We start from the raw sequence: 115,343 nt of genomic DNA, 5'->3' as shown, positions 1-115,343 counted from the left end.
GCAACCTCGTCCAGTGCCACTCCGTTACGACCAACCAGGAGAACCTGGCAGTTCATCGCGGCGAGCAGCAGCGCCGACTCCCTGCCGATTCCACTGCTGGCACCGGTGACGATCGCGGTCTTCGGCGGCCACCCCCGGCTGCCGGCGAAGCGGGACTGCTCGGCGACAACGTGCAAACGGCTGTCCGGAACAGTGGGACGGGCCGGTGTGTGCACAACAAAACCCTCCGGTCGCGCGGTGGTCGCCTCCTCCCGGGATGGGAGACGGTCGCGGTCAGGCCTTCGGAACCTGGGTGTCGACAGCGCTGGCGACAAACGGTAGGCCACGTACGGCCTCTCCCTATTTCATCGCCCCACAGCGTGAACGTCCATCGTCAGATAGGCGACACCGCGCCGAAAACCTTGTTGGCCCCGTCACGTCAACGACGGGCCCACACTACAAGCACTACATGGCATCCCGTCGACATTCGCCCAAAATAGGATTGTCGATTTGTAGCTCTTCTCACATCGGAACATGGATTTTCCCCCGCCGACACACCCGGACCCTGATGTGACTAGTCGAAGTCGATCACATCACCCGGGCGTGTCCCGGCATCGGTGAAGGTACCCGCGGGGGCCTCGACCGCCTCCGTGTAGGCCGTACCCGCGCGGTAGATCTCACAACGGTCCGGATCATTTTCGACACAAGGCGTCATTTCCCGGACCGCGACAACATGTCCGTACCGTATGAAAACGAGGGAGAGCGGAAGCAGCGTCCGGTACATGTAAAAACCATCGGTCGACTCACCGTGGAAGACGAACAGCATGCCGGTTCCGGCCGGAAGGTACGTGCGACCCATGAGTCCACGAGCCCAGGCCGCCGGAGTGTCGGCCACCTCCACGGTGAGCGTCACCGTGGCGACCCGCACCTTCTCTACCCGCACCGCGCCGATCGCCGGAGCTGTGACACCGACAGCGACATCCGGCTCGGTTCCGGCGGTGGTGCCGGCCCTGTTACCGCCTGCCGCTTCCCCAGGCCGCGTCAGCTCGGTCGTCACGGATCGAGACGACCGGTCGAGGCCGGCCGGATGAACCGGATGGCGGAGTGCCGCCAGCCCAACCACACCCCCGGCAAGAACCAATACACATGCAACCACAAAAGGCACATAACGTACACGCAACATTACCCGAACGTTACCCTACGGGTTCGCGGCCGGTTACCCGACGCGGCCGAACGCCACGAGTCGGCAGCCCGTACCGGGGTGGACCGTGCAACCGCCGGCCGCGCCGCATGCGGGCGGGGCGGAAATCCGCCGGGCACGGAACCGTCCCCGGTCAGGAGGGAACCGGCACCAGCGGACATCGTCCCCGTTTGCAAAGGCGACGGGTGAATGGCATTTCAGCCATCGGCCGCTTTCCCTCAGGCCGGTTCCCTACCTGGAATCAATACCATCGGACCGGCCGTCGGATAGAATTTCGAATAATCAGCTTCCGGTGGCCTTGCGCACCGATGAGCCCGGTCGTCGGATCATTCAAGGATCAATGCCACGGGCCGGTCAGGAGACGCCGGACCTGTTCCCCAGGGCATCGAGGGCAGCTTCGACAACCTCGCGGCGGACGTCGTCCGGGACGAGCGGGTGGTCAAGGACGAGACCATCCGTGCCACGCCCGGACCTGGCCGCCGAATCGCTGCTGGCATGGGCAAGCGTTCGCCGTGCCACGGCCGTACCGAGGATACCCGCCTGCACGCAGCCGACCGCGCATCGTGCACGCAGGAGGCGCAACGGTGTGGGGTCAGGTCCCGCGAGGGCGGTCACGATGGCGTCCTGATGCGACGCGATGTCACCCTTGCCGATCTGTCGGTGGATCACAGATGGATCGTTGACGAAGGCGAACAGCACCGCGCCCGGCCCGGCCATCGCATCCACCAGACCCTCGATGATAGATCGGGCCGAAGCTGGTGGATCAACGCGCGAGAGATCCCTCACATGACCGAACGCCTCTACGAACGGCTGTACTACTGCGTCCAGAATCATGTCCTTGGACGCGAAGTGGTAATAGAGGGCGGCCTTCGTCATACCGAGCCGCTCCGCAATGTCACGAATCGATGTCCCAGCGTAGCCTTGTTCGTTGAACAGCTGCACGGCGACGGCGAGAATCCGGTCGCGCGTATCCCCCGCGTGAGCACGCGGCGCGCGGCCAGACATGGTCGCCCCGCTCTCCTCTCACCTGGAGGTCCGTAGCGAAGAACCTATACCCCTCCCGCCCAGATCCGCATCTACTGACCGTTCGGTAAACTACCCCGACCGACCGATCGTTTAGCAGACCCTGACCCGTCCATCGGCCCAGACCGGGGGGAAACCCGTGGCATCGCTCGCGCGTTGGTGCTTCCGCCACCGCTGGATCGTCCTACTGCTGTGGCTCGTCGCCCTGCTCGGCTTCGGTGCCGCCGCGACCGCCACCGGTACCGACTACAAGAACAACTTCTCGCTTCCGGGGACCGAGTCCCAGCAGGCGATCGACCTGCTCAAGCGGGAGTTTCCCGCGGCATCCGGAGAGACCGCCAGCATCGTGCTGCATGCCCGCGCCGGCACGCTGTACAACCCACTGCTCGAAGCGGACGCCGTTGCCATGCTCGACCGGGTTGCGGCTCTCCCCCACGTCGTCGATGTGACGAGCCCGTTCGACCCGCGGGGCGCGCGCCAGTTCACCGCGGACGGACGGACGGCCTTCGCCACCGTCGCCCTGGACAACCAGGCCGTCGACATCCCCCGCAGCAACCTCAAGACCATCATCGACACCGCCCGTACGGCCGATGCCGGACTCCTGCAGGTAGAAATGTCCGGCAGCGCGGTTTCCATCGTGGAACAGCCTCAGCAGAACACCAGCGAGCTTCTTGGAGTCGTGGCCGCCGCGATCATCCTGTTCATCGCGTTCGGGACGCTGCTGGCGATGACCCTGCCCCTGATCGCCGCGGTCCTTGCCCTCGGTGTCGGCATGGCCGGCATAGGCCTGGTGTCACACGTGATGTCCATCGCCCAGTTCGCGCCGACGCTGGCGACACTCATCGGCCTGGGCGTGGGTATCGACTACGCGCTGTTCATCGTCAACCGGCACCGCATCGGCCTGCGCGCAGGCAAGACGCCTGAAGAGGCATGTGTCACCGCGATCAACACATCCGGCCGGGCCGTCCTGTTCGCGGGCCTCACCGTCTGCATCGCACTGCTCGGGATGTACGCCCTCGGGGTGACCTTCCTCTACGGTGTTGCGATCTCCGCGGCCCTGATCGTGTCACTGACCATGGCCACCGCTGTCACCCTGCTGCCAGCACTGCTCAGTCTCTACGGGATGAAGGTGCTCGGTCGGGCCGAGCGCGTGAAGCTCACTCACAAGGGTCCAGAACCCGAACACCCGTCGGGTTTCTGGTGGCGTTCGGCCCGCCGGATCGAACGGCGTCCGGCGAAATACACGATGGTCTCCGCGGCGATCATCGTGATCACCGCGCTGCCCTTCTTCTCGCTGCGCCTCGGATCGGCCGACGAGGGCAACGGTTCGCTCACGAGGACCTCCCGCCGCGCTTACGATCTTCTTGCCAACGGGTTCGGACCCGGGTTCAACGGTCCCTTCACGCTCGTCGCCGAGACCCGCTCCTCCGATGACGTGACAGCTCTTGCCAACGTCGTCGCGGAACTACGCACCGAGCCGGGTGTAGCCGCGGTCACACCACCGATCTCGAGCCCGACCGGGCACGCCGCGACCGTGGCCGTCTTTCCGGTCACAAGCCCGCAGGACGCCCGGACCTCCGCGCTGCTGCGGCGGTTGCGCGGCAGCGTCATCCCACGGCTGACCGAAGGGACATCCCTGGACGTCAAGGTGGGGGGTGCCACCGCGACCTACCAGGACTTCTCCAACGTCCTGACAAACAAGCTCCCCCTGTTCATCGGCGTCGTCGTAGCGCTCGCCTTCCTCCTGCTCGTGGCGGTGTTCCGCAGCCTGCTCGTCCCACTCACCGCATCCGTGATGAACCTGCTCGCTGTGGGTTCGGCCTTCGGGGTCATCGTCGCGATCTTCCAGTGGGGGTGGCTGGCGGGCCTCATCGGGGTCAAGGGCGGTCCCATCGAGCCGTTCCTGCCGGTGATGCTCTTCGCCATCCTGTTCGGTCTGTCCATGGACTACGAGGTGTTCCTGGTAAGCCGGATGCACGAGGAGTGGATCGCTCGCCGTGACAACCGGATAGCGGTCTCCCTGGGCCAGGCCGAGACCGGGCGTGTGATCACAGCCGCAGGGGCAATCATGACCCTGGTCTTCGCCTCCTTCACCCTTAGTGATGATCGTGTGATCAAACTGTTCGGCCTGGGAATGGCAGTGGCCGTACTGATCGACGCGTTCGTGATCCGCGCGCTGCTGGTACCGGCTCTCATGCACCTGACCGGCATGGCGAACTGGTGGTTGCCGTCCTGGCTGGACAGGGTGCTGCCGAGCGTCTCAGTGGAATCCCAGGAAGAGATCGACGAGATCCGTAACACGCCGGTGCCCGCCGAGGTCATCACCCCCGCAGACAAGGAGGACAACGCGACGGACCAGACGACGGCGCCCACCCGCGTCCCGCCGACCCGACGAGCTGACCATCATGCATAGCCCGTGCCCGCACCTACCGGCCGCACGGACGCCCGGCCAGTAGGTGCGGGGGCACCCCGCGACTACGCGGGGTGCCCCCGTACGGGCGATCCGAGGAGACGGTGGATCATCTCGGCGGACCAGCCGGTCACACCCGGTCGAACGCCGAACGGCGGCGGTTCGGTTCGAACCCGGCACCGCCGACCATGAACGGCGCGAGCACCCCCAGCGCGACACCGGCCGGCATGAGCGGTACCGGCCCAAGGTTCACCTGGTTGCAGACCGTGGTGGACAACGTCATCGACCCTCCCGGTCGACCGATCGGCCCCGCCGGCCGATCGGTCGACCACACCCTACAGATACTTAGCATCGCTATAACAGCACTCTAAGTAATCGGAGTGTCGTGGTCGACACGCGGGTGACCGGTTGGCGGTTGGCGGTTGGCCGCGCAAGGTCGACCACAGGGCGACGGCCGGTCGGATCGGGGTCAGGCCAGCAGAGCGGGGTCAGGCCAGCAGAGCGAGATCGTCCGCGGTGACGAGACCGGCGGCGATCACCCATTCACCGAGCCGGACGATGTAGTCGGGCAGGCGACGCGCCGCCGGGCCCGGCTCGTCGCGCAACAACCCGGGGATCCCCTGCCCAGCCAGATTGCTACGAACAGTAGCAAGACGTGACCGTACGTAGTTATCGTCGCGGTTAACCCGGCGGGCGATCTCACGATACGTGGCAAACGGCGCATGAGTGTCACCGGTACGCAGACGTGGTTCACACAAGGCAACCAAGAGGAGACGTTCGGTCTGCGTCAGCCGAAACGTCAACTGCATCGTGTCCTGCTCACGGCGGACCTGGAGCCGGCGATGATGAACAACATCGATCTGGTGACGCTCACCGTCCGTCCCAACGGCGATGATGTGGAACTGCACGAGGCCGGCCGAGACCGCGATGCCGGGCGACAGGATGCGGTGAGTATCACCATCCGCGGTCAGTAGGAGCAGCGGATGCCGGCCGGTGTTACTGATGACGATCGCGCCTTCGCTTTCGGCCAGCGTCCCGGCCCGCCGGGACACCCGCAGATCCTGCGGCTCCGCGCCGAAGGGGATGTCACACCCGGCACGGCCGAAGGTCAGCCGACAGCCCGATCCGAGGGCCCATCTCCGCCCATTGGCGACGACCCGGGCGACGACCGGTGGTGCCGCCTCCGGTACCCCGCTTACGACCATGCGTTCCCGTCGCCCCTTTCATGCCAACCACTGGATGAGCCTAACTGTGAAAAGGTCCGCTGGCTGTCATGTCCGGGTCACCCTCCAGCGGGCATACGCGCAGGTCACAAGGGTTGTGGGCATCTCTGCCGGTAAGGGAGCACCCCTGCTCCGGTGCGGGGGGGCTCTGTTCGGATGTTTACGGACCCGGCAGCATCCGTACTGCGCCCGACAGGGGGGACACCGCAGGATGTCGAGGCGCACCTCGGCTGGGGGGCCGAGGTGGGGGGTGGAACCGGGGGGAGAAGAGATAGCCCGGAAACCGGCGGGCTGGCGGCGGAGGGGGTCGCCAGCCCGCCGGTCCACCACGTTCCCCGCAGGACGATATGCAGCCAGCCCCACAGCCATATCCTTGTGATCTATGTCATAGCGCTCGAGTGATATTCACCCAAGCTGTGACCAGCATCATTACAACACCCTTATCCGTCGTGATCCAGATCGTGATCCCGATGCCGCCCACGCGAGCCGCGCCCCGGCCAGGGCAGTTCATCAGACCTATCCATGTACGCGCCTTTCGCGGTGCGATGTCGGGTACTTCTTACGCCCTGTCGGGACGCATCCGCCGTTGCCACGATAGTCACCCGTGGATCGCCCGCACGGCTTGACCGGGTCGTACCCGTGAAAGCGTCAGCGCACAGCATGTGCCCGCGGATGCTGGGTACCAACAGGACCCGTAGGGCTTCGGGCGGCACCGGACGCATCAAGGTCACGCCGTCCCCGGCCGGAAGAGTGCAGAGAGGGGATCCGCATGACCACCGCACACGAGATCATGCACCGAGACGCCGAATGCATCGGTGAGACCGAGACTCTTGTGGATGCCGCCCGCAGGATGCGGGACCTCGGCGTAGGGGCGTTGCCGATCTGCGGCGAGGACAACAGACTCCAGGGGATCATTACCGACCGCGACATCGTGATCAGATGTCTTGCCGAGAGCAAGGACCCCACGACGACGCGGGCCAGAGACCTTGCGCAGGGCAAGCCGTTCTACATCGATGCGGGCGCCGACCTCGACGAGGTGATGCGCCAAATGATGGAGCACAAGATCAAGCGACTGCCCGTGATCAAAGATAGTCGACTGGTTGGAATGATCAGTGAGGCCGACCTGGCGAGGAATCTGCCCGAGGACAAGCTGGGTCAGCTTGTAGAGGCCATCAAGTCCGGGCCGGCCGACCGCACCACCTGACGGGTATCGCCTGAGGCCGTGACGCGGGAACGATGTGAACCGCCGCCGCTCGGACGACTGCCCGGACAGCCGTTGGTTCACATCGTCCGCCGACCGGTCAGGATGCGGGGAACGAGCCGGGGTCAACCCTGCTGGTGGACGCGTTCCCGGCGGCACTCTTGTACAGGGTGAGAGTGAAGGTCGTGTACTGGGTCTCGGTGCGGTAGTAGTTCGTCCGATACGGAAGCGACTGATCGAACTTGCTGAAGGTGCAGTCGCGGGTGAACCGACCGCCGGCCGCGTCCCAGTCGGTACCGGTGGTGAAGAAGGCGTCAAGGGTTCCGTCGGGAATCGCGTCGACGGTCACCGTGGCACCGGCACGCACGTAGACGTTCCGGATCAGGCTGCCGTCCCGGGTCAGTTTGACCACAGCGTCGGTAGATGATCCGTTGATGGTCAGCTCGCCCATTCCGCCGCGCTTTCCCGGCCCGAGGCTGCCGTTGGCCGGCTGGCGGTTCAGGTCCGGTGAGCCGGCCGGCAGGAACGTCCCCACCTTGTACGACTGCGCCGGGTCAGCGGTCCCGATCTCCGTCGCGGCCTGACGCAGCGCCTGCGCGCCGCTGCCGCTCGCCGCCCGCGGGATTCCCGCGCCACCTGTGCACAATGCATTACGACGCGCGTCACCAGCCAGCCCCTGGAGATCGCTGGCCAGCTTCCACAGTGCGGCAAGAAGATCGATATGGGCGGAAGCGACGTTCACCGGGGGCCGGATCTGGGTAAGCGCCGAACGCCGGGTGCTGATCGTCGTCGCGGCTTCGGTGAACGCCTTGGCCAGATCGGCCGGCGTCCCGCTGAGGAATATCGACGAAAACTGCGGGGTGAGGGCCGCGTCCACCGCCGAAAGCGCCGCCTGGTATTCGACCGGCGCGATCGGCGTGGGCGTCGGGCTCGGGACAGGCGTCATCGAGGATGGCCGGCCGGCCTGGGCTGTCGGCCGCGCGTGCCCCTGCCCCGACCCACCTTTGCCGCAGGCGGCGACAGTCACGCTGACCAGCACCAGGAGCAGCGTCCCGGATAACACGATGGGTCGACCGCGCAGGATCATGCCCGACACTCCATTGAGTCGAAACGACCGATGACCCTCAGTGTAGGGTTGGAGACTCACCATACAGGCCGATTTCGCCTGTTGGATGCAGATCGGCCCCCTGTAGGTAGAAACCGTCACCAGGACGACGGAGACCACCTACACCAACATTTTTTTAATGGTTTGCAGGTTGCTCTCGTGAAACAGTTCGTAAGCCGCGAGCTCGTCGGTCTGCATCTCAAGGTCCAGGTCCCCCCGACCGGCCTGCTCAAGCTGCGTCACGTCCACAACGGTTCGATAGACAAAGGTCGCGTTACCTTCGAGCCGCGGAACCAGGGAACCGTCCGGGCCGGGCACCAGAAGGCAGATCGAACTCCCACCCGGATTGCGGACCAGGACCGCCTCACCGTCCGGGGCATGACCGAGCCTCGAGTACACCGTACGTGCCGCGACCACTCCGGATCCACAGGACGGGGTCAGCCCTGCCCCACGCTCGAAGGTGCGGACGAAGACTTCCCGTGGCGAGGACAGCTGTTTGACGAACGACACGTTCGCGCCGACCGGGAGGACGTCGGGCAGCCGGGCTGCCGCCTGCCCGACAGCGACCAGCTCGTCCTCGGCATAGTCATCGACGATCGCGACAAGATGAGAGTTCGGAACGGCCACACCGGTGAAGCGGAAGCGTTGGTCCAGGCCCGGGATAACCGCGTCCACGTGCTCGGCGGCCGGGCTCACAATGGGGACGTCGGCCGCACGGAATGTTACCGGAGGCAACTCGACGGCCACTGTCCAGACACCGGGAGCCACATCCTCGATCCGTTCGACCCGAAACAGACCGCCGCCTGTCGAAACATTCAGTGAATCGACTCCCCGACGCTCGAGAACGAGTCGTCCGACGCACCGCAGACCATTTCCGCACAATTTGGCAGATGATCCGTCAGGGTTGAAGAAGAACGCTTCGGGCACTGCTTTCGAGTCGTCCACGAAATAAAGACCGTCCCCGCCCAGGGAACCTTTCCGGTCGCAGAGGAGACGAACAAAACCGGCGACTTCGGTTACGTCCGTAAAATACCGGTCGGGCCGGCCGTCAACAATGAATATGTCATTGCGTGAGCCGTGAGCCAGTAGCAGCTCGAACTTCATGTACGCCCTCCCGGTTTCAACAATCCAGCTTATTGTAGTCCGGCAGCTCGAGGCGTCGGCTGTTGCGGCGGGTGGATGTCCCCGACGAGACGGACGGGGAACGTGACCGACCGCGCACGGTCCGCCCGGGTTCTATCGTCGGTGGGTGACGCGAATGCGGGCCAACGAGGACACCCTGGTCAGGGAGCTGGATGCGGCGCTACCCGACGGCGCGGTGATGACGGACCCGGATCTTCTCGTTTCCTATCGCCATGACCAGGCGACCGGGGCGAATGCCGGGCAGCCGGCCGTCGCAGTCTTCCCCCGCACCACAGAGCAGGTCCAGGCGGTCATGCGGGCCGCCCACTCACGACACGTACCGGTGGTTCCGCGTGGCGCGGGCTCCGGGCTTTCCGGCGGAGCCAACGCATCCGACGGATGCATCGTCTTGTGCCTGGAACGGATGGACGCCGTCCACGAGATCCGCCCCGCCGACGGATACGCCGTCGCCGAACCGGGCGTGATCAACCAGCGGTTGCGTGACGACGCCCGCGCCCACGGGCTGCTGTATGCACCGGACCCCGCGTCCCGGGACTGGTGCACGGTAGGCGGCAACATCGCCACGAACGCCGGCGGCCTGTGCTGCGTGAAGTACGGCAGCACCCGCGACGCCGTTCTCGGCCTCGAGATCGTCCTGGCCGACGGGCGCGTCACCCGGGTCGGGCGGCGCACCATCAAGGGAGTCGCAGGCTATGACCTGATCGGATTGTTCGTCGGTAGCGAGGGCACCCTCGGCGTCGTCACCGAGGCCCGGCTGCGGCTGCGTCCGCTACCGCCGCCGCCGACCACCGCCGTCGCGCTGTTCGGTGACCTGGTGAGCGCCGGTCGGGCCGTCGAGAAGATCATGGTCGTGGCCACACCGTCCCTGCTGGAACTCATGGACGCAACAACCCTGGCCGCGGTCGAACACTTCCAGCCGATGGGTCTGGACACCTCCGCCGCCGCACTGCTCATCGCGCAGAGCGACCTGCCAGGACGGGCCGGTGAGGTCGAAGCCGACAGCATCCTCGCCGCATGCGACGCGGCGGGTGCCACGGAAAGTTACCGCTCTGAGGATGCTGAACAGGCCGACATGCTCCTCGGCGCCCGCCGGCTCGCCTTCCCTGCGCTGGAGCGCCTCGGCGCGTGGCTGCTCGACGACATCGCGGTGCCGCGCTCACGCATCGCCGAGACGATCCTCGGCATCGAACGCATCGCCGCCGAACGGGACGTCATCATCGGCACTTTCGGCCACGCCGGCGACGGGAACCTGCACCCGACGATCGTCTATCCCCATGACGACCCGGACGCGGCGCGGCGTGCGCTTGCCGCATTCGACGACCTGCTCCACCTGGCGCTGAAAGCCGGCGGAACCGTCACCGGCGAACACGGCGTCGGTGTGCTCAAGCGACGCATCCTCGCCGAGGAACTGGACCCGGTCGCGCAATCGCTGCACGACGCCGTCAAACACGCCCTCGACCCGGCCGAGATCCTCAACCCGGGCAAGGCCCTACCACTGCGGAAACCTCCGGCGACGCACAAAAACCCATGATCGCGCCGCCTTCGGCCCTACCACTGCGGTTGCGGCGGCAGGGCCGAAGAGTCTCGGCCGGAACGGAACCGCTCAGGCCGCGGCGCGGGCCAGTGCAGCCTTCTCGGCCGTTTCCCGGGACTGCTCGGCCAGCGGAACAAGGTCGGCCATGGCCGGGTTGACCGCTGCCATCGTCAGCTCGACGTGGATGAAGCTGATGTCGGTGGCGCCGAGCGCCCCGAACACGTGCCGGAGGTAGGGCTCCTGGTGATCGTTGCCCTCCTGCGGAGTGCCGGGGCCGTATGCCCCGCCACGGGCGGTGATGACCGTGACCGGCTTGCCGGTGAGCGCGCCGGGGCCGCCCGTCAGATCGACCGTCCGACCGACGACGATGACGGCGTCGATCCACGCCTTGAGGGTTGACGTGATCGACCAGTTGTACATGGGGACGGACACGACGAGGCTGTCGGCCGCCTCGAGCTCGGCGATGAGCTCCTCCCGTGCGGACCAGGCCGCGGCCTGGTCCGCTGACTGCGCCTCCGCCGGGGTTTGCGAGGCAGCCACGGCGTCCCAGTTGATATGCGCGGGCGGGTTGGCTGCCAGGTCCCGGTGCAAGACGGTGCCGCCGGGGTGGCTCTCCGTCCAGGCCGCGGCGAACTGGCCGGCAACGCCCCGGGAGGACGAGGCGGGGCTGACGCTTGAGTCGAGGTGCAGGAGGGTGGACATTCGATCTCCTTGTGCGGTCAACGGACCTGTGGTCAGCGGAAAGACTGCTAACGGATGCGCCGCGAGACTGTACCTAGCCACGATCATCTGTAGGTACACGCATCGTACGAGAAGACTATCTCAGATAGCAGGTAGTAGGATTACGAGGTGGAACCTTCAGATGCGGAGACCGTTGCGCTGCCGGAGGAGCTCCACGAGGACCTGGGCTGGCTGCTGAGTCAGGTCCTGCATGGCTTCCTACAGGCGACACAGGCCGCGGTCGGGGATCTTCCCGGTGGCCTGCGCGGGCTACAGGTGCTGTCGGCCGCCGCCAGCGGATGCTCCCGTAACCAGCTTGAGGTCGCCCGCCGCCTCGGCATCGACCGATCGGTCATGGTGCGCCTCGTCGACGACCTCGAACGCAGCCAGCTGGTCAAACGGTGTCCCGACCCGGCCGACCGACGCGCCCGCATCATCCGGCCGACCGACACGGGCCTGGGTTGGCTCCGGGAGATGACCGCCCGCCTACGCCTGGCCGAGCAGCACGTCCTGGCACCGCTGACCGCCGACGAACAGACCGTTTTCACGGACGCGCTGCGGCGGGTGGTCGTCGGCGTCCTTGCCTCCGGCCTGCCTCCCGCATCTGGACCATGCGACGGTACCCCTGGGATGGCGGAGACGGCCGGAGCCTGACCGGACAGTCGGGGCTGGCGGGGGCCCGTATCACAGGTACGAGTCTAGTGTGAGATGGGGCACAGCATCCACCATCTGCCGCGGGAGACTCGATGATCCTGAATCCGGACGAAACCGCTCTTGTCCTCATTGAATTCCAGAACGACTTCACCACGGACGGCGGCGCGTTGCACGGCGCGGTCTCGGACGTGATGGAGCGGTCCGGCATGCTCGCCAACGCGATCACGGCCGTCGACCAGGCCCGGCAGGCGGGTGCCACGATCATCCATGCTCCGATCTCGTTCACCAAGGGTTACGGGGAGCTCGGCGCGAACCCGTACGGCATCCTTGCCGGCGTCGTGGCGAGCAACGCCTTCGTCAAGGGATCGTGGGGCGCGGAGATCGTCGCGGATCTCGCACCGGCCGCGGGCGACATAGTCGTGGAAGGCAAGCGCGGGCTGGATGCCTTCATGAGCACGAACCTGGACTTCATCCTCCGCGCCAAGGGAATCCGGAATGTAGCGCTCAGCGGTTTTCTCACCAATTGTTGCGTGGAGTCCACGATGCGAACCGCCTACGAGAAGGGCTTCAACGTTTTCACCCTCACCGACTGCGTCGCGGCAACATCCCAGGAGGAGCACGACAACGCCATCGCGAAGGACTACCCGATGTTCTCGCACCCCGTCGTGTCCAAGGAGTTCGTCGCGACGATTGGTGGCGAAGCCAAGCTGACCGACTCGAGCCGTGGCTACACAACCTGACCTACATCACTTGGCCGACGCCCGCCGGGCCGGTCAATCTGCGGGTTTCCGGCGTGATTGGGTGGGTACTCCAAGAGTCCGTATGGTCCCAGAGGGTTATTAGCGACAGAGAGTTTTTGGTGACAGAGAGTCATTAGCGACAGAGAAGATCCTCGTAACAGGGATGGTCCTCACAACAGAGCAATGGACACCAGCCGGTAGGGCCGTGGGTGAGACGTCAGGAGTTCGTGGTGCCGTCAGATCGGAGGTCAACCGACGGACCCGTTGCCGACCGCGACGATAACAACCCGGCAACGGGACAGCCACGCACCATCTTCGATGATCAGGATCTCAACGCCGCCCAGACCGGCAGCCGGGGAGGACGGTACGGATTCGCGCATCCGGTCGCCGCCATCCCGACCGAGCTGGCGCAGGTGTTCGACGCCGGAGGTGCCGTCGGGGTCCTGATGCGGGGGCTGGACTGGTCGGCGACGCCCATCGGTTCCCCACGGGACTGGCCGCAAAGCCTGCGGACGGCAGTCGGCATCTGTCTGACCTCCCAATTCCCCATCGTGATCTTCTGGGGACCGCAGCTCGTGAAAATCTACAACGACGCCTACGCGCTGATGCTCGGCAACAAGCACCCGGAGGCGATGGGCCGACCGGCCGAAGAAGTCTGGGCGGAGATCTGGGACGCCGTCGGACCGATGCTGTCATCGGTCCTGGCCGGGGAAGGAGGCAGCTACCACGAGGACGAGATGCTCCCCATGAACCGGCGCGGCTATCCCGAGGAGTGTTATTTCACCTTTTCCAATGGCCCGATCAGCGAGGAGTCCGGACGGGTTGGCGGAGTGTTCAGCGCGTGCACGGAGACGACCGCACAGGTGGTGGGCGCACGCCGGCTGCGAACACTACGCTCGCTCGCTTCCGGCATGGGCGAGGCGCGGACCGGGCGTGAGGTGTTGGAACGGGCGGCATCGGCTTTCGGTGAAGCCCGTGCCGATGTTCCATTCGCGCTGCTCTACCTGGCAGATGAGCTGAAAGGTGATTTACCGGACGATGCCGTCGACCTGGATGAGCCCGGTCACGACGTCGGACTACGACTCGTGGCGGGCCTAGGCCCGGACGATATCGACGCCACGCGGGCCGGCTTCGCCGTCCAGGCCTGGGCAGCGCTCCACCGGCGGGGACCAGTCCTGGTCGAAGGGCTGACGGTGCCGGCCGGACGTGTCCTGGTCAGGCGCGCGTTGGTTCATCCGCTCAGGGCGGTGGGCGCGCGCGGAGTGCTGGTGGCAGGGGTGAGTCCCAGGCTGCCGCTGGATGACGACTACCAGAGCTTTTTCTCCCTCGCCGCCGACCAGATCACCAGCTCGATGTCGGGCGCGGTTGCGTATGCGACCGAACGCGACCGGGCAACGGCACTGGCCGAGCTCATCACGGCGAAGACGACCTTCTTCGCCAACATCAGCCACGAGTTCCGTACACCGCTGACCCTGATGCTGAATCCCACGCTGGACGCACTCACCGATGACAGGTTCCCGCTCGCGCAGGTCCAGCGCGAACGCGTCGAACTGGTCCGCCGGAGCGCGCTGCGCCTGCTTCGGCTGGTGAACAACCTGCTGGACTTCGCCCGGCTGGAGGCCGGCCGGATGGAGGCCAGGTACGAGCCCGTCGACCTCGCCGGCTGCACCGTGGAGCTTGCGAGCATGTTCCGGGCGGCGGCCGAGAAAGCCGGGCTGACCCTGTTGGTGGACTGCCCGCCACTACCCGAGCCGGTATGGGTCGACCATGACCAGTGGGAAAAGATCGTCCTGAACCTGTTGTCCAACGCTGTCAAGTTCACCCTGCGCGGAAGCATCACCATCCGGGTGAAGGCGACGGACGAACAACCAACCGGTAGGGCTGAGCTGTCGGTCACCGACACCGGTGTCGGCATCGACGCCGCGGAGCAGGACCGCCTGTTCGAACGGTTCCATCGTGTCCGGAACGCAGGTGGCCGATCGCACGAGGGCGCGGGTATCGGTCTCGCGCTCGTCGCCGAGCTGACCGCGCTGCACGGCGGCACCGTGACAGTCGCGAGCACCCCGGAAACGGGCAGCACATTCACGGTGCGGCTACCGTTCGGTACCGCGCACCTTCCCGCCGACCAGGTTGTCCAGGCTCGCGCATCCACCACCACATACGCGCCCGTTGGATCTGCCGAGGAATTCCTTGCCGAGTCGATGCGCTGGTCCGGCCAGCCCGTTCGCCCTGCCGAGGGGCGCCCGCGCCCGGATGGCGATGATGACCGGGCACGGGTGCTGATCGTGGAGGACAATACCGACATGCGCGACTATCTGGTCGCACTACTGACGGACGACCATGACGTGACAGTGGCCACCGACGGGGCTGCGGCGCTCCGAATGATCCGGGATGCTCCGCCGGACCTGGTGCTCACCGACATGATGATGCCGGGGCTGGACGGCTTCGCCCTGCTCGCCGCGGTCCGCGCGGATCCCGCGACCACTCACATCCCGATGATCTCACTGTCGGCGCGCGCCGGGCAGGATGCCGCGGTCGCCGGATTGGAAGCCGGCGCCGACGACTACCTGACCAAACCGTTCTCCGTCGCCGAGTTACGCGCGCGGGTACGGGCAAACCTGGAGCTGGAACGGGCCCGCCGGCATGGCGCGCACTACCTGCACATCCTCGACGACTTCCCACTGCTGATCTGGCGGTCCGGCACCGACGGCGGGTGCGACTACTTCAACAACACGTGGCTCGCGTTCACCGGGCGCACGCTCCAGCAGGAGTTCGGGTACGGCTGGACGGAAGGCGTGCACCCGGAGGATTTCGACAGTTGCGTTGCCGTCTACCGCGACGCCTTCGACGCCCGCAAGCCGTTCGAGATGGAATACCGGCTGCGTCACGCCGACGGCAGGTACCGGCGGATACTCGACATCGGCCGACCCATCTTCAACCTGGGGGGCCACTTCACCGGATACATCGGTTCGTGCCTCGACCTCACCGAACGGCTACAGGCCGAGCAGGCCCTGCGGGCCGCTGCCGTCGTCGAGCAGGCAGCCGCCCGCGAACACCGGATCGCAGCCGAACTTCAGAGAAGTCTGCTTCCCACCACGACCTTCGCCCCTGACACCCTGCGGACCGCGGTGTACTACCGCGCCGGGGGGCATGAGATCGATGTCGGCGGGGACTGGTATGACGTGATCGAGCTTGGCGCCGGCCGCGCCGCCCTCGTCATCGGTGACGTGATGGGCCGGGGGGTGCGCGCCGCAGCCGTCATGGGGCAGCTCCGGGCCGCGGTGCGCGCCTACGCCCGCCTTGACCTGCCTCCGGCGGACGTCCTCGAACTGCTCGACGGGGTTGTCCGTGATCTCACCGAGGACGCGATCGTGACCTGCGTGTACGCGGTATATGATCCCCTCGACCGGTCCCTGACGTTCTCGAGCGCAGGCCATCTGCCCCCGCTGCTCACCGACCCGGCAGGCGGCGTCCACCAGCTCACCGAAGGCAGCGGACCGCCGCTGGGAACCGACCTTCCGGAGTTCGCGACGCAGCGCGTCACGATGCCGCCCGGTGCTCTGCTCACCCTCTACACCGACGGGCTCGTGGAGCAGCGCGGCCGCGACATCGACGCCGGCATTGACCAACTCGGCCAGCACCTGGCCGAAAGTCGAGATACCCCGTTGGCCGCACTACCCGATCTGCTCGTCGACCGGATGGTGCCCGCCGACCAGGACGACGACATCGCGTTGCTGCTGGTCCAGGTCTCACCGTCGGCGCCGTCGGATGCCGTGCAGCCCATACTGCGAATGGAGATCCCAGACAGCCACCAGGCCGTGCACGATGCCCGCACCGCCGTCACCTCCGCACTGCGTGCCTGGCGGATCCCGACCGACCGTGCCTCCGACATCGTTCTTGTTGTCAGCGAACTCGTCACCAACGCCGTCCTGTACGGGGGTCCGTCCATGGACCTGAGGCTGCGACGCACCGGTGACCAGCTCGTACTGGACGTCCGGGACGGCGCGATCGTCCTGCCACGGCGGCTGCGCGCGGCCATGGATGACGAGCACGGTCGCGGCGTGTATCTCGTCTCGCTGATCGCCGACCGGTGGGGAGCCCGCACCACCGAGCGCGGCAAGTCCGTCTGGTGCACCTTCACCGTCGACCGGTCCGAAAACATGTGAAGCCGACCCTCAGGCCAGCCAACCCTCAAGTCAGCGAGCACCATGGACCGAGACCAAAGATCGGGGTCCGGGGGAGCGAATTGTCCCTATACACTACTGAATGTGAACGGCCTCCGTCGACATCCGGGCGCGGCACGTGTCGAGGTCCGCACGGTCGCGCTCGGCCTCAGCGCCTCGGGCGCCATCTCGGAGCTCGAGGCGCGACCTCCGCTCGGTTTGCACGGTCCGGATCAGGCCCAGACCGCGGCGGGTAGATCGGTGACGGTTTCTTCGGCGGTGCTCACCGCGTGACGGGTCACGATCACGAGTCGGATGTCGGAGGCGACGGGGCGTTGGTTTAGGTGCTCTCGCCTATAGCGAGAAGAACACGACGGAGGTCGGCTACGAATCCGGACAGCTGCTCCCTGGCGGTCGTGTGCAATATTTCCACGTCCACTGACCAGTAACCGTGGACGATCCGGTTGCGCAATCACACGGGCTGCTTCCATGTGACGTCAGGAAAGCGAGTCGTGACTGCGTCGGAAAGCTGACTTGCGGCTTCGCCGAGCACCGTGAAATTCCAGAGCAACGCGTCACGGCGCTGACGGTCTGTCTCCAGATCGCTGGGGGTGACACCGTCTGTCAATTCCTGCGCCTGCTCGGCCGCCTCGATCATCTCGGTGAGCAGGAGAATGTCACGCCGCATACACAGGCCGTGCTTCAGCCAGCACCGACGACCGCAGCAGTGGGTGCAACGCCCGTACCGACACCAGATCAACGTGCCATCCGAACAGGTCGGTGAGATCATCTGCGAGCTGTTCGATCTCCCAGCCCAGTCGTCGCCCGGGGCGGAGGGTGTAAAGGACGTCAATATCGCTGTCGGATCGCGCGGTGCCGCGCGCTCGTGACCCGAACAGCTTGAGCTCCGCGATCCCGTACCTGTCGCAGACCGCGGCGAGGCGAGCCTCATCGATCTCCACACCCAGAAAAGCGGTCACCACTCAAGGCTATCCGGAGCCGACCTTCGGGGCAGGTACCCGCGCGCGGTGTAGGCCTGCCGAGCGTCCTCGTGTAGCTGTACCGGACCAGGGCTGCGACCGACCGTTGTCGAACGAAAGCTTTTGATAATCACATGGGTAGCGAGGGTCGGAAGCCGACCGCCAGGTCGGCGAGCACCATCGGCCAGCTCGGGGGGTCCGGGGGGGTCGTCCCCCCGGGAAACATAGCGGCCGACGGCGAAGCCGACCGCCAGGTCGGCGAGCACCATCGGCCAGCTCGGGGGGTCCGGGGGGGTCGTCCCCCCGGGAAACATAGCGGCCGACGGCGAAGCCGACCGCCAGGTCGGCGAGCACCATCGGCCAGCTCGTGGAGGTGGCGGGAATCGAACCCGCGTCCTCCGGCCCCGCAACAGGGCTTCTCCGGGCGCATCCTGCTACTTGTTTCTCAGCCCCACCTGTCACACAGGCATGCTGGTGTGGGCTCAGTCACTGTGAGATGTCCCATCTGACCCCGTGACCGGGTCAGAGAGTGATCCTCCTAGCGACGCCAGGCCCTGGGCCGGAGGAACTCCCAGGCTGACGGCTACTCAGTACCGCTCAGGCCGCGAGGGCGAAAGCGGGGGTAGCAGACTGCGACTTGTTGGCAGTTATTTCTTTGAGCGGATCGTTTACGAGATAACCGCTCATCCTCGGCCCGCTTCCCCTATCCCGACGTCCGGAGTCGAAACCGGTCACCCCCGTGCTCTGTCAGTTCACGTTGTGTCGTCGTGCATCCTGCCGGTCTTCATCCTATACGGCCTTGCCGTAGACCGGCATCCCGGGCGGCGTCGGCGTCCCTCGGGACAGCACGCTGTCAGGGCAACGACACGCCCGTGGGGTCGGTGCACACCAGCGCCCACGGACGCTCGGCGTGGCGGGTCATGACAACCGTCACCGCCGGCCCTCCCGGGACCAGATCGCGACCGCGTGGCAGTAGCCGCCGGCGGATCACCTCGACGTCACCGGCGAGACCCCGACGTCGGACGTCCACCGCTCCGACGCCGGCTGTCCGCAGCAGCCTGGCCAACGACCGGACGTCGAACGGGAGGCTGTGCTCGACCCGGAGCACCCGGGCAAACGGCGTGGGACGCGACCCGTCACAGGTCAGGAAGGCTATCCGCGGGTCGATCTGCCGGGCGTCGAGACCGCGTCCCAGCTCGCCGACGAGCCCGGCACGGGTGACGGCCGGCGACGGGTCGTAGAGATAACCGGCCGGCTCGCCGACAGGCAGCGGACCCAGGTCGGGATCACCCGTCAGCGTGGCCACCGTGCCCGGCAGCCCGCCGAGCAGCACGCTCGCTCGCCGACGCACCGTCGCGAGAGCCGGGGAGAACAGCACCGCCTCCTTCAGGTCGCGGCGGTCCGCGACGAACTCGACCTCCCAGCCGGGCGGGACGAGATGGAGCGGCAACCCGGGGGCCGCCTTGACCACGACCGCGGCGACCGTGTCGGTCAGTCCGAAGCACCAGGCCAGCGGCGGGGTGCACGCTCCCGCGGCAAGCCGGCCCGCGCCGGTCCGCCGGGCGGGGTCGACGAACACCCCGTGCACCCCGCCGAGATCGACGTTCTGGACATCGTCGCACCGGCCATCCACATCGCCGGCGTTGCGATCCGCCGCCCCGTGAACGCCCGCGTTGTGAACGCCCGCGTTGTGGCAGGCCATCCGCAGATGGGTCGGGTCCCGGTCCACGGCAAGCACGTCATGCGTGGCGGTGAGCGCAAGCAGGTCACCGCCGATGCCGGTGCACAGGTCCGCGAGCCGTCCGAGGCTCTGGAAGCGGGTTGCGCGGTGGCGGGCCGCAGCCTCGGACGACGCCTGTTCCAGACCGTCCCGGGTGAAGAACATCTCGGCCGCACGGGAGAACTTCGCCGCGGCCCGCGCCCGCAGTTCAGCCTGGGTGAACGCGGCAGCGACCAGCTCCGGCGGATGCCCGGCGGCCCGTAGCCGGGCTCCGAGCGCGAGTTCGGCGCCCGATGCCAGCGCGCCGGTGGCGGCCTCCAGTAGATCCTGGCCGGCCGGCATGGTCAACGCCTCGACCACCGGCCACGACAGTGGCGGCTGCGGCGACAGCGGCGACAGCACGGCGGTCAACACCGATCAGCGCGGGTCGGCACAGGCGAATCAGTCGTCGCGGCCCTTGGCCCGGCGGCCCAGCGCCCGCGAGACCTCGCGGGAGGCGTCCCGCTCGGCGAGCACATGACGCTTGTCATAGGTCTTTCGCCCACGGGCCAGCGCGACCTCCACCTTTGCCCGACCGTCCTTGAAGTAGAGGGCGAGCGGGACGAGGGTCAGGCCGCCCTCCCGCGTCTTGCCGACCAGCTTGGCGATCTCGTCGCGGTGCAGCAGCAGCTTGCGGCGCCGCCGCGGCGCGTGGTTCGTCCAGGTGCCCTCGGTGTACTCGGGGATGTGCATGCCGTGCAGCCATGCCTCCCCGTCGCTGATCTGCGCGAAGGCATCCACGAGGGATGCCCGGCCCGCGCGCAGCGCCTTCACCTCGGTGCCCTGCAGCACCAGCCCGGCCTCGACCGTGTCGAGGATCGTGTAGTCGTGTCGGGCCCGCCGGTTCTGCGCAACCAGCTTCCTACCGGTCTCCTTCGGCACTTTCCGTGTCCCTCTTCCCAGCCAGGTTCCACCAAGGTTACGGGATGCGGTTGGTGCCGGGATCGAGCGATCCAGGCGTACCTCGGACAGGCATACCGGCCGGGCATGTCAGATGCGCAGATGGCGGCGCAGCGCCACCGCGGCCATGCCCGCGGACGCCGTGGTACCGATCAGGAAAACGGTGACGACGGCGGCCCACACCGCGTCCCAGCCGAAAAGAGGAAAGGCGGTCTGCCGGGCGAACCGGTGGTCGACGAGATAGACCTTGCCGACGATCAGCGCCGCCGCGGCGAGCGTCCCGCCGACCATCCCCATGATGGCGCTTTCCAGGACGAACGGCGCCCGGATCGTCCTGTTCGTCCCACCAACCAGACGCATGATCGCGGTTTCCTGTCGCCGCCCGTACGCGGATATCCGGATCATCGTGTAGATCAGCGCGACCATGGAGAACGCCTGCACCGCGGCGAGCACGAACGCGCCGACCGTGAACGCGTCCAGGAACCGGTAGAGCGGTGCCAGCAGCGCACGCTGGTCGCGGACCCGGTCGACACCGTCCCGTCCGGTGTAGTCGTTGATGATCTCCCCGGCCTGGCGGGGGTCGGTGAGAGTAAGCCGCAACGATGCGGGCAGGTCGTTCGCGTTCACCCCGCTGACGACGTCCGGCGAGTTGCGGAAGTCGCGCCTGAAGCGCGCGAAGGCATGCGCCTTGTCCTCGTAGACGACCGACTGCACCAGGGGATCGGCCCGCAGGTCGGCGGCAAGGGTGTCCCGTTCGGCGTCCGAGGCGTTGTCGGTGAGATCGATGACGACCTGGATCCGATCGAGGAGGAACCCGTTGACCGTACGGACCTGGGCCCGCAGCAGCAGGCCGGCGCCGAAAAGCGTAAGGCAGATCGTCACGGTGACGATCACCGCGAGGGTCACGGCCAGGTTGCGTCGCAGACTGGTGCCGACGATCCGCAGGAGCGGACCGATCCGCATGCCACGCATGCCTAGAAAACCAGCCCGTAGACACCGCGAGCCTGGTCACGCACGACCGTCCCGTTCCGAAGCTCGATGACCCGGCGGCGCATGGCGTCCACGAGGCTGGCGTTGTGCGTGGCCATGACGACGGTCGTGCCGGTCCGGTTGACCGTGTCCAACAACCTCATGATCTCAAGACCCGTGGCCGGGTCGAGGTTGCCCGTCGGCTCGTCCGCGAGTAGGACCTGCGGACGCCCGGCAAATGCCCGGGCGACCACGACTCGTTGCTGCTCACCGCCGGAGAGTTCGTCGGGGTAACGATCCGCTTTGCCGGCGAGTCCGACCAGGTCGAGGACTTCGGGTACAACAGTGCGCGTGACGTGCCGCGGCCGCCCGGTAACTTCCAGGGCGAAGGCGACATTGCCTGCGACGGTCCGGTCCGGCAGCAGCCGATAGTCCTGGAACACGCAGCCCACCTGCTGACGCAACAGCGCCACCCGGCGGTTGGGGATGCGGGTCACGTCACGGCCGCCCACCTCGACCACGCCCGCGGTGGGCCGCTCCTCCCGCAGCAGCAGCCGAAGGAAGGTGGACTTGCCCGAGCCTGACGGGCCGACCAGGAAGGTGAACTCCCCCGCGGCGATCTCGACGCTGACGTCGTCCAGCGCGGGACGCGCAGCCGCTGGGTACCGCTTGGTCACCGACGTCATGCGAATCACGATTGATGCTCCTAGCATCCATATCGACACTCTGGGTTAATAATGGATGCTAGTCCCGTCCTTCGCCAGTACTCCTGAAGCATGACGGGTGCGGTGTCGCGCGCGACAGCGTACGGTAGGGTTCGAAACTCCGCGTCGCCTGCCGCGTCCCCCTGCCGCCATCCGCCCACACCGGCGAACGGCTGCCGGTCAGGGCCTACGCATCCGGGTAACAGCGAGACCAGTGGGTAGGCCGACAGCCACAGCCATCCAAACCGTGACGGAACTTTCCCGAACCGCCAGACATTGTGCGGGTCAGCCCATGAAAACGACGACTCGCCGAACGGACGCAAGGAGGTCGACGGCATGTGCTGTGAGGACCTGGTATGCGCCCGGTGTGCCGGACCGGTGGCCGAGGCACGGTGCCCGTCCTGCCGGTCCGCCCGCGATTCGCTGCACCACACGTCCTTTGCGATCACCCCGCAGACGCTGCTCGTCGTTCTGTCAGTATTGGTGTTGCTTTGCCTACTGGCCGCCCGCCATATTTGAAACCGGCGGGATACCGATGAGAACAACCTGCTGCCGGATGCCGGGAGCGGAAGATCAGGTGAGTTTGTCGCGCAGGGCGACAACATCGCCGATCACAATGACGGACGGCGACTCAATACCGGCATCCGAGGCCAGACTGGCGATATCGGCGAGCGGTCCGGTCACCACCTGCTGATCACCACCGTTCCTGCTGTGGATCACAGCGGTCGGGGTTGACCGCGCCCGGCCCCGCTTGATCATCTCGGCCGCGATCCGCGCCAACGCGCCCACGCCCATCAGGACGACGACCGTCCCGGCGCCGGTTGCCACCGCATCCCAGTCGACCGTCGAACCGGGATGGGACGGATCCACATGACCGGAGACGACCGTGACGTCCTGGGTGATCCCACGGTGGGTGACCGGGATGCCGGCGAGCGCCGGGACCGCCACCGCGCTCGTCACCCCCGGTACGACCTCCCAGGGCACCCTGGCCTCCGCGCAGGCCAGCGCCTCCTCGCCACCGCGGCCGAAGACGAACGGATCGCCTCCCTTGAGGCGCACCACCCCGAGGCCTCGCCCGGCCCGGTCCACGACCAGCCTGTTGATCTCCTCCTGGGTGAGGTTGTGACCATGCGGCTCCTTGCCCGCGTCCACGATCTCGACCTCGGGCCGCAGGTCGTCGAGCAGCGCCCGCGGGGCCAGCCGGTCGACGACCACCACGTCCGCCCGGCGCAGGAGCTCAAGGCCCCGGACAGTGATCAGATCAGGACGTCCCGGGCCGCCGCCGACAAGCGCCACCCACCCGGCCCTGCCATGACGCGTGTCCGGGTGTGTGTCCGGGTGTGTGTCCGACATCCGCGCCGGCTGGTCGGTGTCGGCCGTCCGGTCCGTACCCGTCTCGGTCTGGTCGATCTCGGTCTCGGTCTCGGTCTGGTCGGTCTCGGTCTGGTCGGTCTCGGTCTGGTCGCTCTGGTGGCTTTCGGCAGTCGGGTCCGTCTCGAAGCTGTCCACCGTCCCAGAGTCTCCCAGTGACTCCGGCCGCGCGACAAACATCATGATCGAGCCGGCAGGTCGGCAGGTCGTCAGGCAGAGCGGAGCGGCGGACCGTCACGCCGAGCCGCGCCCGGCGATGCGGCGCAGGCCCCGCAGCACCAGCGCAACCATCTCGTCGACGTCGTCCGTGGTGAACAGCGCCTCGTTCTCAGCCCGGTCAAGACCGTTGGCCAGGCTGTCAGGACCGGCCGCCCGCAGTTCGCCGAGCAGACCTTCGTAGTCGGCCGGCGTACCGGCCCGGGCGGCCTCCGCCACGAGATCGGCATACTGCGGCCGGGCCGCGATCTGACTCTCCAGATCAAGATCATGTGGATGCCCGCCCAGCACCGCGGAGATCACCCGCTCGGTACAGCCGCCGAACCCGCCGAGCAGGAACAGCGGCCGGCCCGCCCGCAGGGTCAGCACGGCTTCCTCCAGCAGACCGGGGTAGAGGCCCGAACCGACGATGACACCACCGCCGAGCATGACCCGTACGCCGGTCTCGGCGGCCATCCGCTCGCGCATCGCGGTCAGGCAGCGGGTCCGTTTCCAGCGGGCCGTCACCGTCGTCACCTCGCCGCGCAGATCCGGATCGTCGAGGCTGATGTCCGGCGGCGGGGCGACACCGACGACCGTGGCCACATCGACGACCTCGGCCTGCTCGTCCACGCCGAACCGGAGGAACAGATGCCACGCGAGGTAGTCGGTGACCCGTTGCGGCCCGGGTCGACCGGGCAGGTCGTAGGTGTCCACGAGGTCGAACAGCGCCCGGGTGTAGCCGCCGGGTCTGAGGTCACCGCCGTAGGCGAGGGACCCGCCTGCGGCCAGGACATGCCGCGCGAGCTCGACGAAGGCGTGTTGCTGGTGCGGCATTCCCATACCCCGACCGGCGAGATCAGGACTGTCCGAAATGGAGACCGCCACCCGGAGGTCCACAAGCAAGGATGTCACTGCGACCTCCCGGTCCACCGTTGCCACCACGTCTCCTGTCATCAGGACGAGTCATCAGGACGAGAACAGCATCGTCGGTGTCACTGGTCGCAGCGAGCTGTCGAGCTCGGCCAGCAACCTCGTCTCCTCCGCGCCCAGAGGTGGATCAGGATATAGAAGATCGACAAACTGCCCGGTCCCGGTAGAGAACCGCGGAATGTCGAGGAGGCTCAGCAGTTCGGGCGGCCGGGCCAGCAGCAGCGGCGGCAGGGCTACACCATGCTTGCCGCAGATCTCGGCTGCCCGTAACGGGAAGTACCTGTGCCTGAGCGCCTCCGTCAGAAGTACCCCCACAAGCCTGTCCAGAACACTGCGCGAACCGTCATACCAACGGACGGCGGGAACATTTCCGAGATACGGGAAGGTCCTCACCGATCCGTCCCTCATCGCATCCAGGACGACTACCGGCATGGACCCTCGTTTCGCGCCGAGAAACTCCCGCTGGCACCACAGCCGTGCGCTGTACGAGTCCGTGTTCACCGCAAGCAGCGGAGAACCCATGGCCGCGGTATCAAGAATATCGGCAAACCGATCTCCACCGGCAATATGATGTGCGTCCAGAAAGTCGTCGACATCGGTTTCAAGGCGGAGATGACGGCTCACCTCCCTCGCGATGTCGCCACCGTCCCTGGAGGCATAGCTGACGAAGACCCGCACTGGGTCCGAATTGCCGATCTGGCGGCATACCCGGTGCAGGACGTGGTTCAGGAAAACCTGTTCACGAAGATCCACCGGTACGCTGTGCAGATCAACGACATCGACCTGGGTCAATGCCGGGATCCGGGCGAAGTTCGGAGTGAGCGAGAACGGCAGAAACCAGTTACCGGATCCGGAACCCGCAGTACGTACCAGTTCCGCGAGGTAGTCCTGCCAACCGGCGCTCACCAGCCCGTTGTCGACGAGCAGCACGACAAGGTTGCGTTCCGACCGGTCAAGGTTCACAACTGGCGGCGTCGCCACAAGCCAGGGCGTCTCAGGGGACTCACCCGCCGACCAGTGCCGGACCGGCACCCCCAGCGAACGGATGTTGGGATGCGACGGGTCAGCCTCCAGGTGGGTGAAGACCGCGTGCGCCAGCTTGTCCGCCTCGGCGCCGCCGGAACGCCAGACCACGTGTACGGCCACGGGAGACCGCCTGGCGGGGGTTACCAACGGTCATCAATCGGATCCCGATGCACTCCGGAACAATAGCCTGACTACCGGGGAAGTAGCGGACGTATCGGTATTCAGTCCGCCGACCGCCCCAGGCCCATAGGTGCGTAGGCCCGCAGGCGCGCCCCGACCAGGTACGCGTTGACCGCGTCCCTGTCGGGTCGGTCTGGGTCGGGTCGGTCTGGGTCGGGTCGGTCGGGCAGCGGGTCAGCCCTCTACCCACTGGCCGACCAGGCCGGGACCGTCGCCGAAGTTGCTCTGCTCTAATTAGATGTGGCCGAACTCAGCAACTTCGCCGCATCGGGCTCCACGGCCGCCCGCAGGAACCGGCGCGGATGCGCGACTGGCTGGACGAGGTCCAGGCGGTCACCACGGACGACGGCCGCCATCTCATGGAGCGCCTCGGACACATCCATGCCACCTTCGAACGGGTACATCCATTCCTCGACGGAAACGGCCGTACCGGGCGGCTCCTGCTGAACCTGCTGCTGTGCCGGCTCGGCTACCCGCCGCTTGTCCTCGCCCGCCGCGACCGTGACCGCTATCTGAAGGCTCTCCGCCAGACGGACGCGGGGAGCCCGGGGATGCTTGGCGAAATGATCGCCCGCGGGGTGCTGGACAACCTCTACCGGTTCGTGGTGCCGACTGTGGGCGAGCGAGTACCTGGCATCACGGCATCAGCGACTTGGCCTCTGACCACGGCTGCCCGCCCATGACCACGGCTGCCCGCCCGCTGTCTGGATACGGGTCAGGAATTGCCTTCGCTGGTGCGCCGCCAGCGGATCTCCGCGTCGATGAAGTCGTCGATGTCGCCGTCCAGCACCGCCCCGGTACCGGACGTCTCCACGTCGGTCCGCAGGTCTTTCACCATCTGGTACGGATGCAGGACGTAGTTACGGATCTGCGAGCCGAAGGACACGTCCTGCGGGCCGCCGGTCAGCCGCTGCTTTTCGGCGGCCTCCTCGGCACGGCGGCGTTCCAGCAGCTTCGCCTGGAGCACCATCATGGCCGCGGCCTTGTTCTGTAGTTGGCTGCGTTCGTTCTGGCAGGTCACGACGATGTTGCTGGGCAGGTGGGTGATTCGCACCGCTGAGTCGGTGGTGTTGACGCCCTGCCCACCCGGCCCGGACGAACGGAAGATGTCGATCCGCAGTTCCTTGTCGTCGATCTCGACGTGGTCGGACTGCTCGACCGCGGGCGTCACCTCGACCCCGGCGAACGAGGTCTGCCGCCGGTTCTGGTTGTCGAACGGGCTGATCCGCACCAGCCGGTGGACGCCGTGCTCGCTACGCAGCGTCCCATAGGCGTACGGCGCCTTGATCTGGAACGTCGCGGACTTCAGACCCGCCTCCTCCGCCTCGGAGGTGTCGAACACCTCGGTGGCGTGGCCGTGCCGCTCGGCCCACCGCATATACATGCGCAGCAGCATCGCGGTCCAGTCGGCCGCATCCACACCACCGGCGCCGGCCGACAGCTGGATGATCGCGTCACGCTCGTCGTACTCACCGGACAGCAGCGTGCGGACCTCGAGCGTGGAGATGTCCCGGGCGAGCGTCGGCATGTCCCCCTCGGCCTCGGCGAGCAGGTCGTCGTCCCCGAGATCGATGGCGGCGATCAGGTCATCGAGACGCCGGCGCAGCGCTTCCACCCGCGAGAGGTCCCCACGTACCGACGAAAGCCGGCGGGTGACAGCCTGGGCACGGTCCTGGTCACTCCACAGCTCGGGATCGGCTGCCTCGTGCTCAAGGTCGGCGGCGCGGCGCCGGAGACTTTCAAGATCAAGAACTGCTTCGATGCCCGCGAGCGTCGCGTCGAGAGCCTTGATCTCCTCTGTGAAGTCGGCGGCCATGAGACCTACCTTACCGTCGGGCGCGCGGGTACCCTCGCCGCAATACCGATCTTGCTGTGGCCGCGGGCGTGGGCACAGCCGTGGCCGCAGTGAGCACGAGCGACCGGCACGAGCGACCGGGTGCGCTCCGGGTGCGTCCGGCGAACCCGGGATGCGGGTCCGCACCGGCAGGCGCACCCTCATCGCGAAACGTCACCCATCGGAAACGAAATCGACCGCATCGCAATACCGACGAAACACGGTTACGCGCCGGTAATTCACTCCAGTTCAACATGCGCTCCGCTGAGCCCCCATTGCGCGAAGAGAGACGTAGCGCACATCCGAACCTGCTCGCCACAGGAGCGGCAGCGTTTCCCAAAGGCTATCTTTGACTGCCAGTGGCCACTTCGGTCCGGAAAGTGGTGATACTCGGGTGCCGTTCCATCCAAGGTCAGAATCAACCCTGGTCAGCGCTGGGAAACCGCACGCCGTCCCGTCACTTTTCACGCGGGATGGCGACAGCGCCCTCGCGGCAGAAGCCCTCGCGACAGAAAGAGCACAGAGGAAACCGACGTGCCTGACGCTGCCGACCGATGCGGGCTGTTCGTCCCCCGTGGGGCGGAGGTCCCCGCGATGAACGACCAGGCCCTCGTCAGCACCGGCGATCTGTATGAAAGCTGTACCCGGACGCTGGAACGGACACTCGAGGAGTACGAGACGTCCGACCTGGCCGACATCACAACCCTGCTGACGCCACTGGAACAGACCACCCGCATGGTGCCCCGTGCCCGACGGCTACGAGGGTCAGCCGCGCTGGACTGGATGCGGTTGCACGCAGCCGTCACCGCCACCATGGCAGGCGCAGCCTACGACCGGGGCCGCCACAGCGACGCGGTGTCGCTGGCTGATCGAGCAGCGACAGTGGCACGGGCCGCGGGTGACAGCGCGCTCGCCGGCCGTTCGCTGGCGGTACGCGCCCGCGTGGTACGCCAGCACAGCCCGGCGGTGGCGCTGCAACTCGCCGGGGCTGCTGGCCGCATCGCCGGTACGAGCCCCGCCCGAGCAATGATCACCGGTAAGGTCACAGCCGGTTCGTATGCCGCCGTCGGCGATGTCACCGGGGTTCGCAACGCGGTGACCCGCGCCTGGAAGATCATGGAAAAGCTCGACGCATCCACGCAGGGACGTCCGGGATTCGCCCTCGACACCTACTCCCCCGCGGATCTGGCGCTCGCCTGCGCTGAGGCGCTGACCACCGTCGGGGTCCCCGAAGAGGCGACACCCCACCTTGAACGAGCCGCCGCACTGATCGCGGACAGTGGCCAGACCGGGATGATCGTCGCGGTGCACATGGCCCGGGCCCGGACAGTGCTCGCCCGTGACCGTCCGAACCTCGACGAAGCCGAGAACCACGTCGCGCACGCGGTCACGTTGTCCGCGCAACGCCCGGCGGAATGGGTCGCCCGGCTGGTCCGCGACATCTCCGCGCTCGCCGGCAGACGGACCGGCCATCACATGGACGACCTGGTCGCCGCCACCAGCGCCTGGTCCTGACCAGCGCCTGCCCCTGGCCTGCTCCTGCTCCGCTCCTGACCAGCGCCGCGCGACCGCCTGCCACGCGCGTCACGGGACGGGCGCACGGACGAGTGACTGGGCGTCCGCGCTGGCCGTGACGGTGACCGGGCCGATCCCGAGGATGGTAACCACCGGCAGGTCCACCGTGCGGGTACCGGTCACCCGGACCGTCGTCGGGTTCAGCAGTTCGGCGGTCAGCACCGTCCGCCCGGACGGATCAGCGTCGGTCTGGTACTGCGCAACGGTCGCGGCGACATCCGTCAGGGGCAGCCGTTCGAAGTTCTGGGTCGCGGTGTAGATCGCGGTCTCGTTGACGCTCTGTGCCGCGGCGAGCGCGGCACCATCCGCCGCGGAGGCCACCGAACGCCTGGCCAGATACACCGCCGAGACGTCGGCCACGACAATCGCCAACATCAACGCGACGACGACATAGCCAAGCGTCAGGATCAGTATCGTCCCCGCGTCCTGGCGGGATCCGGCGCACGCGGCGTCGGTGGAACCTGCCCGCAAGGCGCCGGTGGAACCTGCCCGCAGCCTGTGGCGTCGGCTCACGGGATGGTCCGGTTGCGACGGTAGGCGTCCACCACCACGACGAATTTTCCGTTCACGGTGATGTCCGCGAGCCCGGTGAACAGCTGCGCCGTCCCGGGCAGCGCGGCAACGGACCGGACGCACACGACAAACCGGGAGCCCGGAGCGAGCGACGCGGCCCCGTCGCCGGGGTCTCCAGCACCGCAGTCCGCGCCCTCGGACGCGAAGCGGAGCTCCGGCGCGGCATCGAGCCCCTGGTCGGCGAAAGCCAACTGGGCGGCCACCTGTGCCCGCTGGACGGCCTGATCCTCACTGTCCGCGGTCGCGTAGGCGCGGCCGGCCGCCCGGGCCGCCTGGGTCACCGCGAACGCGGAACGCTGAACCGCGAAGACGCTGAGGAAGAAGTAGACGAACGGGAGCAGCAGCAGCACCGACAGCCCGACGAATTCGATCAGCGCGGAGCCGGCGTCGTCACGCAGGCGTGGACGCCGCCCGCGCCCGCCCCGCACCGGCCACCGCAGGCACGCCCGGCCCCACACCCGCGGGCCGTTGGCTTCGCCCCGGACAGGGACGGCGACCTGGACTGCGACCTGGACTGCGACCTCGACGGAGGCCTCGACGGGAACAGTCGAGTTCACGGCGTCTCCTGCACCGCGTGTCCGACAACGCTGATCGTCGTGCTCGCGCCCAGCGGCACGAGGGTCAGCGGTACGGAAACCTGGCAGTGCACCTCGACCAGCGGCACCCCGGCCGGCCCGGTCACCGCGTTGCTGGTGCAGTTACCGGCCGTGTTACCCGGGACGGACGAAGTGATCAGCTGCTCGGCGTACGGACCGCCCGAGTCGGGTGCGGCGTTCAGGTTCGCCGCGTGCCGGGCGCCCTCAGCCGCATCGGCGGCAAGGGTGTTGCGAATGTGCAGCACAATGCCGACCTGCACCACACCCAGGAACAGAAACAGCAGCAACGTCCCGACCAGCACGAACTCGACGACAGCCGATCCACGGTCCGCCACCGGCGCCGGACCGGACGCGGTCATTTACCGCCGGTCACGGAGTTGATCGCATTGCTGAAGGCGTCGTTCAGCGCCGGGCCCGCGATTGCCAACAAGGCCACCACCAGAGCGGCCGTCATGACCGTGACCATCACCCAGCCGGGCACGTCACCGCGGTCACCGCGGGTACGCCGCCCGGCCCGGGACGCCTGTTCCCATATCTGTTCCCGTGCCGAGATCCACCGGCTCACTGCCACCACCAGACCATGCACAGCCAACAACTCCTCCGGATAGATACATCGTCATTGCGCATTGAAGGTCAGACTCACGATCGCCGGATAGAAAGCGAAGATCACGGTAGTCGGCAGAACAAAGAACACGACCGGCACCATCATCGCGATCTCCTTGCGGCCGCCGGCCTCCAGCAGCTGGCGTTTGCCCGCCTCGCGGACGTCGACCGCCTGCGCCCGCAGTACCTCCGCCAGCGGGGTGCCGCGCTCGATGGCCACGGCCATGCCGTCGACGAACCGGGCAAGGGAGGCGACCGTCGTCCGGCTGGCCATCCCCTCCAGCGCCTGCACCAGGGTGGCGCCGGCACGGGCGTCGGCAAGGGCCGACCGCAGCTCGCGGCCGAGCTCGCCGTGTGACAGTCGACTCACCCGCTCCAACGCGCCGATCGGGCTCTCTCCCGCGGTCACCGCCAGCGCGAGCAGTTCGGCCACGGTCGGGAACTCGATGAGGATCTTCTCCTCGCGTTCCCGGATCGCGCGGCCGAGCCACCAGTCCCGTCCGAGGATCCCGCCCGCGACACCGGCGACCACCAGGGCGACACCGACGATCGGAGGCGGTCCGAAGCCTGACAGTGCCCGCACCAGCAGCAGGAAGGCGCCGAGAAGCGCACCCACGGCCGCGCAGATCACCTGCTGGATCCGGAACTCCTCACTCGACGTCCGTCCGCCGGCCTGGGTGAGGCGCCGCTGCAGGGCGGAACGTCCACCGAGGAAACGGTCGAGCCGCCGTGCCGCGTCGTTGACAAACGGCCGCAGCAACGCCTCCAGCCCGCTGCGCGAGGATGCCCCGGACCGCGTGCGGTCCGCGAGCAGCCGGGACTGTGACGGGGTGTCGCGCAGGTAGGGGTCGATCCGGTCGGCGAGCCGAATCCGCCGGGCGGTCGGCGACCGCAGGACGACGATCACCAGTCCGACCCCGCCGAGCAGGCCGAGCAGGCCGCCTGTCGCGGCCGGGCTCATGATGCCCTCGCGGTGCGCTCATGGCATGCTCGCGGCGCGCTCATGGTCGCGGGCTCATGGCCGCAGCACCCGGCCTTCCTCGGGCAGCCGCCCGATCCGCTTCATGAGCAGGTACGCCAGCATCGACACCCCACCGCCGGCCCCGAGCACGGCGACGCCGGTCGGGCTGTCATAGGCGCGCACGGTGTCCCCACGGGTTGCCAGCAGCAGCAGGACGGCCCATGGGGCGGCGAGCGCGAGGCGGGCGGCATTGACCGTCCAGCTCTGCCGGGCCTCCAGTTCGGCTCGGGTCCGCGCGTCCTCCCGCAGGAACGTCGACAAGGTCCGCAGCAGCCGGCCCAGATCGGTGCCGCCGACTTCCCTCGCCATCCGCAACGACTCGATGATCCGGTCCGCGATCGGGTCCGCGAGGTCGTCCGCGAGCCGGTCGAGGCTTGCCGAGAACGACCCGGTGGCCCGGTAGTCCTCGCCGAAGCGGGCGAAGGCGGGACGCAGCGGAGCCGGACCGCGCACGCCCACGGACGCGAGCCCCTCTGGCAGGGACATCCCGGCCCGTACCGCGCTGGCCAGGTTGTCAACGACGTCCGGCCACAGTTCCCGCAGGTCGTGTACGCGCGTGTGACGGCGTCGCAGCACCATCGTGCGCGGCAGTAGCGCCGCGAACAGGAAGAACGCCGCGGCGAGCGACCAGGTGGCGGTGAAGGCCAGCACGGTCAGACCGACCAGCGACCCGACCCCGATGCTGATCATGACGAACTGGTCGGGGCTGACTCCCGGAATACCCGCCTGGGCGAGCAGCTCCCGGGTTCGCCTCCGCCACTTCGCCGCGCCGGGATTGCGCGAGGCACGCGGACTCCCGCTGACGACGACGAGGAACAGCCCGAGGCCGAGAAGCAGACCGAGGAAGATACCCATCAGCGCTCCACCGCGATCTCACCCCGGGCCCGTTCGCGGTCGGTCGCGGCGAGCAGGGCGGGCAGGTCGTAGCCGGCGCGGGCGAACCGGTCGGCGTGGGGCGGATATCCGTCGGCTCGGATCAGGGTGTCGCCACGCGACCGGTAGATCTGCGCGACCTCGATGACGTCCCCCTCGGTGCGGCCCGGCAGCGAGACGATCTCGGTGACGCGCCGGCGCCCGTGGGCGTCCTTGGTCAGGTGGACGACGAGGTCGACGCTGGCCGCGACCGTCGGCACCACAAAGGCGTGGCTGACGTTCTCCCCGGCGAGCAGCGGGAGGGTGCACAGTTTGGTGATTGCCTCACGGGCCGAGTTCGCATGCAGGCTGCACATCCCGGGCAGGCCCGAGTTCAGGGCGATCAGCAGGTCGAGAGCCTCCTCCTGGCGGACCTCCCCGACGATGATGCGGTCGGGGCGCATCCGCAGCGCCTCCTTGATCAGACGTCGCAGCCGGATCTCGCCGGTGCCCTCCAGGTTGGCCTGACGGGTCTGCATGGCCACCCAGTCCGGAGCCCGGAGCTTGAGCTCGAAGACCTCCTCGCAGGTGATGACCCGCTCCCGGCCGGGAATCGCCGAACCCAGGCAGTTGAGCATCGTGGTCTTGCCCGCCTGGGTCCCGCCCGCGACGATGATGTTCAGCCCGGACCCGACAGCGGCCTCCAGGAAAGCCGCCGCCGACGGAGTGATCGTCGCGAAACCGACGAGTTCCTCCATGCTCGCGGCGGACAGGATGAACTTACGAATGTTGACCGACCAGTGGACCCGGGTGACGTCCGGGATGACCACGTGCAGGCGCGAGCCGTCCGGCAGCGTCGCGTCCACGAACGGGGTGGACAGATCGACCCGGCGCCCGGAACTCTTCAGCATCCGTTCGACGAGGTCCGCCACCTGGTCGGCCGTGAGGATCGTCGTCGTCAGTTCGCTGCGCCCGTTACGGGCGACAAAAACGCGTCCGGGTTCGTTGATCCAGATTTCTTCCACGGTCGGATCGTCGAGATGGCGCTGCAACGGCCCGAATCCCGCGACCGCGTCATGCACGAGCCGCGCGGTGGTGGCGCGGTCGACAATCGCGGGCAGGTCACTGGTAAGCGCTCGTTCCTCATAATCACCGAGGACGTCCTCGACGAGCTGGCGGATCTGGGTGGGTTCGCGAACCGGGTCGAGCGAGCGGCGCCGGACCAGTTCACGCACTTCGGTCTCGACGAGTGAAGTTGCGTCCATCCAGCCGCCGCGTGCCGCCACAGAAAACCCGATCCCCCCGGTCGCACGTCTGCCTTCGATCCGGACAATTACCACGAAGAGTAGGAAGTGGGCCGCGCCCTATCAAGTCCCCACCCTCCGGATCCCCCGGACCTCCGGCAACAATATTTGCACAACCATCACATGCCACCCGCACCGCCCCCGGGGCAACCCGCGGCGAGACGAAACCGATCACACATTCGATCAGGTGATCGCTACTTTCCGTATTGGGCGACGATCGGGCTGCCAACGCATGAACGAGACAGCCGTCAGTTCTTCGGGAAATCACCCGGAGCGACCGTCATCACCCGAAACCGCCCGGGGTACAAGCGACGCCCGGCCGATCGGGAGAGAAACACCTGGAACGAATTCCGATGGGGGCCGACAGCTGGCGCTAACCTTCAGATGTCCGTAGCCGGACGGCGCGCATCAACCAGTTACGCGCGCCGGTTCCAGCCGGCGAAAATACCTGAAGTCCACCAGTCGCGCAACCGGCTGCCGAAACCGGCATCCGGGTGCCAACACCATGCCCCATCCGCCGCCGAGAAGGGTTGACGTGCAGACTCAGCTACCCTGGAGATGCTCTGGATCATCGCCTGGCGCATCGGACGGTCCAGCGGACCGTCCCGGAAACGGACTTCAGCGATGATCGAAAATAGGGGTGGAACTGATACACCAGAGTTTTTCAATGCTGGCTGGGAAATGTTCACGATGCTCACCCGGAACTGTCCGATTGCGGTATTCGCGACCGACACTGCCGGCCGCCATACTTTCGTCAGCCAGCGCTGGTGCGATCTGACAGGAATCATCGAGCAAGAAGCCCTGGGATATGGCTGGGAACGCGCCGTCCATCCGGCGGACCTACCCGGTATTCGCAGGCAGTGGCGAAGAGCAATAATTCATGGTAACGCTCTGTGGACACGGCTCCGGCTGGTGCGACCAGCCGGCGAAACACGCGATGTGATCATGTATGCCGTGGGGACGCCGTCCCCGGACGGCCGGCGCCGCTGCTTCGTCGGGACGCTGACCGCCTTCCTACCGCCACTGTCATGGCCACCGCTGGCATGGCCACCGGCTCCGGCTGTCGGACCCACCGACCCACCGAACCGGCGCGAGGACCTCGGGTCCCTACCCGCACGATCGTCGGAGCGCGAGCACCCCGACGTCCGAAGCCCTGAAATCCGCAACCTCGACATCCGCGGCTGGGTGCCGGGCCGCCGGGTCGCGCAGGGGTACGGCTGGTCATCGGTCCCGGCAGACCGCCCTACCGGCGCGGCAGATCGCGTCCCACCCGCCACGGGCAGACCGAACCGGAACGGTGCAGGGCACCCGACGGGACGCCTGATCGGAGGTCACCGGGCCCCGCACCCCAGCGGAACTCCCGCGGCCGGCCGCGGCACAGGTACGCCTGCACCGCAGCCCGGGTCCTGCCATGGCACCGACGCCGCGGTGGCACGGAACATGCCCGTCCTTCCTCGGCACCCGTCGCGATCCCAGCCCGCCGTCCAGAGGCCGGAACCTGACCCGCGCCTCGCCTCGCGAGACCTGGGCCGAGAACCCCGATCCGTACCCGGTGGAGCGCATGACGATCCACCGGGTCCCCACAACGCCTGTGGCTGTCTTTTCGACGAGCTGATGCGCGTCCACGGGGCCTGTCACGATCGTGACGACAGGCTCGAAATACTACTCGCGACCCTCCCCAGCTCCGTTCTCATGGCCGACGGCGACGCAAGGGTGGTCGCGGTAAACCAGAACTTCTGCGACCTGTTCGAACTTGCCGACGCCCCCGCAGACCTGATCGGTGTCGACTGCCGGACCGTGGCCCGTCCGGTGTGCACCCTGGTGGAGGACCCCTCAGGGTTCGCTGCCCGGCTCGACCTGCTGCTACGCAGACGGCGCAAGGTCCGGGACGAGGAGGTGATGTTCTCCGACGGACGCGTGTTCGCGCGCAGCCACATCCCGGTTTTCAACGGGGATGTCTACGGCGGGCACCTGTGGCTCTACGTGGACATCACCGACCGTCGAATCCTCGAAGCCGAGACCGAATGGCTAATCTCGGAAACATGATCTTTCGTGACCGTGGGCGTCAGGCGGTGCCGCTGTAATGGCGCTCGTACAGCGAGCGCGCCTGACCCACCCAGTCGTCCGGGACGATCCGGTCGCCGAACCCGTCGAGGATGCGGACGAGCCTGTCCACCCCGTCGTCGTCGAGCTCGGCAAGCTGGCGGAAGCTGGCGATACCGAGCGCGTGCAGGCGCGCCTCCACGACCGGGCCGATCCCCACGATCTCCTTCAGGTTGTCCCGCCGGCCACCGGACTCCTCCACCGACGCGGCGGCCGGGAAGTCGCCGGGCGTCGACGTCAGCCCCGCAGGCGCGGCCGAGCCGGGCAGCGCCGCGCAGCGCTGCCCGGGGTACTCCCCGGGCACCCGCCGGGCGGTCTGCACCGGGACCACACCGGCGAGCGCCGGGTCCCTACCATCGAAGTCGAAGTCATCGCCGAAGTCCTCCTGAGCGCCGGTGTTTGCGCGATCAGCGTTTACCTCCTGGCCGTTGACCTCGCTCTCCCCACGGTCGGACCCGGCGTCCCCACGGTCGATGGCGGCGTCCCCACGGTCGATGGCCGTCACACTCTGCTCGGTCTGACTCATCCGGGCCAGCAGCCGTACCTTCTCCGCCGCCCATTCGGCCTGGTGGCGGTCAAGCCTGGTGGTCATCGTCGCGACCTGGCGCTGCGCGGCCTCCGCCTCGGTGCGGGCCATCGCCAGCCGGGAGGAGAACTTCGCCGCCCGTCCCTCGGCCTCGGCAAGCTGGGTCCGTAGCTGCTCGGCCTCGGCTGCGAGCGCCTCGACCGCCTCGCCCTGACCTGCGGCCGCTTCACCGGATACCGCAATGACCCCGCCGGATCCGCCGACGGTGTCAACGTCCCTCGCTGAACCACCGGCCCCGAGCGCGGCGCGAGCGGCCGGTACCACCACCGCCGGCACGCCGGCCGTCCGGCTGTCATGCCTGTCGGCCTGCACCTGCGCCTGCGTAAGGGCCTGCGCCTGCGTAAGGGCCTGCTCGATCATGCGCACCCGCTCACCGGCCGCGGTGACCTGCCGCTCGGCAGCGGTCATCCGCAGCTCGGCGGCGCCGACACGTCGCTCGTACCGGGCAGCCTGCTGCTCAGCGGTTGCCAGCCGGGCCGTGAGCTCCGCCTTGTCCAGCGCGGACTCGTCCTCCTGGCGTCGCAACCGGATACTCAGTTCGTTGACCAGGGCCGCCGAAGCAACCTCCGAGCTGTGGGTCGGCACCGTGACGACGGTCTCGGACTCCCCGACGTCCACGCAAGCCACACCGTTGTCGGCGATGGTGCCGGCGGCGGCCAGGGCATGGCGGGCCGCCTCGCTCTGGCGCCGCACCGGGCCGATGAGGAGCACCCAGGTCAGCAGCGCACCGATAATCAGTGCCGCCGCAACGAACACCAGGATCTGGCTGGCGAGGTAGAACACGAACGATCAGCCTCCTTCCCACGGTGCGCTCCATCGAGATCCACACCGGCATGGGTGACGGCCCCGACTGCGTCCGAGGACCTCATCATGACTACGAGAGCTTTCTTCGGATGTGCCGGGCACACCGTGAATCCATCACAAAGTATCGCGAAGCAGTACGACGATCTTCCGCGGCGGCAACGGGCAATTGCGACGCACGACTCAGTCGACGCACCCGGTCACCGTTGTGGACGCCCAGCGCAAACATCCTTCGGTCGATACCGGTAACAGACCATTTCACAGGTGCGTTTTGGACGTCCAGTTACCATCGGACAACCAACCGTCAACCAGTGTGGTCCGGGCGTGGCCCGGGTCGGGCCTTCGGACCCCATTTCAAGATCTTCTCAACTCATGTGCGGGTAGGCGACCCGACGCGGTGGGTCGAAAGTCTCCTTGAGTGCCCGTGGGGAGACCCATCGCAGCAGATTCAGCACGGAACCGGCCTTGTCATTGGTACCGCTCGCGCGCGAGCCGCCAAACGGCTGCTGACCCACCACCGCGCCGGTCGGTTTGTCGTTGACGTAGAAGTTTCCAGCGCTGTAACGCAACGCCGCCATGGCCGCCGCGAGCGCTCCGCGGTCACGGCCGAAAACCGCACCGGTCAGCGCGTAGGGCGCGACATCGGAGAGATCCCGCAATACCGTCGTGAACCCATCCGGACCGGGGCCTGTCGGCCGGTCGTCGTAGACATGCACAGCAAGGAGCGGTCCGAAGTACTCGGTGCGGAACACCTCGTGCGTCGGGTCCGCGCACACCACCACGGTGGGCTCCACGAAGAACCCGACCCGGTCGTCGGTCGCACCGCCGACGAGAACCGACACATCCGTGTCCGCCCGCAGCCGTGCCAGCAGGGCCGACAGCCGGTCGAACGCCCGCCGGTCGATCACCGCGCCGCCGAACAGACTCAGGTCCGCCACGTCGCCGTAAGTCACAGCCGCCGTCTCGGCGACCAGCCGGTCCCGCAGCCCGGCCCGCCACATCGACGCGGGCAGGTAGGCGCGCGACGCCGCCGAGCACTTCTGCCCCTGGTACTCGAACGCACCACGGACCAGCGCGACCACGACGGCATCCGGATCGGCACTGGGATGGGCCACGACAAAGTCCTTCCCGCCCGTCTCACCGACCAGCCGCGGGTAGTTGCGATAGCCGTCGATGCCCTCTGCGATCTTTCGCCACATCCCACGAAACGTCGCGGTGGACCCGGTGAAGTGCACCCCCGCGAGATCACGATGCGGCAGCGCGACCGCGGAGACCGCCGCGCCGTCCCCGGTGACCATATTGATCACTCCGGGCGGCAGGCCGGCCGCGGCCAGCAGCGACATGGTGTGGTGAGCGGCAAGCTGCTGGGTCGGGCTGGGCTTCCAGACCACCGTGTTACCCATGATCGCCGGAGCGGTCGGCAGGTTTGCCGCGATCGAGGTGAAGTTGAACGGCGTCACCGCGAGGACGAACCCCTCCAACGGGCGGTAGTCCAACCGGTTCCACGTACCGGCGGACGACAGCGGCTGCCCGGCTGCGATCCCACGGGCGAACGCGACGTTGAAACGCCAGAAGTCGATCAGTTCACAGGCCGCGTCGATCTCCGCCTGGAAGCAGCTCTTGCTCTGCCCGAGCATGGTCGCGGCGTTGAGGGTGTCCCGCCACGGCCCCGCAAGCAGCTCGGCTGCCCGCAGGAACACCGCGGCCCGGTCGTCGGGGTCGAGCGCCCGCCAACCCGGCCCGGCCGCCAGGGCCGCCTCGACCGCGTCGGCGACATCGCGCGGCGCACCGGCCCGTCCGGTGCCCAGCACCAGTGCGTGCCGGTGCGGGGCAACCACCTCGAACGGCTCACCCGCGCCCGGCCGGGACTCCCCGGCGATGGTCAGCCCGAACTCGGCGTGTTCCCCGGCCATCCCGGTCACGGCGGCCTGCAGGCGGTCCCGCTCCGGGCTGCCCGGCGCATAGTCACGGATCGGCTCGTTGACAGGCTCCGGAACGACGGTCACGGCATCCACTAGAAAAGATCCCCCAGTTCCTGGGTGGCATACCAGAGGAGCTCGTACCCGTCAGCCGTGTCCACCAGGAAGGCCGCGTCATCACCGCCGAGATCCGCCTCCACCACGGCGGCCGCGGCCGCGGCAACAACCACCTGCGCGTCGGCGCTGTCCGCGTGAACAGCCCGCAACGCCGACATCGGCACCGATATGGTCACCTCGACAACCCCCCGATCAAGGTCATCGCGAATCCGCACGTCGCGTTCGTCGACGTCCACCGCGAACACCACCCGCCGCCGGGGCGCGTCCTGGTCGACGTCGAGCAGCCGCAGGCTCGCCCTGGCCGCGGCGAGAAGCGACGCGTACTCCATGTCCTCGGTATCCGAATGGGCATACCACTCCCGAAGCGCCGGGGTTACCGCGAAGCCGAGCCCACCGGGCACTGTCCGCTCTTCCAGGACGACCCGTGCGGCCGGCAACGTCGACGGCAGGTATATGCGCACACTGCCAGTGTGCCGTGAGCCACCCGACGCCCGGTCGGCGGTGGTGTTGCGTCGTCCTGCCGGAAGGTGGTTGCCGGGCGGCACCGGCGGCGGTCCACGGTCGACCGGCGCCGTCCACGGTCAACCGGCTGCGGCGAGGCGGCCCTCGGCAGCGGTTGCCAGTGCGGTCGCACTGGTCCGCAACGAGGTCTCGAAGACCTGTCTGCGACGGGTGAGATCCATCACGTTGCCACCGATGACCTCCAGATCACGCGGACCCGGACAGATCACCGTCACCCGCGTGCCGGCGGACCGCAGCAACTCGGCCTCCCGTACCACCACCCGCGTCGCCACCCGCCGCATCCGGCGTTCGATCCGGGCCAGCGCACCCCGCGGCTGGTCGAACGCGAAGGAACAGGCAGGCGCGAGCACCAGGACCTCGTCGAGCCCGACACCCGCCAGAAGGTCCGCAGAAGCCGGCGACCGAGTCCCGCCGTCCACATAGGCCCGTCCGTCGATCATGACAGGGGCATACCAGGACGGGATGGCGCACGACGCCATGACCGCGTCGGCGATCGACGCCTCGGGCGCGCCGGGCGCGCCGAACACGACCCGGGTCCCGGTGTCGTAGTCCATCGCGACGATCCACAGCGGTACGGGAGTCGGCCAGGTGGTCGTGCTGGAACCCGCCGCGGCCACGAGGTCACCGACCGCGGCCAGCGTGCCACGCCCCTGCGGGAGCAGGGAGACCAGGGCCACCAGCGGAGTCACACTGCGCGGGTGGCGCGCCGAGGTGACGAGCAGACGGCGGGAGCCGATCCGCATCCGCGGCCTCGGTGGCAGCGCGGAACCGAGCCGGGTGTAGTCGAGGACCGGATCGTTGAAGAGAGGTCGACCGTACTCGGAGTTGACCATTGTCCCGACATCTGTACCGACGCCGATCAGAGCAGCTATCACCGAACCGGCGGAGGTACCGACGACCATGTCCATGTCACGGACGTCCATACCGGTTGTTTCCTCGTAGGCTCGCAAAGCCCCGATCATCCACGCCGACCCGAGCACGCCGCCGGCGCCCAGCACCAGTCCGCGACGGGGCGCCCGTCTGCCAGCCATCAGCCACCTCCCGCTGTGGGTCCGTCTCGCAGTTGCACGCCCTGCGCCGCCGTCCGTCTGCCGTCCGTCTGCCGTCCGTAGTCGTCAGTGGTCGCCGGCGCCATCCCGCCAGTGCGGATGCCACCCCGCCCGGCGTACCGAAGGGCTACTCGGAGACCTCCTTCTCGCCTTCATCTTCACCTTCACCTTCGCCGAAGCTCGTCTCAAGCACACCCCATCCACGCAGCCGCTCGGAGAACTCCTGCGGGGTGGTGTCGTGGAGAAGGGCCAACGCCCGCAGGTCACCATCGCGGATGGACAGGACATGCCCGGCGTAGTCGTCTCGCTGGCGCTGTATCTGCGCCACCCAACGTCGTACCAGTGCGGAGGAGTCAGGTGGCGCTTCTCCGAGCCTCTTGAGGTTGAGGACGGTACGCGGCCGGCGCTCACGCGGCGGCAGCGCCTCCTCGTCCGGCAGAAGCGCTGAGACCGGAACCCCGTAGAAAGCCGCGAGTTCCGACAGTTGATGAACGCTGATCATCCGGTCGCCGCGCTCGTAGGAGCCGACCGCTGCGGTCTTCCACCGCCCCCGGGATTTCTGCTCCACCCCTTGCAACGACATTCCTTGTTGGATCCGTATGGCCCGTAGACGGGCGCCCACGGCCTTGGCGTACTCCCGGCTCACCCGGTACACCCCCCGTCGCTTCGAACGAGCACTTGGTGATCATTAATTGCTCCCACCACTGCGGTGACGCAGGTGCTCATACTAACCGAATGTTATCAAAACAAGGTAGTTATCGCTTTCTGCACCAAAGGCGACCTCCGTACCGTGACCGTCTCTTTCCGAGAAAGGTCCTCACGTTGGCTGGGCTCGAAGCGCCCACCCCGACACGCGCACCCCACTTCGAACAGCGAGATGATTGCCAAGTGCTAGGTTCGTCGTACGATCAGTCACCCAGACAGACTGCCCCGGAACCGCGGTCCGTAACCGTTCCTCGCGACGGCGAAAGGAGGATTCCAACATAAAACCGACATCTACGGTCCACGTCCGACCGTCTTCACCGGCGGCACTTCGCACAACCGGAACGCAAGAACGGAACAAACAACAAACCAGGGGATCCGCCCCTCGCCGGGGCCATCCCCGCAGACTGTCGTGACCGACCGGGCACGCCTGTGCGCGCCGGTAGCCACCGTCCCGGTCGACATACACCGGTTGATACATCTCGGTCAAAATCGACCGACGTGATTCTGGTCAGTTCAACGGCGGGCCGACGAACGTCGCCGACGCCCGCGGACCGGACGCCCAGCCACCCGCGCCGCGAGTTCGCTGATTGCCAGCCGGGCAGGCGACTGCGGAGCAACGTCACGTAGCAGTTGACCGACAGCCTGCGCGGTGTCCATCGCCGCGACATCCAGCGGTACCAGGGCCACCGGCTCCGCCCCGACATGGCGCACCATCGACCGGGCGACCTCACGGCGAGCGTCTCCCCCGACCGCGGACGCGCGGAGCCGGTTCACGACGATCCACGGATTCGTACCAGGCACGGCATCGCGCAGTTCGGACAGGGCTCGAACGAACCGCACGAGCCCGACCGGCTCGGCCGACGCCACTGCCAGCACGGTGTCAGCCGTGCCGAGCACCGTCTGGGTCACCCCGTTGCGACGCGGCGCGGTCGTGTCGAACGACAGCTCCTCGTCCATCTCCAGGCAGAACCCACAGTCCACCACGACGAAACTGGCAAGCTGGCGGGCCAGCGCCAGCACAACCTCGACGGACGCCGGACGAAGCTCCGGCCACCGCGACGGACGGGCGATCCCCGGCAGGACCCGCAACCCCCCGCCGAGATCCCGGCACAGCACCGCCAGGCGGGGGATATCGAGGGTCCCCTGGTTCGCCGCCCGGGCCGCGGCGGCAAGCCCGGGGGCCTCCTCCAGCAGGCCCACCAGCTGCCCCACCGATCCGCCGTAGACATCGGCGTCGATCAACAGCGTCGACATGCCCATGCCGGCCAACTCCGCGGCCAGGCCCAACGCCACCGTGGTGCGCCCAGGCGCGCCGGTCGGGCCCCAGACCGCGATCACCCGACCGTCCCCGAGCTCCGAAAGATCGACGGATGCCGACTGGGGAACCACCGGCGCCAATGCGGCGAAGCCGGCCATCGGCTCTCCGTACGCACCGGCGGGCAGCGCCGCGGGTCCTCGGTCGGACAGCGCCCGAACCGCCTCCACCACCGCGGCCGCCACCACCTCGGCGGTCGAGTCAGTCGCGATCACCGCGACGACGCCGAGCTGGCGCAGCCGCCGCTCACCGTCCTCGTCCCCCGGCACGATCAGCCCAATGGCCGCGACTCCCGCAGCCGCGAGCCGGGTGAACGCTTCCCGGTCCAGTCGACGCAGGTCCGCCGACAACAGGGCGGCCCGCGCCGCGCCCGTCGTCGCGGCGGCCAGCAGATCGGGCAGATCCACGCATCGGCGGACGACCGTCACCCCGAGATCGCGGCGGTCGAACGCGGTCACCAACCCGGACTCGACGACCGAGTTCGTGACCGCGGTCAGGATCGGCAGGTTCATTGCCCGAATCCCGGGACAGCCGTCGGGCCCACCCCGCCCACCTCGCCGCGGGAACCGCGCTCGAGTTTGACGACGTCCACGCGCTCGCTCTGGGAAGCAGCCACCGCATTGATTGCAGAATCCACCGGCACCCGTAGCGTCAGGGATCGAGCGCCCCCCGTAAGAACTTCACGCGAGATGAACTCGACGTCGTGCAGCACAAGCACCTCCGCACCGCTGCCGGCCGAGGCGGCCTGCGCCGTCTGAACGGACTGGCCTGCCGACTGCGCCGAATTCGCGGACACAACGGCCGACCGCTGGTACACGAAGACATCCACATGATCACCCGGAGAAAGCGGAGGCACCCGGCCGTCTTTGACAACCACCGGAACCAGCCGGGTCGCGGCGACTCCGTCCCGCACGAAGTCCGCGCCGCTGACCAGCTCGCCGGCCGAAACCGGGCGCGCGAGCATTGCTCCGACCATCTCCGAACTCCGCTCACCCGGGTAGTAGCGAGCAGCGGTGTCGGAACCCAGATGCGCCGAGGCCGTGGTGAGATCCGCCGCCACCACGACATGACCGGCCGGTAGATCTGCCTGCGCCACCACCCAGGCTCGGGTTCTGTCGGCAGTGGCGAACAGCCTGGCACCCGCCACGACCGACACCAGCACCAGCAGGACACCGATCAGGAGCCGCGAGTCCCGCCAACGCCGGCGGGTCAACCGGCGGGCAGGTGGCGACGGTGGCACCACCGGTTTCGGCGAAGGCGCCAGGGCGGGCGTGAGGTCGGGCACCCGGACCTCCAGGTGGCTAGGGTCCCGTCCGGCCGCCGGGCAACACGAAAACACCGGAACCGGCAGATCGCTCTGCAATTCTGCCGTACCCCCGTGGTCGCACTGCCGTTGGCCGGTCAGGAACTACTGGTGGGCGGACTACGGATGCGACGGTAGACCCGGTGACGGACATATCCGATGCGCACCCCGATCGCCGAGAGTACGTGGTCCACGACAACGGCCGCGGATGGGCCCCGACTACCGAACCAGGCGAACCGCGGCTGTTATCCACAAGTAGAGGCATTCACAGGCGATTCGCCCCTCGGAGTCTGATACACAGGAGACACGACCCATCCATCGCCAGAGAGACATGCCGATGAACGAGCGCTTCCTTCAACTCAGCGATGTGGCAGAGATCCTCAACATCTCGTCGAGCCAGACATACGCGCTGGTCCGCTCGGGCGAACTCCCCGCGATCAAGATCGGCGGCCGGGGGCAGTGGCGGGTGGAACGCACCGAGCTTGAGGCGTACATCCAGCGGGCATACGAGCAGACCCGCGCGTTCGTGGTCGCCAACCCGCTGGGGAGAGGCGACGCACTCCTCGACGAGAACCGACTGTCGGGATGAACCGACTGCCTCTCGACGAGAACCGACCGCGAGGGGCCTCCGGTCCAAAGGCCGATCTCACGCTGTTCGGCGGACGAACCCGATCGCAGCCAGCGGAACCGTCCGCACAGCGCGCACCGAACGCGCCCTGCGGAACTCGTCATCAGGATGTTCGGCCACCTCACAGAAATCCGCTCCGACCCGGTCGATGGTGCCCGTCACGGCTGTGCCGTCAACAACCACGACCGAGCAGAGCGAACGGTCCCGTACGACCCCTCGCAGGGCGTACCGCAGGTCCAGCTTGGCCGCCAGCGGACCTTCATGACCGGGCTGGGCGGAGGCCGCCGCCAGACCGTGCACCCATAACACGGAACGCAGCGGTAGTAATACTTCCTGTGCCGTCGATTCCTGGAGAAGCAGCCAGTCCATCCCCAGTGCCACGAGCCGACCGCCGAGGACGGCACCGCCGTCCCGCCCGCCCGCCAGAACACCCAACCGCAGCCATGTTCCGATCGCTGGGCGCAGGCGGTCGATCAGGCGCAGGTAGCCGACCTCCCGCCGGCTTCTATCCACGAGCTCGGCGTCGAGGTCGGCCGCCTCAGCCGCCTCCCACTGCATCTCAAGATCGGCAAACAGGGCCTCCCAGCGCAACCCACACCCCCATCAATCCCAACACCAATAGTGGTCGGACCGTCCGGCTGGTCGGGGCCGTCCGGCTGATCGGGCGCTACCAACCGCCACCATCACCGACGACCTCCACCTGCCCACATGGTCGCGCACCGGGCGGGGACCTCGAGTGCGGGTACGACCTCGTCCTGGAATCAGGAGCAAGGCCGGGTAAACCACCCAAGCCGGGTTGACACGTATTCGTCAGACGACTACACAAGCAAACATAGTCAAACAACCTGTTTCATAATCGTCCATCGGGTTTGGGGGTAGCCAGTGTCAGCCGTCCGGCGCCTACTGGCCGCCCTTACGGGAAGCATCACCACCACGGCACTGGCGATCTTCATGATCGCCGCAGGCCCCCGGCGGACCGATTTCCCGCCCGACATCTCAGCGCTACCCAGTTGGATCAACGCCGACCCCGAACACGCGCTCACGAGCGTCGTCGGCCTGGCCGCCTGGGCATGCCTGCTGTGGCTGTGCCTGGGATTTCTCCTGGGCGCGCTGGCGACGCTGCCAGGAGTGGGCGGCCAGATGGCCGCACTCGTAGCTCGCCGCATCCTTCCCAGGACACTGCGACACATTATCGAGATCACTCTCGGGGTAACCCTCGCCGCGGGGACCGCCGTGCCGGCATTGGCGGCAAGCCCCACAGCAGGTACCGGAACGACCGGCGCCGTCACGGCGTCCGCGACCGCATGGCCCGACATCGACATCCAGACGACACCGACCACCCTCACCGCGACACAAGCAGCCCCAACCCCTCAGCTCACACCAGCCAGCCTCTCGTCCAATAACCCTGACCAGCCCCCGGCCACCCAGGCGCGAACCGGTATCCGTTGGCCAGACCTTGACCCGCACGACCTTGACCCGCGCGACATCCGCCCCGTAGCCGCGGCACCCGCGAGCACCCCAGGTCCGTCCAAACAGACAGATCCGGCCACCTTTTTGGACATCCGTGCCGTCGCGCTTGATCCCACCCCCACGACCGCTACGGACTTGTCCCCACAGCCGGCCAGATCCTCCGACCGGCCCACCGATTCAAGCCCGACCCCCACGTTCACCCCCACGCCCGCCCCTGCCCCCGGCGCATCGGCCGGCGCCCAGACGCCCTGGCCCGACCTGGACCCTCACGACACCCCACCGCGTGATCTCCCGCAACCTGATCCACTGGTGGCACCAGGGTCGCTCGGAATCGGTAAATCCGGCCGGTTACCGGCCGTACCGTCCGACACCGGTGTCCTGAACAGCTCCGAGGTTGTCGTACTGCGTGGCGACAACCTCTGGGCGATCGCCGCCCGGCATCTCCCCCCTGGCGCGACCGCCGCGCAAATCGCGCAGGAATGGCCACGGTGGTGGGCCGCCAACGAGCATGTGATCGGCCCTGACCCCGACAAGATCCTGCCCGGTCAGCGGCTCCAGCCGCCCCGCCCCGGGCCCTGACCCCGCCCTCCCCGTCGACTGGAGAAAAGCGCCGTGACCGCCGTTGCCTCCGCCCGTCCAGGCTCCACCCGCGTGCGTCACCTTTACCAGATACCGAACACGCCAACCGAACCTCCGTACGACGACGAGCCGCAGGCGGGAACCTGGGCCGCCCGCCCACCGGTCGACCGGGACCCGGCGCCCATCGTCCTTGCGCTGCCTGACAGCGACCTGGGTGATCTCCGGCAACGCGTCACCAGGGACGTTCCGGCGCAGCCCCGATCCGGCCCCCGGACCGCCGGCACCCGGGACAACCGTTCCGCCCCCTCCGCCCGCGCCGTGGCCACGGTCGTCGTCCGCGCAATGGTGGAGGCCATGACGGGAATCCGGCCCGCGGCGCACCTTGCCGCCTGGACCACTCCGCACGTCCAGGCAGACCTTGAACGCCTTGCAGCCGACAACGTGCGCCAACGCCGCTACACCCTGCGCTGCGTGCGAGTGTGCGAGCCTCGCGATGGGATCGCGGAGGTTGCCGCGGTGATCGCCTGCGGCGAACGGGCGTGTGCCCTCGCGCTGCGTATGGAGACGTCCGACGGCCGCTGGCGGGTCACGGCACTACAGACCGGCTGACTCCCCCGAGATCCCGACCGTCGGAACCTCATGAGTGCCGCCACACCCCCGACCCACAGTAGGACCGAGCCCGGCCAGCCGCGGACGCGAGATGCGGACCCGTCAGGCTGTGCTGCGGTGCGAGGGATCTCCGTGGCAACGCTTGTACTTTCGACCGGAACCACACGGGCATGGAGCATTACGGGCGGTACGACCAGTGCCCGCACTCGTCACCGATTCCCCGTCTCCGACACCGAGTACGTCCCCGGACGAGCGGGTCGTTACCGTTTCGGACCCGCCGTCCACGGACGGCGCGGTGTAACGGAGATCGCCGGTTGGACGACGCGGCTCCAGGCCTTTGACGAACACCGGCGGGGGCGTGGGCACCACTGGTCGGCCAGGAACATCCGCGGAGGCGGCTACGGCCGAAGGAGCCGGGGCGCTGGCGCCGGCCGTCGCGGCGCGCACGGCCGCGACGAGACCGGCCTCGCCCGCTGCCTGCGCCGCGCGGTCCGCGGGCACGATCTCCGTACCGGCAGCGGTGCCCACAGCCTCGGGGGTGGTGGAGTCAGCGGAAGGAACCTGCACCTCGGCGTTGAACAGGAGTCTGACCGACTCCTCCTTAATGCCCTCCATCATGGTCTGGAACATGTCGTAGCCCTCCCGCTGGTATTCGACCAGCGGATCACGCTGCCCCATGGCCCGCAGGCCGATACCCTCCTGCAGGTAGTCCATCTCATAGAGATGCTCGCGCCATTTTCGGTCCAGCACCGCCAGCACGACCCGGCGCTCCAGCTCCCGCATGAGCGGTTCACCATCCGGGCCGACGCCCAGTTCATCCTCACGCTGGTCGTACGCCTCGTGCGCGTCGGCCTGCATATCCTCAATCAGCGTTTCGGTCGTCAGTCCCTCACGCTCATCCTGCGACGGAACCTCCACACCCACCCGATAAAGCTCGCCGAGACCGGACCACAGGGTGTCGAGGTCCCATTCCTCGGGATAGCCCTCCGCGGTCGCGCCACGGACGTAGCCCTCCACCGTGTCATCAATGAAATGACGTACCTGCTCATGCAGGTCCGCACCCTCGAGAACCTTGCGGCGCTCCTCGTAGATGACGGTACGCTGCTTGTTCATCACCTCGTCGTACTTCAGGACGTTCTTCCGGATCTCGAAGTTCTGGCCTTCGACCTGTGTCTGCGCGGACCGGATCGCACGGGTAACGATCTTCGACTCGATCGGCACGTCCTCGGGAATGTTGAGGCGGTCCATGATGCCCTCGACCGCCGCGGCGTTGAACAGCCGCATGAGATCGTCACCGAGCGACAGGTAGAACCGGGACTCACCACGGTCGCCCTGCCGGCCAGCTCGTCCACGTAGCTGGTTGTCAATACGGCGGGACTCGTGACGCTCGGTACCGAGAACGTACAGACCGCCGAAGGCCACGACGTCCTCGTGCTCGGCTGCAACCGATGCACGGGCCTTTTCCAGCGCCTCCAGCCAGGCCGCCTCGTAGTCCTCCGGGGTTTCAATAGGACTGAGGCCACGCTGACGCAACTCGGCCTGAGCGAGAAACTCCGGATTGCCACCGAGCATGATGTCGGTACCGCGTCCGGCCATGTTGGTCGCCACAGTCACGGCGCCCTTGCGCCCCGCCTCGGCGATGATCGACGCTTCCCGCTCATGGTGTTTGGCGTTCAGCACCTCGTGCTTCACGCCTCGCTTGGTCAGCTGCTTGGACAGGTACTCCGACTTCGCCACGCTGGTCGTTCCGACAAGAACAGGCTGGCCCTTGTTGTTACGTTCAGCAATGTCATCGACGACCGCGTTGAACTTGGCGACCTCGGTCTTGTAGACGACGTCGGGCTGGTCGGCCCGAACCATCTCCTTGTTCGTGGGAATCGGCACCACACCGAGGACGTAGATCTGGTGGAACTCGGCCGCCTCCGTCATCGCGGTACCGGTCATTCCGGACAGCTTGTCGTAGAGACGGAAGTAGTTCTGCAGAGTGATCGTGGCCAGGGTCTGGTTCTCCTGCTTGATCTCGACCTTCTCCTTGGCCTCGATCGCCTGGTGCATTCCCTCGCTGTAGCGTCTTCCGTGCAGCACCCGACCGGTAAACTCGTCAACGATGAGAACCTCGCCGTCCGTGACAATGTAGTCCTTGTCCCGACGGTAGAGCTCCTTGGCCTTCAGCGCGTTGTTGAGATAGCCGACGAGCGGCGTGTTCACTGATTCGTAGAGGTTCTCGATGCCGAGCTGGTCCTCGATCTTCGCCACCCCGGACTCGGCGATGGCGACCGTCCGCTTACCCTCTTCGACCTCGTAATCGGTGTCCTTCACAAGCATCGGCGCGAGACGCGCGAACTCGGTGTACCAACGGGTCGGGTTGTCGGCCGGGCCGCTGATGATCAACGGCGTACGGGCCTCGTCGACCAGAATCGAGTCGACTTCGTCGACAACGGCGAAGTTATGCCCGCGCTGTACGAGCTCCTCGCCGCTCCACGACATGTTGTCCCGCAGGTAGTCGAAGCCGAACTCATTGTTGGTGCCATAGGTGATGTCAGCCTCGTACTGCTGACGGCGGACGGCCGGTGACATCTGCGGGTGAATGACACCGACCGTCAGGCCCAGGAAACGGTGCACCCGACCCATGTTCTCCGCGTCACGTTGCGCCAGGTAGTCATTGACCGTGACGATGTGGACGCCCTTGCGGGACAACGCGTTCAGGTACGCAGGCAGCGTCGAGACGAGGGTTTTACCCTCACCGGTTTTCATCTCGGCGATGTTGCCCAGGTGCAACGCCGCCCCACCCATGATCTGGACGTCGAAGTGCCGTTGCCCGAGGGTACGCCGGGCCGCTTCGCGTACCGCCGCGAACGCTTCGGGGAGGAGCTCGTCGAGGGTTTCCTCGCCTCCGTCGAGCCGCTGGCGGAACTCGTCGGTCATCGAGCGCAACTCTGCGTCCGTGAGCCCGACGAAGTCCTCCTCGAGGAGGCTCACCTGCTCGGTGATCGCCTTGAGCTTGCGCAGAATGCGACCCTCACCGGCACGGAGGATCTTCTCGAGTACCACGGGTGAAACTCCTCGGGCGGTTTGTCGGCTGGGTCACCTACACAACAACACTAGCCCCCCGCGCTGATCGATCCACCCTGCGGCGGGCCGGACTTGCGCCAGGCGTCCTGGCCGGGTTGCATCGATCCCCTACGGATGCCGGGCTCTGCCCGGTTGTCGGACCCTGTCCACGACAACGTTCGAGACCCCCCGGCCGGTGCCCATACCCCCGGATGCGGGGGCCGACAGATCCATGGGCGATCCTGGCCAGCATGCCGAAACTGGAACCCGTGGAGATTACGGCGGGAAAGCTCCATCTACGGCCGTGGATCCCGGCTGACATCGATGAGATTCACGCCGCCTGTCAGGATCCGGACATCCAGCGGTGGACAAGGATGCCCACGCCCTATATGCAGGTCGACGCCACATCCTACGTCACCGAGTTCGCACCGCGGCAGTGGGAGCAGGGCCATGGTGCCCCGTTCGCCGTGCTGGACGCCACCTCGGGGTCGGTACTCGCCTCCGTGGCCCTGATGCGCGTGACCGATGACGGCTTGGCCGCGGTGGGTTACTGGTGCGCGCCGGGCGCGCGTGGCCAAGGGGTGGTGACGCAGGCGGTCGGCGTGGTGGGGCGCTGGGCGTTCCACACCTTGGGGATCGAACGGCTCGAATGGACGTCCGGCGTCGGCAACTGGGCCTCCCGCCGGGTAGCCGAGAAGAACGGGTTCACTATCGAAGGCACGCTGCGCCGAGGTCTCGTTCTGCACGGTACCCGCCTCGACTGCTGGATCGGCTCACTGCTGTCGGATGACTGACCGCGGTTCCGGGACACACCGACCTGATCACCGTCACTTTCCGGTGAGTCCCGGTGCCGCGTGCACCTGGGAACCTCAGGTGATCTCCAACAGTTTCTCCCGGACCGCGTAGACGACCGCCTCCATCCGCGAGTGCAGCTGGAGCTTCTCCAGGATGTTGCGGATGTGGTTCTTGACCGTGTTCTCACTGATGAACAGCTGCTTGGCGATGTCACGGTTGTTCAGTCCCTTGGCAACAAGCCGCAGGACCTCCATCTCACGCTCGGTGAGTCTGGGAGTGGGTAGCTGTGGCCGATCATCGGTCTTTTTGATCATGGATGCAAACTCGGTGAGAAGTTTCGACGCCATCGACGGGCTGATCAGACTCTGGCCGCCGTGCACCGCGCGGATGGCGGTCGCAACCTCGTCGATCGAGATCTCCTTGAGCAGGTACCCCATGGCACCCGCCTTGATCGCATCGTAGAGGTCCGCTTCCTCGTCGCTGATGGTCAGCATGACAATCTTCGCGCTGGGAACAGCCTGCTTGATCGCGCTGGTCGCGTCGATCCCACCGCGGCGCGGCATCCGAACGTCCATCAAGACGATGTCCGGTGCCATGTCCACCGCCATCGTGACGGCCTCAGAGCCGTCCGCGGCCTCCCCTACCACCTCGATGTCGTTCTCCTGTTCGAGAACCATCTGCAGACCACGCCGAAAGAGCGCATGGTCATCGACAACGAGCACCCGGATGGGATCCGTCGGCGACGGCGAGGACGACTCCTCCCCTGGTTGGCGCCCATCCCCCGTCATGTGACCTCCTTCACGTCGTGACCGCCTACGCCTCCGCCACCCCGTGCTGATGCATGGGGTGGCGGGGACGTGACTGAAGACGTCCACGGCAGATGGTCCCACGTCGGCTAGACCTGCATACGTTTACACCGTTGCGACCACACCACGAGCTTCGTCATAGACATCGCCGGAACCTGACTGATGGCGGTGAACCTCGACACCCGCACCGGGATGGTCATGCTCGCCTACTTCAAGCCGAATCACCCCGTAGTCGTAACCACACCGTCGGTAGACAACGCTCGGGAGACCCGTGCTCACGTCGCGGAAGAGATAGAAGTCGTGGCCGACCAACTCCATGTTCGACAGCGCGTCGTCGAGAGTCATCGGGGCGGCTCGATGGATCTTCTCACGGACAACCAGGGGCGAGAAGCCCGGATCACCGTAATCCGCGTCGCTTTCGGCAGTCTGGACGTCGGTACCACGGGTGGAGTCGGTAGGGCTGGAGGACGCAGCCCCGGCAGCACCCGGCAGGTTCGCCAGCGGATCGACCAGGGCACCCGGCAGATGCCCGAGGGAACCGCGCGCCGCCCCGTTGTGGCGGCTGCGCCGGTCAGCGGCACGCCGTAGCCGTTCGGCAAGCTTGGCCGCGGCCAGGTCGAGCGCGGCGTAGGGATCGGCGGCAGCTGCCTCGGCACGGATGACCGGACCCCGCGAGAACACGGTCAGCTCAACACGTTCGCGAACATGCGCCATGCGCGGGTTGTGCTCACGGGAAAGCTCCGCATCCACCCGGAACGCCTTATGATCAAACCTCTCCAACTTCGCGATCTTGGCTTCGGCATGCTTGCGGAACCTCTCCGGAACCGCTGTATGCCTTCCCTTGATGACGATGTCCACTCGCTTCACCTTCCTGTCGACCGGAGGTAGGTGATGACCAACCGATCCCCGTGGAAGCGGTCGGTCCGACCTGCCGATGTCGTGCTTTAGGGCGTATCCGCCTCGTTCCTTCCGCTCGGACCCCGAGCACCCAAGCCCACGCTTCGTTCCTCAGCTCCCACGGCGCGGGTACGTGGTGACGACAGTCTCACCCCTCCGGTACCCCGGTTGCAGGCAAACGGACACCTTCGGGCCGGTCATCTCCAGAAGGACCGCGGCGGGCCAACGTGGCCGCGGCGACCGCGGCGACCGATACCGGTACGCCGCCGGCGCGCAACGCTCTTGTGGCCTCGGACAGGGTCGCGCCGGTCGTCACGACATCGTCGATGACGACGAACAACGCCTTGGACGCCGAACGGCCATTCCACCTGCCGATCTCCTGCTCTGCCCTGGCGGGAGAAGAACCGTCGGGCGGTCGGACGCGGTGACGCACGACGAAGGCGGAGTCGAGATTGGCCGCGCGGTCCGCCGCGGAAAGACCCGCCTGGTCCGCCACCGGCCGGGCCGCCCGCAGCAGCGGCACTACCCGAGCAGGCACCCCGACCCGGCAAAGCGCTCGGGCGCTACCGTCGCCAAGCCTGCGCACATGGTCGAAGCCACGCTGCCGTAGGGCGGCACGCGTCGGTGGTACCGGCACAAGGATGACCGGACCGTCGTGCGTTGCCATGGATCGGGCCGCCGCCACCGCACGGGCGAGTGCCAGCGTCAGCGGCCTGACAACGTCGCGGCGGCCACCCTCCTTGAAGGCCAGGATGATCTGCCGACACGGACCGTCATAGACAGCGCCGGCGAGGCAGGATGGTGGTGGCCCCCGCCGCCCCGGTGTGGCCATCTGTCCCGGAGCGGCGAGGAATGCCGGCCGATCGACCGAGCCTGCGCAGGCCGCGCAGACCGCCGGCCCCGCACAACCACAACCGGCACAGTTGCGTGGTAAGAGAAGGTCCAGAAGAAGATCGAACGCGGCGGTGACGAACGTGTTGGGCATGTGTTGCATGCTCTCCCCGTTGCGACCGCTGTGGCGAACACCTTTCGGGTCCTGTGGACAACCCGCCTGTGGACAACCCGTCGGTGGACGATGGAAATCCTTGTGTTCCGGTACCGCTCGACAAAACAACATCGGCGGTCTGGCACGATCTCATCCGCCAAGTCCCGTACAGGCCTGCCGGTATTGACGGATACGCACGGAAGACTGGGATGATCGCCCACAAGGCGGATCGGGATACCCGGACAGCAAGGAGACCCACATGACCGAAGAACCCGGTTGGAACCAGCCTCAGCAGGGCAGTCCCAACCCCGCGGACGGCCAACGGCAGCCACCACCGGGTTGGGGCCAGCCCCAGGCACCGCCCCCGCCAGGCTGGGGCCAACCCCAGGCACCGCCCCCACCCGGTTGGGGCCAACAGCAACCCCCGCCAGGCTGGGGCCAACCCCAGGCACCGCCCCCACCCGGTTGGGGCCAACAGCAACCCCCGCCCGGCTGGGGCCAACCCCAGGCACCGCCCGGCTGGGGCCAACAGCAGCCGGGCGGAGGCGGGCAATGGGGTCCGCAGGTCCAGGCCGAGAAGCCGGGAATCATTCCGCTGCGACCGCTGGCCGTGGGCGAGATCCTCGACGGCGCCTTCACCGCCGTGCGCCAGAACCCGGGCGCGACGATCGGGCTGACCGTCGCCGCGACCACTGTCGTCCAGATCGTCAGCACCATCCTGACCGCCATCGGCCAGCGCAGCTCCAGCGGCACCGAGATCTTCTTCGGCCTTGTGGGTACCGGGCTGGAGCTCGTTGTCCGCATCGCCCTCGCCGGAGCACTGAGCATTGTGGTCAGCGAGGCGACCCTGGGCAGCAGGATGAACAGCGGGGAGGTGCTGCAACGTATCCGACCTCGCCTGGGTGGACTGATCGGCCTGTCGATCGCGGTAACACTTCTGACCATCCTCGGAATCATCGGGCTGCTTGTCGGCGCGGTCTTCGTGGCGGTCGCGCTGGCCCTGTCGACTCCCGCCTACGTCCTCGAGGGCGGGACGATCGGAACGGCCATGCGGCGCTCGTGGGCGCTGGTCCGCGGTGCCTGGTGGCGGACCTTCGGGATCCTGCTGCTTACCGGCATCATCGCGCTCGTTCTCGGGATTGTTCTCGGGGTTGTTCTCGGGGTGATCCGCAACTCCAGCTCGATGACCGATCCCTACAGCGGCGACCTGACCGCGCTCGGCCTGTTCGTGAACGCCGTCCTCAGCATCGTCGGCAACACCGTGACCACGCCGATCATCGCTGGGGTCGTCGCGCTGGTCTACATTGACCGTCGCATCCGGCTGGAGGGGCTTGACGTGACACTCGCCCAGACGGCGCGGGACCGTGCCGCAGCCAGTCCGCGGTACGAGTAGGAGGTGATGATCGGGCCACCGGTAACCCGCGACGGCGCGGCGGACCAAGCCCACCGGGAACTGTCCAGGGCGATCTACCGCCAGGCCGAGCCGAGCTGGCCCGAGCGCGTCGTGGGCTGGATCGACGATCGACTGACCAATCTCTGGACGGGTGCCACGCAGTCGTCGGGCCACGGCCTCGGAATCGCGGCCGTCGTCATCGTGGTCGCCGTGGTCGTCATTGCCGTGCGGCTCCGGCTCGGCCCTGTCCGTCGCAACGCGAGAACAGCGCCAGCCGACCTTGAGCTGGGCAGCCCGCTGTCGGCGGCGGCCCTGCGGGCCGAAGCCGAAAGACTTGCCGACGCGGGCGCCTTCGGGGAGGCGGTGCGATCACGGCTACGCGCGATCGTACGGATGTTGGAGGAGACGGGAGTGCTGGAACCCCGGCCCGGACGTACCGCGGGCGAGCTTGTCGCCGAGGTCGGCAGGCTCGATCCTGGGACCACGCCCATGCTCGGGGCGGCCGTCACGGTGTTCAGCGAGGTCTGGTACGGCGGGCGCGACGCGTCGCGGGCCTCCTACCAGGTCGTGGTGCGGGCGGACGAAACGCTGGCCGGCATCCGGCCGCTCCCGGCAGGCCAGGCCGCACCCACCTTCACGGTGCCGGCTTGACCACCCTCAGCACGCTGCGAGCGGGGCCTGACCCGAGGACGGTCCGCCGTGCCGTCCGCGTCGTTGCCGCTTTGGCCCTGCTGGTCATCGTCTATGCGGCAGCATCATCCATGATCGAAAGCTCTGGCGGTCGTCCGCTCGACACAACGTCGGCCGCCCCAGGTGGGACCCGGGCACTGGCAGCGCTCATCCGGGAGCGTGGCGTCGAGGTTGCGCCGACGAACGACCCGGCCGAGGCTGCGTCCGGTCCGGGAACAGCCGGTGGGACGATCGTGGTCGCCTACCCGGAACGCGCCACCCCGGAGGCGCTCAACAGGCTTGGCGCGGCGGTCGGGCGCGGCACCGACGTGGTGCTCCTCGAACCGGACACGGCTGTCCTTGCCACGTTGCACCTGCCCGTCACCACCACCGGCGGCGTTCCGCCCGCGGCACCCGCGCCCGCATGTCGGCTGCCCGAGGCCGTGACGGCGCAGGCCGCCACGCTCGGCGGAGGGACGGGTCTGCGCATCACCCGACCCGGCGCCTCCGGGGTGACCGCCTGTTACCCGGTACGTTCGACCCCGACCCTGGTCGTCGTGGACCTGCCGGGTCCGACGCGGGCCGGGGCCCAGCCCGGACGGCTCGTCCTCGTCGGAAGCGCCGATTTCATGACCAACAAGCACCTTGACGAGCAGGGCAATGCCGCGCTCGCGATCGGGCTGCTGAGCCGACACCGAGTTCTGTCATGGGCGATCCCGCAGCCGGGCGGATCCGATTCGGTCGCCGCCCAGCGCGGTCTGGGCGACCTGCTCCCCGACCGGGTCCTGCTCGCCTGCCTTCAGCTTGCCATCGCGACCGTCGTCCTCGCGCTGTGGCGGGGACGACGAATGGGGCCACCGGTGTCCGAACAGCTTGCGGTCGTGGTGCGTGCCGCCGAGACGGTCGAGGGCCGGGGCCGTCTCTACGCCGCGGCGCAGGCCCGGGAACTGGCCGCGGCAGTGCTGCGGGCGGGCCTGCGGGCCCGCCTGGCCAAACGTCTCAGGCTGCCGACGCAGACCCGGTCGGCCGAGCCCGACCCGACCGCCCTCGTCGCCTCGGTCGCCGGCCGGACCGGGCGGTCACCGGTCGAGATCGGATCGCTCCTGTACGGTTCCGACATGACCGGTCAGACCCCGACAAACGGGTTAATGATCCCAGTAGACGGGGCGACCACTGAAGATCATAAACTGGTGGAGCTGGCGGACCAACTCGATACCGTGGACCGACAGGTGACCCTGGGATGAACAACCCCGAAACGTTCAGCAACACCACAGTAACCCCACCGACACGAGAGGTCACAGCCACCGGGTCATCCCTGCCGACCGAACCGAACCCGCATCCCGCTGAGGCACCCGACGACGCCACTCGGGTCAGCGCATCACCGACCGATGTCCCTGCGGCCGATGCGCCGGCAGGCAATGTCCCCGCGGCCGATGCGCCGGCAGGCAATGTCCCCGCGGCCGATGCGCCGGCAACCGGTACGCAGGCACGCCCAGGTGTACCGGATGATCCCGAAGCGGCACGCCGGGCACTGATAGCGCTGCGGGACGAGGTGGGCAAGGCCGTCGTCGGTCAGGACGCCGCCGTCAGCGGCCTTGTCGTCACGCTGCTCTGCCGCGGCCACGCGCTGCTCGAAGGCGTCCCGGGTGTTGCCAAGACCCTGCTGGTGCGAGCCCTTGCCGCGGCTCTGTCCCTCGACACCAAGCGGCTGCAGTTCACCCCCGACCTGATGCCCGGCGACGTCACCGGCTCGCTCGTCTACGACGCCCGTACGTCACAGTTCGCCTTCCGGCAGGGGCCGGTGTTCACGAACCTGCTACTCGCGGATGAGATCAACAGAACGCCTCCGAAGACCCAAGCCGCGTTGCTCGAGGCGATGGAAGAACGCCAGGTCAGTGTCGACGGGTCGCCACGCCGCCTGCCGGTGCCGTTCGCGGTCATCGCCACCCAGAATCCGATCGAGCACGAAGGCACCTACCAGCTTCCGGAGGCCCAGCTCGACCGGTTCCTGCTGAAGCTGGCCGTGTCGCTGCCGCCGCGGGACGACGAGATCCGGGTCCTCGCCCGTCATTCGGCCGGTTTTGACCCGTCCGACCTGGGCGCGGCCGGGATCCGGCCGGTCGCTGGACCGTCCGAGCTGGCCGTCGCCCGCAGGGCCATGGGCGGTGTGCAGATCCATCCGGAAATACTCGGCTACATCGTCGATCTTGTCCGGGCCACGCGTGCGGCCCCTTCTGTCCAGCTCGGGGTGTCACCTCGCGGAGCAACCGCCCTGCTGGCCACCACACGGGCCTGGGCGTGGCTGTCCGGGCGGACGTACGCCACACCGGACGACGTCAAGGCACTCGCCCGCCCCACCCTGCGACACCGGATCGCGTTGCGGCCCGAGGCCGAACTCGAAGGCGTCACCGCGGACACCGTCCTCAACCAGGTGCTGGCCACCGTGCCCGTCCCGCGGTAGCGGGCGCACAGTGGCCATCACCGGGCGGGCCGCCATGCTCGCCTTCGCCGGCGTACTGGCCGTGCTGCTCTCCCCGGCTCCGGCGCCGACCCTGGTGCTGGTCAACGCCGCACTCCTGCTGATGGTCGGGGCGGACATCATGCTCGCCGGCAGGGTGCGAAGGCTTGAGTTCACCCGGTCCGGGCCGACCTCGGCACGGCTCGGCGAACCGGTGACGATCGTTCTGGCGGTGACGAACACCGGCCGGCGGACGGTAAGGGCCCGCGTCCGGGACGCCTGGCCGCCGTCGTCCGGCGCGCAGCCGCGGATCCTGAACGTGACGGTCCCGGCCGGGCAGCGACGTTTCTTCGAGGTGGTGCTGCGGCCCACCCGGCGGGGTGACCGCCGCCCGTTCCGCATCACCGTGCGCTCGCTGGGGCCGCTCGGTCTGGCCGGCCGGCAGGGACGCCACAGCGCACCGTGGACGTTGCGGGTACTGCCGCCGTTCACCTCCCGCCGGCACGTTCCGGCGGCGTTCGCCCGCCTCCAGGAGATCGAAGGCGATGTGACGCTGCGGGGCGGAGGGCAGGGTTCGGAGTTCGACAGCCTTCGCGACTACGTTCCAGGGGACGACGTCCGCATGATCGACTGGCGGGCCAGCGCACGGCGCGGCGCGGTGGCGGTCAAGTCGTTCCGTCCGGAGCAGGACCGCCGGGTCGTCTGCGTCCTGGACACCGGGCGGACCAGCGCCGGCCGGATCGGCGACACCCCACGTCTTGACCACGCGATGGACGCCGCACTGCTGCTCGCCGCCGTCGCCGCCCGCGCCGGCGACCGGATCGGCCTGATCGCGCATGACACGGCCGCGCAGGCGATCCTGCCTGCGACGGGTGGCCTGGATCTCCTGGTCCGGATGAGCGCGGCGATGGCGCTGGTGGAGCCGGTGCTCGCCGAGGCCGACCATCGCGCGATCGTCTCGTCGGTGTTACGCACCGCCGGACGACGCTCCCTGGTCGTGCTGTTCACGGAACTGGCACCCGCGGTGATCGAAGAAGGCCTGCTGCCAGCGCTGCCGGCGCTGACCGCCCGGCATACCGTCCTGGTCGCGGCGGTGAGCGACCCTCGCGTGGCCGAACTCTCGACCGGACGCGGCAACGTCCGCGCTGTCTATGCGGCCGCGGCGGCAGAACAGACGCTGCTGCGACGGCGCCAGCTCACCGGGATGCTGCGCCACCGCGGTGTGCAGGTCGTGGACGCGCCACCGGCGACCTTCGCGGCGGCCGTCACCGAGATCTACCTGACGCTCAAGTCCACCGGCGGCCTGTAGCAGTGCACCGGACCGCTCCGTCGACGCGGGTCACCCGGTCGGCGCGAGGTCGGCGGACAGATCGCCGTCCAGGTCGCCCGACTCCCCCGCGGCCACGGCACGACGCCCGTAAACCCTGATGTACCCGACGAACAGCCCCAACCCGACGGCCCCGATGCCGATCCGAACCCCGGCCGGCAGGGACGACGGCGTCACGAACGCCTCGATCAGACCGCTGAACGCGAGCGCCACGGCCAACCCGAGGGAGATCCCGACAGCGGCCCGGCCCTCCGCGGCCAGCGCCTCGACCCGCCGCCGCGGACCCGGATCAATGACGGTCCACCCGAGGCGCAGCCCGACCGCGCCTGCGATGAAGACGACGGTCAGCTCCAACATCCCGTGCGGCAGGATCAGCGTGAAGAACTGCGACGACTCACCGCAGCTCGCCATGTAGCCGCCGGTGATCCCCAGGTTGACCGAGTTCGCCAGCAGTACGGCCAGGGTCGGCAACCCCAGCAGTGCACCGAAAGCGATGGCGGAGGCCGTCACCCAGGCGTTGTTCGTCCACACCTGCGCGGCAAAGGAGGACGCGGGATTCTCCGAGTAGTACCGGGCGAAGTCCGTCCGGCACAGTTCCTGTACCTCGTTCGACGGGAGCAGGCCGCTGTACGCGGCGGGGGTGTGTACCACCCACTGGCCGAGCGCGACGGCGACGGCGAGGCAGGCAACGCAGGTGGCGAGCACCCAGACCCGGCGCACGTACACCGCCGCCGGAAATGTCACGGTGAAGAACCTGGCGACGGCATACCAGCCCGGGTCCCGGGTCCCGGCGACGACCGAGCGCGCCCGGGTCACCGTACCTGCGAGCCGATCGACCAGCATCGGGTCCGGATAGCGGCTGCGGATCACCGAAAGGTGCGTGGCAACCTTCTGGTACAGCTCCACCAGCTCGTCGAGCTCCGCGCCGGACATCCGGCGCGGCCGCGCGGCCCGCCGGACAAGAACCTCCAGACGGGCCCATTCACCGCGGTGGAGGCTGACATACGCGTCGAGGTCCATCGCGTCTCCCGCCTCTCCACCACGTTCAGGACCCGGTTCCGGTATCGGCACACATCAGACGATCGGGAACAACGGGAGAAGAATAACGGGTGGTTCTCCCCGGGTGGGGTATACGCGCCGGCCAGGTTGTCCGGTTCCCGTGGCCCCCTGGTCACGCTGTCGCGCGAGCGCATGATGGTCGACGGGACCGTCACACGACAGGATGGCGGTGGACAGACACATACCCGCACGGACCGGAGGCGCCGCGTGAGCCAGTTCGTCACGGGTGAGGCAGTTCCGATCGACCTTCGGATCGCCCGGCTCGGCTCACGCAGCATCGCCGGCCTGGTGGATCTCGGCCTTCAGTTCATCGCGCTGTTGCTGCTGGCCTGGCTGACGTTCGAGATCGTCGCCCCGGACGACGACGCGCTCGCCTCCGCGACATATCTGATCGTGCTGGTCCTCGTGGTGGTCGGATACCCAGTCGCAACGGAGACGCTCCTGAAGGGACGCACCGTCGGCAAGGCGACCATGGGGCTGCGGGTCGTCCGGGACGACGGGGGGCCGATCCGTTTCCGTCATGCCTTCGTCCGGGGGCTGGTCGGTGCGGTGGTCGAGCGACCGGGTGCGCTCCTGGGGGTCCCGGCCGTCATCAGCATGCTGATCTCGGAGAAGTCCAAGCGTCTCGGGGATCTACTCGCCGGCACAGTTGTCCTGCAGGAACGCATCCCGCGTGGTAACACCGTGCCCGCGACGATGCCGCCGCAGCTCGCCGCGTGGGCGTCGACCCTGGACCTGTCCTCGTTCGGGGACACCCTGGCGCTTGCCGTCCGCCAGTTCCTCGGCCGCGTGCAGGACCTGTCACCCGAGGCACGTGACCGCCTCGGCGGCCAGCTCGTCGCCTCCGTGCAGGCGGTCGTGACGCCTCCGCCACCACCGGGCACACCTGGCGGGGCGTACCTGTCCGCGGTCCTCGCCGAACGCACCGCACGCGCGCACCGGCGACTTTTCGGTGGCGTACCCGCATGGTTGCCCGGCCCTGCGCACAATCCAACCTGGGGATACCAGTACCCGGGGTATCCGCCCGGATACCCCGGGTACCCGGCCGGGAGGCATCCCGCCGTGCCCCCCGGCCCACAACCGAGCTGGCCTCAACCCGACCGGACCATCGCCCAGCAGACCCAGCGGACCCAGCCGACCGATCAGACCCAGCAGACCCAGCAGACCGATCAGACCCAGCCGACCGATCAGGCCGAGAAGCCCCCGCCCGGACCTTTCGTCCCCCCGAGCTGATTTCGCCGTGACTTCAGGAGCCGTGCTCCCAGGAGTTAAGGTAGGCCTCCTGCGCCGGGGTGAGCACGTCGATCGCAAGACCCATCGTCGCCAGCTTGAGCCGCGCGACCTCCTTATCAATCTCGGTCGGGACGTCGTGGACACCCGGGGTGAGCGACTGCCAGTTCTTCGTCAGCCACTCGGCGGTCAGCGCCTGGTCCGCGAAGGACATGTCCATGACCGCGGCCGGGTGGCCCTCGGCAGCCCCCAGGTTGACCAGTCGGCCCTCGGCGAGCAGCAGCAGGCGGCGGCCATCGGCCAACACGTACTCGTCGGTCTGGTGGCGTACCCGACGCGGGCCGGAGACCGCCAGGTCGGACAGCGCGACAATGTCGATCTCGATGTCGAAGTGCCCCGAGTTCGCGAAGATCGCACCGTCCTTCATGGCCTCGAAGTGCTCGCGACGCAGGACGTCCCGGTTGCCGGTGACGGTGATGAAGACGTCACCGATGGCGGCAGCCTCAATCATCGGCAGGACGCGGAAGCCGTCCATTGCGGCGTCCAGCGCCTTGGTCGGATCGATCTCGGTGACGACCACGTTGGCGCCCATACCCTTGGCCCGCGATGACACGCCCCGGCCACAGTATCCATACCCGGCGACCACGACGGTCTTGCCGGCCAGCAGGGTGTTGGTGGCCCGGAAGATCGCGTCCAGCGTCGACTGGCCGGTGCCGTACCGGTTGTCGAACATGTGCTTGGTGTCGGTGTCGTTGACCGCCACCATCGGGAAGCGCAGCGCACCGTCCTTGGTCATCTGACGCAGCCGGATGACCCCGGTGGTGGTCTCCTCGCAACCGCCGCGGATGCCTGCGAGCAGCTCCGTCCGGGTGGTGTGCAAGGTGTTGACCAGGTCGCAACCGTCATCGAAGACATAGTGCGGAGCGCCGTCCAGCGCAGCGTTGATATGTGCGTAGTAGCCGTCGCGGTCCACACCGTTGCGCGCGAAGGTGGGGATGCCGTACTCGGTGACCAGCGCGGCGGCGGTGTCGTCCTGGGTGGACAGCGGGTTGGAGGCACACAGCGCAAGCTCGGCGCCACCGGCCGCGAGCGCCCGCATGAGGTTGGCGGTCTCGGTCGTCACATGCATACAGGCGGCGATCTTCGCACCCTCGAACGGGCGCTCAAGCGCGAAACGGTCGCGGATCTGGCGGAGAACCGGCATGGACCGGTCCGCCCATTCGATCCGCGTCCTGCCCTGCTGGGCGAGAGCAAGGTCGGCCACATCGTTCTTGGGCAGTTCTGCCATCCGGCTTCTCCTGTCGACGGGGCTGCGAGTCTCACGCAACCGGGGATCACGCAACCGGGGATCACGCGACCGGGGATCACGCGACCACCGTCACCCTTTCGGTCACCGGCCCACACTGTCAAGTAACCTGACATCTTCTTGTCAAGATAGGTAGGAACGAGATCAACCATGTCGGGAAGACCAGATGTAAGACGCGTGTTCGATGCAATCCGGACCAACGTTCGCCTGCGTCCCAGCGAGCGGCTCCCGATCACCCGCGCTGCGACCGTCCTCGGCACGACCCCGCGGATGCTGCGCTACCGGGAGTCCCTCGGCCTGCTCATCCCCATGCGTTCCGCCGGAGGCCACCGCGAATACGGCGAGCGCGACCTCGTCGCCGCCGCCTACGCGGACGAACTCGAACGACGTTACGACATCGGCCCCCGCGACCTGGCGTTTGCTCTGCGTGTCCTCACCGATCCCGAGGTGGCCGCCGACGTCCGTGGACTCGGTCGGCTCAACCACCGGCTCGCCTCCACACCGGTCGAGGCCCTCGATTTCGACGCCCAGAAAGCTCGCCGCCTGCTCCGGATGCAGACCTGACACCCACCCCGGCAGGGTGCTCCGTCCGATCGGACGGGCGGCGCGGACGGGCGGCGCGAACGGGCCGGTCAGACGGGCGGCGCGAACGGGCGGTGCCCGTCGGTCCCGCAATCCGGACAGGGCCAGGTGACCTTGATCTGGCATGGCTCACCAGTGACACTGGCGACCTGGAGCGAACCCACCCGGCCGAGGCCCTCACAGGTCGGGCAGAGCATGTTCACCTCGCGCGTGACCGGCTCACGCGGCCTGTCGCCCGGGGCCGCCTCGGCGCTCACCTCGTGCGTCCGGGAACGCTGCCAGCACCGTCACAGGTCCCGCAACAGACCAGACGGTTCGTGGTGAAGCCGCCGTCGGAGTCCTCACCCGCGAAGAACTTCGGTACCTCACCCATACCACGGCAAGTGGGACACAGTTGCCTGCCATAGCCGCCCGCACCGCCGGTGCCTGCGGCCGCGGCTTTGCCGCTGTCGTCCGCGCGCCTGCCCATGACCGCGTCCTGGTCCTTACCCTGGTCCCTGTCCTTACGGCCCATCGTGCCCGCCTCCGCGCCACTGCGGAGCAGTCCCGTGGTCACGGGACCACTGTAGGCAACACGATATGCGTAGCCCGGACATCAGGGGCCTTCACCACCGGACGGGCCACACTGTGAACCGGGTCGGCCAGGGTCCGGGTCGGCCACGATCCGGTCGCCGATACGAAGGGGATGTTCGGGTCCATACCGTTGCATCCGGGACAGGCTCGACGTCCCGACACCGCCCAGCCGTTCCCGACACCGCCGGACAACCCGGGAACTCCACCGTCCGGGCGTTCACCCCCGGCCAGAACCACCAGGATCAACATCCCCACATCTGACGCGGACCACGCGCGGCGAATGCCAGCAGTATGCGGGGGCGGCGACAATGCCTTGGACGGCGTCACGCATGCTTGGCGTCGTGGGAACTGGCCGCAGGCGCCCATCGCCCTGTCCGGCCCATCACAGGAGGTGACGTCGACGGCCGCCCAGAGAGACTCCGCAAACCGTGCACGACCGCGACGTCGGACGGTTGGCGCCGGCGTCGCCTCGGATGCACCGCAGCCCTCCGACAACCTCGCGGCCATGACCGGGTCAGCCGGTACGGACCCGGTCGCGGGGGACGGTCGAGCGGGTGGCGGCACCACGGGCGCAGGTGGTACCGGACCGCTGTTCAACCGCGACCTGCTCACCCGCATCGGGATGATCACCATTGCCGCCGGAGTCGGTCTCGCCCTGCTGTTCCTGCCCGTGGTCAGCGCTGTCGGCCTGTTCGCGAAAGCCTCGGCCGACCACTACCTCTCGCTGCCCGCCGAACTGGTCACTCCGCCGCTCCCGCAGAGCTCCCGCATCGTCGCCGCCGACGGCAGCCTCATCGCTACCCTGCGCGGCACGGAGAACCGGACCGTTGTCGACGGCAAGGCCATCCCGCAGATCATGCGGCAGGCGATCGTCGCCATCGAGGACTCGCGGTTCTACTCCCATGCCGGGATCGACATCAAGGGCGTGGTCCGGGCAGCCCTGCGCAACAGCGAGGCAGGTGATGTCCAGCAGGGCGCGTCAACGCTGACCCAGCAGTACGTCAAGAACGTGCTTCTGCAGAACGCCCGTACGGACAAGCAACGCGACGACGCCGCCGGAACGTCCATCGAACGCAAGCTGCAGGAGGCGCGCTACGCCGGGGAAGTGGAGAAGAAGCTCACCAAGGACGAGATCCTCGAGCGGTATCTCAACATCGCATACTTCGGGAACGGCAACTACGGCGTGGGTACCGCCGCCCAGAACTACTTCGGGACCGGTATCACCACCCTGACCCTGCCGCAGGCGGCGTTGCTGGCCGGGCTCGTACAGAGCCCGTCCCTGTACGACCCGGTGAACCACCCTGACGCGGCCCACACCCGCCGTGACGTCGTCCTCGACCGGATGGCCGAGCTGGGTTACATCACACAGGCCGCGGCCGACACCGCGAAGGCCACCCCGGTGCAGGTGGTCCAGGCCCAGGCCGCGGCGGCTCAGGACTCGTGCGAGTCCGCGAGCGCCCCGTTCTTCTGCGACTATGTCCGCTCCCAGTTGTTGGGCGATCCGAGGCTCGGCGCGACCGACGCCGAACGCGCCCGCCGGGTCTACGAGGGCGGTCTGGTCATCCAGACGACGCTGCAACCCAAGGTCCAGAAGGCGGCGCAGGACACGGTCAACGCCGTCATCGCCCCGACCAACCCGGTGTCGGCCACCGAGGTGGTGGTCGAACCGGGAACCGGCAACATCCTGGCGATGGCGGTGAACCGGGTCTTCGGCTCCAACGCCGCCGCCAACCAGACCAAGGAACCACTGCCGACCAAGGCGGTGTTCCAGCCCGGGTCCACGTTCAAGGCCTTCACCCTCACCGCGGCCCTGGAGGCGGGCTACGGGCTAAACACCCAGTTCTACTCGCCGGCCTGTTACGTCTCCAAGATATTCCCCCTCGCGGACCGGCATGACGGCAGCGACTGCCCCAAGGGTTACGCCAATGCCGAGCCGGACGAAAGCGGCATCTACGATATATCCGAGGCGACCTGGAAGTCGGTGAACACCTACTACATCCAACTTGAGGAGAAAGTCGGCGTACCCGCCGTCGTCAAGATGGCGAACCGACTGGGCATCCCCTCGTCCTCCCTGAAGGGAATCTCTTCCAAACAGGGCGATCTGACCCTCGGTCACCCGAAGATCGCACCCCTGGATCTGGCCGACGCCTACGCGACACTCGCCGCGCACGGGATCCACTGCGATACGCGCTATGCCACCTCGGCCACCGACTCCACCGGGCAGAAGGTCGACATCGCCCCGGCGCCCGTCTGCCAGCGGGTCGTGTCCGCCGGGGTGGCGGACACCGCCACGAGCGTCCTGGAAGGCGTGGTCACGCAGGGCACCGGGTACCCGAACGCGGCGGCGGTCGGACGCCCGGCCGCGGGTAAGACCGGGACCATGGACAACTACACCGCCGCCTGGTTCGTCGGGTACACCCCGCAGATGTCCGCCGCGGTCGCCGTCGGCAACCCGAAGGGCCCGGAGGGCAACCCACTGAGAGGGATCACCGCGGACGGCCGGACCTGGCCTCGGGTGTTCGGCGGCGACCTCCCTGCGATCATCTGGGGCCGGTCGATGCGTCTGGCGCTCGCCGGCGTCCCGGCCCTGCCACTGGCGGACGCCGACCCTGTCGTGGCACAGGGAACCAAGGGCGGGCTGCTGTCCACCCCACCGCCGGCACCGATTCCCGTACCGGTACCGGGCGATCCGGGTGCGGTGCCCCAACCGGGCGCCACCCCACCGTCGCCAGGCGCCACCACACCAGCCGTCCAACCGACTGTGATCCGAATACGCTGACGAGGAGAAGCGCGTACCGCTCAGAAGTAGCCGGTCGGCAGCTGGGCGGCAGGTTCAACCAGGAACGACATGATCACTATTTCTCTTCATATCACCGGATGCTCCGCGGAAGCAAGGTCACGCGCGGCTGCGACCGGCGTCGGGTCCAGGCCCAGGACGAGACCCAGGTAGACGCTGGCGTAGTCGAACAGCCCCACCAGGGACGCCAGCCGCTCCAGGCGGCTCGGGCCCTGCGCGGACAGCTCTGTCACCGCGACCCCGCGCTCGGCGGCGGCCGCGATCACGGCCTCGGCCTGCCGGGTCACCGTCGGGTGCTCCTCGGCCGGGTCACGCAGCAGCACCAACCGCAACCGCACCGACTCGGCCTGGTCCACCCGGTCACGGAAGAAGTCATCAAGATCTTCAGGGGTTCCGGCCGCGGCACGGATGCCGAACGCCCCGTCGAGGATGCCCGCCTGGACGTGCGCGGCATCCGGCAGCGCGCCGAGCAACGCCGGGTAGCCGGCGTTCGCGGCCAACTGGTCAGCCCCCCGCCCGGCCGCCGCGGCGGTCAGCAGGGTGGTCCCCCACAGCAGCGGCAACGCACCGGCAAGCTCCAGTGCCAGCACCTTCGCGGGGCTGACGAACGTCTCGCTGGTCGGTCGGCACCGCAGCGCCAGGTCCTCCAGCCGGGCCGCCGCGGCCTCGATCGCCGCGTCACCCCCGATGGCAGGCGGAATGATGCGAAGCGAACGCACGGCGACGAGCGCCGGGATCAACAACGCCCAGAAACTCGCCCGGGTCGGTCTACCGTCCGCCGCGACCGCGACGAACGGGGCCCGCGACCGGTCGGCGAGATGAGCCAGCGGCGAGTCAGGCGCGCCCACGGCAACCACCCGACAGCCGCGTCGGTCAGCCTCTTCCAGCGCGGAGAGGGTCTGGGCACTACGCCCCGAACCGGACACCGCGATCACCGCATCGGTGACGCCCACCCACCCCGGTAGACCGAAGCCGCTGGAGCTGATCATAGGAACCGGACATTCCGGCCCGGCCACCGCGGCCAGCGCCGCCCCGATGGCCGCCGAGCTACCTGCCCCGGCAACGAGCACCGCCCGGGGGCGGCCGTCGTCGGCGAGGGAACCGACCGCGGACTCCTGGGCCAGCACCGCCGACTCCCGGACCTGGCGAGCCGAGGACGCGACGTGCAGCAGCATCCCGGCCGGGTCGGCCGCGGTCAACCGGGCAACGTCGTCCAGGATGCCCTCGTCCACTCCCACCGCAGCCCCCGTCTCGTGTTCGGCCCGCCCCATCGGCAAACCCCATCCTGCCAGGGCATACCCGGTCTCAGCGCGTCCCCGCTCTCAGGGCGAGCTGGGTACCGGCGCCGGGACGTCCCCGGTGAACGGGACGGCCTCGTCGAGCAGCATCACCGGGATCTCGTCGCGTACCGGGAAGGCCAGCCCGCACGAGGTGCAGACCAGAACGGGATCACCGGCAAGGCTCTCCTGCCGCAGTGGGGCGTGCGCCGGGCACGGGCAGGCGAGGATCTCCAGCAACAGTGGATCGAGACTCAACGGTCGATCTCCCTTCGATGACGGATGCGGGCGAGGACCTCGTCCCGCACCCTGGACATCGTGGCATAGTCAGGGGCTTCCACATTGAGTCGCAGCAGCGGTTCGGTGTTGGACGGCCGCAGGTTGAACCAGATTCCGTCTCCGAGTTCGACGGTGAGCCCGTCAAGACGGTCGATACCGGAGGCAAGCCCCATATACACCTTTTCGACCTCCGCCATGGCTGCGGTGACGTCCACAACCTCCGAGTTGATCTCCCCGGAAATCGCATAGGACGCATAGCCGTCGAGAAGTGTCGACAGCGGCCGGTCCTGCTCCCCGAGCGCGGCCAGCACGTGCAGGGCGGCAAGCATCCCGGAATCCGCACGCCAGAAGTCCCGGAAATAGAAGTGGCCGGAATGCTCACCACCGAAGACCGCCCCGGTGCGGGCCATCTCCGCCTTGATGAACGAATGCCCGACCCGGGTGCGCACTGGTACACCACCCAGTCTGGTCACGAGCTCGGGCACGGCATGACTGACGATCACATTGTGGATGATCGTGGCACCGGGCTCACGGGCTAGTTCCCGCTCGGCGACCAGCGCGGTGATCGTGGATGGCGAGACGAGTTCGCCGCGTTCGTCCACGACGAAGCAGCGATCCGCGTCACCGTCGAAGGCAAGCCCGATGTCGGCTCCACCGGCGCGCACCGCGGCCTGCAGGTCGCGCAGGTTCTCCGGTTCGATGGGGTTCGCCTCGTGATTCGGGAAGGACCCGTCCAACTCGAAGTAGAGGGGTATCACCGTCAGTGGCAGCCCGTCGAACACGGCGGGGACGGTGAACCCTCCCATGCCGTTGCCCGCGTCCACCGCCACCACGAGCGGGCGGATCGCCGACAGATCCACGAGGGTGTGCAGGTGTCGGGTGTAGTCGGCCAGCAGGTCGCTGCGGGTCACCGTCCCCCGCGGCCCGGTGAACTCCGGCACACCGGCCTCGACCAGTGCCCGGATGTCGCCGAGCCCGGTGTCCTGCCCGATCGGCGCCGCGCCGGCCCGGCACAGCTTGATGCCGTTGTACTTGGCCGGGTTGTGTGACGCGGTGAACATCGCGCCTGGGATGCCCAGCGACCCGGCCGCGAAGTAGAGCAGATCGGTGGAGCCGAGCCCGGCCGCAATCACGTCCGCGCCCTGGCCTGCCGCGCCGGCGGCGAACGCCTCCGACAGCGGTACCGACGACTCGCGCATGTCGTGCGCGACGACGATCCGGTCGGCACCCAGCACATGCACGAAGGCGGCTCCGGCAACTCGCGCGATGTCCTCGTCCAACTCGGACGGTACGACACCCCGAACGTCGTACGCCTTGAAGATCCGTGACAGGTCGTACACCATTGCGACTTCCCCCGATGCAGTCCGTGCCGCTCTGACGCGGACGACCCTACCGACGCGGCATCCGCATGGTCGAAGGCACAAACCTGACACGACACCGCACCCACCTGCGGCGGACCCACCATGACGGAGCCGGATGGGATCAGGAGGGTCTGGGAAGAACCCGCAGATGACCGCGGCGACCCGCGGGTGTCGACGGATCGGGCGGGTCGGTACCGCGACCCGGTCGGCCCGCCTCACGTACGGCGTCCGCGAGCGCCTCAAGATCGTCCGATGCCGGACCGTGCTTGGACTCACCCTCGATTCGTACGACCGCCCAGCCGAGTGGCACGGTGAGGCGGTCCGCATGCGTGCCGCACAGGTCGTAGGAGTGCGGCTCGACATACGGGGAGAGCGGCCCGAGGACGGCTGTCGACTCGGCGTAGGCATATGTGAGCGTGGCGACCGCGGCCGCCGAGCATGCCGAGCGGGAGCAGCGCCGAGGCTTCACGTTCCGGACGGTAGCCCCCGGAACGGGCGACGGCCACAACCGTCCGCCGTGTCGCACCCAACCGCCAGAGAAGCGTAATCGATCGATGACACTCTGATGCTTATATCGGTGCCCAACGGAGACCGACGGACACACCGAGTATCCACCACAAGATCCATCCGGTCGGTCCGGAGGGCATCGGGACGCTTGCGCGCCGCGAGCCGTACGCTCAACCCCATGGCGGACAACGCCTCCACCGGGGCCACCTGGGGCACCCCCGTACCGGACTTCCCGTCCCCGCAGCCGCCCATCCCGTCGTCACGGCGTCGCGACCGGCGCGGACGCGGGCTGCGAGGCGTCCTCATCCCGCCGGAGGTCCCGGCCTATCGCAGCCGTGGCGAACGGTTCGACGACCTTGTCCTGGACGCGGTCGAGCACCTCGAACACCGTTGGTCGGCCGAACTGTCCGATGTCGAGTTCGCGGTCGAGGACGTCCCGCCCCTGCCCGCGATACTCGGCCCGGAAGAACCGATACCGCTGGCCCTTCACCAGCCCGCGGTCGGCCGAGGACGTTCCGCGACCCCGGATCGGATCATCATCTACCGCCGGCCACTGGAAGCCCGCGCGATGGACACCGATGACCTTGCCGAACTCATCCTGGACGTACTCATCCACAAGGTCGCGGACATGCTCGGCATGGAGCCGGAAGTCATCGATCCGGAAGGGCACGGTTGGCACGAGGACGAATAGCCGAGGTTTCCTCTAATGCGGCATACACAACATGCCGGCTTTCCGACCGGCCATACCCGGCCCTGAACGATTTCAGGTCAGGTAGCATATAGGTACGGTAGGGTCAAACCAACCGATACCCGGAACGGGAACCACTAAAATGTGAAACACTGCAATGTGAACCATGGCAATGTGAACCACGGAAATCGGATGCCCGAACACACTGCCCCACAACCAGCCACAACATACCACCCATGGTGTACCGGGTGTGAACCTGACCACACGGACCCCGGTCACAAGGCCTTTATCCCCTGTTCACGCCACCCTCTGTTCACGCCAGGGTCCCGGGCCGTTCACCAGACAATGCTCCGCGTCAATGCGGCAGGGACCCCGGGTGGCGCAGTCATAGCTCCATCCCTTCCAGGGGAAATCATAGGAGAACGCATGTTCGAGGATGGTGAACTGTGTTTCCTCGCCAGCCTGCGGACCCCGGAGCCCGCCCCGCCCGACCGAGAATCGGGGCCACGGTGACAACCGGAAGGTCCGACGGGATCGTGCGGCTGTTCGGGCAGGTACGCAACTACGGTTGGGGTTCGCCCACCGCCATCTACGACCTTCTCGGCGAGGACACCACCGGGCAGCCGGCCGCGGAACTCTGGCTCGGGACCCATCCTGGTGCCCCGTCCGAGATCGAAACCGGGTGCGGACGGCGAACAGCCGCGGAGCTCGTGGGCGGGTTGCCGTTCCTGCTGAAGGTACTCGCCGCGGACAAGGCGCTTTCGTTGCAGGTACACCCGGACGTGGCGCAGGCCCAGGTCGGTTTCGACGACGAGGAGCGGTCCGGGGTGCCGCTGGACTCGCCGCGCCGGCGGTACCGGGACCGCAACCACAAGCCGGAGCTGATCGTGGCGCTCACCCCGTTCCGCGCGCTGGCCGGCATCCGTGATCCGCAACGCACCCTTGCCGTGGCACGCGGTCTTGGTTACCCACCGCTCGTCGCCGCGTTCGCACCACTCGGCGCGGACCCGACCGCCGGCGCTGCCACTGTCTTGCGCGCACTGCTCACGATGCCCACCGACCAGGCCGACGATCTCATCGGCGGACTGGTCGATGCCGTCACCGGGATCGGCTCACCGGCGAGTCCGGACGTGGCGGGCGCCGCCGATCTGGTGCTCCGGCTGGCCGCGGCACACGCGGGTGACATCGGGATCGCCGCCGCGCTGCTGCTCAACGACGTGGCGCTCCAACCGGGCGAGGGACTCTTCCAACCCGCGCGCATGCTGCACGCCTACGTTCACGGTGTCGGCATCGAGATCATGGCGACATCGGACAACGTACTGCGCGGCGGCCTGACGCCGAAGCACATCGACGTCGACGAGCTGCTGCGCGTCCTCGACCCGACACCCACCAGAGCTCCCGTGCTCACTGCCCGGACAGTCCGGGAGACGGCCGGGACCACCGTGCGCGCCTGGGATGTTCCTGTCGTGGACTTCGGGCTGACTGAAGTGACCTGTAGGGAAGTGACCTGTGATGAAGTGGCCCACACCCGGGCGGTCCCCGACAGCTCCGTCGTGGTCCGGCCTCCCACGATTCTTCTGGTGACCGACGGAGCCGTCGATGTGGGTGGCGCCGGCGCCCACGCCACCAGACTGCGCCGCGGGCAGGCCGCCGTCCTAGCCCCCCGGCCGGGACTGTCCGCGTCGACCGAACTGACGTTCACCGGACACGGCAGGGTGTTTCTCGCCTCACCCGGATCACGCCCACCACTGTGACCGACAGTCATAAATGACCAAGAGTGCCCGGCCACCGGCGAAGGGCGACTCCGGGATCCTCAACCACCACCGGCGCGAACACGACACGTGGTGCCGCCGTAAGGGTCAGCAGGGACAACTCGCCGGCTGAGACGGTGATCCGGGCAGCCACCAACGGCCCGCCCTGGGTGACCATACGCACGGCGGCCCGCTGCTCGACCGACACCGTCCGACCGGCCGGGACCCTGACGGGGTCCCCGTCCAGCCAGACAGTGACCGCGGCGGCGGGAGCCGTGAGCACCAACGTCGACGGTGCCGCGTCCCCGACCGCGTCCCCGACCGCGGGCAGCAGGACCGCGTCCCCGACCGCGGGCAGCAGGACCGCGGCAGCCGGATCGGCCGGGATCGCCTCAGCCGCTGGGATCCACCAACGCCGGGGCGCCGGAGCCGGGGCGGCCGTTGGTGCCGGAGCCGGAGCCGGGGCGGAAGCAGGCCCAGCCCGGGATGCCGGAAGCGAACCGGCCGGAAACGATCCGGGATCCGGGATGGACAGCCCGACGGCCGCGACCACCGGCCCGCCGGATGTCGCGGCAACCCGTACCGCCGTCACGCCGGCTCCGGCCGCCACCGCGGGCAACCGGACAACCCCACCACCCGGCACCCGTAGCGCGGCCAGGCCGGGCGGTGCGAATCGCGCGGATGCCGTCAGCAATTCGATACGGATCACCGCATCCGTCCCGGGCGCGGCCACCACGACGTCCGCGCCACCGACACCCGCTGCCGCACCGGGGACGACAACCGAACTCGCCGGTTCAGCGCTGGTCGCCACGGGCACCGCAACCGAGTCCCCCGGGGCCGACCCGCCGGCCTGGTCCAGGACCAAAGCGGCCAGGCGCCCGTCGCGTACCTGAACCCGGACTGCCGTGGCGTCGGCATCCGGTGCCCAGGTTGAAAGTCGGCGGGTCACACTCGCGAGCGGCGGTATCCGGACGCCGTCCGGGGCCTGGGCCGTGGTACCACCCGCCGTCAGGACGGTGACCTCGGCGCGGGCGGGCACGACTTCGGGGTTCGTGAGGACGAGCAGCGGATCACGTCCGGCGATCGTCTCGGGGCCGACGAACCAGAACTCGCTGCGCGACCGGTCGCACCGGGCACGGCGTACCGGCGCCCGGCCGCCCTCGCCCGGCACAGTCACCGTCGCGCTCAGCCCGGCTGCCGCGGGGCCGGTCGCGTGTACGACCACCGGCACGCCACCGGGCACCGGTACGGCCATCCGGCCGGCCAACCCCCCGATGGCGGGGATATCCCGAACCTCGCCCCCCACGGACAGCCAGACCCGCCCACGGGCGTCCGTTACACCGTCCGCCGCCGCACCGGCGGTCCCCACGTCGACCGTGACCGTACTGCCCATGGGCGGGCGCAGATCAGGGCACAGCAGGGTCGCGGATGTCGGTGGTCTCCAGACACCGCCCGGCCGAACCGGTTGCGCGCGCAGGCCACCGGCCGGTCTGCCGAGTGCCGCGATCAACACGACGGCCAGCAGCGCAGGCAGTGCGACGGTGGCGGCCACCGCTGTGACGCGCAGACGCCGGATCCACCGCGACGCCCATTCCGGCCGCGTCTGCGGGGAGGGCCGGGCGGACGGTCCGCTCGGACCGGTCCCGGTCATGCCGACGGTCCCGCGACGGGCTGCTCCGCCACCGCCGCGGGGACCGCTGGGACCTGGCCCGGTGCCGACCCGACAGGGCGCCACACCACCGCATCACCCGACATCTGTTCCCGGACGAGGCCAGGTACGCGGTCGAGGGCCGCCACCAGCGACGCGGAGGCGTCCGGTAGTGGGACGACGACGGCCTGCACCGTCAGCGCCGCAAGCCCGGTCGCGCCCCAGGCCCCTCCGGCTGCGAGATCACTGACAATCGCTTCGAGGGTGGCATCACCGGCCGCGGGCAGCGCGCCCGAGACGTCGCTGAGTGTGTAGGCGACCGGTGACTCCGCTGAACGCTGGCGCAGTACCAGCACGCGGGCATTCGGCCTGGAAACATCCGCCACCGCCGCAACGGACGCCACCACATCGCCCGCCCGCGCGCCGGCACCGACCGCAACCTCACCAGCGCTGACGAACGCGAACGCGGAGACGATCGGGCCGACCGCGGCGGCCCCGCCGAGGGTCACCGCCACAGCCTGGCGCCAGCCGAACGGACGGCGGCGCAGGGCCGCGCCCACGCCCGACGCCGCCAGCGCGCCGGCGAGCAGCAGCCCCGAGACGGCAACCGCGAGTTGCGCGCCAGGCAGGTCACCGCCGCTACCCGCACTGCCCGTGTAGACCTCGATGACCGTGCCCGCCAGCCCGATCACGACCATTCCCCAGGCTGCGAGTACGGGCCGCCGGGTGTCGGCCCGCACGATCCCGATCGCGCCGGCCAACGCGGCCGGCACCAGAATGGCCGCGGTGACGACGGTCGTGGTGAGGACCGCGCCGAGATGACCGGCCTGCCCGGCGACCGGGCCGGACACCGCCGGCCACCCCGATGTCGACCCTGACGTCCACCCCGGAACCAGGCCGAACCTGCCGCAGGGGCCCACCCCGACCAGGACGCCCGGACAATCTATGATCACGCTCCGCCACGACCACAGCGGGAGTGCCGCGACCATGAGCGTGAGGAGTACCTGCGGGATACGGCGCGGTCTGCGCAGCAACGCCACTGTGGCCGCGAGACCCACAGCGGCCCAGGCGAGCAGGGCGGGGGCGCAGGCCACCGCGATCAGCAGGCGCCCTGCGAGTCGGCAGGTCGCGAGCCGGCCGCGGCTCGACCGGCCCGATGCCGTGAACAACGTGACCGCGGCGGCGAGGACCCCGGGAAGGATCATCAGGGCGAGTACGACGTCAACCCGGCCGACGGCGACCGCCCAGGTCATGGGTGGCGCCAGTGCGTATCCGGCCGAGGCTGTGATCCGAACGGGTGTGCTCGGCCCGTGCCGGCCGAAGGCGACGTACGCGCTCAGGCCGGCAAGCGCCGGTCCACCCAGCACGATCACGTCGGCGGCGAGCCACGGCTTGCCACCGAACACGGTCGCGAGGACGGCCAGCGGCGCCAGCCACGGTGGCACCGGCCCCGCCGTGGAGGTCACCGAGCCGGTGGAGCCGTACCCACGGCCGGCCTGCCATCCGGACAGCACAACCGACCACAGGTCACGGGCGCCGTGCGGTAACGGTAGCGGCGTGGCTGGCGCACCCGGACCCCACCAGGAGCCCAGCGGGGAGCGTGCCGCGAGCACTGTCACAACCGCGAGCAACCCCGCGAGAACCATCGCCGGACGAGTCAACCATTCTGGACGTACTGTCCATTCTGGATGGACAATACGGGCAGTAAAGGACGCCGACAATGCACGTAGGCGCCCACCCCGGGCCGGAAAGAGCGGACGCAGCGCGCGTGCCCGCACCCGGGCCGACGCTGCCCGACGGCGGCGCGCACGCCACAGCCACCCGGGGCGACAGATCACCTGGGCTGTCGCCACCACCTCGTCCAGCCCACCGCGCACCCGGCCGCAGCCGATCAGCCCGGCACCCCGCACAAGCCCGGCCAGCACGGCCCACAGGCACGCCGGTACCAGCAGACCCGCTCCGATGTTGGCCAGCCGGACCCGGAGCCCGTCCCGGCGGGCTGTTCGACCGCCCGGGAGCCGGGCCGCCACGACCGGCGGACCGTCACCGCCGGGCCGCGTACAGCGGACCGTAGCCGCCGGCACGACAACCACCCGCATCCCGGCCCGCCAGGCTCGCCAACCGAAGTCGAGGTCGAAGCCGACGGTGAGATCCGGGTCGATGCCACCGAGAGCATGCCACGCCGTGGCGCGAACGAGCGCACCCGCCGTAGCGACCGCAAGGACATCCCGGACGGCATCATGCTGCCCACGGTCGACCTCACCCGGGCTGATCCCGGTCACCCGGCGTCCGGCCGCGTCGATGCTGACCCCGACTTCGACGACCATGGGCGGGTCGTCCCGGTCAAGGACCTTCGGGCCGAGCACGGCGGCGCTCCGGTCCAGTTCCGCGTAGGTCAACAGCCGTTCGAGCGTGTCGGGGGCCGGTACCGAACCGTCGTGTAACAGCCACAGGAAGCCGTCCGAGGCAGGCGTGCGCTGGTGCGCAAGGCCCGCGACCACGGCTGCCCCGAAACTGGTCCCGGCCGGGACCGTACGGACCACCATCGCGGGACCGGCCGCCACCCGCGCACCGCCGGGCAGCCTCCCGCCCACATCCACCAGAACCACCCGGTCGGGCAGGCGAGTCTGCCGACCCAGGGCTCCCACCGTCTCTGCCAGCCGGTCCTTCGGGTCGATCAGCCACCCACCGGGGTCGAACGCCGGTTCGGCGACGACCACGACCGCGACCACCTCACGTCGGTCACGGATCACATCCCCCGCGTTGTTCGAGGCGAGGCAGGCCGGGGGATGGACGTCCCCGATGGCCGTGAGCCCCATCGCAGGGCGGCCTGTTTCCGGCAGGCCAGAGGTGTGTTCGGGTGGAACACCTGTGGCGGATGACCGAGTTGTCGTCACGCGGTGGATGCCCGCCCGCGAGCTCTCCCGAGGCCCTCAGACCGCCCGGCGGCGCAGCCTGCGCCGTTCCCGCTCCGACATCCCGCCCCAGATCCCGAACCGTTCGTCCTTTTCGAGTGCGTACTCCAGGCACTCGTTCCGGACCTCGCAGCCCGAGCAGATGCGTTTGGCTTCGCGGGTCGACCCACCCTTCTCCGGGAAGAACGCCTCCGGATCGGTCTGGGCGCACAGCGCACGCTCCTGCCACTCCGGAGGGTCAGCAAAAACGTCGTCGAGACCAAGATCGATGACATTGGCCAGGTCATCGCAGTGGGGTCCGGCGGCCGTTGCCCCGTCGGGACGCAGCCCGTTCGCGGCCGGCCCTGACTCCGGTTCGTCCGACTCGTCGTCAAGGTCGACGTCATCGTCGAAATCGACGTCGAAGTCGGCGGCGGTCAGCTCCCTACCGGCATGGCGGTAAGGGGCCGGCTGCCCCGGCCGCCCATCAACGGCCGTCCGTGCGGACAGCCCGGTGCGTGGCCGGTGTGTTTCGGCAAGGACGATGTGGACGCCCGCGTCGGTGCGCTCCATGTGGACTCCTCCAGACCCGTCGCGGTGCGGTCGGCCACCCCCCGGGCGCCGGCGCGCAGGTGACTGGTGTCCACACCGGTCGGGCGGGCGCTTTACCGCACCATCCCCACCGGCGGGGGAAATGACACGCCGGTAATTACACGCGCCGAAGACGGCGACGTCAACCCCACCAGCGCAACATCCTCTACAACCAGCGATCAGACAATAGCTCACGGTAGCGAGATGCCGTTACAGAGGGTCCCCGCTCGCTTCTCTGGGCAATACATGGAAGCTCTTCGGGGCCTCTGACCAGGCCATTTTACTGTGCGAAATCGTGTAAAGTTGGCATGCACTGTCCTTCTCATGACATCTCCTCCCATCCACCAGAATTAGTGTAAATGGTCACACGAAGCGTCACCGACGAGCTTCACCATCACTCGGAGCGCCGACGCCGCACAGCGAGATCACGACCGACCTGACTGGAACACCACGCGGACGCCGAAGGCGCAGGCACGCATCCGCCCCGCCGGATCCGATCGGATCGGTCTTCAGTGCCTGCCTGGGCCTGTTCTGTCCGGTGAAGGAACCAGCCGTCGAACCGACATACCGGTTGCGATCCCCGAGCACCATTGTCCTCGGGGATCGTCGATCAGCGGACCGACCCTGTCAGGGTCGGGACTCAGGACCCGTCAGGAGATGATCGGAAGGGCCCGCCGCGCGACACCCTGTCGGACACCGTCATCTTCCCGAAACACACCATCGGCCGGGACCACACCGTCCGGCTCGCCGCTGTTGGCACGGGCGGCGGCGAACCGCTCCGCCGACACGGTGCCATAGGTCGTCGTACGTTGGCGCGCGGGCCGACCCACGCCGGCGGCCAGTACCTCAAGCTCCGCGATGGACCGGGCCGACCCATGCCGGGAACCGGCCATCCGGCTGATCGTCTCCTCCATGAGCGTGCCGCCGACATCGTTGACGCCACCGCGCAGGACCTGGTGGCAGCCGTCCGACCCGAGCTTCACCCATGAGCACTGAATGTTGTCGATCATGCCGTGCAGGAGCAGTCGGGCCATCGCGTGCACCACCCGGTTCTCCTGGACGGTCGGACCCGGCCGGGCCACCCCCGCCAGGTAGATCGGTGAACTGTGGTGGACGAACGGCAACGCCACGAACTCGGTGAACCCACCCGTCGACTCCTGGATACGACGCAGCAACCGCAGGTGGGCCAACCAGTGGACCGGCGTGTCCACATGCCCGTACATCATCGTGGCGGACGATCGCAGACCCACCTCATGGGCGGTGGTGATGATCTCCACCCAGCTGGAGGTCGGCAGCTTACCCTTGGTCAGCACCCAGCGCACGTCGTCGTCCAGGATCTCCGCGGCCGTTCCCGGGATCGAGTCGACGCCGGCCTCACGAGCGGCGGTCAGCCAGTCCCGTACGGACAGGCCGGTCCGGGTCGCCCCGTTGACGACCTCCATCGGGGAGTAGGCATGCAGGTGCAGCCCGGGCACTCGACGCTTGATCTCGCGGGCCAGCTCGAAGTAGGCCGTCCCGGGCAGGTCCGGGTGGATGCCACCCTGCATGCAGATCTCGGTCGCGCCGACCGCCCACGCCTGCTCGGCTCTGACACCGACCTCCTGCTGGGAGAGCGTGAAGGCGTCAGCGTCGTTACGACGTTGCGCGAACGCGCAGAACCGGCACCCCGTGTAGCAGACATTCGTGAAGTTGATGTTCCTGTTGACGACGTAGGTGACGTCGTCACCGACCACGTCCCGCCGCAGGTCGTCCGCGAGCCGGCAGAGCTCCTCCAGCGCCGCCCCGGACGCACCGAACAGCACGAGCGCATCCGCGTCGGTGATGGCCGCGGGGTCACGGGTGGCATGGCGCAACGCGGCCCGCTCGGCGGCGTCCAGGTGATGCCGCACCGAGCTCGCGTCCGGACGGGACGCGCCACCGTCCGCTCCCGCTCCCCCGGTCGTCGGGGTCGCCGGGGTCGCCGGGGTCGCCGCGGTCGCCGCCCGCGACCCTGTGCCGACAACTCCGTCCGCGCCCGTACCGGCAGCGCTGACCTGCTCGCGCAGGACGTCCCAGTCGCCGTAGACGGAGGCGAAGTCGGCCCGGCGGTCGGCCCGGCGACCGGAGACGTCGATGGCCGCCTGCAGGTCGATCCGGCCGCTGTCACCGAGGCCGCCGTCCGGTTCCTGCCACGGGCGGCCTGTCGCGGCCGCTCCCGGGAGCAGTAGACCGTCCGGGCCGGCCAGCCCGTCCACGTGCGGTCGCAGCCGGGGATCCAGCCAGGGCTCGTCCAGGTATGGCGGGTAGGCGGTCAGGCGCGCCCGCAGCGTGAAGCCGGCCGCCGCGGTGACCGCGGTCAGGGTCTCGACCGCCGGCCAGGGACGTTCCGGATTGACGTGGTCGGGTGTCACCGGCGACACCCCGCCCCAGTCGTCGATGCCCGCGGCCAGCAGCAACACGCATTCCTCGACGTCGACCAGGTTCGGCGGTGCCTGCACCCGGACGGACGGGCCGAGGACAAGCCGGGCGACCGCCACCGTTGCGGCGAGCTCCTCGGCCCCGACGTCAGGTGCGTCGCGCATCGCCGTGTCGTCCTTGGCCCGGAAGTTCTGGACGATCACCTCCTGGATGCCGCCGTAGCGTCGGGCCACCCCCCTGATCGCGAACAGGGTCTCCGCCCGCTCAAGACGGGTCTCGCCGATCCCCAGCAGCAGGCCGGTGGTGAACGGGACGGCCAGCCGGCCCGCGTCCTCCAGCACCCGCAGCCGGAGTGCCGGCTCCTTGTCGGGCGAGCCGTGGTGCGCCCCGCCCGGGGTCGACCACAGCCTGGTCGCGGTTGTCTCCAACATCATCCCCATGGACGGGGCGACCGGTTTGAGCCGGGCCAGCTCCTCCCACGACAGCACCCCGGGGTTCAGGTGCGGCAACAGCCCCGTCTCCTCGAGGACGGCGATGGCCGCCGCCCGCAGGTAGCCGACGGTCGAGTCGTAGCCATGGGCGTCCAGCCACTCACGCGCCGCGGGCCAGCGATCCTCCGGACGATCACCCAGGGTGAACAACGCCTCCGCGCAGCCGGCCACCGCGCCCCGTCGGGCTATGTCGACGACCTCATCGAGGTTCAGGTAGGGCGCGGGCAGCCGGTGCGGGACCGTCGCGAAGGTGCAGTAGTGGCACCTGTCCCGGCACAACCGAGTCAGCGGGATGAACACCTTCGGCGAGTAGGTGATCGTCTCCGGGCGGCCGGCCGAGCGAAGGCCCGCGTCCCGCGCCCGAGCAGCCGACGAGGACAGATCCACAAGATCGTCCCCGCGGGCAGCCATCAGGACAGCGGCTTCCACCGCGTCGAGGATCGCTCCGTCGCGGGCCCGCCGCAGCGCGCGCCGCAGCGCCGCCGCACCGGGCGGCACCTGGGCACCGGGCCGTGCCGGCGATACGGCGCTGCTCGTGGCGCCGGTCGAGCCGGCCGCGGACTCCCGCGATCTCGTCATCTACCCACCTGAATCCAATGAATCAGATATGGACCGTGCCCGGAGAACATCCGCCCGGTCGCCGAGCTCCCGCCACCCGACAGGGACTACAGCGTCTCGCGGTATCCCCAGGCTCCCGCAGTGCCGCACCATGCGCACGAGATCGCCTGCCACGGACGCGGGCCGGGGCTACCTGGAGGTGTCAGCGGGCTGCGGTGGAGCGGAGCCGACCGACGACACCGAGCGTGTGGTATCTCCGACATCGGGACGCGAGTCTGTCGCAATGCCGGGATGCCGCGGCGTCACCCGGCATCGGGGACCCGCCGACCGTCCGACGCAACTGCGCACGCCTTGCCGCCTCAACCTGCGGGTGGCGGGCACCCGCCAGCGCTCGGGCAAGAGTTCCGGTGAGAGCGTCGAGGCTGTGGGTCGCCATGGGCGGAGGCTTCGCAACGATCTCGTACATGGACCGTCCTTCTCTCGTATCGAACGGGCAGTCCCAGTCTCACCACTCTCTCTACGCAGAATCAAGAGATACGACATGAAGAAGTGATCTTTTTCTTCTAGTAATATTAATTACCTATTTATTATAAAATGCCCGCCATTGAGCGCGTCCGCCGCCAGCCCCTGACGTCAAACCCTTGACATCGGCCGTGTACGAACTATCCGCTCACCTTCACGTCCGCTCGCCTTCACGCGACCGGCGGGCACCGTGGTCGTTAGGCTGATCAGGTGCCGCGTAACCGCCAGGAGGTCCCGCGCGAGGAGCGAATAGACGCACTGCTGGCCGTCGCCGAACAGCAGTTCCTCGCCCGGGGCTTTGCCGCCACCTCCATCGCGGAAATCGCCCGCGCCGCGGGCATCGAGCCGGGTTCGGTCTACTGGTATTTCCGATCAAAGGACCATGCCTTCGCCGCCGTCCTCAACCGGCTCCTCGACGGCGAGGTCGACCGGATCGAGGAGTTCGACGGCGATCCGACGCAGAAGCTGTTCGCCGCTCTGGACTCGGTCGAACGCCGTCGATCCCTGCACCCATGTGTGGCCGAACGCGCACCGCACTCGCCGACGGTCATGGAGTACCACGAACGGCTGCACTCCTGGCTCCACGATCTGGCCCTGGCCGCCGTCGCGGACCATGCCACCGGGCCGGACCGCGACATTGCCGCGGACGCGGTCGTCGCCACCATCGAAGGCGGGTTGGCCAACCCGGCTCCCGCGCGGCCGACCAGTGGTCTCGTGCGCTACCTGCTGGCCGCGTTCGCAGCTCAACGACCGCAGGAACCGACCGAGGCCACCGCCTCGTCCTGAGCGTTCACCACCGAAGACGGCTCCCGGTGCCGGATGACTACTTTCGGCAACGCCGCGCGGGTTGGGCCAGCCGGTGACAGGATGACGAGATGTGAAGGTCACAGCGCTCGCGGGCGGTATCGGCGGGGCCCGCTTCCTGCTCGGGGTGAAGGCCGCGTTGCCCACCGCCGAAATCACGGTGATCGGTAACACCGGCGATGACATCACCCTGCACGGCCTGCGGATCTGTCCCGACCTCGACACCGTTATGTACACGCTCGGTGGCGGTATCTCGCCCGACCGCGGCTGGGGTCGCCACCATGAGACGTTCACCGTGGCCGAGGAGCTGGCAACCTACGGCGTCGGCCCCGCATGGTTCGGGCTCGGCGACCGCGACCTTGCCACCCATCTCGTCCGCACCCAGATGCTCGCTGCCGGCTACTCCCTCACCGACGTCACGGCGGCACTGTGCGAACGTTGGAAACCCGCAGTACGCCTGCTGCCGATGAGTAACGAACGTGTCGAGACCCACGTCGTCGTCGAAACCGACGAGGGCCGCCGCGCCGTCCACTTCCAGGAATGGTGGCTGCGGATGCGGGCCGCCACCCCGGCCGGGGCGATCCTCTCGGTGGGCGCCGAAACCGCGCTGCCCGCACCCGGGGTACTCGATGCACTCGCCGAGGCCGACGTCGTACTGCTCCCACCGTCGAATCCGGTGGTGTCCATCGGGACGATCCTCTCCGTCCCAGGGCTTCGCGAGGCGCTGGCGCACACCCCCGCGCCGGTCGTCGGCGTCTCACCGATCATCGGGGGCGCGCCGGTGCGGGGGATGGCGGACGCGTGCCTCACCGCGATCGGAGTGGCCACCACGGCGGGGGCGGTCGGGGCCCACTACGGGGCCCGCGGCGCATCCCCGGCCGGCGGAGGAATCCTCGACGGCTGGCTGGTCGACACCGTCGACACCGGTACGGAGGTCCCGGGCGTCACCGTGAAGGCCCGCCCGCTGCTGATGACCGACGTCGCGGCCACCGCCCAGATCGTGCGGGCCGCACTGGAGCTCGCCGGTGTCTGAGACGTTGGAGATCACCGCCGTTCCCGGGATCGACGAGGTCCGCGCGGGCGACGACCTGACCTCGATGATCGCGACCGCGTTGGCGGACAGTGGCATCGCGCTGCGCGACGGCGACGTCCTCGTCGTCACGTCGAAAATCGTCTCGAAGGCGGAAGGCCGTCTGATCCGCGTCGAAGACGACCGCGAAACAGCCCGGCTTGCCGCCATCGACGCCGAGACCGTCCGCGTGGTGGCCGAACGGGGGGCGACCCGCATCGTCGAGACCCGCCACGGGTTCGTGCTCGCCAGCGCCGGGGTGGACGCTTCCAACGTGCTCAAGGACGAGATCGCCCTGCTGCCCCTCGACCCGGACGCGAGCGCGCGGGCGCTGGTCGACGGCCTGCGGGCTCGGCTCGGTGTGGCGGTGGCCGTCGTCGTCAGCGACACCGCGGGCCGGCCGTGGCGAACCGGTCTGACCGACCATGCGATCGGCGTGGCGGGCATGGCCGCACTGCGAAGCCACATCGGCGAGGTCGACCCCTACGGCAACGAACTGGGCATGACCGAGATCGCCGAGGCGGACGAGCTGGCCGCCGCCGCCGACCTCGTCAAGGGGAAGCTGTCGGGCGTGCCGGTGGCACTCGTCCGCGGCCTGCGGACGCTGCCCGACGACGGCCGCGGTGTCCGTGCGTTGGTGCGCCCGGCGTCCGAGGACATGTTCCGGCTCGGGACCACCGAGGCAGCGCGGTCGGCGGTGACCGCACGGCGAACCGTCCGCGAGTTCAGCGACCAACCGGTGGACCCGGCGGCCCTGCAACGTGCGTTCGCCGCGGCGTTGACCGCACCGGCCCCGCACCACACCATCCCGTGGCGATTCGTGGTTGTGACCGATACCCGCGACCAGCTGCTCGACGCGATGGCCGAGGCCTGGGCTGCGGACCTGCGCGGCGACGGCTTCGACGAGGCTGCGGTCGCGCGGCGGCTCGGACGCGGAAACGTGCTGCGCCACGCCCCCGTCCTCGTCGTCCCGTGCCTGGTCGCGGACGGCGCCCACGCCTACCCGGACAGCCGGCGGGCCGCCGCCGAGGAACGCATGTTCCTGGTCGCCGTCGGTGCCGGCGTACAGAACATGCTGGTCTGTCTGGCCGCGGACGGCCTCGGCTCCTGCTGGGTGTCAAGCACCCTGTTCTGCCCGGACGTGGTCCGTGCGGCCCTGCAGCTGCCCGATAGCTGGCAGCCCATGGGGGCGCTGGGAATCGGCCATCCGGCCCGCCCACCCGCGGACCGCCCGGCCCACGACGTCGCCGCGTTCGTTATAACGCGGTAGGCCGAAAGGACGACCGGCCCGCCGGACGGTGTTCGACACTCCATAGAATCGTGCGCCGTGGGCAAAAAGAGCGCGGACCGCAACGCTCGGCTGGAGGAGCTCCGGCGCGAACAGCGACGTGGGGAACGGCGACGTTCCCTGCTGATCTACGGTACCAGCGGCCTGGTCGCCGTCGCGCTGCTGGCCGGCATCGTGATCTATGCCGTTCTCCAGAAGAGCTCGGAGAACAAGACCCACGCGGTCGGCTACGTCACCCGGGCAAGCGCCGCTGCTGCTGCCGCCGGGTGCACCGGGGTCGTCAACGACGCGTCGCGGGGCAACACCCATGTCGCCGCCAACCAGACCGTCGACTACGATCAGGCCCCGCCGTCGTCGGGTAATCACGACTCCGATCCGTTGCCGGATGCCTACCGCTTCTACGAGCGCATCCCCAACCTGCGGGTCGAACGGGCCGTCCACAACCTGGAGCACGGTTTCATCATCGGTTGGTACGACCCGAAGCTCTCCGACGACCAGGTCGCCGCACTGCGGACCGCCGCCGACACCGCCGGTGACCGGTTCATCGCCGTCCCCTGGCAGCGCGGCGACTTCCCGTCCGACAGGCACTTCGTACTGACCGCGTGGGACCGCACCCAGCGGTGCACCACCGTGTCCGAGGTGGCCATCAAGGAGTTCGTGAAGACCTACGCCAACCCCGGTCCCACCGGCGCGGCCTGGGACTCCCCGACCGCATCCGAGTCGGGTGCCTCGGGTGGCTCTCTCAACCTGAGTCCGACCATCGCGGGAAGCACCGCGGGAAGCACCGCGGGAAGCACCGACACGGCAGGGTCGACCGCGGGTACCGCAACCACCGCCCCATAGGGCACCGCTCCGCCAGGGCCGCCCACGGTGGGCGGCCCTGGCGAGCCGCTGTCTTCAGCCGCGATCGGAACTGAAACGGATGGCGCCCGCGCCCAGGACCGCGCCGGGGAACACCCGAGCGCCGGCCCGCAGTTCGTTGTCCGGGTCGATCCGCGCACCGTCACCCACGACGACCCCGTCGAGTGCCACCCCGGCGCCGATGACGGCGCCGGCCCCCACCACCGAAGCGCGCACCACGGCGCCCTCGCCGATGACAGCACCGTCGAAGATCACCGAACCGTCGATCGTGGCGCCGTCACCCACCACCGCGCCGACTCCCACCACCGATCCTCCGCCGAGCTTGGCGTCGGTGGCGACCGTCGCGTCCGGCAGTACCAGCCAGTCACCCACCGGTCCCGGCAGCGCCGAGGACCCGATCCGCCCGGTGACCAGATCCCGTGAACCCTGAACGAACGCATCGGGGGTTCCGAGATCGAGCCAGTAGGTGCTGTCCACATAACCGACCACGAGGGTGCCGGCCGCCAACATCCCCGGGAAGATCTCACGCTCGACCGAGACCGGACGGCCGGCCGGAATCTCGTCGATCACGGATCGGCGGAAGACGTAACAACCGGCGTTGATGCGGTTGGTCGGCGGATCGGGGGTCTTCTCCAGGAACTGCGTGACCCGCCCGTCGGCGTCGGTGGGGACGACACCGAACGCCCGTGGATCGCCGACCTCGGTCAGGTGCAGGGTGACGGCCGCGCCGGTCTGCTGGTGCCGCCGGACCAGCGCGGCGATGTCCAGGCCCGACAGAATGTCACCGTTGAAGATGACGATCGGGTCATCGGGACCGCCGCGCAGTTTCGGCGCGACATTGCGGATCGCGCCGCCGGTTCCCAGCGGTTCGGTCTCGGTTACGTACTCAAGTTCCAGGCCGTGCGCGGAGCCGTCCCCGAAGTAGTCCTCGAAGACCTCGGCCCGGTATGACGTCGCGAGAACGACGCGGGTGATCCCGGCATCACGCGCACGGGCAAGCATATGGGCGGTTACCGGTACACCGGCGACCGGAAGCATCGGTTTCGGTGCTGACATCGTCAATGGCCGCAGGCGACTTCCCTGTCCCCCGACCAGCATCACAGCGTCCATGGCGCGTCAGTGTGGCAGAGGCACCACCCTCCCAGGAGCAAGGCGGGCGGACTACGGCGACGTCGCGTTGCGGACATCTAGGCATATGAGCAGGTCAGGGACTGCGCCCAGGTTGCCGGCGTGCGTCGGCGAACGCTTCTGGGCGATGCTGGACGGGTGGTACGCCAGTCGCCCGGCGGTTACCGGGCCTCCTACGACGGCGTCCGTTCGGGCGTCGAAGCAGCCCTGGCCGGGCTGGCCCGGGACGGGGATCCCGGCTTTGCCGCCGCACTGACCGACGACCCGCACACCACGCTCATCGTGTGGCTCGCCTGGCATGCCTACGGACCCCCCATCGCCGACGTCGTGCCGGTCCTGACCAACCTCGGTCTGCGAGCGGTGACCCACCGCTCGCTGCCCGGCCATGCGGACCCTGCCGGTGATGCGGTCAGCGTGGACGAGTACCACGTGGTCACAGCCTCGGAACTGGCCGACGCGGCGATCCGCCAGATGGACGGGCTGCGCGACGTCCTGGCCGGGCTGGCCCGCGGAGACGTCGACAGCGACAGCCTCGACGCGCTGGTGCTCACCGCCGGGCTCACCGCCGGGGAGGTCGGGTTGCTGCGGGCGATGTTCCGTTACCTCCGTCTCGCGGGAACGTCGCTGGGTACCGGCTACGCACACCGGGTCCTGACCGCCAATCCGTCCTATGCGCACGACCTGGTGGCGCTGTTCCACGCCCGGATGGACCCGTCGCGGGCCAGCCCGACGGAGACCGCGCGACTGTGCGCGCGGCTTGAGGACGCGCTGGGACATGTGACGGGCATCAACGACGACGCCGTGCTCCGCCGGCTGCGGGACCTCGTCCTCTCGGTCGTCCGGACGACGTTCTACCCGCCGGCCGAACCGTCCGCGGACACCGACGGGACCGGGGACCCGCTCGCCATCAAGATTGCTTCGACCGGGCTGGCGTGGCTGCCGCCGCCCGTACCGGAAGCCGAGACCTTCGTCAGTACCGGGCGGTTCGACGCGGTGCACCTTCGCGGCGCCCGCCTGGCCCGTGGCGGTATCCGATGGTCCGACCGCAAGGAGGACCTGCGCACCGAGATCCTCGGCCTGATGAAGGCCCAGCGGGTCAAGAACGCCATCATCGTGCCGGACGGCGCCAAGGGCGGGTTCGTGCTGCGCCGTCCGCCGTCCGATCCTGGCGAGCTGGGTGTGCAGGCCCGGTCCTGCTATGCGGAGTTCATGCGGGCACTGCTGGCGCTCGTCGACAACCGGGTCGGCGATGAGGCCCGTGGAAGACCCGGGATGGTCTGCCATGACGGCCCCGACAGCTACCTCGTCGTCGCCGCGGACAAGGGCACGGCCCGCTTCTCCGACCTGGCCAACGCGGTCGCCACCCGCAGCGGCTACTGGCTCGGCGACGCCTTCGCCTCGGGTGGGCGGACCGGATACGACCACAAGGCGCTGGGCATCACCGCCCGCGGCGCGTGGGAGTCGGTCCGCCGTCACTTCGCCGAAATCGGCGTCGACGCCGACCATGAGCCGCTCACCGCCGTCGGTATCGGCGACATGTCCGGGGACGTCTTCGGCAATGGGATGCTGCGCTCCAGCCATCTGCGCCTGGTCGCCGCGTTCGATCATCGTCACATCTTTCTCGACCCCGACCCGGACCCGGCTCGTTCGTTCGCCGAACGCCGTCGGCTCGCCGCGTTGCCCGCCAGCAGTTGGGACGACTACAACCGGACGGTGCTGTCCCCCGGCGGGGGTGTGTTCCCACTGTCGGCCAAGCAGATCGAGCTGACCGACGGAGCGCGGGAGCTGCTCGGCGTCGGCGAGGACACACTGCCCGCTGACGCCCTTGTCCGGGCCGTGCTGCGGGCGCCGGTCGACCTGCTGTGGAACGGAGGCATCGGCACCTGGGTGAAGGCGAGCACGCAGGATCACGCCTCGGTCGGGGACAAGGCTCGGGACGGGATGCGGGTCGACGCCCGCAGTCTGCGGTGCCGGGTGGTGGCCGAGGGCGGCAACCTCGGACTCACCGATGCCGCCCGGGTCGAGTTCGCGCTCGGCGGCGGGCGCTGCAACACCGACTTCGTGGACAACTCCGCCGGTGTCGACTGCTCCGACCGCGAAGTCAACATCAAAATCGGCCTCGATCTGGCCGTCGAGAAGGGGGTGATCGACCGGGACGAACGCGTGCGGCTGCTGGCCGCGGCGACCGAGGATGTCGTGCGCACGGTCCTCGCCGGCTCCGCCCGCCAGGCCCTGGCCCTGAGCGCCGCCGAACGCCATGCCATGGCCACGGTCGACGGCCTCGTTCAGTTCATCGACCACCTCCTCGAGACCGGCGATCTCGACCCGGACGTCGAGACCCTCCCCGACACCGACGAGCTGCGTGACCGCGTCGCGAGGGGACACACCTTCACCCGGCCGGAGATCGCCATCCTGCACGCCTACGCAAAACGGACGGTCTCCCGAGCACTGCTGGAATCCGATCTTCCCGACGAGCCGGTCCTCGCCCCCGCGCTGGACGCCTACCTGCCGACATGCCTGCCCGTGATGGTCCGCGAACACTTCGACCGCCACCCGCTGCGCCGGGAGATCGTCGCATCACAGCTCACCAACTCGATCATCGACCGGGTCGGTGCCGGCTTCCTCTACCGCCTCCGGGAACTGACCGGCGCGGACACGGTCCAGAGCATCCGGGCGTTCATCATCACCCGGGATCTGCTCGGCCTCACCGACATCTGGGATGCGCTGGACGCGCACTGCCTCGGGGAGGGCAGCCGGGGACGCCCGACGGTGGGTTCCACCGACCCGGCACCGGATGCGTTGCTGCACTGCCATTTCGTCCAGGAGGAGTCCGCGCTGTGGCTGCTGCGGGCACGGCGGACGCCGCTGAACATCGCCGCCGAAACCACCCGCTACGCCGACGGGATGCGGGAGGTGACCGCGGCTCTGCCGACCGTGCTGGCCACCGCCGGGTCGGAGCAGGAGCTGACCGGCATCCTGCAACTGGCCGAACAGCTGTACGAGCGTGGCCTGTCCGGGCAGCTTGCGGAGCGCGTCGCCTGGCTGGAGGCGATGAGCCCGGCCCTCGACATCGTCGACGTTGCCCTGCGTAACGACCTTGAGCCGACCGACGTGCTCTACGCCCACATCGCCATCGGAACCAGGCTGGGGCTCGGGCGCCTCGGCCTGGCGCACCTCATCGGCCGCAGCGCGCAGCTGCCCGGCCAGTCCCACTGGGAACACATGGCCGCCGCATCCCTGCGGGCGGACGTCGCGCGCAGCCGGTCGGAGCTGACCGAGGCGGCCATGGCGACACCCGAGTTCGACATGGACGCGGCGATCGACCGGATCACCACCGGTGCTCGGGCCGACCGGGTGCGAGCCATCGTGGACGAGGTGACCGCGGCACCTCGCCTGACCAGCGCCATGATCTCTGTCGTGGCCGGTCGACTGGGCGAGCTCATCCCCCCTCGATGACCGGTCGGACCCGGATCATCTCCCCGGTGAGGGAACCGTCAGGCCCGCCTACCGCGCGGGAGGACGTCGGCGGACCGGGTCGCCCGGGCACCGGCACTGTCGGTGGCGAGGACGAGGGCCACCAGCAGGCGAAGCCCCAGCCCCAGCCCGAGAAGGACCCGCAGCGGCAGGTAGCGCGGTGCCGCGTACTGCCGGGACAGGTAACGGAGCATGCTGCGGTGATGCGCGATCACCATCCGGCGTGAGGTGCGCTTCGTCGAGTGGCCACCCAGATGTTCCACGACCGCGGTCGGCACGTAGACCAGCTGCCAGCCGGCCAGCCCGAGCCGCCGGCCCAGGTCCACGTCCTCCATGAACATGAAGTACGTCTCGTCGAACCCGTCGACCGCCTCGAACGCCTGGCGCCGCAGTACCTGGCACGATCCGGACAGCCAGCCGGCGGTCGTCTCGACCGGCACCGTGTGTTCCCGGCGGTAGGCGGTCGTCCACGGGTTCGTCGGCCAGCACCAACCGAGCAGGGCATGCCCGATCCCCCGCCCCAGTGAGGGAAGATCCCGGGCGGACGGGTAGAGCACACCGCCGGGGTTCGTGATCGCCGGGCCGAAAGCGCCGGCCCCCGGCCAGCGGTCGGATGCGTCCAGCAGCTCGTCGAGCGATCCCGGCATGAACGCGATGTCGGCATTGGCCACAACCAGCCACGGCGTACCAGCGTTGACCGCGCCTCTGTTCGCCGCCGTCCCGTAGCCGAGATTGCGTCCGGTGCGCAGCAGTCGCGCCCCGGGACGCCCGGCCGCGGCTGTCGTGCCCGCGTCCATCATCGGCGAGTTGTCGACGATGACCACCTCGTACGGACGCGACGTGGCCTTGGCCAGGGAGTCCATGAAGGGGCCCAGCACCTCGCCCGAGTGGTATGTGACGACCACGACACGCAGCTGCGGCAATACGTCCGCGAGACCCTGCCGCCCGCTTTGCTGCTCCTGTGGCCGTGTCGGGGCTCCCCCGTCTTGTACGCTCACCAACCCGCCCTCTTCGTCCCTGCCCGTTCGCTCCTATGTGGGTCAGAACGTAGCGCGCCCGGCCGGGACGCCTTCGACGTACCTGTTGCCGAACTTCAGGCCAGGCCGTCCCAGGCCGTCCCAGGCCGTTCCAGACCGGGTCCCGGGCGGGGTATCGGGTCGATCCGCCCCGGGCCGGGCCGCCTCAGGTCACGCCTCGACCGCGGCCCGCGCGTAGCTCGCCAGGTGTGCCTCGGCGCTCGCCGCCCAGGTGAACTCCCTGGCGCGGGCCAGCCCGGCCTGCGCCAGGGACCTGCGCCGCGCGGGGTCGTCGAGCAGCGCGGCCATCTCACGGGATATCGAGTCGATGTCCGGCTGGGTGTACGCGACCGCGTCACCGCCCACCTCGGGCAGCGAGAGCCGCGGTGTCGTCAGCACCGGAACACCGCAGGCCATCGCCTCCAGCACCGGCAACCCGAAACCTTCCCCGTGGGACGGGTAGGCAACCAGCAACGCGCCACCCAGATAACCGGGAAGATCGGAGAACCGCAGATAGCCAGGACGGATGACCTTCAGGTGCGTGGGGACCACGGCGACCGCGGCGTCCACCGCGTCATCCCAGCCCGACCCACCTGCGAGCACCAGTGCGGGCGGGTCCGCACGGCCGTGGACGGCCTCGGCCCAGCCACGGATCAGGTTGGGCACGTTCTTGCGGGGCTCCAACATGCCGAGGAAGGCGACGTAGCGACTGTCGCCCAGGCCGAGGCGCAGGCGCACCCGGCGCTTGTCCTCCTCGGTCGGCGGGTGGAACGTGGAGGTGTCCACACCGTGGTACGCGACATCGGTCGCGGTCGAGTCGCCGTCAAGGACCCGGATGAGCTCGTCCCGGGTGGCCTTGGACGGAACGATGATCCTCTTCGACTTACGCACGGCGGTTCGCATCGCCGACCGGAAGAACGTCCCCTTCACGGCCGTGTGCATCTCCGGCTCTGTGAAGAACGTGACATCGTGGATGGTGACGCACACGGGCTGGGAGGTGCGCAGCGGCATCGTGTAGTGCGGCGAATGGATGACCTGTGCCCCGACCTGGTGCGCGACGAGCGGCAACCCGGTCTGCTCCCAGGCGAGACGGGCCGGCCGGTGAGCAATCGCCGCCGGTCCGGGCAGAACGGTCGCGTTCGGGGCCATCCGGCTGTAACGCTCGTGATCGGACCGCTGACACACCAGTGCCATGTCGGCGCCGGCTGCGTCCAACGCCGCTACCAGCCCGTCGACATAACGACCGACGCCGCCGCGATCAGCTGGAACCGCGGTGGCGTCGACCAGCACCCGGGGAGACACGGCGCTCCTTCCGACTGGCGGCGTTTTTACCACCGCTAGGTTCCTTGGGACCGCAAGCCGCGCGAGAAGCGTGCCGAGTGGATCGCAACCCGCGATCCACCGGGAACCCGATGGTCGCGCCGCCTTTGGCCCGTTCGCAAGACTACGCCCGCCCCCGATCGTTGGTAGTCACCCGGCTGAGAAGGCTCGGGAGCCGGTAACTCGACGGTAGAGGGACCAGACCGCCTCCGCTGCCTCATTCCAGGTAAATGCCGCCGCTCTCGCTCGTCCACGCGCGGACAGCCGGCTGCGCAACCCCTCATCCCCGGCAACGGACGCGGCGGCGGCGGCGAGAGCGGCCGGGTCGCCGACCGGCACGGTCACGACGGCGTCCCCCCCGACCTCCACCAACGCGGGGATGTCGGAGACGACCACGGGGACGCCGTGCGCCATCGCCTCGATGACCGGCAGCCCGAAGCCCTCAGACCTGCTCGGCGCCAGCAGGCCGGTCGCCCGCGACAGGACCACCGCCAGGTCCGCGTCGTCGATACGTCCCAGCAGCCGCAACCGGGTCACGTCCAGGCCCAGGCGGGCCGCCTCGGTACGCAGGTCCAGCCCGCCCCAGCCCGGTGAACCGACGTGCACCAGCGGCAGGTCGGGCGCGGCGGGCTCACGCAGCGCCGCAAGCGCCGTGTCCAGACCCTTGCGCGGCTCAAGTGTGGCCAGGGTGAGCAGGTACCCACCGGCTGGCAGCCCGAGGCGGATGGCGCGGGCGTCGGCATCCACCGGGACGGTCGTCACCGCCTCAGCCACCCCCTCACCGATGACATGCAGCCGGTCGTCCGGGATCGTCAGATGCGCCTGGATGTCGGCGGCGACAGCCCTGGTCGGGACGATCACGGCGTCGGCGTGACGGGCCGCCCGCAGGCCCATCCGGCGGTGCCAGCGGGCCCCGTGCGGGGTCAGGGTCTGCGGATGGGTCCACGGCACGGCATCGTGGATCGTGACGATCAGCGGAACCCCACGTCGGCGAGGCGGGACGAGCAGGGTGGGCGCGTGGACGATGTCCACACCCGTCGGCACCGGCCCGTGGCCGCGCAGCCAGGCGGCGGCAAGACCCCGGCGGGGCAGCGGCAGCCGGATGGGACCGAGTACACCCGCCATGGTCCCGGCGTCCGCTTCTCGTTCCGGCCGCCAGGCGCACCAGCTGATCACGGCGTCGCCCGGCCGGGCGAGCCGAGCGAGCGCGGCGGCAAGCTCCGCGGAGTACCGCCCGGTACCGCCCGGAACCGGCGCCAACATCTGGTCAACGAGGAATCCGATCCGCACGGCGAGAACCACCCCCAAATGGTCAATAATGTCACTGTCCGGGCAGGAGCGTCGGCATCGCCACGGTGGCCCTTGCGTGGTACGCCTGCCGGCGGTGCCCGTCAGAGCCCGACCGTCAGAGCCCGACCGTCAGAGCCCGACCGTCAGAGCCCGACCGTCAGAGCCCGACCGTCAGAGCGGGCCGCTCCGGCGGGCGTGGGTCAGCACGACGCTTCCGCTGCCGTCCGGGTTACACCGGTCGGATAGGGCGACGACCGGTGAGAGCACCGCGGCCGCGTTCCACCCGGCGCGACCCCCCCGTGCCGACAGCGTCAGGTACAACCGCTCGGCCCGCCGCGAGCGGAACATGTAGGTCTGACGCACCACCGGCAGACCACACTCGCCCAGCAGCTTCGTCAGATACTCGCCCGGGTAGGTGCGCCGGACGTGGTACCTCTCCCGGTGGCGGGCGGACAACTCGGGCCACCGGGCGGCACGGGTGAGCGCGTCAGCCGACATGACGAGGTCTCCCCCCGGCCTGAGCACCCGGGCCATCTCCGAGAGCGCGGCCGGGCCGTCGTCGAAGTGCTCGATCGCGCAGACCGACATCACCACGTCGAAGGAGCTGTCCGCGAACGGCAGCCTCAGCGCGTCCCCCTCGACGAGGGCGGGACGCCCACGCAGGCGGCGCCCGAACTCCAACTTGCCCCGGGCGAGGTCCAGGCTGACCGCCCGAGCCCCGCGCCGCACGGCCTGACCGGCCCAGTAGCCGTCGCCCCCGGCAACGTCGAGGACGGTTCGCCCGGTCAGTTCACCGGCCCATGCCAGCAGCGTGCCGACCTCACGGCGGCGCATGATGTGCACCTGGTGGCCCACGTAGGCCAGCGCACGGTCTCGAAGCGGGCTCACCGCCCGGCCTCCACGATGCCCGTCGGGTTCATCGCCGCACCTGTCACGAAGCACCTTTATCACCCATGATGACCCCGTCACCCATGACGGCCCCGTCACCCATGACGGCCCCGTCACCCACGGCGGCCCGCCCGGTACCGGCCGGGCACAGCGCGTCCGTCACCGTCGTGAGGTAGCGCTCCCAGGCCCCGTCCGCGTCCGGTGGGACGATCCCGGCCCGAAGGACGTCGAGCACTCCCGGCTCGTAGAGCCGGTACAGCGCGGCGGCGAGCGACGCCGGGTCCCGCGGCGCCACGAGCAGGCCGTCCACCCCGTCGCGCACCGCCTCGGTGAACGTGGCGACCCGGGTGGCCACCACCGGCACACCGTGCAGGTAGGCGAGATCTACATTCTGGGTCGCCGTCCCCGACCGGTAGGGCAGGACCAGGGCGTCGGCCGCCGCGAACAACGCCGGCACGTCGGCTGCGGCCACATACCCCGGCCGTAGGTCCACCCGATGGCCCAGGCCGAGTTCGGTGACGAGCGCGCGGGTGTGCCCGGTCCCACCCCAGAACTCCCCGGCGACGGTCAGGTGCACGTCCGGCGGACCGGTTGCCAGCGCTCGCAACAGGACGTCCAGGCCCTTGTACGGCCGGACCAACCCGAAGAACAGCAGTTTCCGGCGGGAGCCGTCCGCTCCACCGGCCGGGTGGACCCCACCGGCCCGACCCCGCGTATCACCGGCCACGCCGGCCACGCCGGCAGTGCCCGACGCCGTCCACAGATGCGGCGCCATCGTGGCCACCGAAACCGGCCGACGTGTCAACGAACGGGCCCGGCAGGCCTCGGCCGGGGCGTGCACGAGCACCCCCGTCGAGCGCCGCAGCACCGCCCGGACCAGCAGCTCGTCCATGGCGCGCCGCTCGTGCGGCAGCACGTTGTGGCACAACGCGAGCGCCACCGGCCGGTAGCCCGATGACCGCGGACCGGCGAGGCCGCCCGTTCCAGCCGGTCGGAGGCCGGCCAGGACGGACAGATAGGCCGGCGCCTGGACCGGGGCGACAACCACAATGATTACCGCGTCCGCCTCGCGGCGCAGCCGCCGACCCAGCCGGATCCACGAGTCCGGCCGTCGCCACGAAAGCGGATACGACGTCGCCGGGAACGGTTCCAGTTCCGGGCTGCTCACGTACTGCTGACCCGGGTAGAGCCGGGCCGGATACTGCGCCGACCAGGATTCGATCCGGACGCCGTGCCCACGGACCGCGAGCCGGTGCGCAAGCTCCGTCGTGTGCTGGGCGACACCACCCTTGTAGGGATGGGTCGGTCCGATGATGGCGATGCGCATGGCCTCCCTGCCCGTCCCCTGTCCGTTCACGGTTGCCCCTTGACGGTTGCCCCTTGACGGTTGCCCGTTCACGGCCGCCCGTTCGCCGTTTCCCGTTCACGGTTACCCGCTGTCAGGTGTCACTGCGCGATCGGGCGACCAGGTCGCCGATCAGGGCCAGCACCACGATCTGAAAACCGACAAGAATCGCCAGCAGCGTGGACGTGGTGACCCGCAGGTCGTAACGGATCAGATCAACGATCAGTTTCACAAAGCCCAGCCCCATGATCCATAAAGCGATCGGCATCAGCACCCTGATCGGATCGAAGTACATGACCATCCGGAGCACCTGAAGGATGTAACGGCGCGCGTCGCGGAACGGATGGAACTTGCTCTTTCCCGACCGCTTCGCATAGTCGATCGGGATGTAGTCGACGGGATGCTGATTCGACAGGAACGCCATCGTGATCGTTGTCACGCAGGAGAATCCCGGTGGCAGCAGCCGCAGATACGGCAGGGAGACCTCCCGCCGAAACGCCCGCAGACCCGAGTTCAGATCGGGAATCTTCGTCCCGGACAGCCGCTGCGCGATCATTCGGATGAACCACTTGGCCGGCACCCGGGCCCACTTGTGGGTGCCTTCCTCGGTGGTGCGCGCACCGACAACCTGGTCGACGTCGGGATTGGCGTCAAGATAGTGGATGAACTCGGGAATCCGCTCGTTCGGGTAGGTCATGTCCGCATCCGTCCAGACCACGATCGTCCCACGGGCGTCCTGGGTACCGATCCGGCGGGCGGTGCCCGACCCTCCATTGCGGCGGAACGGTATCAGCCGCATCGTGGGGTACCGATGCGTGACACCCCGCAACAAGGGCAGGGTATTGTCAGTCGACTTGTCGTCGATAACCAACAGCTCATAGCTGTAACCGCTCGCGTCCATTGCCGCGGTGATCCGGTCGAGCTCGCGAACGATGTGGTCCTGCTCGTTGTAACACGGAAGGACGACCGTCACGTACGGCGCGGCTGGTATCTCCGGCACCGATCCGACCCCGGACCGCTGCCAGCCGACGGTGGGCGCACCGGTACCGACAGCCTCGTGGACAATATTGACACTCACGTCGATGTGACTCCTGATAGCCGGCCGGGAACTACAGGTTCGCCGGTGCCGCCGAGATCAACCGGGGCCTCGGGTCGGGCCACACTCCTTTGCCTCGGTTACATCGGTCTACCTGCCAGAATCGCACGGCACGACAACCGGCCGGCAACGGAGGCCCGTACCGACCCCCGCCGGCGAAACGCGATCATCGGGAGTTCGGGGAACGTCGGGCAGGCGGCAGCGCAACGGGCTCGCGATCACCCCCGGCATACGGGTTAGGCTTACCGGCCATGGGTGGGCTCAATGAGCGTCTCGGCAGTCACGTCAACCAGCTCAACCGGCAGTTCGTGAGCGATCTTCGTGAATACGCCCGGCACGTCCGAACGCTGCGCCCCGGGCGGGAGACGTCCGCGCTGTCCTTCGCCGCCGGGCTGCGTTACCCGCTCGCGCACAGGCAGCCGATCTGGATCGGATCGCCGACCGTGATCGAAGGACGTGAGCGCATCGAGTTCGCCGAGGGCGCGGCCCTGCGGGTCGGTCTCGGGCCGTTCGGGATCTCGACCCGCCGGGACACCTCCATCCTGCGGATCCATCCCGAAGGACGGCTGCGCTGCGAGGGGATCGTGTCCGTTCAGCGCGGGACCCGGATCGTAGTGGACTCCGGACTGCTGCAGCTCGGCCACGGCACCAACATCAACGGCTTCGCGAAGATCCTCGTGCGGGAACGGGTGAGTATCGGCGCCGGATGCACCGTCTCCTGGAACACCCAGATCCTCGACAACGACTTCCACCCCATGACCGTGGACGGCGTGGAACAGCCCATGAGCGCTCCGGTGATCGTGGAGGACCACGTGTGGATCGGCACCGGGGCGATCGTTCTCAAGGGCGTGACGGTCGGCGAGGGCGCCGTCGTCGCGGCCGGCGCCGTGGTGACCCGGGACGTTCCGCCGAAGACGATCGTCGCCGGCTCGCCGGCCAAAGCTGTCGGCCAGGTCGACTCCTGGCATTAGGAGCGCCGACAGCAAGGGCGCAGGCAGCAAGGACGCCGGCGATAACGACACATCCGCAGACTATCACCGATAGTATCCTTTCGCGCACCCGGAGCATTCGCAATATCGGGCACACGGCAAATTCCGATACGCGCGGCCGGAGCGGTCGAAGCATGCGAATCATTGAATTCATGAATATTCTTCGGCATTTTCCGACGAGGCCCGGCTGTGGTTTTGCGACCGTGGCCACCCGCTGACAGCCGGACAATCACCGTCCGGTTGGGCGTCCATTCCGACCACTAAGTACTATGGCAGCCATCCGCAACCGGAAGGGAATACAGCTCCTTGTCCGCTGTGATGGAGGCCTCGCTCGAGACCCCGCCCGCCACCATTGCGGCACAGCCGTCCGGTCACAGCGCCGGACCCGACCGGTTCGGACCACTTCGGCTCCTGCGCCGGACCCCGGGGCATATCTGGCTGATCACCATGCTTTTCGGCCTGCTGCTCGCTTCCTGGTCGGTCCTGGTACCCCAGTACCACGCACCGGACGAACCGAACCAGGTCGATGCGGTCATGCGGCTTGTGCAGGGCAGGGGATGGCCGCATCCGGGCAGTGCGGTCGTGACACCGGACGGTGTCGGAGCCATCCGGGTATCGCCGTTCGGTAGCCGCGACAACCCCTACGGGCTCACCGTCCATCCGATCCCCGAACGCGACGCGGTCCCCCGCGCACAGCGGCCTGCCTGGAACGCCCTTGCCCACCGGTGGCAACCCCTCGGTTCCGTCCAGCAGATCGTCCAGCATCCGCCGCTGTACTACTGGGTGGGCGCGGCGATCCTCAAAGCGATCCCGGGCGGTGGGGACACGCTGCGCTGGGACGTGACCATCGGTCTGTTACGGATGATCAGCGTGTTGATGGTGACGCCGCTGCCGCTGCTGGCCCACGCGGCCATGCGGCGGCTCAGTCCCTCCCCGGCCGCAGCGACCGTTGCCGCCCTGACACCCCTCGCCGTACCGCAGCTGACCCACATCGGTTCGACCGTCAACAACGACAATCTGCTCGTCCTGCTCGGCGGGCTGGTCACGGTGACGGTCGCTTACGTGCTGAGCGCGGACACGTCGGCGCGCACCGCATGCTGGGCAGGTCTGTTCACCGGGCTCGCCCTGCTGACGAAGTCCTTCGCGGTGGTGCTGATCCCGATGGTCGCCGCCGCATACCTGACCGGGTGGCTGCGCGGCGCACGTTTCCCGGTGCTACCGGTCGCGCTGTTCGGCGGACTCGCGATCGCGGCAGGCGGCTGGTGGTGGTTCGTCAACATCTTCAGATGGGGCACGGTCCAACCGCAGACGCCGGGTTTCCCGCCGGGCGAGTATGTCGGCGGGAACTGGGACGTGTACTGGACCTGGATGTCGGAAACCCTGCTCGGTCGGTGGTGGGGGTCGATCGGCTGGTACGAGGTCGACATACCGTGGTCGGTGGTACTCGCCGCCTCGACCGTCGTCCTCGGCCTGGCCGCCTGCGGCATGATCCGCGCCCATGACCGGATCGGGCGGACGAACCTGCTGTTCATGCTGTGGCCCACGTTCGCCCTGTTCGTTCTCGTCGGAGGTCAGGCAGCCATCCATGTCGCGGACACCGCGCACATCACCGCAGTCTCCGGGCGCTACCTGTTCACCGGTTTCACCGGGGTCGCCGTACTGATCGGCGCCGGTGCCGCCGCACTCGGGCACCGGTTCGCCCGGTGGACGCCGCCGGCGGCCGTCGCGGGGGCCGCCGCCATCCAGGGGGAGTCCGTCCGCCTGGTCGTCAACCATTTCTGGCGGCCCGACGGCGGCGGGCTCACCGGGTCCTGGCATGCCATGGCCGCCTGGTCACCGTGGGCACCGACCGGGGTGAAGCTCGTCTTCACCGCCACCGTCGCCGCCGCCGCCCTGACTGCCGTGGCCGTGTGGCGCGCCGGCCGTACCCGGCCAACCCCGCCACCGCCCGCGCCACCGCCCGCGCCACCGCCCGCGCCACCGCCCGCGCCACCGACACCGCCCATCACCGGCTGACCGCGGTCCGATCGGTCACCGACCACGGCGGATCGACAGCACCGCCCGGAAGCGGCGCGGATCACCGATGCGCGACTTCAGCACCGCGTTGGCCAGGCGGGCCGTATGAACAAGCTTGGGTTCGTCCGCCAAGGCCGCGCGCAACTGCTGGGAGGTCCGGCGCTCGGCATCCAGTGCCCGCTCGGCCTCGGCGACAGCGTCCAGCAGCCGGAGCCTGTGCGCGGCATGTTCAGCCAGGGTCACGTCGAGCTGCGCCCACCCTCGCTGCCGCAGGCGGGCCGCCTCGGTCATCTCGTCCTGCAGGTGCAGCACCCGGAGGTAAAGATCCAAACGGTTGCGTTCCATGCGGGTGAGGAGCCCGTTACGCGTCCAGGGAGTGAGAAGGTCGCCGACCCGGGCTGCCCATGGTGCCCGCCGGTCAACGACCACGCCCAGACCGAAGATCGGCGCAACCATGTAGAAGCGCAGGTCAGGGCGCTGGGAGACAAAATCCTCCACGGCGGTACGGACACCGTTGCCGGAGCCGCCCTCGGTCAGAGCCCATGCGAACGCACCCTCACCGCGAAAACCACCCCGAACCGCGTCGACGCTGTCCAGCCGGACCCCGAGGTCCCACGAATACGGCTGACGATCCGACTCGGGGACTCGTCCGGGAACGTAGTACTGGTCTCGGCGCCCGGCGGGCCAGCCCACATCGTGCAGGACCACAAGCGGAAAATGATCGCCACCGTGAAAACCGACCGCCTCGTCGATGGTGCACAGCTCAGCGAACACCGTCGCGAAGTTGTGATCACCGTCGATCAGATAGGTGTCAGCGAGCGGCAGCCCCACCAGCGCCTGCGGACTGTAGCCTTTTACGACCTCGATGTGAACGCCGTCGTCGGACTCGGGGACGACCTCGGGGGCGGGGTCGACGACAAGCAGCCTGCCACCGCCGTGACGTCGCAGCATGTCCACGAGCAGCGAGGTGGTGACACCGCTTTCCGCACCGATCTCGACGACGCTGCGTGTCCCCGCAGCCTCCAGCAGCGGCAGCCACACCTCGCGCAGCTCCGCGAGGGAGTGCAGCAGCAGCGGCCTTCGGGTCCGCTCCGTGACGGACTCGACCGTGAACCCGGGCTTGTCGAGACCGATCTCGCAGCGCTCGGGCTCCTCAGGGCCGTCCCGGTCGCTCAGGCCAGGGGCCTCGCCCCGGTCGGGGTCCGCGGGCGGTGGGGATGTGCCCTGTGCGGTCGGGACGAGCCCGTCGCTGTCCGGTCCGCCAGGACGGTCACCTGCGGGACGACCGAACCACGGCGAGTTCAGGGACGGACGCCCGGCCGGGTCGACATCCCGGGCAACCCCGTCCCGGGCAGTCCCGTCCGGGGCAACCGGACGCGGGACAACCGCGTCGCCGACACCTCCATCGTCGACAACCCTTACCGCACCGTCATCCAGACCCGCACCGTCATCCAGACCCGCACCGTCATCCAGACCCGCACCGTCATCCAGACCCGCACCGCGCCCGAACTCCTCGTTCCGGGTGACATCACCGACGGCGGCGCCGTCCACAGCTCCATCGTCCACAGCGACCCCGTCCACCTCGTCCACCGCGACCGCCTCGTCGCGATCGACCAGATTGTCCCTCGTGGGCCGGTTCGCTGAGCTCTCCGGGTTCACCGGGGTTGTCCTACCCACCATCACCGCGGACACATCCGTCACCCCGCAGTACCTGCGGAAACGGGCTGCTCACCCATTGTCGATGAAACGCCGACGGTCAGAACCTGCCGTCGAGTTCACGCCGGAGTCGACGGACGGCACGACGCGGCAGCGGCATGGCCGCGGCCTGCCGATCGACGATCCTCAGTTCATCGGCACGGATCCCGAGCCACCCGAAGGCGATCTCGACATCAATGGCGTAGGTCGCCGCGAGATGCGCCTGCGACACCGAGTCGAGGGCGTATACGAACTGCGGGTCGTCGCTGACGATCTCGATCAGGTTCGACTGCAACGCCCGTGCTCCGACGAGATGCAGACGGGCGTCGTCCAGCACCGATGTGATCTCGACCGGGTACGGCTCGGCGGCGTTGTTGAGGTGGAAGGACAGCCGCAGCCAGTCCAGCCTCATCAGCCCACGCCGGCCGGCCGGGTCGACACGCACACGGCGGACGCCGACCCCGTCGACCCGCAGGCGCACCAGTGACAGCCCGTCCCGTCCGGAACGGGTGACCGCGGCCTTCTTCGGGCCGTTGACGAAGTCCGCCCCGGTATCGACGTAGACCTCGACCGGCCCGGCGGCTGCCTCCGGGGAGACCTCGACCGCGCAGATCCCGGCGGACGCGGCCAGTCCGCTGACGACGGCCAGCGGGCGGTTCGCCACGGCCGCCACCCCGGCCGGCCAGTAGAGCTCCTGCATCGGGATCTTCTCAAGATCGGCCGGGGTCAGGTAGGGCATCCGCCGCAGGAGGTCTGCCGGCAGCAGCCCCTCGGACACGTCGGACCCGAAGTTGTCATCGTGCGCCCACACCCCGAATGCGAACGCCTCCTCCGGGGTGGGCCGACTCACGAAACGCGCGAGCGTGCGCAGGGCCGCAAGCCTTGCCCCGTCGTCGGACAGGGACGGCATCGGCGTCTCCGACCGGCGGTAGCGCAGCCATTCCCGCTGGTAGGCAAGCACCCCGTCCTGGACGGCGACACGCTGCGCGATCTGCGTCCGTGACGTGTGGTCGGTACCGAGAACGGGATTGCGGGCCTCGTCGAAGCCGACCAGCGAACCGACATCGGGCATGCAGAGCTGCTCGAGCACCTCGGGGCTTCGCATGACCTGGGCGAACAGGGCGTCCGGCTCGCCCCCGGAGGCGACATAGCCCTCCAACCGCAGACCGGCAAGGCGATGTGCCTGGGCGGCGACGTTGGTCGCCAGATACAGGCCGACGACCTCGACCTCACGGCCCGAGGCGCGCAGCAGCCGTTGCAACAGCGCCTGGATGGTGCCGCCCCAGCCCAGGTCGACGACGACGATCGTGTCCGCATCACCGAGCTGGGAGTCCAGGTAACGCAGGTAGCGCTCACGCAGCCGGCTCGCGGTCATCACGATCTCGGCACGGACCCGCTCGTCGCCGCACAGGGCTTCGAGGGTGTCCTCCAGCAGACCGGGAACGTCTAGGCGCCGCTCCGCGAGCGCGGACAGCCCCGTCACCTCGTCCAGTCCGACCCCGAGCTGGCGCAGCAGCTGCCCGACGCTCGGCGCGCGCCGCCGTACCAGGAAGCCCCGCAACTCCTGCGGGCTTCCCTCGAAGACGTTGGCCAGCGCGCACACCTGCCGGGAGGCCCACAGCGTGGGCGCCTCGACCCCGCGGTCGCGGCCCGGCTCCTCTATCACCCGGGCGAGAAACGCCCCCTCGCGCATCAGGCAGTGAACCCGGTCGACTCCGTAGGCCGCCGCGCGTTCGGCGACCCACTCGCCGAAACCGGCGAACACCGGGCCGAAGACGGTGGCGCCGGTCTCCCAGTGGCGTCGTAGACCTGGCGGAACCGATGCCGCATCGGCGCGGTGCAGGGTGCGGGCACGTAGCGCGGTCATGCCGTAGTCGCCGTGCACCGGGTCGATCGGGGTGTCGGAGGTAGGCCCGGCCTGCATCCCTTCCAGGGCCAGCGTCGTCTTCAACCCACCCGAGTACTTCGGGTAGTGGACGGCGACGATGCCGTGTTCGCGCGCGCCTTCGACATCGGCCACCGGGTTGTCCCCGAGGTGGACGACCCGGGACGGCTCGACGCCGGCATCCGCGAGGACATGGGTGAACAGACCGTCGCTCTTACTCATCCCGGCATGACTGGATGTGAGGATCTTCGTGAATCTGATGCCCGCAAGCTCCGGCCGGTGCAGCAGCCGGGCGAGCTGGTCCGGGGAGAAGTAGGTGTCGGAGACCAGGTAGACGGGCCGGCCGAGTTTGGTGATGGCGAGTTCGGCGAGCTCGGCGACGGCGAGGTCGGCCCGGCAGACGTCCCGCTCCAGATTGACCTCCAGCATGACCAGATCATCAACGCTGTCACTGCTGTGAAGGGCTGGGAGCAGCAACGACCAGATCTCGTCCAGACGCGCCTCCAACGTGTCACGCAGGGACTTGCTGCGCTGGCGTGCCCGGGTCTCGGCATGTACCCGGAGCTGGGCGAACTGCGCGGGGGACACCGACGGCGCCAGCAGCCCGGCCGCAGCCAGCCGATGCCCGAGCAGCAGGAAAGCATGGGCGGGCTCGGGCACGAGGCGCAACAGCAGCGTGTCGAACACGTCCAGAGTCAGGACCTCAGCCCCCCCGGACTCCAGCTGGGACCAGACCTCACGAAGCCGGACGTCGGTGAACACGGGCGTCCTCCACAGGCGGCCACCGCGGCGACCTCCGACGGGCCGGCCCGTGTCCGCTGGTGTTGGGACGGCTGCCGGCCGGAGCTGACTGAACGGCCCGATACTATGAATCGGCTTTGGACCTCCGGTCACCGGAGTGCCTTACCCGGCTCACGTGTCACCGTGTGTCGATCCGTGGCGTGGATCGTCTCCAGCGCGCCGGATGTTGCCTTGTCACAGAAGTTGCCTTGCCATGAGGGCGCGGTTCACGGAAGGTTGCCGGTGTCGAACCTGATTGACGAGCGGTCCGCACCCGCGGCCCAGCCGGACAGGCAGGACCCGGCTCTGCGTGCGCCGGAGCCGCGGACGTTGGAACGCCGCAGCCGCGCTCAGACCCGGGTGCGCTGGGAGCTGCTGCGCAACCTCATCCGCAAGGACCTCAAGGTCAAGTACAAGGGGTCGACCCTCGGGTTTGCCTGGTCACTGGCGAACCCGCTGCTGCTGTTGGCCGTGTACACCCTCGTCTTCCAGGTCATCATGAAGAGCGGGGTGCCGCGCTTCGGGGTGTACCTGATGTCCGGCCTGCTGATCTGGAACGCCTTTTCCGCCAGCGTGTCCGCGGCCTGCGGAAGCGTGGTCTTCAACGCGAACCTGGTGAAGAAGGTCCGTTTTCCGCTACCCGTACTGCCGCTGTCCGCGGTCGGGTTCGCCCTCGTCCACTTCGTCCTGCAGCTCTTCGTGCTCTTCGTCGTGGTCGCGGCACTGGGCTACAGCTTCGTCGGACCCGGGCTGTTCCTGCTGGTACCGGCGTTCGCGGTAGTTATGATCTTCACCGTCGCGCTGTCCATGCTGGTGTCCGCGCTCAACGTCCGCTACCGCGACACCGAGCACCTGTTGGAGGTGGCGCTGCTCGCCTGGTTCTGGGTCAATCCGATCGTGTATCCGGTCGGGCTGATCCGCAAGGTGCTGCACGAATGGACATGGGTCTACTTCCTCAACCCGATGGCGACGGTGACGGCGACCTTCCAGCGAGCGATCTACAAGGCGCCGTATGTCAACCCCGCCAACGGGCAGACGATCCTGGCCGATCCCGGCTATCTGTTCTATCTCGAACATCTCGCCATCGCGGGGGCGATATCGCTGGCCCTGCTCTGGTTCGGAGTGCATGTGTTCCGCCGCCTGCAGGCCGACTTCGCCGAAGACCTGTAGCCGGCCCACGCCGAAAGTTGACGGGCCGAAACGAGGTGCGATCATGATTTTTTCCGCGCCTCCGCAGGCCCCGAGGAGGGTATGGACGTGTCCGCGCAGCAGTCACCAGCCGAGCCGGCCGTGATCGGCGTTCCCGCGGATGCGGCGGACGCCGCGGCCGAGCCCGTGTCCCTGTCCGTGGATGGCTTGCCGAGCACCGGTACCCCGCGTCAGACCCCGCCTCCCGCCCTGGCCGGAAACACGCGCGGCGAAGGACCTTCCGGCGCGCCGGTCGTGATCCGGGCGACCGGCGTGGGGAAGAAGTTCGTTTCCTACCACCGGCGGGCAACCAGCCTCAAGGAGCTGTTCGTCCGTCGCGGGCAGGCCAGCGGGGACGACTTCTGGGCACTGCGCGACATCGACGTGGAGATCGGTCGCGGCCAGACCGTGGGGCTGGCCGGGGCGAACGGCTCGGGCAAGTCCACGTTACTGAAGGTGCTGGCCGGGATCCTGCGCCCGACGAACGGCGAGGTTTCGGTCACCGGGCGGATCGCGTCCCTGCTGGAACTGGGCGCCGGCTTCAACGGTGAGCTCTCGGGACGGGACAACGTCTACCTCAACGCCTCGCTGCTCGGCCTGTCCCGGCGCGAGATTGACCGGATGTTCGACTCGATCGTCGACTTCGCCGAGCTCCCCCACAAGATCGACAATGAGGTCAAGCACTACTCCTCCGGCCAGTACGTCCGGCTCGGTTTCGCCGTGGCCGTCCATGTCGACCCGGACGTCCTGCTCGTTGACGAGGTACTGGCCGTCGGGGACGAGGCCTTCCAGAAGAAGTGCCTGGCAAAGATCGACGAGTTCCGGGCCGAAGGACGCACGATCCTGTTCGTCACACACTCGCTGGACCTGATCGAAGGCATGTGCGACAGGATCCTGGTCCTGGAATCCGGCTCGCTGATCTTCGATGGCGCGCCGGGCATCGGCACCCGACTGCTCCGGCAGCGGCTCGGCAGCCTGCCCACTAACGGCCCGGTGCCCCACGAGTACGCCAGCGTCCGGCCCATCTCGGTGGTCTTCGCCCCGGACCCGGGCAGGCCACCGCAGGTCCAGTTCGATCCGGGCGAGAAACTCACGCTCAGCATCACCCTCGACGTGGCCGAGGACGCGCCGGACCGGCTCTACCTGCACGTATACGTGCTCGGCCAGGACGACCTGCCGATCTGGCTGATGGAGACACCCTCCGGCGGCGTGCCGGGCACACCAGGCACCCTCACCGTGGACTTCACCGTGCCGAAACTCCCCGAGCTGTTCGGCGCGTTCGCGACCAGCGTGCACGTCTCCGACGCGGCCACGGGTGATGTGATCACCCGCCGGCGGTTCGACGACCTGTTCGGGATCAGCGGGTCGCAGCCCGGCGGTCTGCTCAAAGTCGATTACGAGGCGAGAACCCGCACATGAGCACCCGTCCTCCCGGCGACCCGGGCCCGCTTGCCACGGTTGTGATCGTGAACTGGAACGGCGCGCACCTGCTGCCCGCCTGCCTGGACGGACTCGCCAAACAGGTAACCGACTTCGCCTTCGAGACATGGGTCGTCGACAATGCCTCGCTGGACGGCTCCCGGACGCTGCTGGCCGAGCGCTACCCCTCGGTCCGGATCGTCCCCTCGGGGGTGAACCTCGGCTTCGCCGGCGGCAACAACCTCGCGTTGCGCGAGGTCACCACCGCATACGCCGTCCTGCTCAACAACGACGCGGTGCCCGAGCCGGACTGGCTGGCGAATCTGCTGGCCCCGTTCACCGCCGCGGACGGCGAGCGCCTCGGCGCGGTCACCGGCAAGGTCGTGTTCCTCCCCCGTTTCCTGCGGCTGCGGCTGTCGACCCCCACGTTCACCCCGGGTCCGCACGACTCGCGCACGCTCGGCGTGCGGGTGTCGTCGGTGACGGTGAACGGGCGGGAGGTCCTGCGAGAGGTCCTCTGGGAGAAGCTGACCTTCGGCTCCGAAGGCGGTTCGGAGGCGCCGTTCTTCTGGACCCGTGGCGACGGTGAGCTCTGCGTCCCGGTACCGGACGGCGGCCCCGTGACGCTCGGTTTCACCCTCGCCGGCGAGACACGCAAACCCGTCACGCTGAGCTGGGACGGTGGTTGCGCCACCCTGGATGCCGACTCCCGGCCGTCCACCGTGGAGTTGACCGTCCCGGACGGGGTGGAGCGCGTCGATGTGATCAACAATGTCGGCGGGATCGTCCTCGCGGACGGCTACGGTGCCGACCGCGGCTACCAGCAGATCGACACCGGGCAGTTCGCGGAGCCCGAGGACGTGTTCACCGCCTGCGGGAACGGCATGGCGATCCAAACGGCGCTCGGGCGTGAACTCGGCTGGTTCGACAGCGACTTCTTCCTCTACTACGAGGACACCGACCTGTCCTGGCGCATCCGGGCCCGCGGCTATGCGATCCGCTACATCCCGACCGCGATACTGCGGCACGTCCACTCCGCGTCCAGCGTCGAGTGGTCTCCGCTGTTCGTCTTCCACACCGACCGTAACCGTTTGCTGATGCTCAGCAAGAACGCGAGTGCTCGAATCGCCCTGGCAGCGGTCGGCCGCTACCCGCTGACCACGTTTTCGATCGCCGTGCGGACGCTCCGCCAGGCATGGGCGGCCCGTAGCCGGCCGGCGCTGAGGCCGATCTGGCTACGACTCACCGTCATCGCCTCCTACCTGCGCCTGCTCCCGACCATGATCGCCCGACGCCGAGCGATCACACGGACCGCGAAGGTGCACCGCCACAAGCTGGAGAACTGGCTGGTGCGACGATGACCAGACATTCGGTCACAACACAGCAGGCGGCGACAGCCCCGGCGACCAGCCGGCCGAAGGACACCACGCGGACCACCGCACAGCAGCGGGCCGACCATCCGGCGGAGAATCCCCCCGACCCGGGGGAGACGCAGCACGCCGCGCAAGCCGCTGCCACGCCGGGTCCGGCCCGCGGGGTACGTGTCGCCGTCTACAACCGGTTCTGGCATTCCATGGGCGGCGGGGAACGCCACAGCGGGATGATCGCCCAGGTGCTCGCCGCCGAAGGCGCCGGCGTCGACATTCTCGGCCACTCCGACGTCGACATGGACGCGCTCGCCGCTCACCTCGGGCTCGACCTGTCCGGCTGTCGCTACCGCCTCGTTCCGGACCGCGGCGACGACGCCATCGCCGCGCTCAGCGCCGACTACGACCTGTTCGTCAACGGTTCGTACATGAGCCGGATCGTTCCCCGCTCCAGACACGCGGCATACCTGTGCTTCTTCCCGACCCCGGTCGACCACGACACGTCACCCTGGCGGAAGGTCGCGGTCCGTGCCTGCGGCCCGCTGCTGCGTGGCGTCCGCCCGGCCGTCACCTGCGGGACAGGCTGGTACCCACCGGAAGGCGGCCGTCGCCGCCAGTGGATCTGGACGAACGGCGAAGGCGTCCTGTCGATCGCGGCCGGTGGCGCCCGAGAACTGCGCGCCGACATCGGCCGTCCCGGAGCAACGGGGACGGCACATCTGCGCGTCCTCGACGCCGACGGGCAGACCCTCGCCGCCATCGAGGTCGGCGCAGCGTTCACGCAGGTCGCGGTGGCACTGCCCGCATCGTCCACCGGGGCCGAGCTGACACTCGCCAGCGACACGTTCACCCCCGCTTCGCACGGACCGGCATCCCGGGACGTACGCCAGCTCGGTGTGGCGGTCAGCCGGCCGCGGGTGGCCGAGCAACGCGAAGGGGTCCGGGCCCGCCTGGGACTGCGCTTCCCCTGGCTGCTGGCGGACCCGCGTGACCTCGGCTACCTCGGCGCGTACGACGTGGTGATGGCGAACTCGGTCTACACCCGGGACTGGGTCCGCCGGCTGTGGCACCACGACGCCGACATCCTCTACCCGCCGATCCAGGTGGAGCGCCTCACCCCGGCCGAGAGCCGGGAACGCGCGGTCCTGACCGTCGGACGCCTGTTCGCGCCCGGTCTCGGGCACGCGAAACGGCAACTGGAGATGATCGAGTGGTTCGGTGAACTGTACCGCTCGGGCGCACTGCCGGGCTGGCGGATGCATGTTGTCGGCGGGTGCGAGGACTCCCAGCTCCCCTACCTGGAGAAGATCCGGGAAGCCGGCCGCGATCTGCCTGTCGAGATCCACCCGAACGCCCCGCGCCACGAGGTCGAGCGGCTGCTGTCCACCTGCTCGGTGTTCTGGTCCGCGACCGGCTACGGCGAGGACCCACAGCGCCGGCCCTGGACGGCCGAGCACTTCGGGATGACCACCGTCGAGGCGATGGCCGGCGGATGCGTCCCCGTCGTGATCGACCGCGCCGGCCAACGGGAGATCGTCCGCCACGGGCTCGATGGCTTCCGCTGGACGTCCCCGGAGCAGCTCGCCTCGTTCACCCGACGCCTCGCCACCGAGGACGGGATGCGGGCGCGGCTGGCCGCGAGCGCCATCGCCCGCGCCCAGGAGTACTCGGACGCGGCATTCGCCGACCGATGGCGGGACATCGCCGCCCGCCATCAGCTCTACGCCCGTTGACCCGCCGACCCGCCAGGTTCCCTGATCCGGACTCCGACTGACACGGAAAGGACCACGGTCGATGCGGGTCATCCTGGATGGCACGCCGTTACTCGGCCCGCGCACCGGCGTAGGCCGCTACACGGCCCACCTGCTCTCCGAGTTGCCGGCCATGCCCGGCCTGGACGTGGCCGCAACCGCCTTCACCTGGCGTGGACTCGACGGGTTCGCCTCGGCGCTGCCGCCGGGGGTACGTTGCGCCGCGCGCCGGGTCCCGGCCCGTCTCATGCACGAGGCATGGGCACGCAGCGAACTCCCCAGGCTGGAGTGGCTGACAGGTGCGGTCGACGTGGTGCACGCCACGAACTTCGTACTGCCGCCGCCGCGTCGGGCCCGTGGTGTGCTGACCATCCACGACCTGGCGTATCTGAAGTTGACCGGGACGGTCAGCGCGGCATCGGCCCGCTACCGGGAGCTGGTCCCGCGGGGCCTGCGCCGCGCCGCCGCGGTGATCACCCCCAGCGAGGCGATCGCGGCCGAGGTCGTCGACACCTACCGGCTGGACCCGGCTATGGTCACCGTGACACCGCTCGGGGTGGAGGCGGCGTGGTTCGACACCTCCCCACCGCCTCGGCGCTGGCTTGCCGCCCACGGCCTGCCCTCTCGGTACCTGCTGTTCGTCGGCACCCTGGAACCGCGCAAGAACCTGCCGACCCTGCTGGAGGCGGTCCGCGGCCTGCATGCGGAGATCGGTGACGCCCCGCCGCTGGTGCTGGTTGGGCCGTCCGGCTGGGGGCCCGCCCTCGACCTGTCACGGCTGCCGGCCGGATCGGTCATCGCCCGTGGCTATGTGGGTACCGACGAACTGCGTCAGCTGGTCGCCGGGGCCGGCGCGCTGTGCTTCCCGTCGTTCTACGAGGGGTTCGGCCTGCCTCCGCTGGAGGCGCTGGCGACCGGCACCCCGGTGGTCGCCTCCGACATCCCCGCGGTCCGGGAGGTCGTCGGCCCGGTGGCCGGCACGGCCGTACGGCTGGTACCGCCGACGGACGCGGACGCGTTCACCGACGCGCTGATCGGCGTCCTCGAAGGTGAGCCCGACCCGGAGCCCGGACAGGCCCATGCGCGCACCTTCACCTGGCGACGCACGGCCGAGCGCACCGCCGCCGTCTACCGCTCGGTCGGGACGCCGTAGCTTTTCTCCGCGTCACGCTGGCCAGCCCGGCTTCCACATACCCGGCGCCGAACCGGGCGAACCGGTCCCGGTGCTCGACCAGGATCAGCCGCCCGACCCGGCGCGCCGGCAATAACGCTTAGAGCGCCCGAGGATAGGGCGTTCGATCAGCGAGCGGCTCATCCGCGCCCGATCCGGCAAGGCGGAGGAGGAAGGCGCCCTGGTGTTGGGCGCCGACTGACGACAACGCGGCCGGGCGGGATGCGGGGAGCCGCGAGCCGGACAGTCCTATCCTCGGGCGCTCTTACTCAAACACCAACAGCCCACACCCTCCGTGTCGATGTCGGCCCGGGTCGGGCACCGGAGCCCGTGCCGGCATGGACACCCACGGTCTAAGCGGCAGAGAGCGCGACCTCCGTCGACTTGATCAGAGCGGTCACGGTGGAGCCCGGCGCGAGACCGAGGTCGGTGGCGGCGGCCCGGGTGATCGCCGCTGTGATCTCACCACCACCCTCGAGGACGATGTGCGCGACCGTCATTGCGTTACCGGTCTCGAGACTGGAAACGGTGCCGGGTAGCCGATTACGGATACTGAGACCGGCGACGGTACCTGTGGCCAGGGAGACCTCCGTCGACTTGATCAGGATATCGACGGCGGAGCCCACCGAGATCCCGAGATCCTTGACCGCATCCATGGTCACCGCGGCTGTGATGCGCTGCCCGCCACCGACATCGATCATCACTGTGCCCATCACCGCCCCGCTGGTGATTTCGGTAACGGTTCCCGCGAGCCGGTTGCGGATACTCAAGCCCATTGATCTACCTCATCAGTTCGGGACGCTGGCCAGGAGCCAACGGCTCCCACTCTCATACACCAGCCACACACATCGTCAACCTCGCTACCCGTAATGCCCAACAAGTAACAACGACGGATCGTCGGAGGGCGACTGGCGGGTCAGGGTGCGGACAGATCGTAAGCGCCCGCGTCGCCGGCTTCGCGGTCGCGCATGCGTTCTCACGGCCGGTCGGACGGGCCTGCGCCCCAACCGCGCCGGATGCGTAGCCGCAACTGCGTGGCGTCGGTAGCCCCAGCAGGAGTTCGCGCCGCCCCGGAAGGCAGGCAGATGTGGGACGTACGCATGACTGCCGAGCCGCCAGGCATCGCAAGTCACGGTGATGGTGGGCACGACGACCCTACCGTTCCTCATATACGGATCTTAGATCGAAAAATAACCGCTGTTGCGGATCCACGTGGGATGTGATCCGCGTAGCCGGTGGCTCACGGTCCACGACGTCGCGCACCGACGGGGAACGCCGAACCGTAACGATTCAACTTCCAACAGCTACCGATCCCCATCGGTAACATTCCGTAAAAATGCAAACACCCATCAGGGATCCTCACCTGCGGTACAGATCCTCAAAGATCTCCTCATTTAAAGATCCTTAAAGCTATCTGTTCCGTATCCACGGAGATGCCGTTAATCTGCCTCCAGCTGTTTCTCCGATCAACAAGACTGTGGAGGCTTCAGCCGGAGCCGGTTGGTGCCCTCGAGTCGCCCTGTATCGGTGCAGGGAAGTTCCACCTGGCCGGCAGGCCCGACCATCGCCAGTCGACATCCGCGGTTTCGGCCACGCAGACGGTACGCAAATACGTGGTCGTGAACGGCAGGGTCGGCCATCGGCTGCGGCTCGGCTTCACCAACCTCCGTGCCTTCCCGCAGCACACCCAGGTCGTCGACTTCCAGAGCGGTAAGGGCCTTGAGCACCACGCCTACACCGGCCCCCTGCTCCTCGACGTCCTGAAAACGGCTACGAGTCGGTGTTGTCCTGGCCGGAAATCGACCCAGGCTTCGGTGGTAAGGAAGTGCTGCTCGCCGACAGCCAGGACGGTGTCGGCCTTGACAGTGAAGGCCCGCGCCTGACCGCCCCCGGTGACGTCAAAGGCGGCCGGTATGTCTTCGGTGTGGTCTCCGTCACGCCCATCAAGGTCGGCGATTAGCACAGAACCGGTCCCGCGCCGATCTTAGTGGTCGCCGGTGTAGCGTCCGATCCGTCGGGCGCCACATCAATATGTGAACGACCCGCAATGTGTGAACGACCCGCGTCGTCACATGTCGGATGTGGTTCCGCCGGCGGTCCCGATGGTCGAGCTGCCGGCCGCCGGGTCGGGGTAGGTTTCGATGTCGGTCGCCTTGAACGACGCCCAGGCGGTCATGCCCGGTTCCAGACGCAGTTCGGCGAGAGCCGCCGGGGTGACGTCGGCGAGCACCGGCGGGGTCGTGTCAAGTGCGATACGGGCCCGGTCGCCCAGCAGTTCCAGGCCGGCGACCCTGCCGGCGAGGGTGTTGCGGGCGCTGCCGTGCGGCTCGACGACGCCGAGGACGACGGCGGACGGCCGCAGCGCGGCCAGCACCGGCCCGGCGATCGCCGTGTCCGCGATGGTCAGCATGCCGCCACCGGCCAGTCGCACACT

Annotated in this window: 96 protein-coding genes, 1 other RNA gene and 2 pseudogenes (1 of these 99 running past the window's edge); 37 read left to right on the top strand and 62 right to left on the bottom strand. The window is 68.6% G+C overall.

Going from position 1 to position 115,343, the window contains the following annotated elements:
- The 3 genes from NBW77_RS01325 to NBW77_RS01315 all read right to left on the bottom strand — a co-directional run.
- Nucleotides 1–215 carry the beginning of an SDR family NAD(P)-dependent oxidoreductase gene (locus NBW77_RS01325; protein ID WP_502799414.1) on the bottom strand. Its footprint begins 616 nt before the window's first position, so 215 of the gene's 831 nt are visible here — the first part of the coding sequence; it begins with the start codon at nt 213–215; its stop codon lies beyond the left edge, outside the window.
- Nucleotides 216–553: 338 nt separating this feature from the next.
- On the bottom strand, nt 554–1,036 hold the full coding sequence (locus tag NBW77_RS01320; RefSeq protein ID WP_242605652.1) for a DUF192 domain-containing protein: 483 nt from the start codon (nt 1,034–1,036) through the stop codon (nt 554–556).
- A 498-nt stretch (nt 1,037–1,534) separates the two neighbouring features.
- Complete coding sequence (locus tag NBW77_RS01315; protein ID WP_131745783.1) at nt 1,535–2,185, bottom strand: TetR/AcrR family transcriptional regulator; 651 nt, start codon at nt 2,183–2,185, stop codon at nt 1,535–1,537.
- Nucleotides 2,186–2,342: 157 nt separating this feature from the next.
- Between NBW77_RS01315 and NBW77_RS01305 the strand changes: the two genes are divergently transcribed.
- A complete protein-coding gene (locus NBW77_RS01305) occupies nt 2,343–4,616 on the top strand; it encodes an MMPL family transporter (RefSeq protein ID WP_131745782.1) in 2,274 nt (757 codons plus the stop codon).
- A 127-nt stretch (nt 4,617–4,743) separates the two neighbouring features.
- Here NBW77_RS01305 and NBW77_RS01300 read toward each other — a convergent pair whose 3' ends face one another.
- Nucleotides 4,744–4,896 (bottom strand): hypothetical protein, encoded by a 153-nt coding sequence (locus tag NBW77_RS01300; protein ID WP_165485881.1) that lies wholly within the window; start codon nt 4,894–4,896, stop codon nt 4,744–4,746.
- A gap of 205 nt (nt 4,897–5,101) precedes the next feature.
- A complete protein-coding gene (locus NBW77_RS01295) occupies nt 5,102–5,818 on the bottom strand; it encodes a hypothetical protein (protein ID WP_131745781.1) in 717 nt (238 codons plus the stop codon).
- A gap of 787 nt (nt 5,819–6,605) precedes the next feature.
- On the opposite strand from NBW77_RS01295, the gene NBW77_RS01290 reads away from it, so the two are divergent.
- Nucleotides 6,606–7,040: a CBS domain-containing protein gene (locus tag NBW77_RS01290; protein WP_131745760.1), complete on the top strand. Its 435-nt coding sequence runs from the start codon at nt 6,606–6,608 to the stop codon at nt 7,038–7,040.
- A 97-nt stretch (nt 7,041–7,137) separates the two neighbouring features.
- Here NBW77_RS01290 and NBW77_RS01285 read toward each other — a convergent pair whose 3' ends face one another.
- Together NBW77_RS01285 and dapF are read right to left on the bottom strand one after the other, a co-directional pair.
- A complete protein-coding gene (locus NBW77_RS01285; RefSeq protein ID WP_242605646.1) occupies nt 7,138–8,124 on the bottom strand; it encodes a hypothetical protein in 987 nt (328 codons plus the stop codon).
- A 138-nt stretch (nt 8,125–8,262) separates the two neighbouring features.
- Nucleotides 8,263–9,246, bottom strand: a complete 984-nt coding sequence (dapF, locus tag NBW77_RS01280) for a diaminopimelate epimerase (protein WP_131745759.1) — start codon at nt 9,244–9,246, stop codon at nt 8,263–8,265.
- Between the two features lie 154 nt (nt 9,247–9,400).
- Between dapF and NBW77_RS01275 the strand changes: the two genes are divergently transcribed.
- A complete protein-coding gene (locus NBW77_RS01275; RefSeq protein WP_131745758.1) occupies nt 9,401–10,816 on the top strand; it encodes an FAD-binding oxidoreductase in 1,416 nt (471 codons plus the stop codon).
- A gap of 72 nt (nt 10,817–10,888) precedes the next feature.
- Here NBW77_RS01275 and NBW77_RS01270 read toward each other — a convergent pair whose 3' ends face one another.
- Nucleotides 10,889–11,521 carry an FMN-dependent NADH-azoreductase gene (locus NBW77_RS01270; protein WP_131745757.1) on the bottom strand — a complete coding sequence of 211 codons (633 nt, stop codon included), beginning with the start codon at nt 11,519–11,521 and terminating at the stop codon, nt 10,889–10,891.
- Between the two features lie 147 nt (nt 11,522–11,668).
- Between NBW77_RS01270 and NBW77_RS21985 the strand changes: the two genes are divergently transcribed.
- The 3 genes from NBW77_RS21985 to NBW77_RS01255 all read left to right on the top strand — a co-directional run bounded on the left by NBW77_RS21985 (nt 11,669) and on the right by NBW77_RS01255 (nt 17,099).
- Nucleotides 11,669–12,193, top strand: coding sequence for a MarR family winged helix-turn-helix transcriptional regulator (locus NBW77_RS21985; protein WP_131745756.1), 525 nt, complete (start codon nt 11,669–11,671; stop codon nt 12,191–12,193).
- Nucleotides 12,194–12,285: 92 nt separating this feature from the next.
- Nucleotides 12,286–12,933, top strand: a complete 648-nt coding sequence (locus NBW77_RS01260; protein ID WP_131745755.1) for a cysteine hydrolase family protein — start codon at nt 12,286–12,288, stop codon at nt 12,931–12,933.
- A 230-nt stretch (nt 12,934–13,163) separates the two neighbouring features.
- Complete coding sequence (locus NBW77_RS01255) at nt 13,164–17,099, top strand: SpoIIE family protein phosphatase (protein ID WP_250279161.1); 3,936 nt, start codon at nt 13,164–13,166, stop codon at nt 17,097–17,099.
- A gap of 337 nt (nt 17,100–17,436) precedes the next feature.
- Here NBW77_RS01255 and NBW77_RS22210 read toward each other — a convergent pair.
- The 10 genes and pseudogenes from NBW77_RS22210 to NBW77_RS01200 all read right to left on the bottom strand — a co-directional run bounded on the left by NBW77_RS22210 (nt 17,437) and on the right by NBW77_RS01200 (nt 26,053).
- Nucleotides 17,437–17,754 (bottom strand): annotated as a pseudogene (locus tag NBW77_RS22210) (HepT-like ribonuclease domain-containing protein).
- Nucleotides 17,755–17,773: 19 nt separating this feature from the next.
- Nucleotides 17,774–18,076, bottom strand: coding sequence for a nucleotidyltransferase family protein (locus tag NBW77_RS01240; protein ID WP_131745768.1), 303 nt, complete (start codon nt 18,074–18,076; stop codon nt 17,774–17,776).
- Nucleotides 18,077–18,441: 365 nt separating this feature from the next.
- Nucleotides 18,442–18,815, bottom strand: a transfer-messenger RNA (tmRNA) gene (gene ssrA, locus NBW77_RS01235).
- A gap of 114 nt (nt 18,816–18,929) precedes the next feature.
- On the bottom strand, nt 18,930–20,198 hold the full coding sequence (locus NBW77_RS01230) for a THUMP-like domain-containing protein (protein WP_502799413.1): 1,269 nt from the start codon (nt 20,196–20,198) through the stop codon (nt 18,930–18,932).
- A 39-nt stretch (nt 20,199–20,237) separates the two neighbouring features.
- Nucleotides 20,238–20,717 (bottom strand): SsrA-binding protein SmpB, encoded by a 480-nt coding sequence (smpB, locus tag NBW77_RS01225; protein ID WP_250279160.1) that lies wholly within the window; start codon nt 20,715–20,717, stop codon nt 20,238–20,240.
- A 108-nt stretch (nt 20,718–20,825) separates the two neighbouring features.
- Nucleotides 20,826–21,698, bottom strand: a complete 873-nt coding sequence (gene ftsX, locus NBW77_RS01220; protein ID WP_131745752.1) for a permease-like cell division protein FtsX — start codon at nt 21,696–21,698, stop codon at nt 20,826–20,828.
- Between the two features lie 11 nt (nt 21,699–21,709).
- Nucleotides 21,710–22,399: a cell division ATP-binding protein FtsE gene (ftsE, locus tag NBW77_RS01215; RefSeq protein WP_131745751.1), complete on the bottom strand. Its 690-nt coding sequence runs from the start codon at nt 22,397–22,399 to the stop codon at nt 21,710–21,712.
- A gap of 582 nt (nt 22,400–22,981) precedes the next feature.
- Nucleotides 22,982–23,761 carry a uroporphyrinogen-III C-methyltransferase gene (gene cobA / locus NBW77_RS01210; protein WP_131745766.1) on the bottom strand — a complete coding sequence of 260 codons (780 nt, stop codon included), beginning with the start codon at nt 23,759–23,761 and terminating at the stop codon, nt 22,982–22,984.
- A 252-nt stretch (nt 23,762–24,013) separates the two neighbouring features.
- Nucleotides 24,014–24,916, bottom strand: coding sequence for a hypothetical protein (locus tag NBW77_RS01205; RefSeq protein ID WP_250279159.1), 903 nt, complete (start codon nt 24,914–24,916; stop codon nt 24,014–24,016).
- 27 nt (nt 24,917–24,943) lie between these two features.
- Nucleotides 24,944–26,053, bottom strand: a complete 1,110-nt coding sequence (locus NBW77_RS01200; RefSeq protein WP_165485874.1) for a TIR domain-containing protein — start codon at nt 26,051–26,053, stop codon at nt 24,944–24,946.
- Between the two features lie 293 nt (nt 26,054–26,346).
- Between NBW77_RS01200 and NBW77_RS01195 the strand changes: the two genes are divergently transcribed.
- A complete protein-coding gene (locus tag NBW77_RS01195) occupies nt 26,347–26,796 on the top strand; it encodes a Fic family protein (RefSeq protein ID WP_349816940.1) in 450 nt (149 codons plus the stop codon).
- A 32-nt stretch (nt 26,797–26,828) separates the two neighbouring features.
- Here the strand turns inward: NBW77_RS01195 and prfB are convergent, their stop codons facing one another.
- Complete coding sequence (gene prfB, locus NBW77_RS01190; RefSeq protein WP_131745747.1) at nt 26,829–27,929, bottom strand: peptide chain release factor 2; 1,101 nt, start codon at nt 27,927–27,929, stop codon at nt 26,829–26,831.
- Between the two features lie 552 nt (nt 27,930–28,481).
- Between prfB and NBW77_RS01185 the strand changes: the two genes are divergently transcribed.
- A complete protein-coding gene (locus NBW77_RS01185) occupies nt 28,482–29,462 on the top strand; it encodes a hypothetical protein (protein WP_242605644.1) in 981 nt (326 codons plus the stop codon).
- Nucleotides 29,463–29,531: 69 nt separating this feature from the next.
- Here NBW77_RS01185 and NBW77_RS01180 read toward each other — a convergent pair whose 3' ends face one another.
- From NBW77_RS01180 to NBW77_RS01145, 8 genes are all read right to left on the bottom strand, one after another.
- Entirely contained in the window at nt 29,532–30,035 is a 504-nt protein-coding gene (locus NBW77_RS01180) for a pilus assembly protein TadG-related protein (RefSeq protein WP_502799412.1), read from the bottom strand.
- Entirely contained in the window at nt 30,032–30,652 is a 621-nt protein-coding gene (locus NBW77_RS01175; RefSeq protein WP_349816938.1) for a hypothetical protein, read from the bottom strand. Before NBW77_RS01175 ends, NBW77_RS01180 begins: the two co-directional genes overlap by 4 nt.
- Nucleotides 30,649–31,050 carry a TadE/TadG family type IV pilus assembly protein gene (locus tag NBW77_RS01170; RefSeq protein WP_131745746.1) on the bottom strand — a complete coding sequence of 134 codons (402 nt, stop codon included), beginning with the start codon at nt 31,048–31,050 and terminating at the stop codon, nt 30,649–30,651. The genes NBW77_RS01175 and NBW77_RS01170 overlap by 4 nt, the downstream gene beginning before the upstream one ends.
- Nucleotides 31,047–31,277, bottom strand: coding sequence for a hypothetical protein (locus NBW77_RS01165; RefSeq protein WP_502799416.1), 231 nt, complete (start codon nt 31,275–31,277; stop codon nt 31,047–31,049). The genes NBW77_RS01170 and NBW77_RS01165 overlap by 4 nt, the downstream gene beginning before the upstream one ends.
- Nucleotides 31,278–31,307: 30 nt before the next feature.
- Complete coding sequence (locus tag NBW77_RS01160; RefSeq protein ID WP_131745745.1) at nt 31,308–32,255, bottom strand: type II secretion system F family protein; 948 nt, start codon at nt 32,253–32,255, stop codon at nt 31,308–31,310.
- Between the two features lie 54 nt (nt 32,256–32,309).
- A complete protein-coding gene (locus NBW77_RS01155) occupies nt 32,310–33,170 on the bottom strand; it encodes a type II secretion system F family protein (protein WP_131745744.1) in 861 nt (286 codons plus the stop codon).
- Nucleotides 33,170–34,432 carry a TadA family conjugal transfer-associated ATPase gene (locus tag NBW77_RS01150; protein ID WP_131745743.1) on the bottom strand — a complete coding sequence of 421 codons (1,263 nt, stop codon included), beginning with the start codon at nt 34,430–34,432 and terminating at the stop codon, nt 33,170–33,172. The genes NBW77_RS01155 and NBW77_RS01150 overlap by 1 nt, the downstream gene beginning before the upstream one ends.
- 455 nt (nt 34,433–34,887) lie before the next feature.
- Nucleotides 34,888–35,169 (bottom strand): hypothetical protein, encoded by a 282-nt coding sequence (locus NBW77_RS01145; RefSeq protein ID WP_165485873.1) that lies wholly within the window; start codon nt 35,167–35,169, stop codon nt 34,888–34,890.
- Between NBW77_RS01145 and NBW77_RS22205 the strand changes: the two are divergent.
- Both NBW77_RS22205 and NBW77_RS01140 read left to right on the top strand, forming a co-directional pair.
- A pseudogene (locus NBW77_RS22205) lies at nt 35,096–35,464 on the top strand (PAS domain-containing protein); the annotation flags it as partial. The gene NBW77_RS01145 and the pseudogene NBW77_RS22205 sit on opposite strands and share 74 nt — an antisense overlap.
- 621 nt (nt 35,465–36,085) lie before the next feature.
- Nucleotides 36,086–36,517: a PAS domain-containing protein gene (locus NBW77_RS01140; protein WP_242605643.1), complete on the top strand. Its 432-nt coding sequence runs from the start codon at nt 36,086–36,088 to the stop codon at nt 36,515–36,517.
- A gap of 19 nt (nt 36,518–36,536) precedes the next feature.
- Here NBW77_RS01140 and NBW77_RS01135 read toward each other — a convergent pair whose 3' ends face one another.
- The 7 genes from NBW77_RS01135 to NBW77_RS01105 all read right to left on the bottom strand — a co-directional run bounded on the left by NBW77_RS01135 (nt 36,537) and on the right by NBW77_RS01105 (nt 44,873).
- Complete coding sequence (locus tag NBW77_RS01135) at nt 36,537–37,943, bottom strand: helix-hairpin-helix domain-containing protein (RefSeq protein ID WP_250279158.1); 1,407 nt, start codon at nt 37,941–37,943, stop codon at nt 36,537–36,539.
- A 383-nt stretch (nt 37,944–38,326) separates the two neighbouring features.
- Nucleotides 38,327–39,967, bottom strand: coding sequence for an L-glutamate gamma-semialdehyde dehydrogenase (gene pruA, locus NBW77_RS01130; protein ID WP_242605642.1), 1,641 nt, complete (start codon nt 39,965–39,967; stop codon nt 38,327–38,329).
- Nucleotides 39,968–39,975: 8 nt separating this feature from the next.
- Nucleotides 39,976–40,458, bottom strand: a complete 483-nt coding sequence (locus NBW77_RS01125) for a DUF6912 family protein (protein WP_250279157.1) — start codon at nt 40,456–40,458, stop codon at nt 39,976–39,978.
- Between the two features lie 120 nt (nt 40,459–40,578).
- A complete protein-coding gene (locus NBW77_RS01120; RefSeq protein WP_250279156.1) occupies nt 40,579–41,550 on the bottom strand; it encodes a patatin-like phospholipase family protein in 972 nt (323 codons plus the stop codon).
- A 145-nt stretch (nt 41,551–41,695) separates the two neighbouring features.
- Nucleotides 41,696–42,214, bottom strand: coding sequence for a transcriptional regulator (locus NBW77_RS01115; RefSeq protein WP_131745740.1), 519 nt, complete (start codon nt 42,212–42,214; stop codon nt 41,696–41,698).
- A gap of 572 nt (nt 42,215–42,786) precedes the next feature.
- Nucleotides 42,787–44,100 (bottom strand): CpaE/TadZ family protein, encoded by a 1,314-nt coding sequence (locus NBW77_RS01110; RefSeq protein WP_131745739.1) that lies wholly within the window; start codon nt 44,098–44,100, stop codon nt 42,787–42,789.
- Nucleotides 44,097–44,873: an SAF domain-containing protein gene (locus tag NBW77_RS01105; RefSeq protein WP_131745738.1), complete on the bottom strand. Its 777-nt coding sequence runs from the start codon at nt 44,871–44,873 to the stop codon at nt 44,097–44,099. Before NBW77_RS01105 ends, NBW77_RS01110 begins: the two co-directional genes overlap by 4 nt.
- Nucleotides 44,874–45,228: 355 nt before the next feature.
- Here NBW77_RS01105 and NBW77_RS01100 point away from each other — a divergent pair, with 355 nt between their 5' ends.
- Nucleotides 45,229–45,480 carry a helix-turn-helix domain-containing protein gene (locus NBW77_RS01100; protein WP_131745737.1) on the top strand — a complete coding sequence of 84 codons (252 nt, stop codon included), beginning with the start codon at nt 45,229–45,231 and terminating at the stop codon, nt 45,478–45,480.
- A gap of 57 nt (nt 45,481–45,537) precedes the next feature.
- On the opposite strand, the gene NBW77_RS01095 is transcribed toward NBW77_RS01100, so the two are convergent.
- The gene (locus NBW77_RS01095) at nt 45,538–46,110 is read right to left on the bottom strand and encodes a hypothetical protein (protein WP_131745736.1); all 573 of its coding nucleotides are present in this window, start codon (nt 46,108–46,110) and stop codon (nt 45,538–45,540) included.
- A 291-nt stretch (nt 46,111–46,401) separates the two neighbouring features.
- Here NBW77_RS01095 and NBW77_RS01090 point away from each other — a divergent pair, with 291 nt between their 5' ends.
- Both NBW77_RS01090 and NBW77_RS01085 read left to right on the top strand, forming a co-directional pair.
- Entirely contained in the window at nt 46,402–47,568 is a 1,167-nt protein-coding gene (locus NBW77_RS01090; protein WP_250279155.1) for a LysM peptidoglycan-binding domain-containing protein, read from the top strand.
- A gap of 33 nt (nt 47,569–47,601) precedes the next feature.
- A complete protein-coding gene (locus tag NBW77_RS01085) occupies nt 47,602–48,177 on the top strand; it encodes an Rv3235 family protein (protein WP_131745695.1) in 576 nt (191 codons plus the stop codon).
- Between the two features lie 102 nt (nt 48,178–48,279).
- Here the strand turns inward: NBW77_RS01085 and secA are convergent, their stop codons facing one another.
- Complete coding sequence (gene secA, locus NBW77_RS01080) at nt 48,280–51,228, bottom strand: preprotein translocase subunit SecA (RefSeq protein WP_131745694.1); 2,949 nt, start codon at nt 51,226–51,228, stop codon at nt 48,280–48,282.
- A gap of 212 nt (nt 51,229–51,440) precedes the next feature.
- Between secA and NBW77_RS01075 the strand changes: the two genes are divergently transcribed.
- Complete coding sequence (locus tag NBW77_RS01075; protein WP_349816937.1) at nt 51,441–52,022, top strand: GNAT family N-acetyltransferase; 582 nt, start codon at nt 51,441–51,443, stop codon at nt 52,020–52,022.
- A gap of 75 nt (nt 52,023–52,097) precedes the next feature.
- On the opposite strand, the gene NBW77_RS01070 is transcribed toward NBW77_RS01075, so the two are convergent.
- The 3 genes from NBW77_RS01070 to NBW77_RS01060 all read right to left on the bottom strand — a co-directional run bounded on the left by NBW77_RS01070 (nt 52,098) and on the right by NBW77_RS01060 (nt 54,711).
- Nucleotides 52,098–52,811 carry a response regulator gene (locus NBW77_RS01070; protein ID WP_131745693.1) on the bottom strand — a complete coding sequence of 238 codons (714 nt, stop codon included), beginning with the start codon at nt 52,809–52,811 and terminating at the stop codon, nt 52,098–52,100.
- 123 nt (nt 52,812–52,934) lie between these two features.
- Complete coding sequence (gene hpf / locus NBW77_RS01065) at nt 52,935–53,687, bottom strand: ribosome hibernation-promoting factor, HPF/YfiA family (RefSeq protein ID WP_131745692.1); 753 nt, start codon at nt 53,685–53,687, stop codon at nt 52,935–52,937.
- A 187-nt stretch (nt 53,688–53,874) separates the two neighbouring features.
- Nucleotides 53,875–54,711, bottom strand: a complete 837-nt coding sequence (locus tag NBW77_RS01060; protein ID WP_250279153.1) for a ComF family protein — start codon at nt 54,709–54,711, stop codon at nt 53,875–53,877.
- Between the two features lie 259 nt (nt 54,712–54,970).
- On the opposite strand from NBW77_RS01060, the gene NBW77_RS01055 reads away from it, so the two are divergent.
- The 5 genes from NBW77_RS01055 to NBW77_RS01035 are packed head-to-tail and all read left to right on the top strand — an operon-like array spanning nt 54,971 to nt 60,540.
- Nucleotides 54,971–56,104, top strand: coding sequence for a DUF7847 domain-containing protein (locus tag NBW77_RS01055; protein WP_250279152.1), 1,134 nt, complete (start codon nt 54,971–54,973; stop codon nt 56,102–56,104).
- 6 nt (nt 56,105–56,110) lie between these two features.
- On the top strand, nt 56,111–56,755 hold the full coding sequence (locus tag NBW77_RS01050; RefSeq protein WP_131745690.1) for a DUF4129 domain-containing protein: 645 nt from the start codon (nt 56,111–56,113) through the stop codon (nt 56,753–56,755).
- On the top strand, nt 56,752–58,017 hold the full coding sequence (locus NBW77_RS01045; RefSeq protein ID WP_250279151.1) for a DUF4350 domain-containing protein: 1,266 nt from the start codon (nt 56,752–56,754) through the stop codon (nt 58,015–58,017). The genes NBW77_RS01050 and NBW77_RS01045 overlap by 4 nt, the downstream gene beginning before the upstream one ends.
- Nucleotides 58,014–59,234: an AAA family ATPase gene (locus NBW77_RS01040; RefSeq protein WP_242605635.1), complete on the top strand. Its 1,221-nt coding sequence runs from the start codon at nt 58,014–58,016 to the stop codon at nt 59,232–59,234. The genes NBW77_RS01045 and NBW77_RS01040 overlap by 4 nt, the downstream gene beginning before the upstream one ends.
- Nucleotides 59,235–59,244: 10 nt before the next feature.
- Nucleotides 59,245–60,540 (top strand): DUF58 domain-containing protein, encoded by a 1,296-nt coding sequence (locus tag NBW77_RS01035; protein ID WP_131745689.1) that lies wholly within the window; start codon nt 59,245–59,247, stop codon nt 60,538–60,540.
- A gap of 30 nt (nt 60,541–60,570) precedes the next feature.
- Here NBW77_RS01035 and NBW77_RS01030 read toward each other — a convergent pair whose 3' ends face one another.
- Nucleotides 60,571–61,578, bottom strand: coding sequence for a stage II sporulation protein M (locus tag NBW77_RS01030; RefSeq protein WP_131745688.1), 1,008 nt, complete (start codon nt 61,576–61,578; stop codon nt 60,571–60,573).
- A 246-nt stretch (nt 61,579–61,824) separates the two neighbouring features.
- On the opposite strand from NBW77_RS01030, the gene NBW77_RS01025 reads away from it, so the two are divergent.
- On the top strand, nt 61,825–62,850 hold the full coding sequence (locus NBW77_RS01025) for an RDD family protein (protein ID WP_242605634.1): 1,026 nt from the start codon (nt 61,825–61,827) through the stop codon (nt 62,848–62,850).
- Nucleotides 62,851–62,863: 13 nt separating this feature from the next.
- On the opposite strand, the gene ahcY is transcribed toward NBW77_RS01025, so the two are convergent.
- On the bottom strand, nt 62,864–64,135 hold the full coding sequence (ahcY, locus tag NBW77_RS01020; RefSeq protein ID WP_250279150.1) for an adenosylhomocysteinase: 1,272 nt from the start codon (nt 64,133–64,135) through the stop codon (nt 62,864–62,866).
- Nucleotides 64,136–64,330: 195 nt separating this feature from the next.
- Here ahcY and NBW77_RS01015 point away from each other — a divergent pair, with 195 nt between their 5' ends.
- Nucleotides 64,331–64,717, top strand: a complete 387-nt coding sequence (locus tag NBW77_RS01015; RefSeq protein ID WP_242605633.1) for a MerR family transcriptional regulator — start codon at nt 64,331–64,333, stop codon at nt 64,715–64,717.
- A 271-nt stretch (nt 64,718–64,988) separates the two neighbouring features.
- Here the strand turns inward: NBW77_RS01015 and NBW77_RS01010 are convergent, their stop codons facing one another.
- Entirely contained in the window at nt 64,989–65,291 is a 303-nt protein-coding gene (locus tag NBW77_RS01010; RefSeq protein ID WP_131745685.1) for a hypothetical protein, read from the bottom strand.
- A gap of 522 nt (nt 65,292–65,813) precedes the next feature.
- Between NBW77_RS01010 and NBW77_RS01005 the strand changes: the two genes are divergently transcribed.
- Complete coding sequence (locus tag NBW77_RS01005; RefSeq protein WP_242605632.1) at nt 65,814–68,087, top strand: transglycosylase domain-containing protein; 2,274 nt, start codon at nt 65,814–65,816, stop codon at nt 68,085–68,087.
- Nucleotides 68,088–68,173: 86 nt separating this feature from the next.
- On the opposite strand, the gene NBW77_RS01000 is transcribed toward NBW77_RS01005, so the two are convergent.
- The 4 genes from NBW77_RS01000 to NBW77_RS00985 all read right to left on the bottom strand — a co-directional run bounded on the left by NBW77_RS01000 (nt 68,174) and on the right by NBW77_RS00985 (nt 71,491).
- Nucleotides 68,174–69,376, bottom strand: coding sequence for an SIS domain-containing protein (locus NBW77_RS01000; protein ID WP_502799411.1), 1,203 nt, complete (start codon nt 69,374–69,376; stop codon nt 68,174–68,176).
- Nucleotides 69,377–69,427: 51 nt separating this feature from the next.
- Nucleotides 69,428–69,640 (bottom strand): Trm112 family protein, encoded by a 213-nt coding sequence (locus NBW77_RS00995; protein ID WP_131745684.1) that lies wholly within the window; start codon nt 69,638–69,640, stop codon nt 69,428–69,430.
- A complete protein-coding gene (locus NBW77_RS00990) occupies nt 69,637–71,004 on the bottom strand; it encodes a phosphomannomutase/phosphoglucomutase (RefSeq protein ID WP_502799410.1) in 1,368 nt (455 codons plus the stop codon). Before NBW77_RS00990 ends, NBW77_RS00995 begins: the two co-directional genes overlap by 4 nt.
- A 139-nt stretch (nt 71,005–71,143) precedes the next feature.
- Nucleotides 71,144–71,491, bottom strand: coding sequence for a DUF3499 domain-containing protein (locus NBW77_RS00985; protein WP_131745683.1), 348 nt, complete (start codon nt 71,489–71,491; stop codon nt 71,144–71,146).
- 186 nt (nt 71,492–71,677) lie between these two features.
- Here NBW77_RS00985 and NBW77_RS00980 point away from each other — a divergent pair, with 186 nt between their 5' ends.
- Together NBW77_RS00980 and manA are read left to right on the top strand one after the other, a co-directional pair.
- Nucleotides 71,678–72,220: a metallopeptidase family protein gene (locus NBW77_RS00980; RefSeq protein WP_250279149.1), complete on the top strand. Its 543-nt coding sequence runs from the start codon at nt 71,678–71,680 to the stop codon at nt 72,218–72,220.
- 506 nt (nt 72,221–72,726) lie between these two features.
- On the top strand, nt 72,727–73,971 hold the full coding sequence (gene manA / locus NBW77_RS00975) for a mannose-6-phosphate isomerase, class I (protein WP_250279148.1): 1,245 nt from the start codon (nt 72,727–72,729) through the stop codon (nt 73,969–73,971).
- 7 nt (nt 73,972–73,978) lie between these two features.
- On the opposite strand, the gene NBW77_RS00970 is transcribed toward manA, so the two are convergent.
- The 5 genes from NBW77_RS00970 to NBW77_RS00950 form a co-directional block, all read right to left on the bottom strand.
- Nucleotides 73,979–75,619, bottom strand: a complete 1,641-nt coding sequence (locus NBW77_RS00970) for a DUF5719 family protein (protein WP_250279147.1) — start codon at nt 75,617–75,619, stop codon at nt 73,979–73,981.
- A complete protein-coding gene (locus NBW77_RS00965) occupies nt 75,616–78,435 on the bottom strand; it encodes a glycosyltransferase (RefSeq protein WP_131745680.1) in 2,820 nt (939 codons plus the stop codon). The genes NBW77_RS00970 and NBW77_RS00965 overlap by 4 nt, the downstream gene beginning before the upstream one ends.
- Before the next feature lie 114 nt (nt 78,436–78,549).
- Nucleotides 78,550–78,813: a WhiB family transcriptional regulator gene (locus NBW77_RS22675; protein ID WP_175324661.1), complete on the bottom strand. Its 264-nt coding sequence runs from the start codon at nt 78,811–78,813 to the stop codon at nt 78,550–78,552.
- A 938-nt stretch (nt 78,814–79,751) separates the two neighbouring features.
- Complete coding sequence (locus NBW77_RS00955; RefSeq protein ID WP_250279146.1) at nt 79,752–82,568, bottom strand: bifunctional FO biosynthesis protein CofGH; 2,817 nt, start codon at nt 82,566–82,568, stop codon at nt 79,752–79,754.
- 181 nt (nt 82,569–82,749) lie between these two features.
- A complete protein-coding gene (locus NBW77_RS00950) occupies nt 82,750–83,013 on the bottom strand; it encodes a hypothetical protein (protein WP_250279145.1) in 264 nt (87 codons plus the stop codon).
- A 266-nt stretch (nt 83,014–83,279) separates the two neighbouring features.
- On the opposite strand from NBW77_RS00950, the gene NBW77_RS00945 reads away from it, so the two are divergent.
- From NBW77_RS00945 to NBW77_RS00930, 4 genes are all read left to right on the top strand, one after another.
- Entirely contained in the window at nt 83,280–83,855 is a 576-nt protein-coding gene (locus NBW77_RS00945; RefSeq protein ID WP_131745678.1) for a TetR/AcrR family transcriptional regulator, read from the top strand.
- Nucleotides 83,856–83,946: 91 nt separating this feature from the next.
- Complete coding sequence (cofD, locus tag NBW77_RS00940; protein ID WP_131745677.1) at nt 83,947–84,906, top strand: 2-phospho-L-lactate transferase; 960 nt, start codon at nt 83,947–83,949, stop codon at nt 84,904–84,906.
- Nucleotides 84,899–86,212 (top strand): coenzyme F420-0:L-glutamate ligase, encoded by a 1,314-nt coding sequence (locus NBW77_RS00935; protein ID WP_131745676.1) that lies wholly within the window; start codon nt 84,899–84,901, stop codon nt 86,210–86,212. The genes cofD and NBW77_RS00935 overlap by 8 nt, the downstream gene beginning before the upstream one ends.
- A gap of 57 nt (nt 86,213–86,269) precedes the next feature.
- The gene (locus NBW77_RS00930; RefSeq protein WP_131745675.1) at nt 86,270–87,073 is read left to right on the top strand and encodes a thioredoxin-like domain-containing protein; all 804 of its coding nucleotides are present in this window, start codon (nt 86,270–86,272) and stop codon (nt 87,071–87,073) included.
- A gap of 54 nt (nt 87,074–87,127) precedes the next feature.
- Here NBW77_RS00930 and manB read toward each other — a convergent pair whose 3' ends face one another.
- Nucleotides 87,128–88,189, bottom strand: a complete 1,062-nt coding sequence (gene manB / locus NBW77_RS00925; RefSeq protein ID WP_502799409.1) for a mannose-1-phosphate guanylyltransferase — start codon at nt 88,187–88,189, stop codon at nt 87,128–87,130.
- Nucleotides 88,190–88,321: 132 nt separating this feature from the next.
- On the opposite strand from manB, the gene NBW77_RS00920 reads away from it, so the two are divergent.
- Entirely contained in the window at nt 88,322–91,675 is a 3,354-nt protein-coding gene (locus NBW77_RS00920) for an NAD-glutamate dehydrogenase domain-containing protein (RefSeq protein WP_250279144.1), read from the top strand.
- Between the two features lie 38 nt (nt 91,676–91,713).
- On the opposite strand, the gene NBW77_RS00915 is transcribed toward NBW77_RS00920, so the two are convergent.
- The 6 genes from NBW77_RS00915 to NBW77_RS00890 form a co-directional block, all read right to left on the bottom strand.
- The gene (locus NBW77_RS00915) at nt 91,714–92,616 is read right to left on the bottom strand and encodes a glycosyltransferase family 2 protein (RefSeq protein WP_250279180.1); all 903 of its coding nucleotides are present in this window, start codon (nt 92,614–92,616) and stop codon (nt 91,714–91,716) included.
- A gap of 264 nt (nt 92,617–92,880) precedes the next feature.
- The gene (locus tag NBW77_RS00910; protein ID WP_131745672.1) at nt 92,881–94,011 is read right to left on the bottom strand and encodes a glycosyltransferase family 4 protein; all 1,131 of its coding nucleotides are present in this window, start codon (nt 94,009–94,011) and stop codon (nt 92,881–92,883) included.
- A gap of 168 nt (nt 94,012–94,179) precedes the next feature.
- On the bottom strand, nt 94,180–95,319 hold the full coding sequence (locus NBW77_RS00905; protein ID WP_250279143.1) for a glycosyltransferase family 4 protein: 1,140 nt from the start codon (nt 95,317–95,319) through the stop codon (nt 94,180–94,182).
- Nucleotides 95,320–95,490: 171 nt separating this feature from the next.
- Nucleotides 95,491–96,207, bottom strand: coding sequence for a class I SAM-dependent methyltransferase (locus tag NBW77_RS00900; protein WP_131745671.1), 717 nt, complete (start codon nt 96,205–96,207; stop codon nt 95,491–95,493).
- A gap of 43 nt (nt 96,208–96,250) precedes the next feature.
- Entirely contained in the window at nt 96,251–97,534 is a 1,284-nt protein-coding gene (locus NBW77_RS00895) for a glycosyltransferase family 4 protein (RefSeq protein WP_131745670.1), read from the bottom strand.
- Nucleotides 97,535–97,646: 112 nt separating this feature from the next.
- Nucleotides 97,647–98,543 (bottom strand): glycosyltransferase family 2 protein, encoded by an 897-nt coding sequence (locus NBW77_RS00890; protein ID WP_175324660.1) that lies wholly within the window; start codon nt 98,541–98,543, stop codon nt 97,647–97,649.
- Nucleotides 98,544–98,899: 356 nt separating this feature from the next.
- Here NBW77_RS00890 and NBW77_RS00885 point away from each other — a divergent pair, with 356 nt between their 5' ends.
- Together NBW77_RS00885 and NBW77_RS00880 are read left to right on the top strand one after the other, a co-directional pair.
- The gene (locus NBW77_RS00885; RefSeq protein WP_250279142.1) at nt 98,900–99,619 is read left to right on the top strand and encodes an acyltransferase; all 720 of its coding nucleotides are present in this window, start codon (nt 98,900–98,902) and stop codon (nt 99,617–99,619) included.
- A gap of 333 nt (nt 99,620–99,952) precedes the next feature.
- The gene (locus tag NBW77_RS00880; RefSeq protein ID WP_242605638.1) at nt 99,953–101,653 is read left to right on the top strand and encodes a glycosyltransferase family 39 protein; all 1,701 of its coding nucleotides are present in this window, start codon (nt 99,953–99,955) and stop codon (nt 101,651–101,653) included.
- A gap of 15 nt (nt 101,654–101,668) precedes the next feature.
- Here NBW77_RS00880 and NBW77_RS00875 read toward each other — a convergent pair whose 3' ends face one another.
- Entirely contained in the window at nt 101,669–103,312 is a 1,644-nt protein-coding gene (locus NBW77_RS00875) for a class I SAM-dependent methyltransferase (RefSeq protein WP_250279141.1), read from the bottom strand.
- A 97-nt stretch (nt 103,313–103,409) separates the two neighbouring features.
- On the bottom strand, nt 103,410–105,995 hold the full coding sequence (locus tag NBW77_RS00870; RefSeq protein ID WP_131745668.1) for an HAD family hydrolase: 2,586 nt from the start codon (nt 105,993–105,995) through the stop codon (nt 103,410–103,412).
- A 261-nt stretch (nt 105,996–106,256) separates the two neighbouring features.
- Here NBW77_RS00870 and NBW77_RS00865 point away from each other — a divergent pair, with 261 nt between their 5' ends.
- The 5 genes from NBW77_RS00865 to NBW77_RS00845 all read left to right on the top strand — a co-directional run bounded on the left by NBW77_RS00865 (nt 106,257) and on the right by NBW77_RS00845 (nt 112,891).
- Nucleotides 106,257–107,183: an ABC transporter permease gene (locus NBW77_RS00865; RefSeq protein WP_131745667.1), complete on the top strand. Its 927-nt coding sequence runs from the start codon at nt 106,257–106,259 to the stop codon at nt 107,181–107,183.
- Nucleotides 107,184–107,270: 87 nt separating this feature from the next.
- Entirely contained in the window at nt 107,271–108,620 is a 1,350-nt protein-coding gene (locus tag NBW77_RS00860; RefSeq protein ID WP_250279140.1) for an ABC transporter ATP-binding protein, read from the top strand.
- Nucleotides 108,617–109,981, top strand: coding sequence for a glycosyltransferase family 2 protein (locus NBW77_RS00855; protein WP_131745665.1), 1,365 nt, complete (start codon nt 108,617–108,619; stop codon nt 109,979–109,981). The genes NBW77_RS00860 and NBW77_RS00855 overlap by 4 nt, the downstream gene beginning before the upstream one ends.
- The gene (locus NBW77_RS00850) at nt 109,978–111,720 is read left to right on the top strand and encodes a glycosyltransferase (protein WP_502799408.1); all 1,743 of its coding nucleotides are present in this window, start codon (nt 109,978–109,980) and stop codon (nt 111,718–111,720) included. The genes NBW77_RS00855 and NBW77_RS00850 overlap by 4 nt, the downstream gene beginning before the upstream one ends.
- A gap of 61 nt (nt 111,721–111,781) precedes the next feature.
- Nucleotides 111,782–112,891, top strand: coding sequence for a glycosyltransferase family 4 protein (locus NBW77_RS00845; protein ID WP_250279139.1), 1,110 nt, complete (start codon nt 111,782–111,784; stop codon nt 112,889–112,891).
- Nucleotides 112,892–113,262: 371 nt separating this feature from the next.
- On the opposite strand, the gene NBW77_RS00840 is transcribed toward NBW77_RS00845, so the two are convergent.
- The gene (locus tag NBW77_RS00840; protein ID WP_131745664.1) at nt 113,263–113,685 is read right to left on the bottom strand and encodes a TOBE domain-containing protein; all 423 of its coding nucleotides are present in this window, start codon (nt 113,683–113,685) and stop codon (nt 113,263–113,265) included.
- A gap of 1,007 nt (nt 113,686–114,692) precedes the next feature.
- Here NBW77_RS00840 and NBW77_RS00835 point away from each other — a divergent pair.
- A complete protein-coding gene (locus NBW77_RS00835) occupies nt 114,693–114,869 on the top strand; it encodes a hypothetical protein (RefSeq protein WP_165485862.1) in 177 nt (58 codons plus the stop codon).
- A gap of 108 nt (nt 114,870–114,977) precedes the next feature.
- Here the strand turns inward: NBW77_RS00835 and NBW77_RS00830 are convergent.
- Nucleotides 114,978–115,343: TOBE domain-containing protein (locus tag NBW77_RS00830; RefSeq protein WP_250279138.1), on the bottom strand; the 366-nt coding region annotated here is incomplete at its 5' end.

The sequence above is a fragment of the Frankia sp. Cppng1_Ct_nod genome (assembly GCF_920656135.1).
GTDB lineage: Bacteria > Actinomycetota > Actinomycetes > Frankiales > Frankiaceae > Protofrankia > Protofrankia meridionalis.
Note: the sequence above shows the minus strand (reverse complement) of the source record. Positions and strands in the feature narration are given on the sequence as shown.

What these genes read in the sequence shown, in the direction of transcription:
- ahcY (WP_250279150.1), bottom strand. Translation starts at nt 64,135, where the DNA reads ATGGCAGAACTGCCCAAGAACGATGTGGCCGACCTTGCTCTCGCCCAG.
- NBW77_RS01060 (WP_250279153.1), bottom strand. Translation starts at nt 54,711, where the DNA reads ATGCCCAACACGTTCGTCACCGCCGCGTTCGATCTTCTTCTGGACCTT.
- NBW77_RS01070 (WP_131745693.1), bottom strand. Translation starts at nt 52,811, where the DNA reads ATGACGGGGGATGGGCGCCAACCAGGGGAGGAGTCGTCCTCGCCGTCG.
- NBW77_RS01055 (WP_250279152.1), top strand. Translation starts at nt 54,971, where the DNA reads ATGACCGAAGAACCCGGTTGGAACCAGCCTCAGCAGGGCAGTCCCAAC.
- NBW77_RS00950 (WP_250279145.1), bottom strand. Translation starts at nt 83,013, where the DNA reads ATGTACGAGATCGTTGCGAAGCCTCCGCCCATGGCGACCCACAGCCTC.
- NBW77_RS01275 (WP_131745758.1), top strand. Translation starts at nt 9,401, where the DNA reads ATGCGGGCCAACGAGGACACCCTGGTCAGGGAGCTGGATGCGGCGCTA.
- NBW77_RS01050 (WP_131745690.1), top strand. Translation starts at nt 56,111, where the DNA reads ATGATCGGGCCACCGGTAACCCGCGACGGCGCGGCGGACCAAGCCCAC.
- manB (WP_502799409.1), bottom strand. Translation starts at nt 88,189, where the DNA reads ATGCTGGTCGGGGGACAGGGAAGTCGCCTGCGGCCATTGACGATGTCA.
- NBW77_RS00885 (WP_250279142.1), top strand. Translation starts at nt 98,900, where the DNA reads ATGGGTGGGCTCAATGAGCGTCTCGGCAGTCACGTCAACCAGCTCAAC.
- cobA (WP_131745766.1), bottom strand. Translation starts at nt 23,761, where the DNA reads ATGTCGGACACACACCCGGACACACACCCGGACACGCGTCATGGCAGG.
- NBW77_RS01100 (WP_131745737.1), top strand. Translation starts at nt 45,229, where the DNA reads ATGAACGAGCGCTTCCTTCAACTCAGCGATGTGGCAGAGATCCTCAAC.
- NBW77_RS01000 (WP_502799411.1), bottom strand. Translation starts at nt 69,376, where the DNA reads ATGGGGCGGGCCGAACACGAGACGGGGGCTGCGGTGGGAGTGGACGAG.
- NBW77_RS00970 (WP_250279147.1), bottom strand. Translation starts at nt 75,619, where the DNA reads ATGACCGGGACCGGTCCGAGCGGACCGTCCGCCCGGCCCTCCCCGCAG.
- NBW77_RS01155 (WP_131745744.1), bottom strand. Translation starts at nt 33,170, where the DNA reads ATGGGTATCTTCCTCGGTCTGCTTCTCGGCCTCGGGCTGTTCCTCGTC.
- NBW77_RS01315 (WP_131745783.1), bottom strand. Translation starts at nt 2,185, where the DNA reads ATGTCTGGCCGCGCGCCGCGTGCTCACGCGGGGGATACGCGCGACCGG.
- NBW77_RS01030 (WP_131745688.1), bottom strand. Translation starts at nt 61,578, where the DNA reads ATGGACCTCGACGCGTATGTCAGCCTCCACCGCGGTGAATGGGCCCGT.
- NBW77_RS01270 (WP_131745757.1), bottom strand. Translation starts at nt 11,521, where the DNA reads ATGTCCACCCTCCTGCACCTCGACTCAAGCGTCAGCCCCGCCTCGTCC.
- ftsX (WP_131745752.1), bottom strand. Translation starts at nt 21,698, where the DNA reads ATGCGGATCGGTCCGCTCCTGCGGATCGTCGGCACCAGTCTGCGACGC.
- NBW77_RS00855 (WP_131745665.1), top strand. Translation starts at nt 108,617, where the DNA reads ATGAGCACCCGTCCTCCCGGCGACCCGGGCCCGCTTGCCACGGTTGTG.
- NBW77_RS00955 (WP_250279146.1), bottom strand. Translation starts at nt 82,568, where the DNA reads ATGACGAGATCGCGGGAGTCCGCGGCCGGCTCGACCGGCGCCACGAGC.
- NBW77_RS01295 (WP_131745781.1), bottom strand. Translation starts at nt 5,818, where the DNA reads ATGGTCGTAAGCGGGGTACCGGAGGCGGCACCACCGGTCGTCGCCCGG.
- NBW77_RS00845 (WP_250279139.1), top strand. Translation starts at nt 111,782, where the DNA reads ATGCGGGTCATCCTGGATGGCACGCCGTTACTCGGCCCGCGCACCGGC.
- NBW77_RS01140 (WP_242605643.1), top strand. Translation starts at nt 36,086, where the DNA reads ATGCGCGTCCACGGGGCCTGTCACGATCGTGACGACAGGCTCGAAATA.
- NBW77_RS00850 (WP_502799408.1), top strand. Translation starts at nt 109,978, where the DNA reads ATGACCAGACATTCGGTCACAACACAGCAGGCGGCGACAGCCCCGGCG.
- NBW77_RS00840 (WP_131745664.1), bottom strand. Translation starts at nt 113,685, where the DNA reads ATGGGCTTGAGTATCCGCAACCGGCTCGCGGGAACCGTTACCGAAATC.
- NBW77_RS01290 (WP_131745760.1), top strand. Translation starts at nt 6,606, where the DNA reads ATGACCACCGCACACGAGATCATGCACCGAGACGCCGAATGCATCGGT.
- NBW77_RS01150 (WP_131745743.1), bottom strand. Translation starts at nt 34,432, where the DNA reads ATGGACGCAACTTCACTCGTCGAGACCGAAGTGCGTGAACTGGTCCGG.
- dapF (WP_131745759.1), bottom strand. Translation starts at nt 9,246, where the DNA reads ATGAAGTTCGAGCTGCTACTGGCTCACGGCTCACGCAATGACATATTC.
- NBW77_RS01005 (WP_242605632.1), top strand. Translation starts at nt 65,814, where the DNA reads ATGACCGGGTCAGCCGGTACGGACCCGGTCGCGGGGGACGGTCGAGCG.
- NBW77_RS01075 (WP_349816937.1), top strand. Translation starts at nt 51,441, where the DNA reads ATGCGGGGGCCGACAGATCCATGGGCGATCCTGGCCAGCATGCCGAAA.
- NBW77_RS00965 (WP_131745680.1), bottom strand. Translation starts at nt 78,435, where the DNA reads ATGGGGCTCACGGCCATCGGGGACGTCCATCCCCCGGCCTGCCTCGCC.
- NBW77_RS01160 (WP_131745745.1), bottom strand. Translation starts at nt 32,255, where the DNA reads ATGAGCCCGGCCGCGACAGGCGGCCTGCTCGGCCTGCTCGGCGGGGTC.
- NBW77_RS01285 (WP_242605646.1), bottom strand. Translation starts at nt 8,124, where the DNA reads ATGATCCTGCGCGGTCGACCCATCGTGTTATCCGGGACGCTGCTCCTG.
- prfB (WP_131745747.1), bottom strand. Translation starts at nt 27,929, where the DNA reads ATGGCCGCCGACTTCACAGAGGAGATCAAGGCTCTCGACGCGACGCTC.
- NBW77_RS00895 (WP_131745670.1), bottom strand. Translation starts at nt 97,534, where the DNA reads ATGCGCATCGCCATCATCGGACCGACCCATCCCTACAAGGGTGGTGTC.
- NBW77_RS01300 (WP_165485881.1), bottom strand. Translation starts at nt 4,896, where the DNA reads ATGACGTTGTCCACCACGGTCTGCAACCAGGTGAACCTTGGGCCGGTA.
- NBW77_RS01120 (WP_250279156.1), bottom strand. Translation starts at nt 41,550, where the DNA reads ATGGCTGGCAGACGGGCGCCCCGTCGCGGACTGGTGCTGGGCGCCGGC.
- NBW77_RS00990 (WP_502799410.1), bottom strand. Translation starts at nt 71,004, where the DNA reads ATGGTGTACGACCTGTCACGGATCTTCAAGGCGTACGACGTTCGGGGT.
- NBW77_RS01260 (WP_131745755.1), top strand. Translation starts at nt 12,286, where the DNA reads ATGATCCTGAATCCGGACGAAACCGCTCTTGTCCTCATTGAATTCCAG.
- NBW77_RS01110 (WP_131745739.1), bottom strand. Translation starts at nt 44,100, where the DNA reads ATGAACCTGCCGATCCTGACCGCGGTCACGAACTCGGTCGTCGAGTCC.
- NBW77_RS01170 (WP_131745746.1), bottom strand. Translation starts at nt 31,050, where the DNA reads ATGACCGCGTCCGGTCCGGCGCCGGTGGCGGACCGTGGATCGGCTGTC.
- NBW77_RS01040 (WP_242605635.1), top strand. Translation starts at nt 58,014, where the DNA reads ATGAACAACCCCGAAACGTTCAGCAACACCACAGTAACCCCACCGACA.